114 protein-coding genes, 1 tRNA gene and 1 pseudogene are annotated in these 112,899 nt (G+C 67.3%); 30 read left to right on the top strand and 86 right to left on the bottom strand.

Annotation, left to right across the window (positions count from 1 at the left end):
• A partial coding sequence (locus tag GV027_RS08785) for a ParA family protein (RefSeq protein ID WP_031441008.1) occupies positions 1-711 on the bottom strand: 711 nt, incomplete at its 3' end.
• A gap of 196 nt (positions 712-907) precedes the next feature.
• Here GV027_RS08785 and GV027_RS08790 point away from each other — a divergent pair.
• Positions 908-1,930, top strand: coding sequence for an SPOR domain-containing protein (locus tag GV027_RS08790; RefSeq protein ID WP_159511624.1), 1,023 nt, complete (start codon positions 908-910; stop codon positions 1,928-1,930).
• Positions 1,931-1,952: 22 nt separating this feature from the next.
• Here the strand turns inward: GV027_RS08790 and GV027_RS08795 are convergent, their stop codons facing one another.
• A complete protein-coding gene (locus GV027_RS08795; RefSeq protein WP_159511625.1) occupies positions 1,953-2,687 on the bottom strand; it encodes a Crp/Fnr family transcriptional regulator in 735 nt (244 codons plus the stop codon).
• 140 nt (positions 2,688-2,827) lie between these two features.
• Positions 2,828-3,709 (bottom strand): phosphoserine phosphatase SerB, encoded by an 882-nt coding sequence (gene serB / locus GV027_RS08800; RefSeq protein ID WP_159511626.1) that lies wholly within the window; start codon positions 3,707-3,709, stop codon positions 2,828-2,830.
• On the opposite strand from serB, the gene miaA reads away from it, so the two are divergent.
• The 6 genes from miaA to leuA all read left to right on the top strand — a co-directional run bounded on the left by miaA (position 3,702) and on the right by leuA (position 11,079).
• Positions 3,702-4,631, top strand: a complete 930-nt coding sequence (gene miaA / locus GV027_RS08805; RefSeq protein WP_201302601.1) for a tRNA (adenosine(37)-N6)-dimethylallyltransferase MiaA — start codon at positions 3,702-3,704, stop codon at positions 4,629-4,631. The two genes, serB and miaA, sit on opposite strands and share 8 nt — an antisense overlap.
• An 82-nt stretch (positions 4,632-4,713) precedes the next feature.
• A complete protein-coding gene (locus tag GV027_RS08810; RefSeq protein WP_159511627.1) occupies positions 4,714-6,462 on the top strand; it encodes an acetolactate synthase 3 large subunit in 1,749 nt (582 codons plus the stop codon).
• Complete coding sequence (gene ilvN, locus GV027_RS08815) at positions 6,462-6,977, top strand: acetolactate synthase small subunit (RefSeq protein ID WP_031395186.1); 516 nt, start codon at positions 6,462-6,464, stop codon at positions 6,975-6,977. Before GV027_RS08810 ends, ilvN begins: the two co-directional genes overlap by 1 nt.
• Positions 6,978-7,083: 106 nt before the next feature.
• Complete coding sequence (gene ilvC / locus GV027_RS08820) at positions 7,084-8,103, top strand: ketol-acid reductoisomerase (RefSeq protein WP_107932328.1); 1,020 nt, start codon at positions 7,084-7,086, stop codon at positions 8,101-8,103.
• A gap of 519 nt (positions 8,104-8,622) precedes the next feature.
• Complete coding sequence (locus GV027_RS08825; RefSeq protein WP_056405452.1) at positions 8,623-9,228, top strand: YceI family protein; 606 nt, start codon at positions 8,623-8,625, stop codon at positions 9,226-9,228.
• 192 nt (positions 9,229-9,420) lie between these two features.
• The gene (gene leuA / locus GV027_RS08830; protein WP_159511628.1) at positions 9,421-11,079 is read left to right on the top strand and encodes a 2-isopropylmalate synthase; all 1,659 of its coding nucleotides are present in this window, start codon (positions 9,421-9,423) and stop codon (positions 11,077-11,079) included.
• Positions 11,080-11,121: 42 nt separating this feature from the next.
• On the opposite strand, the gene GV027_RS08835 is transcribed toward leuA, so the two are convergent.
• The 7 genes from GV027_RS08835 to GV027_RS08865 all read right to left on the bottom strand — a co-directional run bounded on the left by GV027_RS08835 (position 11,122) and on the right by GV027_RS08865 (position 16,164).
• Complete coding sequence (locus GV027_RS08835) at positions 11,122-11,799, bottom strand: type 1 glutamine amidotransferase domain-containing protein (protein ID WP_159512828.1); 678 nt, start codon at positions 11,797-11,799, stop codon at positions 11,122-11,124.
• Between the two features lie 105 nt (positions 11,800-11,904).
• Positions 11,905-12,261 (bottom strand): dihydroneopterin aldolase, encoded by a 357-nt coding sequence (locus GV027_RS08840; RefSeq protein WP_031395191.1) that lies wholly within the window; start codon positions 12,259-12,261, stop codon positions 11,905-11,907.
• Positions 12,254-13,027, bottom strand: a complete 774-nt coding sequence (locus GV027_RS08845; RefSeq protein ID WP_159511629.1) for an SDR family NAD(P)-dependent oxidoreductase — start codon at positions 13,025-13,027, stop codon at positions 12,254-12,256. The genes GV027_RS08840 and GV027_RS08845 overlap by 8 nt, the downstream gene beginning before the upstream one ends.
• The gene (gene folE, locus GV027_RS08850; RefSeq protein ID WP_159511630.1) at positions 13,024-13,650 is read right to left on the bottom strand and encodes a GTP cyclohydrolase I FolE; all 627 of its coding nucleotides are present in this window, start codon (positions 13,648-13,650) and stop codon (positions 13,024-13,026) included. Before folE ends, GV027_RS08845 begins: the two co-directional genes overlap by 4 nt.
• A 173-nt stretch (positions 13,651-13,823) precedes the next feature.
• Positions 13,824-14,663: an S-formylglutathione hydrolase gene (fghA, locus tag GV027_RS08855; RefSeq protein WP_159512829.1), complete on the bottom strand. Its 840-nt coding sequence runs from the start codon at positions 14,661-14,663 to the stop codon at positions 13,824-13,826.
• Complete coding sequence (locus tag GV027_RS08860; protein ID WP_159511631.1) at positions 14,663-15,046, bottom strand: VOC family protein; 384 nt, start codon at positions 15,044-15,046, stop codon at positions 14,663-14,665. Before GV027_RS08860 ends, fghA begins: the two co-directional genes overlap by 1 nt.
• Before the next feature lie 11 nt (positions 15,047-15,057).
• Complete coding sequence (locus GV027_RS08865) at positions 15,058-16,164, bottom strand: S-(hydroxymethyl)glutathione dehydrogenase/class III alcohol dehydrogenase (RefSeq protein WP_031439099.1); 1,107 nt, start codon at positions 16,162-16,164, stop codon at positions 15,058-15,060.
• Between the two features lie 118 nt (positions 16,165-16,282).
• On the opposite strand from GV027_RS08865, the gene GV027_RS08870 reads away from it, so the two are divergent.
• Together GV027_RS08870 and GV027_RS08875 are read left to right on the top strand one after the other, a co-directional pair.
• The gene (locus GV027_RS08870) at positions 16,283-16,486 is read left to right on the top strand and encodes a DUF2945 domain-containing protein (protein WP_031394798.1); all 204 of its coding nucleotides are present in this window, start codon (positions 16,283-16,285) and stop codon (positions 16,484-16,486) included.
• 48 nt (positions 16,487-16,534) lie between these two features.
• On the top strand, positions 16,535-16,795 hold the full coding sequence (locus tag GV027_RS08875; protein ID WP_031394799.1) for an SWIB/MDM2 domain-containing protein: 261 nt from the start codon (positions 16,535-16,537) through the stop codon (positions 16,793-16,795).
• Between the two features lie 181 nt (positions 16,796-16,976).
• On the opposite strand, the gene GV027_RS08880 is transcribed toward GV027_RS08875, so the two are convergent.
• Positions 16,977-17,053, bottom strand: a tRNA-Arg gene (locus tag GV027_RS08880).
• Between the two features lie 240 nt (positions 17,054-17,293).
• Between GV027_RS08880 and GV027_RS08885 the strand changes: the two genes are divergently transcribed.
• From GV027_RS08885 to GV027_RS08895, 3 genes are all read left to right on the top strand, one after another.
• Positions 17,294-17,989: a hypothetical protein gene (locus GV027_RS08885; RefSeq protein ID WP_159511632.1), complete on the top strand. Its 696-nt coding sequence runs from the start codon at positions 17,294-17,296 to the stop codon at positions 17,987-17,989.
• A gap of 236 nt (positions 17,990-18,225) precedes the next feature.
• Positions 18,226-19,158, top strand: a complete 933-nt coding sequence (locus tag GV027_RS08890) for a glycosyltransferase family 2 protein (protein WP_159511633.1) — start codon at positions 18,226-18,228, stop codon at positions 19,156-19,158.
• An 82-nt stretch (positions 19,159-19,240) separates the two neighbouring features.
• Positions 19,241-20,680, top strand: a complete 1,440-nt coding sequence (locus tag GV027_RS08895) for an oligosaccharide flippase family protein (RefSeq protein WP_159511634.1) — start codon at positions 19,241-19,243, stop codon at positions 20,678-20,680.
• Positions 20,681-20,698: 18 nt separating this feature from the next.
• On the opposite strand, the gene GV027_RS08900 is transcribed toward GV027_RS08895, so the two are convergent.
• The 4 genes from GV027_RS08900 to GV027_RS21440 are packed head-to-tail and all read right to left on the bottom strand — an operon-like array spanning position 20,699 to position 22,968.
• Positions 20,699-21,130, bottom strand: a complete 432-nt coding sequence (locus tag GV027_RS08900; protein ID WP_159511635.1) for a DUF1178 family protein — start codon at positions 21,128-21,130, stop codon at positions 20,699-20,701.
• A complete protein-coding gene (locus GV027_RS08905) occupies positions 21,127-21,954 on the bottom strand; it encodes a carbon-nitrogen hydrolase family protein (RefSeq protein WP_031439094.1) in 828 nt (275 codons plus the stop codon). Before GV027_RS08905 ends, GV027_RS08900 begins: the two co-directional genes overlap by 4 nt.
• The gene (gene grxC / locus GV027_RS08910) at positions 21,954-22,208 is read right to left on the bottom strand and encodes a glutaredoxin 3 (RefSeq protein ID WP_031396302.1); all 255 of its coding nucleotides are present in this window, start codon (positions 22,206-22,208) and stop codon (positions 21,954-21,956) included. The genes GV027_RS08905 and grxC overlap by 1 nt, the downstream gene beginning before the upstream one ends.
• 31 nt (positions 22,209-22,239) lie before the next feature.
• A complete protein-coding gene (locus tag GV027_RS21440; RefSeq protein ID WP_236559124.1) occupies positions 22,240-22,968 on the bottom strand; it encodes a ComF family protein in 729 nt (242 codons plus the stop codon).
• 41 nt (positions 22,969-23,009) lie between these two features.
• Here GV027_RS21440 and GV027_RS08920 point away from each other — a divergent pair, with 41 nt between their 5' ends.
• Complete coding sequence (locus GV027_RS08920; protein ID WP_236559125.1) at positions 23,010-23,882, top strand: class I SAM-dependent methyltransferase; 873 nt, start codon at positions 23,010-23,012, stop codon at positions 23,880-23,882.
• Between the two features lie 2 nt (positions 23,883-23,884).
• Here GV027_RS08920 and GV027_RS08925 read toward each other — a convergent pair whose 3' ends face one another.
• The 7 genes from GV027_RS08925 to GV027_RS08955 form a co-directional block, all read right to left on the bottom strand.
• Complete coding sequence (locus GV027_RS08925; RefSeq protein WP_159511638.1) at positions 23,885-24,223, bottom strand: hypothetical protein; 339 nt, start codon at positions 24,221-24,223, stop codon at positions 23,885-23,887.
• Entirely contained in the window at positions 24,224-25,045 is an 822-nt protein-coding gene (locus GV027_RS08930; RefSeq protein WP_159511639.1) for a transporter, read from the bottom strand.
• Positions 25,042-25,812 (bottom strand): exodeoxyribonuclease III, encoded by a 771-nt coding sequence (gene xth / locus GV027_RS08935; RefSeq protein WP_159511640.1) that lies wholly within the window; start codon positions 25,810-25,812, stop codon positions 25,042-25,044. The genes GV027_RS08930 and xth overlap by 4 nt, the downstream gene beginning before the upstream one ends.
• A 6-nt stretch (positions 25,813-25,818) precedes the next feature.
• Positions 25,819-26,157, bottom strand: a complete 339-nt coding sequence (gene erpA, locus GV027_RS08940; RefSeq protein WP_031394554.1) for an iron-sulfur cluster insertion protein ErpA — start codon at positions 26,155-26,157, stop codon at positions 25,819-25,821.
• A gap of 88 nt (positions 26,158-26,245) precedes the next feature.
• Positions 26,246-27,469, bottom strand: coding sequence for a M23 family metallopeptidase (locus GV027_RS08945; protein ID WP_159511641.1), 1,224 nt, complete (start codon positions 27,467-27,469; stop codon positions 26,246-26,248).
• Positions 27,470-27,718: 249 nt separating this feature from the next.
• Positions 27,719-28,183: a peroxiredoxin gene (locus GV027_RS08950; protein WP_159511642.1), complete on the bottom strand. Its 465-nt coding sequence runs from the start codon at positions 28,181-28,183 to the stop codon at positions 27,719-27,721.
• The gene (locus GV027_RS08955; protein WP_159512830.1) at positions 28,176-30,785 is read right to left on the bottom strand and encodes a bifunctional [glutamine synthetase] adenylyltransferase/[glutamine synthetase]-adenylyl-L-tyrosine phosphorylase; all 2,610 of its coding nucleotides are present in this window, start codon (positions 30,783-30,785) and stop codon (positions 28,176-28,178) included. Before GV027_RS08955 ends, GV027_RS08950 begins: the two co-directional genes overlap by 8 nt.
• A 148-nt stretch (positions 30,786-30,933) precedes the next feature.
• On the opposite strand from GV027_RS08955, the gene GV027_RS08960 reads away from it, so the two are divergent.
• Positions 30,934-31,116: a hypothetical protein gene (locus GV027_RS08960; protein ID WP_159511643.1), complete on the top strand. Its 183-nt coding sequence runs from the start codon at positions 30,934-30,936 to the stop codon at positions 31,114-31,116.
• Positions 31,117-31,146: 30 nt separating this feature from the next.
• Here the strand turns inward: GV027_RS08960 and GV027_RS08965 are convergent, their stop codons facing one another.
• Both GV027_RS08965 and GV027_RS08970 read right to left on the bottom strand, forming a co-directional pair.
• On the bottom strand, positions 31,147-31,800 hold the full coding sequence (locus GV027_RS08965; RefSeq protein WP_031439350.1) for a sigma-70 family RNA polymerase sigma factor: 654 nt from the start codon (positions 31,798-31,800) through the stop codon (positions 31,147-31,149).
• Between the two features lie 344 nt (positions 31,801-32,144).
• On the bottom strand, positions 32,145-32,948 hold the full coding sequence (locus GV027_RS08970) for a response regulator (protein ID WP_031394883.1): 804 nt from the start codon (positions 32,946-32,948) through the stop codon (positions 32,145-32,147).
• Positions 32,949-33,216: 268 nt separating this feature from the next.
• Between GV027_RS08970 and GV027_RS21445 the strand changes: the two genes are divergently transcribed.
• The 3 genes from GV027_RS21445 (at position 33,217) to GV027_RS08985 (ending at position 35,489) form a co-directional block, all read left to right on the top strand.
• Complete coding sequence (locus GV027_RS21445; protein WP_146163677.1) at positions 33,217-33,402, top strand: NepR family anti-sigma factor; 186 nt, start codon at positions 33,217-33,219, stop codon at positions 33,400-33,402.
• An 11-nt stretch (positions 33,403-33,413) separates the two neighbouring features.
• Positions 33,414-35,084: a sensor histidine kinase gene (locus GV027_RS08980; protein ID WP_159511644.1), complete on the top strand. Its 1,671-nt coding sequence runs from the start codon at positions 33,414-33,416 to the stop codon at positions 35,082-35,084.
• 270 nt (positions 35,085-35,354) lie between these two features.
• Positions 35,355-35,489, top strand: coding sequence for an entericidin A/B family lipoprotein (locus tag GV027_RS08985; RefSeq protein ID WP_031394885.1), 135 nt, complete (start codon positions 35,355-35,357; stop codon positions 35,487-35,489).
• Positions 35,490-35,566: 77 nt separating this feature from the next.
• Here GV027_RS08985 and tatC read toward each other — a convergent pair whose 3' ends face one another.
• The 10 genes from tatC to GV027_RS09035 form a co-directional block, all read right to left on the bottom strand.
• The gene (gene tatC / locus GV027_RS08990) at positions 35,567-36,358 is read right to left on the bottom strand and encodes a twin-arginine translocase subunit TatC (RefSeq protein ID WP_031394886.1); all 792 of its coding nucleotides are present in this window, start codon (positions 36,356-36,358) and stop codon (positions 35,567-35,569) included.
• A 31-nt stretch (positions 36,359-36,389) separates the two neighbouring features.
• Positions 36,390-36,902 (bottom strand): Sec-independent protein translocase protein TatB, encoded by a 513-nt coding sequence (gene tatB / locus GV027_RS08995; protein WP_159511645.1) that lies wholly within the window; start codon positions 36,900-36,902, stop codon positions 36,390-36,392.
• Positions 36,903-36,951: 49 nt separating this feature from the next.
• Positions 36,952-37,191 carry a twin-arginine translocase TatA/TatE family subunit gene (locus GV027_RS09000; protein ID WP_031394888.1) on the bottom strand — a complete coding sequence of 80 codons (240 nt, stop codon included), beginning with the start codon at positions 37,189-37,191 and terminating at the stop codon, positions 36,952-36,954.
• A gap of 28 nt (positions 37,192-37,219) precedes the next feature.
• Positions 37,220-37,831, bottom strand: a complete 612-nt coding sequence (gene scpB, locus GV027_RS09005; protein WP_056405415.1) for an SMC-Scp complex subunit ScpB — start codon at positions 37,829-37,831, stop codon at positions 37,220-37,222.
• Positions 37,828-38,586, bottom strand: coding sequence for a segregation and condensation protein A (locus GV027_RS09010; protein ID WP_236559126.1), 759 nt, complete (start codon positions 38,584-38,586; stop codon positions 37,828-37,830). The genes scpB and GV027_RS09010 overlap by 4 nt, the downstream gene beginning before the upstream one ends.
• A 43-nt stretch (positions 38,587-38,629) precedes the next feature.
• A complete protein-coding gene (locus tag GV027_RS09015) occupies positions 38,630-39,652 on the bottom strand; it encodes a glycoside hydrolase family 3 N-terminal domain-containing protein (protein ID WP_159511646.1) in 1,023 nt (340 codons plus the stop codon).
• 59 nt (positions 39,653-39,711) lie between these two features.
• Positions 39,712-40,437 carry an SPOR domain-containing protein gene (locus tag GV027_RS09020; RefSeq protein ID WP_107045989.1) on the bottom strand — a complete coding sequence of 242 codons (726 nt, stop codon included), beginning with the start codon at positions 40,435-40,437 and terminating at the stop codon, positions 39,712-39,714.
• The gene (gene argS / locus GV027_RS09025) at positions 40,437-42,161 is read right to left on the bottom strand and encodes an arginine--tRNA ligase (RefSeq protein WP_159511647.1); all 1,725 of its coding nucleotides are present in this window, start codon (positions 42,159-42,161) and stop codon (positions 40,437-40,439) included. The genes GV027_RS09020 and argS overlap by 1 nt, the downstream gene beginning before the upstream one ends.
• 78 nt (positions 42,162-42,239) lie before the next feature.
• Positions 42,240-43,394, bottom strand: coding sequence for a DUF1501 domain-containing protein (locus GV027_RS09030; RefSeq protein WP_159511648.1), 1,155 nt, complete (start codon positions 43,392-43,394; stop codon positions 42,240-42,242).
• A gap of 3 nt (positions 43,395-43,397) precedes the next feature.
• The gene (locus GV027_RS09035) at positions 43,398-44,828 is read right to left on the bottom strand and encodes a DUF1800 domain-containing protein (RefSeq protein ID WP_201302602.1); all 1,431 of its coding nucleotides are present in this window, start codon (positions 44,826-44,828) and stop codon (positions 43,398-43,400) included.
• A 206-nt stretch (positions 44,829-45,034) separates the two neighbouring features.
• Here GV027_RS09035 and GV027_RS09040 point away from each other — a divergent pair, with 206 nt between their 5' ends.
• Positions 45,035-45,328: a hypothetical protein gene (locus GV027_RS09040; RefSeq protein ID WP_159511649.1), complete on the top strand. Its 294-nt coding sequence runs from the start codon at positions 45,035-45,037 to the stop codon at positions 45,326-45,328.
• Positions 45,329-45,386: 58 nt separating this feature from the next.
• Here GV027_RS09040 and GV027_RS09045 read toward each other — a convergent pair whose 3' ends face one another.
• The 21 genes from GV027_RS09045 to GV027_RS09145 form a co-directional block, all read right to left on the bottom strand.
• Positions 45,387-46,553 carry a deoxyguanosinetriphosphate triphosphohydrolase gene (locus tag GV027_RS09045; protein WP_159511650.1) on the bottom strand — a complete coding sequence of 389 codons (1,167 nt, stop codon included), beginning with the start codon at positions 46,551-46,553 and terminating at the stop codon, positions 45,387-45,389.
• Complete coding sequence (locus GV027_RS09050) at positions 46,550-48,736, bottom strand: tetratricopeptide repeat protein (RefSeq protein WP_159511651.1); 2,187 nt, start codon at positions 48,734-48,736, stop codon at positions 46,550-46,552. Before GV027_RS09050 ends, GV027_RS09045 begins: the two co-directional genes overlap by 4 nt.
• A gap of 112 nt (positions 48,737-48,848) precedes the next feature.
• Entirely contained in the window at positions 48,849-50,456 is a 1,608-nt protein-coding gene (gene ftsZ / locus GV027_RS09055; RefSeq protein WP_159511652.1) for a cell division protein FtsZ, read from the bottom strand.
• A gap of 114 nt (positions 50,457-50,570) precedes the next feature.
• Entirely contained in the window at positions 50,571-51,833 is a 1,263-nt protein-coding gene (gene ftsA, locus GV027_RS09060; protein WP_031393123.1) for a cell division protein FtsA, read from the bottom strand.
• A gap of 1 nt (position 51,834) precedes the next feature.
• The gene (locus tag GV027_RS09065) at positions 51,835-52,782 is read right to left on the bottom strand and encodes a cell division protein FtsQ/DivIB (RefSeq protein WP_159511653.1); all 948 of its coding nucleotides are present in this window, start codon (positions 52,780-52,782) and stop codon (positions 51,835-51,837) included.
• The gene (locus GV027_RS09070) at positions 52,779-53,732 is read right to left on the bottom strand and encodes a D-alanine--D-alanine ligase (protein ID WP_159511654.1); all 954 of its coding nucleotides are present in this window, start codon (positions 53,730-53,732) and stop codon (positions 52,779-52,781) included. The genes GV027_RS09065 and GV027_RS09070 overlap by 4 nt, the downstream gene beginning before the upstream one ends.
• Positions 53,729-54,724 carry a UDP-N-acetylmuramate dehydrogenase gene (gene murB, locus GV027_RS09075; protein ID WP_107932272.1) on the bottom strand — a complete coding sequence of 332 codons (996 nt, stop codon included), beginning with the start codon at positions 54,722-54,724 and terminating at the stop codon, positions 53,729-53,731. The genes GV027_RS09070 and murB overlap by 4 nt, the downstream gene beginning before the upstream one ends.
• The gene (murC, locus tag GV027_RS09080; protein ID WP_159511655.1) at positions 54,667-56,097 is read right to left on the bottom strand and encodes a UDP-N-acetylmuramate--L-alanine ligase; all 1,431 of its coding nucleotides are present in this window, start codon (positions 56,095-56,097) and stop codon (positions 54,667-54,669) included. Before murC ends, murB begins: the two co-directional genes overlap by 58 nt.
• Positions 56,094-57,251 (bottom strand): undecaprenyldiphospho-muramoylpentapeptide beta-N-acetylglucosaminyltransferase, encoded by a 1,158-nt coding sequence (murG, locus tag GV027_RS09085; protein WP_031395403.1) that lies wholly within the window; start codon positions 57,249-57,251, stop codon positions 56,094-56,096. The genes murC and murG overlap by 4 nt, the downstream gene beginning before the upstream one ends.
• Positions 57,248-58,480 carry an FtsW/RodA/SpoVE family cell cycle protein gene (locus tag GV027_RS09090; RefSeq protein ID WP_234387761.1) on the bottom strand — a complete coding sequence of 411 codons (1,233 nt, stop codon included), beginning with the start codon at positions 58,478-58,480 and terminating at the stop codon, positions 57,248-57,250. The genes murG and GV027_RS09090 overlap by 4 nt, the downstream gene beginning before the upstream one ends.
• A gap of 5 nt (positions 58,481-58,485) precedes the next feature.
• The gene (gene murD, locus GV027_RS09095) at positions 58,486-59,799 is read right to left on the bottom strand and encodes a UDP-N-acetylmuramoyl-L-alanine--D-glutamate ligase (RefSeq protein WP_159511656.1); all 1,314 of its coding nucleotides are present in this window, start codon (positions 59,797-59,799) and stop codon (positions 58,486-58,488) included.
• Complete coding sequence (gene mraY / locus GV027_RS09100) at positions 59,796-60,866, bottom strand: phospho-N-acetylmuramoyl-pentapeptide-transferase (RefSeq protein ID WP_159511657.1); 1,071 nt, start codon at positions 60,864-60,866, stop codon at positions 59,796-59,798. The genes murD and mraY overlap by 4 nt, the downstream gene beginning before the upstream one ends.
• Positions 60,867-62,249: a UDP-N-acetylmuramoyl-tripeptide--D-alanyl-D-alanine ligase gene (locus GV027_RS09105; protein ID WP_159511658.1), complete on the bottom strand. Its 1,383-nt coding sequence runs from the start codon at positions 62,247-62,249 to the stop codon at positions 60,867-60,869. It abuts the gene before it with no gap.
• The gene (locus GV027_RS09110) at positions 62,246-63,712 is read right to left on the bottom strand and encodes a UDP-N-acetylmuramoyl-L-alanyl-D-glutamate--2,6-diaminopimelate ligase (RefSeq protein WP_159511659.1); all 1,467 of its coding nucleotides are present in this window, start codon (positions 63,710-63,712) and stop codon (positions 62,246-62,248) included. The genes GV027_RS09105 and GV027_RS09110 overlap by 4 nt, the downstream gene beginning before the upstream one ends.
• Before the next feature lie 24 nt (positions 63,713-63,736).
• Positions 63,737-65,476, bottom strand: a complete 1,740-nt coding sequence (locus GV027_RS09115) for a peptidoglycan D,D-transpeptidase FtsI family protein (RefSeq protein ID WP_037528403.1) — start codon at positions 65,474-65,476, stop codon at positions 63,737-63,739.
• Complete coding sequence (locus tag GV027_RS09120; protein WP_159511660.1) at positions 65,473-66,105, bottom strand: hypothetical protein; 633 nt, start codon at positions 66,103-66,105, stop codon at positions 65,473-65,475. The genes GV027_RS09115 and GV027_RS09120 overlap by 4 nt, the downstream gene beginning before the upstream one ends.
• The gene (gene rsmH, locus GV027_RS09125) at positions 66,102-67,058 is read right to left on the bottom strand and encodes a 16S rRNA (cytosine(1402)-N(4))-methyltransferase RsmH (protein ID WP_031440796.1); all 957 of its coding nucleotides are present in this window, start codon (positions 67,056-67,058) and stop codon (positions 66,102-66,104) included. Before rsmH ends, GV027_RS09120 begins: the two co-directional genes overlap by 4 nt.
• The gene (locus GV027_RS09130; protein WP_320481608.1) at positions 67,055-67,465 is read right to left on the bottom strand and encodes an MraZ C-terminal domain-containing protein; all 411 of its coding nucleotides are present in this window, start codon (positions 67,463-67,465) and stop codon (positions 67,055-67,057) included. The genes rsmH and GV027_RS09130 overlap by 4 nt, the downstream gene beginning before the upstream one ends.
• Positions 67,466-67,878: 413 nt before the next feature.
• Entirely contained in the window at positions 67,879-68,157 is a 279-nt protein-coding gene (locus GV027_RS09135) for a hypothetical protein (RefSeq protein WP_236559127.1), read from the bottom strand.
• A gap of 74 nt (positions 68,158-68,231) precedes the next feature.
• On the bottom strand, positions 68,232-69,212 hold the full coding sequence (locus tag GV027_RS09140; RefSeq protein WP_107932811.1) for a cysteine synthase A: 981 nt from the start codon (positions 69,210-69,212) through the stop codon (positions 68,232-68,234).
• Between the two features lie 100 nt (positions 69,213-69,312).
• Entirely contained in the window at positions 69,313-69,483 is a 171-nt protein-coding gene (locus GV027_RS09145; RefSeq protein WP_156363533.1) for a hypothetical protein, read from the bottom strand.
• A 233-nt stretch (positions 69,484-69,716) separates the two neighbouring features.
• Here GV027_RS09145 and GV027_RS09150 point away from each other — a divergent pair, with 233 nt between their 5' ends.
• The 3 genes from GV027_RS09150 (at position 69,717) to aat (ending at position 71,692) form a co-directional block, all read left to right on the top strand.
• Positions 69,717-70,103, top strand: coding sequence for a hypothetical protein (locus GV027_RS09150; RefSeq protein WP_159511661.1), 387 nt, complete (start codon positions 69,717-69,719; stop codon positions 70,101-70,103).
• 118 nt (positions 70,104-70,221) lie between these two features.
• Positions 70,222-70,947: a ParA family protein gene (locus GV027_RS09155; protein ID WP_031440793.1), complete on the top strand. Its 726-nt coding sequence runs from the start codon at positions 70,222-70,224 to the stop codon at positions 70,945-70,947.
• Between the two features lie 10 nt (positions 70,948-70,957).
• Positions 70,958-71,692 (top strand): leucyl/phenylalanyl-tRNA--protein transferase, encoded by a 735-nt coding sequence (aat, locus tag GV027_RS09160; protein ID WP_159511662.1) that lies wholly within the window; start codon positions 70,958-70,960, stop codon positions 71,690-71,692.
• A 35-nt stretch (positions 71,693-71,727) separates the two neighbouring features.
• Here the strand turns inward: aat and GV027_RS21800 are convergent.
• The 5 genes and pseudogenes from GV027_RS21800 to GV027_RS09185 all read right to left on the bottom strand — a co-directional run.
• Positions 71,728-72,162, bottom strand: a pseudogene (locus tag GV027_RS21800) (DUF2155 domain-containing protein); the annotation flags it as partial.
• Positions 72,162-72,551, bottom strand: coding sequence for an NADH:ubiquinone oxidoreductase subunit NDUFA12 (locus GV027_RS09170; protein WP_031395586.1), 390 nt, complete (start codon positions 72,549-72,551; stop codon positions 72,162-72,164). The gene GV027_RS09170 and the pseudogene GV027_RS21800, both read right to left, overlap by 1 nt.
• Positions 72,552-72,643: 92 nt before the next feature.
• Positions 72,644-73,189, bottom strand: a complete 546-nt coding sequence (locus GV027_RS09175; RefSeq protein WP_159511663.1) for a DUF192 domain-containing protein — start codon at positions 73,187-73,189, stop codon at positions 72,644-72,646.
• A gap of 29 nt (positions 73,190-73,218) precedes the next feature.
• Complete coding sequence (locus GV027_RS09180; RefSeq protein WP_159511664.1) at positions 73,219-73,887, bottom strand: cold shock domain-containing protein; 669 nt, start codon at positions 73,885-73,887, stop codon at positions 73,219-73,221.
• 64 nt (positions 73,888-73,951) lie between these two features.
• Positions 73,952-74,473 (bottom strand): regulatory protein RecX, encoded by a 522-nt coding sequence (locus GV027_RS09185; protein WP_236559128.1) that lies wholly within the window; start codon positions 74,471-74,473, stop codon positions 73,952-73,954.
• Between the two features lie 271 nt (positions 74,474-74,744).
• Here GV027_RS09185 and GV027_RS09190 point away from each other — a divergent pair, with 271 nt between their 5' ends.
• Positions 74,745-76,475: a fatty acyl-AMP ligase gene (locus GV027_RS09190; RefSeq protein WP_159512833.1), complete on the top strand. Its 1,731-nt coding sequence runs from the start codon at positions 74,745-74,747 to the stop codon at positions 76,473-76,475.
• A 209-nt stretch (positions 76,476-76,684) separates the two neighbouring features.
• Positions 76,685-79,009, top strand: a complete 2,325-nt coding sequence (locus GV027_RS09195) for a putative bifunctional diguanylate cyclase/phosphodiesterase (protein WP_236559129.1) — start codon at positions 76,685-76,687, stop codon at positions 79,007-79,009.
• Here the strand turns inward: GV027_RS09195 and GV027_RS21705 are convergent.
• The 3 genes from GV027_RS21705 to GV027_RS09205 all read right to left on the bottom strand — a co-directional run bounded on the left by GV027_RS21705 (position 78,995) and on the right by GV027_RS09205 (position 81,611).
• Positions 78,995-79,126, bottom strand: coding sequence for a hypothetical protein (locus GV027_RS21705; RefSeq protein WP_268893560.1), 132 nt, complete (start codon positions 79,124-79,126; stop codon positions 78,995-78,997). The genes GV027_RS09195 and GV027_RS21705 overlap by 15 nt on opposite strands.
• Before the next feature lie 25 nt (positions 79,127-79,151).
• Positions 79,152-80,612 (bottom strand): CYTH and CHAD domain-containing protein, encoded by a 1,461-nt coding sequence (locus tag GV027_RS09200; protein ID WP_236559329.1) that lies wholly within the window; start codon positions 80,610-80,612, stop codon positions 79,152-79,154.
• Positions 80,613-80,693: 81 nt separating this feature from the next.
• Positions 80,694-81,611, bottom strand: a complete 918-nt coding sequence (locus GV027_RS09205) for a helix-turn-helix domain-containing protein (RefSeq protein WP_236559130.1) — start codon at positions 81,609-81,611, stop codon at positions 80,694-80,696.
• A 377-nt stretch (positions 81,612-81,988) separates the two neighbouring features.
• Here GV027_RS09205 and GV027_RS09210 point away from each other — a divergent pair, with 377 nt between their 5' ends.
• The 5 genes from GV027_RS09210 (at position 81,989) to GV027_RS09230 (ending at position 87,194) form a co-directional block, all read left to right on the top strand.
• Positions 81,989-82,987, top strand: coding sequence for an NAD-dependent epimerase/dehydratase family protein (locus tag GV027_RS09210; RefSeq protein ID WP_159511669.1), 999 nt, complete (start codon positions 81,989-81,991; stop codon positions 82,985-82,987).
• Between the two features lie 59 nt (positions 82,988-83,046).
• Positions 83,047-83,922: a glutathione-dependent disulfide-bond oxidoreductase gene (gene yghU / locus GV027_RS09215; RefSeq protein ID WP_159511670.1), complete on the top strand. Its 876-nt coding sequence runs from the start codon at positions 83,047-83,049 to the stop codon at positions 83,920-83,922.
• Between the two features lie 206 nt (positions 83,923-84,128).
• Positions 84,129-85,148, top strand: coding sequence for a ferritin-like domain-containing protein (locus GV027_RS09220; RefSeq protein WP_159511671.1), 1,020 nt, complete (start codon positions 84,129-84,131; stop codon positions 85,146-85,148).
• A 51-nt stretch (positions 85,149-85,199) separates the two neighbouring features.
• Positions 85,200-86,243, top strand: a complete 1,044-nt coding sequence (locus GV027_RS09225; protein ID WP_159511672.1) for a ferritin-like domain-containing protein — start codon at positions 85,200-85,202, stop codon at positions 86,241-86,243.
• An 81-nt stretch (positions 86,244-86,324) separates the two neighbouring features.
• On the top strand, positions 86,325-87,194 hold the full coding sequence (locus GV027_RS09230; RefSeq protein ID WP_159511673.1) for an outer membrane protein: 870 nt from the start codon (positions 86,325-86,327) through the stop codon (positions 87,192-87,194).
• Between the two features lie 54 nt (positions 87,195-87,248).
• Here GV027_RS09230 and GV027_RS09235 read toward each other — a convergent pair whose 3' ends face one another.
• Entirely contained in the window at positions 87,249-88,622 is a 1,374-nt protein-coding gene (locus GV027_RS09235) for an FAD/NAD(P)-binding protein (RefSeq protein ID WP_159511674.1), read from the bottom strand.
• 179 nt (positions 88,623-88,801) lie between these two features.
• On the opposite strand from GV027_RS09235, the gene GV027_RS09240 reads away from it, so the two are divergent.
• Entirely contained in the window at positions 88,802-90,922 is a 2,121-nt protein-coding gene (locus GV027_RS09240; RefSeq protein WP_236559131.1) for a M13 family metallopeptidase, read from the top strand.
• Between the two features lie 146 nt (positions 90,923-91,068).
• Here the strand turns inward: GV027_RS09240 and GV027_RS09245 are convergent, their stop codons facing one another.
• The 6 genes from GV027_RS09245 to GV027_RS09270 are packed head-to-tail and all read right to left on the bottom strand — an operon-like array spanning position 91,069 to position 95,179.
• On the bottom strand, positions 91,069-91,944 hold the full coding sequence (locus GV027_RS09245) for an alpha/beta hydrolase (RefSeq protein WP_159511675.1): 876 nt from the start codon (positions 91,942-91,944) through the stop codon (positions 91,069-91,071).
• Positions 91,944-92,627 carry a glutathione S-transferase family protein gene (locus GV027_RS09250; RefSeq protein WP_159511676.1) on the bottom strand — a complete coding sequence of 228 codons (684 nt, stop codon included), beginning with the start codon at positions 92,625-92,627 and terminating at the stop codon, positions 91,944-91,946. The genes GV027_RS09245 and GV027_RS09250 overlap by 1 nt, the downstream gene beginning before the upstream one ends.
• Positions 92,627-93,262: a 3-oxoacid CoA-transferase subunit B gene (locus tag GV027_RS09255; RefSeq protein ID WP_107932236.1), complete on the bottom strand. Its 636-nt coding sequence runs from the start codon at positions 93,260-93,262 to the stop codon at positions 92,627-92,629. The genes GV027_RS09250 and GV027_RS09255 overlap by 1 nt, the downstream gene beginning before the upstream one ends.
• A complete protein-coding gene (locus GV027_RS09260) occupies positions 93,262-93,573 on the bottom strand; it encodes a DUF5076 domain-containing protein (RefSeq protein WP_042467134.1) in 312 nt (103 codons plus the stop codon). The genes GV027_RS09255 and GV027_RS09260 overlap by 1 nt, the downstream gene beginning before the upstream one ends.
• The gene (locus GV027_RS09265) at positions 93,573-94,454 is read right to left on the bottom strand and encodes an HAD family acid phosphatase (protein WP_159511677.1); all 882 of its coding nucleotides are present in this window, start codon (positions 94,452-94,454) and stop codon (positions 93,573-93,575) included. The genes GV027_RS09260 and GV027_RS09265 overlap by 1 nt, the downstream gene beginning before the upstream one ends.
• A gap of 14 nt (positions 94,455-94,468) precedes the next feature.
• The gene (locus GV027_RS09270) at positions 94,469-95,179 is read right to left on the bottom strand and encodes a CoA transferase subunit A (protein WP_159511678.1); all 711 of its coding nucleotides are present in this window, start codon (positions 95,177-95,179) and stop codon (positions 94,469-94,471) included.
• 116 nt (positions 95,180-95,295) lie between these two features.
• Between GV027_RS09270 and GV027_RS09275 the strand changes: the two genes are divergently transcribed.
• Complete coding sequence (locus tag GV027_RS09275; RefSeq protein ID WP_159511679.1) at positions 95,296-96,939, top strand: thiamine pyrophosphate-binding protein; 1,644 nt, start codon at positions 95,296-95,298, stop codon at positions 96,937-96,939.
• A 264-nt stretch (positions 96,940-97,203) separates the two neighbouring features.
• Here GV027_RS09275 and alaS read toward each other — a convergent pair whose 3' ends face one another.
• The 16 genes from alaS to GV027_RS09355 form a co-directional block, all read right to left on the bottom strand.
• Positions 97,204-99,846 carry an alanine--tRNA ligase gene (gene alaS, locus GV027_RS09280; RefSeq protein WP_159511680.1) on the bottom strand — a complete coding sequence of 881 codons (2,643 nt, stop codon included), beginning with the start codon at positions 99,844-99,846 and terminating at the stop codon, positions 97,204-97,206.
• 44 nt (positions 99,847-99,890) lie between these two features.
• Positions 99,891-100,454: a GNAT family N-acetyltransferase gene (locus GV027_RS09285; RefSeq protein ID WP_236559132.1), complete on the bottom strand. Its 564-nt coding sequence runs from the start codon at positions 100,452-100,454 to the stop codon at positions 99,891-99,893.
• Entirely contained in the window at positions 100,451-101,257 is an 807-nt protein-coding gene (locus GV027_RS09290) for a LysR family transcriptional regulator (RefSeq protein WP_056680126.1), read from the bottom strand. Before GV027_RS09290 ends, GV027_RS09285 begins: the two co-directional genes overlap by 4 nt.
• Positions 101,254-101,652 (bottom strand): Co2+/Mg2+ efflux protein ApaG, encoded by a 399-nt coding sequence (gene apaG, locus GV027_RS09295; RefSeq protein ID WP_159511681.1) that lies wholly within the window; start codon positions 101,650-101,652, stop codon positions 101,254-101,256. Before apaG ends, GV027_RS09290 begins: the two co-directional genes overlap by 4 nt.
• Positions 101,649-102,854, bottom strand: a complete 1,206-nt coding sequence (locus tag GV027_RS09300) for a trans-sulfuration enzyme family protein (RefSeq protein WP_159511682.1) — start codon at positions 102,852-102,854, stop codon at positions 101,649-101,651. The genes apaG and GV027_RS09300 overlap by 4 nt, the downstream gene beginning before the upstream one ends.
• Positions 102,855-102,911: 57 nt before the next feature.
• Entirely contained in the window at positions 102,912-104,045 is a 1,134-nt protein-coding gene (locus GV027_RS09305) for a glycosyltransferase family 2 protein (protein WP_236559133.1), read from the bottom strand.
• Positions 104,042-105,088: a 3-isopropylmalate dehydrogenase gene (gene leuB / locus GV027_RS09310; RefSeq protein WP_107932795.1), complete on the bottom strand. Its 1,047-nt coding sequence runs from the start codon at positions 105,086-105,088 to the stop codon at positions 104,042-104,044. The genes GV027_RS09305 and leuB overlap by 4 nt, the downstream gene beginning before the upstream one ends.
• A gap of 40 nt (positions 105,089-105,128) precedes the next feature.
• Positions 105,129-105,860, bottom strand: a complete 732-nt coding sequence (gene recO, locus GV027_RS09315) for a DNA repair protein RecO (protein ID WP_159511683.1) — start codon at positions 105,858-105,860, stop codon at positions 105,129-105,131.
• 79 nt (positions 105,861-105,939) lie between these two features.
• Positions 105,940-106,842: a GNAT family N-acetyltransferase gene (locus GV027_RS09320; protein ID WP_159511684.1), complete on the bottom strand. Its 903-nt coding sequence runs from the start codon at positions 106,840-106,842 to the stop codon at positions 105,940-105,942.
• The gene (locus GV027_RS09325; RefSeq protein WP_159511685.1) at positions 106,842-107,795 is read right to left on the bottom strand and encodes a polysaccharide deacetylase family protein; all 954 of its coding nucleotides are present in this window, start codon (positions 107,793-107,795) and stop codon (positions 106,842-106,844) included. The genes GV027_RS09320 and GV027_RS09325 overlap by 1 nt, the downstream gene beginning before the upstream one ends.
• Before the next feature lie 116 nt (positions 107,796-107,911).
• Complete coding sequence (gene uvrC / locus GV027_RS09330) at positions 107,912-109,837, bottom strand: excinuclease ABC subunit UvrC (RefSeq protein WP_159511686.1); 1,926 nt, start codon at positions 109,835-109,837, stop codon at positions 107,912-107,914.
• A gap of 316 nt (positions 109,838-110,153) precedes the next feature.
• Positions 110,154-110,474 (bottom strand): DMT family transporter, encoded by a 321-nt coding sequence (locus GV027_RS09335; protein WP_056405346.1) that lies wholly within the window; start codon positions 110,472-110,474, stop codon positions 110,154-110,156.
• A 183-nt stretch (positions 110,475-110,657) separates the two neighbouring features.
• Positions 110,658-111,290 (bottom strand): F0F1 ATP synthase subunit B family protein, encoded by a 633-nt coding sequence (locus GV027_RS09340; RefSeq protein WP_159511687.1) that lies wholly within the window; start codon positions 111,288-111,290, stop codon positions 110,658-110,660.
• The gene (locus tag GV027_RS09345) at positions 111,283-111,777 is read right to left on the bottom strand and encodes a F0F1 ATP synthase subunit B family protein (protein ID WP_056680109.1); all 495 of its coding nucleotides are present in this window, start codon (positions 111,775-111,777) and stop codon (positions 111,283-111,285) included. The genes GV027_RS09340 and GV027_RS09345 overlap by 8 nt, the downstream gene beginning before the upstream one ends.
• 55 nt (positions 111,778-111,832) lie before the next feature.
• Positions 111,833-112,060 carry a F0F1 ATP synthase subunit C gene (locus tag GV027_RS09350; protein ID WP_031394300.1) on the bottom strand — a complete coding sequence of 76 codons (228 nt, stop codon included), beginning with the start codon at positions 112,058-112,060 and terminating at the stop codon, positions 111,833-111,835.
• A gap of 43 nt (positions 112,061-112,103) precedes the next feature.
• The gene (locus GV027_RS09355; protein ID WP_031394299.1) at positions 112,104-112,862 is read right to left on the bottom strand and encodes a F0F1 ATP synthase subunit A; all 759 of its coding nucleotides are present in this window, start codon (positions 112,860-112,862) and stop codon (positions 112,104-112,106) included.
• Between the last annotated feature and the right edge of the window lie 37 nt (positions 112,863-112,899).

Consider the following 112,899-nt stretch of genomic DNA (forward strand, 5'->3'; position numbering starts at 1 on the left):
TCCGACCACCCGCCGGCCGAAGCCCGGCGCGGGCCCGCGCTGCCCGAACCCCGCGCCTGCATTGGGCACGCTGAACACCGTGCGCCGGAAATTCTTTTCGAGCCGGTCAGTGACATAGGTCCAGAGCGCTTCGATCTCCGCCGCGGACTTGCCCTTGGGATCGACCTCCATGACCGTGCGGCCGTCGATCATCGAGGCGGCGAAATCGGTGCGCTGGTGGATCGTCATCGGCGCGACGGTGCCGTGCTGAGAGAGCGCGACGATCGCCTCGGCCGTGATCCGCGCCTTGGGGGTCGCTGCATTGACGACGAAGATCAGCGGCTTGCCCGCGCGATCGCACAGATCGACGGTCGCGCCGACCGCGCGCAGGTCATGCGGGCTCGGCCGGGTCGGCACGACGATCAGCTCGGCGATCTGAATCACCGTCTGGATCGCGACCGTGATCGACGGCGGCGTGTCGATCACCGCCAGCTTGAACCCCTGCTGGCGAAGAATTTCGAGATCGGCGGCGAGCCGCGCGACCGTGGTCTGCGCCAGCGCCGGCGCCTCCGCCTCGCGCTCGTTCCACCAGTCGGTCAGCGACGCTTGCGGATCGATATCGATCAGCACGACCGGCCCCTGCCCAGCGCGCTCCGCCTGGACCGCGAGATGCCCGGACAGAGTCGTCTTTCCCGACCCGCCTTTCTGCGATGCCATCGCCAGAACGCGCATAAGCCCCCTTACGTCTCGTCAACCAAGGCCCGCGATGCCATGCCAGCGGATAAGAAGCGGTTAACGCGTGGTTCCCAAGCCGTTACGACAACGTGCCGCGCCCCCACACCCGACCGGCGCACGGCTTAACCCGATCTTTGCCTTCGCCGGGCTATCGCGACATGACGATCATCATTTGGCTTTAACGAGGTACTCGATGCGCAACCTGATTCTGGGCGCGGCGGCGACGGTGGCAGCGCTGGGCGCGGTGCCGGCCGCGGCGGACGTGAAGGCCGGCGTCGATGCCTGGAGCCGCGGCGACTATGCGTCCGCGATCGACCAGTGGCGTCCGCTCGCGATCGCGGGTGACGCCGATGCGCAGTTCAATCTCGCCCAGGCCTATAAGCTCGGCCGCGGCGTCACGCTCGACCCCGCGCTCGCTGAAAGCTGGTTCCGCAAGGCGGCGCTGCAGGGTCATGTCCAGGCGCAGGACAATTACGGCCTCGCGCTGTTCCAGGCCAACAAGAAGGCGGACGCGCTGCCCTGGCTCGAAAAGTCGGTGGCGCGCGGCGAACCGCGGACGCAGCTCGTGCTCGGGACGATGTTGTTCAACGGCGACGCGGTCCCCCGCGATTATCCGCGCGCCTATGCGCTGATGTCGCGCGCGAGCACGTCGGGATTGCAGTCGGCCTCGCAGACGCTCGCGCAGATGGACCAGTATATCTCCCCCGAAGACCGCCAGCGCGGCACGGCGCTCGCCGAACGCTATGCCGCGCAGGAAAAGATCGCGCGGTCGGGCCTGTCGCCCGCGTCGCCGCCGCCGATCTCGGCTACCGGCCCTGCTAGGCCCGCTCCCCGGCCGGTGACGCCGGTCGCGCGCACCACGGTTCCCGCCTCAACCGTGTCCCCCGCGCCGGTGCCACAGCGCGCTGTGCCGGAGCGTGCTCCCGCCCCTGCCCCACACGCCGCGGCCAAGCCGGCGCCGAAACCCGTGCCGAAGCCGACGGCGAAGCCTCTGGCCGGGTCGGGGAAATGGCGGATCCAGCTTGGCGCGTTTCGTGATCGCGGCAATGCCGAGACGCTGTGGGGCAAGGTCAAGGGCAGGCTGGGCGGCGCGCAGCCCAGCTATGTCGCGGCGGGGCCGGTGACGCGGCTGCAAGCGGGCGGGTTCGCCAGCCGGGCGGACGCGACGCGCGCCTGCGCCGCGTCAGGCCAGCCCTGCGTCATCGTCGCCCCCTGACGCATCCCGACACGCCCGGCGTTCAGCCGCGCCGGTTCGGGATCCAGCTCGTGTCGCGTTCCGGACTTTGCGGCAAGGCGGCGAGGACCGCCAGCGCGTCGCGGTCGTCGATCGTGATGACCCCGCGCCGCCACGTCGCGATCCCCGAGGTCCGCAGCTGGCGTAGCGTCCGGTTGACATAGACCGGGGTCAGCCCGGTCATGTCGCCGATATCCTCCTGCGTCAGCGGCACCGGCACGACATTCTCGATCGTCGGATCGTTGCGCCGCAGCCGGGTGCGCAGTTCGAGGATCAGCGCGGCGATCCGGCTCGCCGCGCTGGTCCGCCCGATCGACGCGAGCCGCTCCATCAGCAAGACGCGCTCCTGCTGCGAGACGAGAAACAGCAATGCCGCGAGCCGCGGGTTGCTGCTGAACACCTGCCCGATCGCCGCGGTCTCGATCACGCCGAGCTTCGCCGCCGAGACCGCTTCGATCGTGTCGCACGCGGTCGGGGCGGCAAGGCTCGGCATCCCGACCAGATCGCCGGGCAGATGAACCTTGACGATCTGCCGCGCGCTCTCGCCGACGATGATGCTACACGCGACCCAGCCGCTCAGCAGCATATAGACCTGCGGGTCGGGCGAGCCCTGCATCCGCAAAGTATCACCACGCTTCAACCCGATCGTCGGCCCGGCGAGCCGCCGGAAGGTATCAATGTCGTCGTCATCCGCACAGGTGAACGCCTTGAAGCGCTCATAATCCCAGCCAGCATCCATTCGTCTCAGCCAATCAATCGCAAGTCTTTGGCATCGACCCCTAATTTTTGGATACAGCTTAGCAAGCCGGGATATGGCGCAGTGGCTTAACCTGGATTACCAAAGAGGGACTCGGTGGCTGGAAACGCGCTTGACGGCGCTCATTCGGTCACCCAGGCGGCGCGCGACAGGCCCTGGGCGTAGAGCAGAGCGGTCAGATCGCCGTGATCAATACGCGCCGCCGCCGCCGCCGCGACGATCGGCTTGGCATGATAGGCGACGCCCAGCCCCGCTGCCTCGATCATCGCGAGGTCGTTCGCGCCGTCACCGACCGCGAGCGACTGTTCGACCGCGATCCCGTGCTCGGCGAGCGCAGCGTGCAGCGTCGCCAGCTTGGTGTGCGACCCGACGATCGGCCGCGCGACCCGCCCCGTCAGCGTACCGTCCGCAATCTCCAGCACGTTCGCGATCGCGACGTCGAACCCGATCGTCCGCGCCACCGGCTCGGCAAAGCGCGTGAAGCCGCCCGACACGAGCACGGCCTTCGCACCGCGCGCGCGCATCGTCCGCACCAGCGCCTGCGCACCCGGCATGATCGTGACGCGCTCAGCAAGGCAGCGTTCGATGTCGCTCTCCGCCAGCCCCTCGAGCAGCGCGACGCGCGCATCGAGCGCCGCCTCGAAATCGAGTTCACCGCGCATCGCGCGTTCGGTGATCTCGGCGATCTGCGGCTTGATCCCGGCATAGTCGGCGAGCTCGTCGATGCACTCGACGGTGATCATCGTCGAATCCATGTCCGCGATCAGCAGCGCCTTGGTCCGGGTCAGGCTCGACTGCACGACCACATCGGTCTTGCCGAACGCCCCCTCGAGCGCGGTCCGCGCCGCGTCGGGCGCCATGCCGAAGATCAGGTCGGCGGCGTCACCTTCGTCGATCCAGCCGCTCGCACCCGGCGCGCAGCCCGCATCGCGGAGCCGGTCCATCGCGGTCGAAATATCGCCTGCGGTCAGCGTGCCCGAGGCTATAAGCGTTGCCGTGAACATCAATAATCTCCCGAAGGTCGCGCTCATCGCAGGGCCGACCGCGAGCGGCAAGTCCGCGCTCGCGCTTGCCATCGCCGCGCGCCACGACGGCGTCGTCATCAATGCCGATTCCGCGCAGGTCTATGCCGATCTGCGCATCCTCACCGCGCGTCCTTCGGCCGAAGAGGAAGCGAGCGTCCCGCACCGCCTGTTCGGCCATGTCGACGCCGCTGACGCGACCTATTCCGCCGCGCGCTGGGCCGCCGAAGCGACGCGCGCAATCGACGAGGTGGTGGCGGAGCGCAGACTGCCGATCCTGGTCGGCGGCACCGGGCTCTATATCCGCACGCTGCTCGACGGCATTGCCCCCGTCCCCGCGATCGACCCCGACCTTCGCGAGCAGGTCCGCGCGCTCCCCGTCGCCGATGCGCATGCCGCGCTCGCGCTGCTCGACCCGCCCGCCGCCGCGCGGCTCAACGCCGCCGACACCACGCGCGTCGCGCGCGCGCTCGAGGTGGTCCGCGGGACCGGCCGCACGCTCGCCGACTGGCAGACCGAACGGGTGGGCGGGATCGGCGACCGGCTGGACGTTCGCGCGCTGATCCTGATCCCCGACCGCGACTGGCTGAACGCGCGCATCGACCAGCGCTTCGCCGAGATGGCCGAGACCAGCCAAGCGGAAGTCACCGCACTCCTCGCCCGCACCGACATCCCGCCGGACGCACCGATCCGCCGCGCGATCGGCGTTCCCGAGATCGCCGGACTCGTTCGCGGAGGGGTGTCGAAAACCGACGCGATCGCGGCCGGATCGCTCGCTACGCGGCGCTATGCCAAGCGGCAATATACCTGGCTTCGCCACCAGCCGCCGGCCGCCTGGACGCGCACTAACGCGCTCGATTTTTCAACGCGCTTGCAGCAATTTGAAACTATATTGCTAAAATGATGTTTGACACGCATCTTTTATATCGGTAGCCGCCCCCTCCACGAGGCGCTAAAGGCGGCGCATTCGAAAGGATTTTGACGTGATGACCGAGAAGAGTGGAGCCGATATCCTGATCGAGGCGCTGTGCGATCTCGGCGTGGAGGTCGTGTTCGGCTATCCGGGCGGTGCCGTGCTGCCGATCTACGACGCGCTGTTTCGCAGCGGCCGGATCAAGCACATCCTGGTGCGCCATGAACAGGCCGCGACGCATGCGGCGGAGGGTTATGCCCGCTCGACCGTCAAGCCCGGCGTGGTGCTCGTCACCTCGGGGCCCGGCGCGACCAATGCAGTCACCGGGATCACCGATGCGCTGATGGATTCGATTCCCATGGTCGTGATCACCGGACAGGTGCCGACCGCGCTGATCGGCACCGACGCGTTCCAGGAGGCCGATACCGTCGGCATCACGCGTCACTGTTCGAAGCACAATTATCTCGTGAAGGACCCGGCCAAGCTCGGCGGGGTGATCCACGAGGCGTTCCACATCGCCACCTCGGGTCGTCCGGGGCCGGTGGTCGTCGACATTCCCAAGGACGTGCAGGTCGCGACCGCGCGCTACACTAAGCCCGGCCCGATCCAGCACAAGACCTATCGCCCGCAGGTGAAGGCCGACCAGTCGCAGATCGAGCAGCTGGTGGACATGCTTGCTGCGGCCGAACGCCCGATCCTGTACACCGGCGGCGGCATCATCAATTCGGGCCCGGCCGCGAGCCAACTGCTGTGCGAGCTCGTCCGCATCACCGGCGCACCGGTGACGTCGACGCTGATGGGCCTCGGCGCCTATCCCGCGAGCGGCGAGCAATGGCTCGGCATGCTCGGGATGCATGGCACCTACGAGGCCAACATGGCGATGAACCAGGCCGACCTCGTCGTCGCGCTCGGCAGCCGGTTCGACGACCGCGTGACCGGACGGCTCGACGCGTTCAGCCCGAATTCGCGGAAAGTGCACATCGACATCGATCGCTCGTCGGTGAACAAGACGGTGCGCGTCGATCTCGGGATCATCGCGGACGTCGGCCATGCGCTCGAGGACATGGTGCGGATCTGGAAGAGCCGTCAGCATCCCAAGCCCGACACCACCGACTGGCAGCGGCGGATCGCCGGCTGGCGTGCGGTCAAGTGCCTCGACTTCCCCGAGAACGACCCGAACGAGATCATGCCGCAGCGCGCGATCCGGGCGCTGTTCGACGCGACCAAGGCACGCAACCCGATCATTACGACCGAGGTCGGCCAGCACCAGATGTGGGCCGCGCAGCATTTCGGCTTCGAAAAGCCGAACAAGTGGCTGACCAGCGGCGGTCTCGGCACGATGGGCTATGGCCTGCCCGCCGCGATCGGCGCGCAGCTCGGCAACCCGAACGCGCTGGTGATCGACATCGCCGGCGAGGCATCGATCCAGATGAACATCCAGGAGCTGGCGACCGCCACGCAATACCGGTTGCCTGTGAAGATCTTCATCCTCAACAACCAGTATATGGGCATGGTCCGCCAGTGGCAGGAGCTCACGTATGAGAGCCGCTATGCCGAGAGCTATTCGGATTCGCTGCCCGATTTCGTCCGGTTGGGCGAAGCTTATGGCTGGAAGGGCATCCTGATCGAGACGCGTGACCAGCTTGACAGCGGGATCGCCGAGATGCTGGCCTATGACGGCCCGGTGATCGTCGATTGCCGCGTGTCGCAGCTGACCAACTGCTTCCCGATGATCCCGAGCGGTGCTGCGCATACCGACATGATCCTTCAGGCGAACGAAGTGTCGGGCACGATGGACGACGAAGCGAAGGCACTGGTTTGATGCATATTTCCCAGGAAAAGGCTGAGCGGCATACGCTCGCCGTCATCGTCGACAACGAGCCGGGCATCCTCGCCCGGATCGCCGGTCTGTTCACCGCGCGCGGCTATAATATCGAGAGCCTGACCGTGTCGGAGATCACCGCCGACAAGGCGGTCAGCCGGATCACGATCGTCACCAGCGCATCGCCCGCGACGATGGAGCAGATCCTCGCACAGCTCGACCGGCTCGTCCCCGTCCACAAGGTCACTGACCTGACCGCGCAGGGCGCGCATGTCGAGCGCGAGTTGGCACTGGTCAAGGTGCGCGGCACCGGCGACCACCGGATCGAGGCGCTCCGCCTCGCCGACGTCTACCGCGCGCGCGTGGTCGATGCGACGACGTCGAGCTTCGTGTTCGAGGTGACCGGCGGCATCGACAAGATCGACAAGTTCGTCGAACTCATGGGCGAAGTCGGTCTGATCGAAGTCGCCCGCACCGGCATCGTCGCGATTGCCCGCGGCAAAGAGCCGGCCTGAATTTACCTGTCATCCTGACGAACGTCAGGACCCAGAGCCACGAACGGCGCCGCCTGGAACCCTGGGTTCCGGCGTCTGCCGGAATGACGAAAGAAGGAAGAATATAATGCGTGTCTATTACGATCGCGACGCCGACCTGAACCTGATCACCGACAAGAAGATCGCGATCGTCGGTTACGGCTCGCAGGGCCATGCGCATGCGCAGAACCTGCGCGATTCGGGCGTCAAGGACGTCGCGATCGCGCTGCGCGAGGGCTCGCCGACCGCCAAGAAGGCGATCGAGGCCGGCTTCGCGGTCAAGTCGAACGCCGAGGCGGCCGCCTGGGCCGACATCGTCATGATCCTCGCGCCCGACGAGCATCAGGCGGCGATCTACGCGACCGACCTGCACGACAATCTGAAGCAGGGTGCGACGATCGCGTTCGCGCACGGCCTGAACGTCCATTTCGGCCTGATCGAGCCACGCGCCGATCTTGACGTCATCATGATCGCACCCAAGGGCCCCGGCCACACCGTGCGCAGCGAATATGTCCGCGGCGGCGGCGTCCCCTGCCTGATCGCGATCGACCAGGACAAGTCGGGCAACGCGCACGACATCGCGCTCGCCTATGCATCGGGCGTCGGCGGCGGTCGCTCGGGGATCATCGAGACCAATTTCCGCGAGGAATGCGAGACCGATCTGTTCGGCGAGCAGGCCGTGCTCTGCGGCGGCATCACGCACTTGATCCAGGCCGGGTTCGAGACGCTGACCGAAGCCGGCTACGCGCCCGAAATGGCCTATTTCGAGTGCCTGCACGAGACCAAGCTGATCGTCGACCTGCTCTATGAGGGCGGGATCGCCAACATGCGCTATTCGATCTCGAACACCGCCGAATATGGCGACATCACCACGGGTCCGCGGATCATCACCGACGAGACGAAGAAGGAAATGAAGCGCGTGCTGGCCGACATCCAGTCGGGCAGGTTCGTGAAGAACTTCATTCTCGACAACCGTGCGGGGCAGCCCGAGCTGAAGGCGGCGCGCAAGCAGGCGCTGGCGCATCCGATCGAGAAGATCGGCAGCGAGCTGCGCGGCATGATGCCGTGGATCGGGAAGAATGCGCTGGTGGATCGCGAGCGCAACTAAGCGCGAGCGCGGCCGGCACGACGGAGCCCGCCCATAGGGCGCGGCTTCGCCGTGGCCGACGGGCGGGCGTGGGGATTGCGCGTCGCTCGCCCCAACACCCCCTACCCCACTCCGGCGAAGGCCGGGGCTTAGTTGGAAAGGCCGGAGTAACGAAGCGCCGTCTTCCGTTATCACCGTCCCCCAACTGGGCCCCGGCCTTCGCCGGGGTGGTGGCGTTTTGGGGTGAGTGCTCTTCTCCCCCGCCACTCCCTTTCCTACCCTACTCCCGTTCCCCGCTACTCTCGTTCCTGAAACCCACTTCCCCCTCCCCCAGTCCCCGTTCCCCCGCGAAGGCGGGGGTCCAGGGTCTCGGGCAGTATCCGTGGTTTAGCTGGGCCCCCGCGTCCGCGGGGGAACAACAGCGAGCGTGCCTTCCCCAAGCTCCCCACCGACCCAAATCCGAAACACAGCGTTGGCATAACGTCATTTGACGCGCTCCCTTCGCTCGGCCAGCATCGCGCGTTCAACAGGAGACCCCGCATGCGCCTAGCCCTAGCCACCATCCTCGCCCTCACCGCCGCTCCCGTATTGGCGCAGACCGCCGCCGTCCCCGGCGCCCCCGTCAAGGCGCGCGTCGCCGCCGGTACCTATGCGGTCGATGCAAACCACACGCAGGTGACGTGGCAGCTCAACCATATGGGCTTCTCGATGCTCGAGGGGCAGCTCGGCGCATCGGGTGGCAGCATCACGATCGATCCGGCCAAGCCCAACGCGACCAAGGTTGAGGTCAATTTCGCGATCGACCAGCTGTCGGTCACGTCCGCGCCGTTCGCGGGCCATCTGAAGTCGAAGGACTTTTTCGACGCCGCGACCTATCCGACCGCCAAGTTCGTCTCGACCAAGGTCGTCGCGACCGGCGACAAGGCGACGATCACGGGTGATCTCACGCTCAAGGGCGTCACCAAGCCGGTCGTGCTGCAGGCGACGTTCGTCGGCGCGGGCGCGAACCCAATGAACAAGAAGCTGAACTTCGGCTTCCGCGCGACGACATCGATCAAGCGCAGCGATTTCAACATCGGCGCCTATGCCCCCGTCGTGTCGGACAAGGTCGACCTGACGATCAACGCGGCGTTTGCTGCGCAATAATACGTACGCCGACCTATCGCGCTGGACATTTACCGTGTCCGCGCGATAGGGAAGACGCAATGTCTCACGGTCGCCTTCTGCTGCTTCGACTTACGCGCCCTTAGGCGCGCCGATCGTTTGCGTGGTGGCCAGCCCCCGCGCCTCGCGCCTAAGGGCTGACCCGAACGCTCCCGATCACGAGAGACACGAGCCATGCTGCGCGACCCATCGACCAAATACCGACCCTTCCCGCAAATCGACCTGCCCGACCGCCAATGGCCGTCGAAGACGATCGTCACGCCGCCGCGCTGGCTGTCGACCGATCTTCGCGACGGCAACCAGGCGCTGATCGACCCGATGGATGCCGAGAAGAAGACTCGCTTCTTCGACCTGCTCTGCAAGGTCGGGCTGAAGGAAATCGAGGTCGGTTTCCCGAGCGCGGGCGCGACCGAGTTCGATTTCATCTCTGGTCTCGTGAAGACCGGCCGGATCCCCGACGACGTGTCGATCCAGGTGCTAACGCAGTCGCGCCGCGACCTGATCGAGACGAGCTTTGCCAGCCTCGTCGGCGCGAAGACCGCGATCGTCCACCTCTACAATGCCGTATCGCCCGCATGGCGCAAGATCGTGTTCGGGATGGACCGCGCGCAGGTGAAGCAGATCGCGATCGACGGCGCCAAGGTGCTGCGCGACGAGGCCGCCAAGCAACCGAACGTCCGCTGGCAGTTCGAATATTCCCCTGAGACCTTCTCGACCGCCGAGCTCGAGTTCAGCCTCGAGGTCTGCGAGGCGGTGATGGACGTCCTGATGCCGACGCCCGAAAACCCGATCATCTTCAACCTGCCCGCCACCGTCGAGTGCGCGACGCCCAACATCTATGCCGACCAGATAGAATGGTTCGGCCGCCACATCCGCAATCGTGACTCGGTCGCGATCAGCCTGCACACGCACAACGACCGCGGTACCGGCGTCGCCGCCGCCGAGCTCGGCATGATGGCGGGCGCGGACCGGGTCGAGGGCTGCCTGCTCGGCAATGGCGAGCGCACCGGCAATTGCGATCTCGTAACCGTCGCGCTCAACATGTACACGCAAGGCGTCGACCCGAAGCTCGACCTGTCGGACATCGATGGCGTCGTGAACACGGTCAACTACTGCACCAACATCCCCGTCCATCCGCGCACGCCCTACGCGGGCGACCTCGTTTTCACGGCATTTTCTGGCAGCCACCAGGACGCGATCAAGAAGGGGTTCGCCGCGCAGGAAGCGAAGAACGACACATTGTGGGAGGTCCCCTATCTCCCGATCGACCCCGCCGATCTGGGCCGCAGCTACGAGGCGGTGATCCGCGTCAATTCGCAGTCGGGCAAGGGCGGCGTCGCCTGGGTGATCGAGCAGGACAAGGGGCTGAAGCTGCCCAAGCGTCTCCAGGCCGATTTCAGCCGTCATGTGCAGGCCTATGCCGACGAGACGAGCCGCGAGCTGAATGCGGCGGATATCTGGCAGCTGTTCGAACGGACCTATTTGCCGCACGCCGACGACCGCGTGGAGCTGCGCGACTATGAGGAAAGCGGCACCGCAGGGCAGCGCGTCTTCATCGGTCGCGTCGCGATCGATGGCGAGGAACGGTCGATCTCGGGGCGCGGCAACGGGCTGATCTCGGGCGTGATCGCGGCGATCGCGGAGTCGACCGGCCCGACGCTCGACGTGGTCGATTATAACGAGCATGCGATCGGCCATGGTGCCGATGCGCAGGCGGCTGCCTATGTCGAATGCCGGACCGCGGCGGGCAAGACGGTGTTCGGCGTCGGCATGGACACCGACATCGCCACCGCCTCGGTCCGCGCCGTCCTCAGCGCCGCCAACCGCGCCTGACACCCGGAAGGGCGGCCACCGGCAGGGCCGGTGGCCGTTCTTTCAGGGGAGCTTCGCCAGCAGCGCCTGTGCCGCCTTTTCCGACGATGCGGGGTTCTGCCCGGTGATCAGCAGGCCGTCCTCGACGACATGCACGCCCCAGTCGGCGGTCTTCGAATAATTTCCGCCCTGCTGCGCGAGCATGTCCTCGACAAGAAACGGCACGATATCGCTGAGCCCGACCGCCGCCTCTTCGCTGTTGGTGAAGCCGGTGACCGTCTTCCCCTTCACCAGCGGCGAGCCATCAGCCGCCTTCACGTCGCGCAGCACGCCGGGCGCGTGACAGACCAGCGCGACGGGCTTGCCCGCGCCGATGGTCGTCTCGATCAGCGCGATCGACGCCGTGTCGTTGGCGAGATCCCAGAGCGGGCCGTGTCCGCCGGGATAGAACACCGCGTCGAAATCGGCGATCTTCATCTCGGACAGTTTCCGCGTGTCGGCGAGCGCGGCGCTGGCCTCCGCGTCCCCCTCGAACCGGCGCGTCGCATCGGTCTGCGCGTCGGGCTTCGCGCTGCTCGGATCGAGCGGCGGCTGGCCACCGGCCGGCGAGGCGAGCGTGATGGACGCCCCGGCATCCTTGAACACATAATAGGGTGCGGCAAGCTCTTCGAGCCAGAAGCCGGTCTTGCGGCCGGTATCGCCGAGATCGGCATGCGAGGTGAGGACGACAAGAATGTTCACCATAAGTCTCCGAATGAGGGGGTTATGGGCAGGGAACGAGCCGGCTGCAGGATCGGCGCCGCTCATGGGCAACAAATGCGCCCGGTCGTGGGACTATTGCCTCCACTAGATCGCACGCTCCCGCACGATCCGGCACCCGATCGCGGCATCGGGGTAGATGTCGGTCTTCATCGTCTCGACCTCGACCCGCCTCACCCGCGCGTCACCCAGGCACAGCGCCGCAATCGCCTCGCACAGCGTCTCCTGCAACGCGAACGGACGCTCCGCCGCCATCGCCAGGATCCCGGCGCGGACGAAGTCGTAATCGAGCACCTCGCCGATCGCATCCTCGCCGAGCGGCCCCGGATACACGACCGTCATCTCGACCGAGACGACGACGCGTTGCGGCGCCACCTCGTGCGGATAAATGCCCAGCCGCATCATCACCTCGAGCCCGTCGAGGATCGTCGTGAACTCAGCCATTGCGCTCCCCATGATGCCGGTCGAACATCACGTCGCCGTCGCGCGCCAGAAACCGCTGCCCGCAATCGACGAACAGGTTCTGCCCGGTCACGCCCTTCGCACCCAGCAACCACGCGACTGCATCGGCGACCGCCCCCGCCCCGACCGGGCGCTGGAGCAGGTTGTCGCTCGCCACTGCCTCGAATTCCGCGGCAGTCTGGTCGCCGCTCCGCAGGGTCAGCCCTGGCGAGACCGCGTTGACGCTGATCCGGGGGCCCAACGCCTGCGCCAGCATCACCGTCGCCCCCTCCAGCGCGATCTTGCCGCAGCTATAGGAGAAGAAGTCGGGGTTGAGGTTGGCGACCTTCTGGTCGAGCAGATTGACGATCGCGCCGTCACGGACATCCTCCTGCGACGCCAGCGCCGAGGCGAGCAGCACCGGCGCGCCGCAGTTGATCGCGGTCAGCTCGGCGAACAGTACCGGGTCGACCGCGGGCGGCCGATCGAACGCGAACTTCGATGCGCAGTTGACCAGCCCGTTGATCGGACCGCCGATCGCGCCCCGCGCCGCCGCGAACAGATCGCCGACCCCGTGCAGATCGCTCAGATCGCCCTCGACCGCCGCCGCGCGGCCGCCGATAGCGACGATTTCGTCGACCAGCGCATCGGCTTCCTCGGGCGAATGCCCCTGATGCACGACCACCGCATGCCCGTCCGCCGCCAGCCGCCGGACGATCGCGGCGCCCAAGCGCTTCGCCCCGCCGGTGACCAGGACGGTTCGGATCATGCGCGCGCGCCCATCAGCGAGAGCACCTCCTTGCGGCTGCGCTCATCCTCGCGGAACACGCCCATCATCCGGCTGGTGACCATCGTCACCCCCGGCGTCCGCACGCCGCGCGCGGCCATGCAGGCATGCGTCGCCTCGATCACGACCGCGACACCCTGCGGCTTCAGCTGCTCCCAGATGCAGTCGGCCACTTCCGCGGTCAGCCGCTCCTGCACCTGCAACCGGCGGGCAAAGCCGTGCAGCACGCGCGCCAGCTTCGAGATACCGACGACATGGTTGCGCGGCAGATAGGCGATGTGCGCCTTGCCGATGATCGGCGCCATGTGATGCTCGCAGTGCGACTGGAACGGGATATCCTTCAACAGGACGATCTCGTCATAGCCGCCGACCTCCTCGAACACGCGTTCGAGATGCCGCGCCGGATCATCGCCATAGCCCGCGCAATATTCCTTCCACGCGCGCGCGACCCGACGCGGGGTATCGACCAGCCCCTCGCGCGTCGGATCGTCACCCGTCCAGCGGATCAGCGTCCGGATCGCCGCCTCGACCTCCTGCGGAACGATCAGCTTGCCATCCGGGCCGACGGCCGGCTCGGCATTGGCAAAAGGCGTTTCGGCGATCATCACAGCGCTCCATCATTCCGCCGCAGGACGGCGTGCAAGGTCCTCGGTACGAAAGCCCGACCGAGGTATCATAATATCGACAATATCGCAGCGGGCTCCCGCCCGCCGCGCGCCATGCGGCCGTGGGCGACCCGAACACAAGGGCCGCATCATATCGCTTGCGCTACGGCGTGTCAGGCGCGCCGCAGCCGTTCTGCATGCCAGGCGACATGATCCGGCATGAAGGTCGATATGAAATTATAGCTATGGTCGTACCCCGGCTGCATCCGCAACGTCAGGTCGATCCCCGCCGCCGTGCACGCCTCCGCCAACAGCGCCGGCTTCAGCTGTTCGTCGAGGAAGCCGTCGGCCTCCCCCTGATCGACCAGGATGTCGGCCACCCGCGCGCCATCGGCGATCAGCGCACAGGCGTCGTACGCACGCCAGTCGGCACGGTCCGGCCCCAGATAGCCCGTCAGCGCCTTCTCACCCCAGGGGCAGTGCAGCGGCGCAACGATCGGCGCGAAGGCCGACACGCTGCGGAACCGGTCGGGATTACGCAGCGCGATCGTCAGCGCGCCGTGCCCGCCCATCGAATGCCCGGTGATCCCCTGCCGCGTCATGTCCGCCACCGGAAACTCCGCCGCGATCAGCGCGGGGAGTTCGTCCTCGACATAGCGCTTCATGTTGAAGTTCGCGGCCCAGGGCTGCTCGGTCGCATCGACGTAGAAGCCCGCGCCCTGGCCGAAATCATAGGCGTCGTCGTCGGGAACCCCCTCTCCGCGCGGACTCGTGTCGGGCGCGATCAGGATCACGCCGTGTTCGGCACAGGCGCGGCGATACTCGCCCTTGTCCATGACATTGGCATGCGTGCAGGTCAGCCCCGACAGGAACCACAGAACCGGCAAGCGCGCATCCGGCGCGTGCGGCGGGACATAGACCGCGAAGGTCATGTCGGTGCCGGTCGCGGTCGACGCGTGGCGATAGACGCCCTGCGTGCCGCCGAACGCCATGCTGGTCGATAACGTCTCCATCATGCGACCCGGTGAGCGGCGCAGAGCTTGTTGCCCGACGGGTCGCGCAGATACGCCAGATACAGGGTGCGCCCCGCGGTGCCGTGCCGCACGCCGGGCGGATCCTCGCAGGCGGTGCCGCCATGCGCGAGCCCCGCGGCATGCCAGGCGTCCGCCGCCTCGGGCGAGGTCGCGACGAACCCCATCGTGCTGCCATTGCCGTGGGTGGCCGGCTGCCCGTCGATCGGCGGCGTGACGAGGAAGCGGCCGCCGGCGTGCGCGTACACGATCCGGCCCCATTCATCGATCACGCCTCCGGGCACGCCGAGTGCGCCCAGCGCGGCGTCGTAGAACGCCTTCGACGCCGCGATATCATTGGCACCCAACATGATGTGGCTGAACATGATTTCCCCCCTCAGTAGATCACGACGGAGCGGATGCTCTCGCCGGCGTGCATCAGGTCGAACCCCTTGTTGATCTCGTCGAGCGTCAGGCGGTGCGTGATCATCGGGTCGATCTCGATCTTGCCGTCCATATACCAGTCGACGATCTTGGGCGTGTCCGTACGTCCACGCGCGCCACCGAACGCGGTCCCGCGCCAGTTGCGCCCGGTGACGAGCTGGAACGGCCGCGTGCTGATCTCCTTGCCCGCCTCGGCCACGCCGATCACGATCGAGGTACCCCAGCCGCGATGACAGGCCTCGAGCGCCTGGCGCATGACGGTCGTGTTGCCGGTCGCGTCGAATGTGTAATCCGCGCCGCCGTCGGTCAAAGCGACGATATGCTGGACGATGTCGCCCACATCTTTCGGGTTGGCGAAATGCGTCATGCCGAAGCGGCGACCCCATTCCTCGCGGTCGGGATTGATGTCGACGCCGACGATCATCCCTGCACCCGCCAGTCGCGCACCCTGGATCACGTTCAGCCCGATCCCGCCGAGCCCGAACACCACGACCGTATCGCCGGGCTGCACCTTCGCGGTGTGGACGACTGCGCCGACGCCCGTCGTCACGCCGCAACCGACATAGCAGGAGGTGTCGAACGGCGCGTCGGGGCGGATCTTGGCCAGTGCGATCTCGGGCAGCACGGTGAAGTTCGAAAAGGTCGAGCAGCCCATGTAATGGAAGATCGGCTGGCCCTTGTAGCTGAACCGCGTCGTGCCGTCGGGCATCAGCCCTTTCCCTTGCGTCGCGCGGATCGCGGTGCACAGATTGGTCTTCTGGCTCAGGCACGACTTACACTGGCGGCATTCGGGCGTGTAGAGCGGGATGACGTGATCGCCGACCGCGACGCTGGTCACGCCCGCGCCGATCTCGCGGACGATGCCCGCCCCTTCATGCCCCAGCACGCTCGGGAAAAGGCCTTCCGAATCAAGTCCGTCGAGCGTGTACGCATCGGTATGACAGATGCCCGTGGCCATGATTTCGACCAGAACTTCGCCGGATTTGGGTCCCTCGAGGTCGAGCTCGACGATCTCGAGCGGTTTTTTCGCCTCGAAGGCTACGGCGGCGCGGGTCTTCATGCATGGGTCTCCTTGGTGGCGCATCAGATGAACCGCAGCCCCTGGGTCTGCAACCGCGGATCATGCAACAAAACCCGCACCTCTGCGCTTGATCGTTGAATATCAAGGAGATGGTGTGATGAAGGATCCGAAAAAGGGCGACGAGGTCACCTGGAAATCCCCCGGCGGCACCGCGCACGGCACGGTCGAAAAGAAGCAGACCAGCGACACGACGATCAAGGGTCACACCGTCCGCGCGTCCAAGGACGAGCCGCAATTCATCGTAAAGAGTGACAATGGCGGCAAGGCAGCGCACAAGGCGGGCGCGCTCAACAAGGCGTGACCACGCGTGCAGTGCCTAACGCACGCATGCGAACAGGAAGGAATGCTTATGGCTACAGCTCCCAAGACCGGCGGCATCCACGCCCCCGTCCAGCCCTCTCCCGAGCTCGGCGAGATCGTCGGTAACGACAAGCTCCCGCGCAGCGAAGTGATCAGCAAGGTCTGGGTCTATATCAAGGCCCACAATCTGCAGAACCCTGAGAACAAGCGCGAGATCCTCGCCGACGAGAAGCTGAAGAAGGTCTTCGGCCGTGACAAGTGCACCATGTTCGAGATGAACAAGTACATCTCGCAGCACGTCAAGGCCTAAGCCTGACCGGGACGCCAGGCGACGTTGCCACCTCCGCGGAGGGGTCAACGTCGCCTGATTGCTCCCCAACGCTGCGACCGGGCCGCGCCAGACGGCACCCCCCTGTCGCCAGCCAAGCTACATCCCTGACGCGTGTCGCGATGCCCGCAGGCGGCGGATCGCTTGATAATGTCGGTGGTGGTGGTGACCCCGAGTGGATTTGAACCACTGGCCCCCAGATTAGGAATCTGGTGCTCTATCCGGCTGAGCTACGGGGCCACGCACGCGACGTCCATACTAGCCCCATTCCCGTCGGTCCAGACTGCGCGCGTCCGTCGACGCAAGCGATTATGACGGCCAGACCCTGATCTGCGCGGCTGAAAGGCGGGCGAAAGCCGAACCGCGGACCTGCGCCCTGCCAAAACGGGCTAGGCCGCCGAAAAGGCGCATCATCCAAACCACCTATGCAACTGTTAACAAACGCATTACAGTTTTGTGACAGGGTAATTGGGGGCCGTGATGAAAACGATGATCGCCACGGCTGCAAGACCCATGCTGATCGGCCTGGGGGTCATTCTAGCGATCGACCTTGTCATACTCGGGATGTTCCTGCGCTGGGCCTATGTCGAGCACGCGAATGTGACGGAGAGCATGCTCTATGGTCAGCTGCTCTACTCGTCCGTCGACGGATCGTTGATGGAGATCTGGGGATATCTCAAGGAACTGACGATCATCGGCCTCGCGCTCTATGCGTTTCTCCACGCGAAGGAGCTTTTCTACGCGGCCTACGCGTTCCTGTTTCTGGTGGTACTCGCCGACGACACGCTGCGGCTTCACGAGCATATCGGCGCGGTACTGTCCCAGTACGCCGTGATCGGACCTCATGGCGAAATCCTCGCACAGGCAATCTTGTCCGGCATTCCCCTGGCGCTGACCCTGTTGGGCATGGTCAGGCTTGCTCGCGATCGCATCGCCCCCGCACTCATGCTGCTCTTCGGCTTCTGCGTCACCGCGTTCTTCGCCGTGGTCGTCGACAAGCTTCATGAGATGATGATCGGCCCCGGGCATTTTCAAACGATCAGCACGCTCGTCGAAGATGGCGGCGAACTGATAAGTCTGACGCTCATTCTTGCCATATGGGGGATTTTCGGCCGCATAATCGTCCCGCACGTGACGGGTGACATGATGCCGCACGATGCGCTTGAGGTTGCTTAGCGACGACCGAACCGCTCCACGTCGCTGACGCCGGGACACCGCCGCCTGTCGCCAATCGCGCGATTTTTCGTGACGCAGCGTGGATTTGACCTGTCCCGTCTTGACCTTGGTTAGCTGCCTGCGGTGTCTTGCAATTCGAGCGGACGTCCGCTTAAGGCCCGTAAAGTACGCATTTGGCGGCTCAATCCAGGACTTCGAAGATGCCAAATAGCGTTTCGCCGACGAGCGCAGTTCCGATGAATACGCCTGAGATCTGCGTCGTGATCCCGGCTTATCGTGCGGCGCAGTTCATCGGCAAGGCGATCGACTCTGCCCTGTCCCAGACCGACGTCGCGCTCGAAGTGATCGTCGTCGACGATCATTGTCCTGATGACACGCACGCAGCCGTGACGGCGCGCTATGGTCATGTCGCAAACCTCTCCGTGGTCCGGCTCGACCGGAACGGCGGCCCATCGGCAGCGCGCAATGCGGGATTTGCGGCGGCTCGCGCGCCGTGGATCGCCGTGCTCGATGCTGATGACGCGTTCGAACCCGGCCGGTTGCGGCACCTCCTCGACGTGGCCGGTGCGTTTGCCGCCGATATGGTTGCGGACAATGTGCGATTTCTGGACGAGGCCCAGGCGGCGTTGAGCCCACCGCAAATCCAGGCGATCCGGTCCGCCACCGAGATTGACCGTTATGCCTTCGTTGCGGCGGCCCGGCCGTTCAACCAGGACATGGACTATGGCTTGCTCAAACCGATGTTCCGCCGTCAGTTTCTCGAAGACCACGCTATTCGCTATGATCCGGCCATCCGCCATGGTGAAGACTTCAAGATGTATTTCGATGCCATGCTGTGCGGGGCAAAGTTCGTCATTACCCCGCAACCCGGCTATGTCTGGACGCTGCGCACATCGGGCAAAAGCCAGACGACCGTCGATTATACGGCGCAGATCGCGATGAGCGAATCGCTGGCGAAACGCTCCGACGTCGTCGATGACGGTCGGCTGGTCTCGCTATTGCACGATCGCCAACAGGCGCTTGGCCGGCTCGAGACCTTGAACGGATTCCGCCACGCGGTGCAGTCAGGCAAGCGCGTCCAGGCCATCCGGCTGTTCCTTGGACATCCCTTCATCGTGCGGCAATATGCCGGGCGCGCGATCAGGAAGGTCGCACGACTGATCCGCTAGCGCCGCCGCGCATCGCGTGCGCGCACGACCCCCGCCTTATACTTCGCAACGACAGTGATAGAGTGAGCCCGAGACGATGCGTATGCGCAAGTCAATTGGATGGATGGCCGGTTCTCAGGCAATATATTTCATACTCCAGCTGGTCAGCTCGGTCGTATTGGCGCGCATCCTCACCCCGTACGAGGTCGGCATTTTCGCTGTCGCCTTTGCGGCCAGCGGACTGATCTCCATCATTCAGTCGCTCGGATTGAACAATTATCTCATCCGCGAGAAGAATCTCACGGCAGAATTGTCGTCGACCGTCTTCAGCATCAATCTCGGCGTCGCAATCGTCCTGGCCTTCATCATTGCCGGGTTCGGCCTGGTGAGCGGTGCGGTCTTCAACGAGCCTGCGGTCCGGCCCGTGTTGTTCTGTCTGGCGATAATCCCGATCATCACGGCCGCCGGCTTCATGCCCCTGACGTTGCTCGAGCGTGACGGCGATTTCAAAGCCGTGTCGATCATCAAGATGCTGGCGACGGCGTCGGGCACGATCGCCACCGTAGCCTTCGCGGTCGCGGGCCAGAGCTATATGAGCTTTGCCTATGGCCAGATCATCGCCGCCTTGATCAGCACCGCGATGGCGATCGGCCTTGCGCCGCATCATGCCAGGGTCAAGGTCGGGTTCGACAACTGGCGCGACGTGCATCGGTTCAGCATCAACGTGCTCGCCACGCTGGGCATTTCCCGCGTCTTTTCGCGGTTGCAGGATATGGCGCTTGGCCGCTTGCTGGGATTGGCCGCGCTTGGCCTATATTCCAGGTCCGGCAACATTTTCAGCATGCTGTGGGACAGCGTGTTCCTGGTGATCTGCCGCATCATGTTCGTCGATTTTGCCGCGGGGATCCGCGCCGGCTTGCCGATCGGGCCGCGCTATCAGAACGCGCTGGCCCTGTTCACCGCGCTGATGTGGCCGACTTTCCTGGGGCTTGGCGTGCTGTCGGGGCCGTTCGTGCTGCTCATCTATGGCGCGAAATGGGTATCGATCGCGATGTGCCTGTCGATCCTGTGCGTCGTCGGCGTGTTCAATACCGCCATCGCGATGGCGTGGGATCTGTTCATCATCGCCGACGAAACCGGCCGTCAGGCACGCTTCGAGTTCGTGCGCAGCATCGTCGGCTTCGTCGTATTTTCGGCAGCCTGCTTCATCAGCATCGAGGCTGCAGCGCTGGCGAAGGTCATCGATGCGATTTTTGCCTGCGTGCTCTACATGCCGCATATCCGCCGGATCACGGACAGCCAGTACCGGGACATGTTCGCCATCTATCTGCGCAGCGGGATCGCAACCAGCGCCGCGATCGCGCCGGCGATCATCGTCATGGCCTGGCATGGCTGGGCCGCGACGACGCCGCTGGTCCCGATCGTCCTGGCCGTCGGCATCGGCATCGCCCTGTGGGGCATCGCGCTGCGGCTGCTGAAGCATCCGTTGTTCTTCGAGATCAAGTCCGCGCTGAAACCAGTGCTCGCGCGCGTTACGCGGTAAAGCCGGGCGACCCCATCTTTAGTTGATTGTATCGGGTGGCGTTACCGGCAGCGGCAGCGGTAGCACGGCGACGCCGTCCTTGACCAGCGCCCTGGCCTCGGCGAGGCTGGCCTGGCCGTGGATCGGCGCGGGGGCCTCGTCGCCGAGATGCATCGCGCGTGCGCGATCCGCAAAGGCGCCGCCGACCCACCGCGATGACGCGAGCAGTTCGGCCTGTTTCGATGCCAGCATCGTCATCATCGCCTTCATCCGCGCAGGCGTCGGGGCGTCGGCCACGCGGTTGCCCTTGCCCGAGACGGCCGGCGCCATCACCGCCTTCGCCACCTCTGCATCGCCGCAGAGCGGGCATTCGACCTGTCGGGCTGCGCGCTGCGCCTCATAGGCCGCGCTCGAGCCGAACCACGCCTCGAACACATGCCCGGTGCCGCATTTCAGGTCGAAGACGATCACCGGATCACAGCCACGGAAGGGATCGGCCGCCGATGATCGAGCGCCGGGATTCGCGCGCGGACATCCGTCACGCTGTCCGGGCTGATCTCTGCAAAGCCGAGCCCTGCCGCCTCGCCCATGTCGAGCACGACCGTGCCCCAAGGATCGATCACCAGCGAATGGCCATAGGTCGCGCGACCATCGGCGTGGACGCCGGTCTGCGCCGCGGCGACGACGTAGGAGGCCGATTCGATCGCCCGGGCGCGGAGCAGGACATGCCAATGCGCTGCCCCCGTCGGCCTGGTAAACGCCGCCGGGACCGAAAGCACCGTCGCGCCGGCATCGCTCAACGCGCGGTACAGGTCCGGAAAGCGCAGGTCATAACAGATCGATGCGCCCAGCATGCCGACCGGCGTCTGCGTGACGATCGCCGCATTCCCCGCGGCATAGGCCGCGGATTCACGCCAGCTTTCTCCCGTCGGCAGATCGACATCGAAGAGATGCAGCTTGTCGTAGCGCGCGCGGATACTGCCCGCCGGATCGATCACGAACCCGCGATTGGCAAATCGCCCGTCTGCCCGGCGGACGGCGAGCGAGCCGACATGCACCCAGATCCCCGCCTCGGCCGCAGCGGCGCAGACACGCGCGAGCACCGGGTCGTCCGCTTCGGCCACGATCGACGCCGCGGCCCGTGCGCGATCGCGGTCGATCAGACCCGACATTTCCGGGGTGAACAGCATCACCGCGCCCTGCCCTGCCGCCGACCGGATCGCAGCGACCAGCGTGGCGGCATTGACCGCGGGATCGATCCCGCTGGTCATCTGCAGAAGCGCGATGCGGGGCATCAGGCCAGGAGCGGGTCGAGCCCACCCCGGGCATCGAGCGCGGCAAGGTCGTCCGACCCGCCGATATGCTTCCCGTCGATGAACACCTGCGGCATGGTCATGCGACCACCCGAGCGCTCGACCATCTCCTTCTTCTTCGGCCCGCCCATCGTCACGTCGAACGTTTCGGGTTCGACGCCCTTGGCGGCAAGGAGCTTCATCGCCCGCGTGCAATAGGGGCAGAATTGTTTGATGTAGATTTCAACTTTAGCCATTATTTTCAGGTGTGGTCTGACCGCGCGCTTGTCAATAATTGGTGTCGTCCAGAACACGCGCCCAGCACAGGATCGTCACCGATTCCGCCCCCGCCGCGAGCAGCGCGCCCGTGCACGCCGCGCTCGTCGCCCCGCTCGCATAGATGTCGTCGATCAGCACGACCGCCCTGCCGCGCAGCCGGTCGCGCCCGCCCGCCGCGACGGCGAAGGCGCCCGCCACCGCCTTGCCGCGCTGACGCCTGCCGAGCCCGCGCAGCACGGTCGTCTGCCGCGTCCGGACGAGGACATTCAGGTCGGCGGGCACGGCCGACAGGCTCGCGAGCGTCGTTGCGATGAGCGCCGCCTGGTTGAACCCGCGCGACCAGAGCCGCCAGCGGTGCAGCGGCACGGGCACGATCAGCGCTGCCTGCTCGGGCATGAGCCGGTGCATGGCGCGCGCCATCGTCGCGGCGAACGCGGTTCGGCCGCCATATTTCAGCCGCAGCGCCAGGCCGCGTGCCACCGGTCCATAGGCGACCGCGGCGCGGACGCCCGCGTGACGCGGCGGCTGGGTGAGGCACGCGGCGCACAATGCGCCCTCGCCGCGATCATGCGCAAAGGGCAGGTTGCACGCGGCACACCAGGGCGGACCGAGAAAGTGCAGGCCGTTCCAGCAGCTTGCGCAGAATCGATGGTCCGCCGCCACCGGACTGCCGCAGCCGGGGCAGCGCGGCGGCAGCGCCAGCCGGATCACCGCGCCAATCGGATCGAGCAACCGCATCCGCCCTTGTCGTCAAAGCATGCAGACGGCACAAGCGCGGCGTGCAGATCCCAGACCCCAGCCAAGGCAGCGCCCCGGAAATCTTCGACCGGGTCGCCCGCCGCCAGCGCCGCGACCGCGCGCGTGCCGCCTATGCCGACGCGGATTTCGTGCGCGCGACGATGCTCGACGGGATCGCCGAGCGGCTCGATGCGGTGACGCGGGACTTTGCCGACATTCTCGATCTCGGATGTTTCGACGGCGCGTTCGTCGCGCCCCCGGGAGCACGGGTCGTACGCTGCGATGCGGGCCATGGCTTTGCCGCGCACGCGGGCGGCGTTCAGGCCGACGAGGACCGGCTGCCCTTTGCCGACGCATCGTTCGACCTCGTCGTCAGCGCGGGCGTGCTCGACCAGGTCAACGATCTGCCTGGCGCGCTGTCGCTGATCCGCCGCGTGCTGCGGCCGGATGGACTGTTCCTCGGCGCGTTCGTCGGGGCGGGGAGCCTGCCGTCGCTCCGCCAGGCGTTGCGGGTGGCGGAGGCGGAGCGACCCGCCGCGCGGCTGCATCCGCAGATCGACGTCCGTTCGGCGGGCGATCTGCTGATGCGCGCGGGCTTCGCGCTGCCGGTGGCGGACATCGAGACTCTGAACGTCGGCTACCGCGATGTCGGGCGACTGCTCGGCGATCTTCGCGGGATGGCGGCGACGAACGTACTCGCGGGGCGCAGCGCGCTCGGTCGTCAGGCGCTGGCGGGGCTCGCACAGGCCTTTGCCGATCTCGCCGACGCGGACGGGCGGACCGCTGAGCGGTTCGAGATCATCTTCCTCACCGGCTGGTCGCCCGCCCCGTCACAGCCCAAGCCGGCGCGACGCGGCAGCGGTACCGCCTCGCTCAGCGATGCGCTGCGGACCCGGCCACGCGACCCGGCCTGAGCCTAACGGGCGGGGTCGGCCGCTCGGCGACCCAGACCGAACGGGATGCGCAGCGTGACCACCGCCCCGGATCCGGTTGCCCCCGGCAGCGTGCTCTGGACCGCATGGACCTTGCCCGTCCCGCCGCCCGGCAGCCGGAACGTCATCGGCGCGTCGGGCGCGTTGACCGGCGGCGTGGGGAGCCGTGCAAGACGCTGGTCGGTCGGCCGGCCACAGACGACGATCTCGCCACCGGGCGGCGTCACGGGACAGGGGGTCGCCGCCCGAGCGACCGGGGGGCGAAGTTCGCGCGGCAGCGGGGGGCCGGCGACGGCCTGCAGTCCGATCAGCACCGCGATCATCTAGAACCTCCGCGCCACCCCCGCATATAGCCGCGCGTCGGGGGTATCATGGGTCAAGCCCGCCGCCCCGAAAATGTCAAACTGAAGATCGTGGCCCACCATCCAGGCAAGCGAGAGCGCGGCCAGTGCCTGGGTGCTGCGGCCGGCCGGGTCATCGTCGCGCAGCGCCTGCAGCTCGGCGTTCAGCGTCACCGCCTTGTCGAGCGTGAAGGCGAGGCCGACCGCGCTGCTATAGGCCAGGTGCCGGCCATGCCCGTCATCGTCGACCGCGGCATCGACTTCGGGTGTCAGGTCGAGCGACACCGTGTCGGACATTTCGAATGTCACCGGCAGCAGCAACCCGCTGCCCCAGTCGCCATCACCGACCGGCGAACGGCCGACGGGAAGCGTCACGAACGGCAGGACGGCGATCGACAGGCCCTTGCCGTCGGGATGGCTCAGGCTGGCCTTCATGCTCAGTGACACGTCGCCGATACGGTCCGCGACGTCGATCCCCGTTGCGTCGCGCGTCCGGTCATGGCCGAACGGCGTCCATCCCACCCGTGCCTCGACCGTGTCGCTGACCCCGACCCGGACCAGCGTATCGGCGATCAGGACATTGTCCTCGCGCGAGCCCGCCCCGTCGTCGCGCGTCCAGTCGGCGAGCGCGGTTTCGACCGAGACGCGGCCTTTTTCCATGGTGCAGGCGGGCGTGTCGATCCCCGGGCGTTCAGGGCAATAGTCCCGCTCCTGCGCGCGAACCTGGGTCGAACAGGCCAGCAGCAGCGTCGCCAGCACACCCGTGGCAAGCCGTGTCGCAGGCCGCCCCGCCAATGCGTTCATCGCAGGCGGACCCAGGTCGGGGCATGATCGCTCGCCTTTTCGCGACCGCGATAGGCCTTGTCGACACCGGCATCGATCATCCGGTCGGCCGCCTGCGGGCTGAGCAGCAGATGATCGATGCGGAAGCCCGCGTCGCGCTGCCACGCGCCCGCCTGATAATCCCAGAAGGTCCACACGCCCCCCTTGGGGAACTGCGTCCGAAGGGCATCGGTCCAGCCCTGCCCGAGCAACGCGCGATAGGCGCTGCGGCTTTCGGGCTGCATCAGCGCATCGTCCTGCATCCGCGACACCGAAAACGTGTCGTCGTCATTCGCGATCACGTTGTAATCGCCCGCGAGGATGGCGGGTACCTCCTCGGCCAGCAGCACGCGCGCGCGCGCCGCGAGCCGCGTCATCCAGCGGAGCTTATAGTCGAATTTCGGACCGGGCTGCGGATTGCCATTGGGCAGATACAGCGCGGCGATCACCAGCCCGTCGACCTCGGCCTCGATATAGCGGCTGTGCTCGTCCTCGGGCTCGCCTTCGAGGCCGCGTTGCCGGACCCTGGGGGTCTGGCCCTTGGCTAGGATCGCCACGCCGTTCCAGGCCTTTTGCCCATGCCAGACAACACCGTACCCCGCCGCCTCGATCTCCGCGGCCGGAAAGGTTTCGTCGCTGGTCTTGAGTTCCTGCAAACAGACGATTTCGGGCTGCTCTTCGGCAAGATATTCGAGCAGCCGCGGGAGACGGGCCTTGATCCCGTTGATGTTGTACGTGACGATCTTCACCGGGCGTCAGACCGAAAAGCTCGAGCCGCAACCGCAGCCCGAGGCTGCATTGGGATTTTCCACGCGGAACGCCGCGCCGGCGAGCGACTCGACATAGTCGACCGCGCAACCGCGGACCAGGTCGATGCTGACGCTGTCGACGACCAGCCGGACGCCGTCGCGTTCGGCAACCACGTCATCCGCCTCGGCCGCATCGGCGAACCCGAACTTGTACTGGAAACCAGAACAGCCACCGCCATCGACCGAAAGGCGCAGGATCGCCGGCTTGCCCTGTCGGGCAGCAATGGCGGCGACGCGCGCCGCAGCGGAGGGGGTCAGGATGATGTCGGGAGCCAGGGTTGCCATGGTCCCGAGATAGGCGGTCCCGCTATCCGCGGCAACCTCACCCTGCCGCGGAGGATCGCGGACAGGGCTTGATAGAAAACCGTGCGATTCAGTCCTGCGCTGCCGGACCGTCGGTCGAGACCGGGATCGCACCGACCGAGCGATCCTGCGCGGCGAGCAGGTAGTCGGCGGTGGTGAGGAACGGGATCGGGTTCACGGCATGACCGTCGATCCGGACTTCATAATGAAGATGCGGGCCGGTCGAGCGGCCCGTCGAGCCCATCAGCGCGATCAGCTGGCCGCGCGTTACGCGGGCATTGTCGCCGACGAGGATCTTCGAGAGATGGCCGTACCGGGTCGCGATGCCCTTGCCATGATTGAGCTCGACAAGATTGCCATAGCCGCCCTGACGACCGGCATGCGAGACGATGCCGTCCGCCGTGGCGTAGATCGGCGTGCCGACCGGACCCGGAATGTCGACGCCGGCATGCATCGCGGCAGTCCCGCGGAACGGATCCGACCGGATGCCGAAATTGCTGGTGAAGGATAGCAGATGAACCGGCTGGACCGAAGGGATCGCGATCACCCCCTGCTGCAGCGTGTCGAGCTTCTTCCAGGTCTGGAACAGCGTGCGGAACTGGGCGTCGGCGCGGACATCGGCCAGCGCCTCGGGGCTGTCGGCGGCGACCAGCGGTCCGCCCATGGCGGCCTGCTTGCTCGCTTGAGTGCGCTTGGCGGCAGCAGCGACGCGTTCGGGACGCAGGCCGAGCTTGCGCACGGTGTCCGTGGTGTCGGCATAGCGCTGATCGAGAACCGACTGCGCCGCGTCGGCGAGAACGCGCTGGCGGCCCTCGACCTTGACCAGCGGCTTGACGACATCGGCCGCCAGCGCGTCGGGCGCGGGGTCGATCGCCAGCGTCGCCAGCGCCATCGCCTTGGTGTCGCCCTTGCCGGTCAGGGCGGCGGTGATCAGCTGCTGGCGCTGTTCGACGCGCGCGGCATGCGCTGCGGCGGTCTGGCGTATGGTCGCGACGCGCGCCTGCATCTGACCGATGCGGCGCTCCATCTGCGCGACCTGGAGTTCGGAATCGGGTGCGGCAACGACGCCGGTCGCGGCTGCGGCGCCATAGGCTGCCTGCGCGGCACCATAGCCGGAAAAACCGAGCGTCACGGCGCTGAGTGCCGCCATCGCCGCCTGCTTCCGGCTGCCCAGGCGAACCCGGCGGACCGAGTGGCCGTCGTGAACCGTCAGGTCCCGCGCGGCGAAAAGCGTCTTGATACGAAAGGCTGCGCGGTTGGCTAAGGCTGCAGCGGAAACGGTGATATCGACCATTGGTCCCCGACAAAAAACAGGAGCCGGATCGCAAACGGGCCCGGCGCCAAGACTCTGTCCTGAACCGCAGCCCCTCCGCGTCCCAGACAAGTCAGGATGTGTGCCGATTTGACCCACTTCGGCAAGAGCTTCGTCGCCAAGTTGGGGTGGACCGGGACGCGCGTGCGTTGAGCCGTTGAAACCAAATGGTACCGGTAAAAAGGAATCACCCCGCCAGGGGACGCCGCGCCCTGCCCCGTGGAACGGTCTTTATTGCGGGGTCAGCGCCTTGGCGGCAGCAAGAACGGCCTCGGCATGGCCGGGGACCCGGACCTTGCGCCACGATGTCGCCAGTCGGCCGTCCGCGTCGAACAGGAAGGTCGCGCGCTCGATCCCCATATATTTGCGGCCGTACATCGCCTTCTCGACCCAGACCCCGAAGCCCTCGCAGACCGCGCCATCGACGTCGGTCGCCAGCGAAACCGTCAGACCGTGCTTGGCGCTGAACTTGGCATGCGCGGCGGGCGTGTCCTTCGACACGCCGAGCACGCCGACCCCGATCTCAGCGAAGGCCGACTCGAGCGCGGAAAAGTCCTGCGCCTCGCGCGTGCAGCCGGCGGTATCATCCTTGGGATAGAAATAGACGACCAGCGGGCGCGCCAGCGTCGTCAGCGCAACGGCCGTGCCATCGGGCATCGTCACCGCGACGTCCGGGATCATCGCACCGTCATCCATCCTGCTCTCCTGTCAGTTCGTGCCAGAACGCGGTCACCTGTTGCCGGACCTCGGCAAGGCCCGCAAGAACCGCAGGCCAGTCGTGCAGCCCGAGCGCCCGCGCGATCAACGCCTGGGTCGGCGGGCCGGGCGGCGCCGCGTCGGGCGCGACGAGCCGCAGCGTCACGAGCAACCGGGTTAGTATATCATGCGCGGCGAGCATCGTCGCGGGCATCCGCCCTTCGGTGACGAGCTGCGCGATCGCACGCCCCAGATTGGCATCGAAGCCGCTGCGCTCAACAAGTTGTACCACATGCGTCGCAAATTCCAGATCGACCAGACCACCCGGTAGAAGCTTCGCGTCGAGCGGCCCCTTGGCAGGCTTGTGCGCGGCCATGTCGGCGCGCATCCGCGTAGCATCGCCGACCACGTCGCGCTCGGTCCGCGCACCGGTCAGGACATCGGCGATCACCGCGGACAGCGCCGCTCTGGCGGGCGCGGATCCGAAGACCGGCCGCGCCCTGGTCAGCGCCATATGCTCCCACGTCCAGGCCTCCTCATGCTGATAGCGTGCGAAGCTGTCGAGCGTCACGACCAGCGGCCCCTGCGCACCCGATGGCCGCAGCCGCGTATCGATCTGATAGAGTGGCCCGGCCGCGGTCGCGACCGACAAGGCCGCGGTCACCCGCTGCGCGAGCCGGTTGTAATAGAGCGTCGCGCCAAGCGGCTTGGCGCCATCCGACTCGGCGGTGAAATCGCCGGTGAAAAGGTAGACGAGGTCGAGATCGGACGCATGCGTCAGCATCGCGCCGCCCATCCGGCCGAGCGCGAGGATCACGAGCTCGCTGCCCGGTACCTGGCCATGGACCTCGGCAAAGCCGCGAATCGTCGCCTCCGCCAGCACCGCGATCGCCGCCTCCGCCACGCGCGCATAGCCCGCCGCAACGTCGAGCGGATCCGACGTCCCGGCGACGATCTGCGCACCCAGCGCAAAGCGCAGTTCGCCGACCACACGCCGGACGTGATCGAGCCGCCCCTGATAATCGAGCCCCGCCTCGCCCGCGCGCATCCGGTCGATCAGCGCGTCGACCGCCGCGACCGGGGCGAGCGCGGTCGCATCGATCAACCCGTCGAGCAGCGCGGGGCGCCGCGCCAGTTCCTCCGCCAGCGTCGGCGCGTGGCTGAGGATCGCCGCGAGGAGCGTGGCGAGCGCCGGTCGTGCTTCGAGCAGTCGGAATACGTTGATCGCGCTCGGCAGGCGCTCGAGCATCGAATCAAGTCTCAGCATCGCGGCCTGCGGCTCGGGCGCGGCGGCCAGCGCCGGGACCAGCGTCGGCAGGACCGCCTCGAGCGCCGCCTGCGCGGCACTGCTACGCAGTGCGGGATAGGCCCCTGCCCGCCACGCGGCGATCCGCTGGCGCGCGGGTTCGGGTTCGGCAAATCCCGCCTCTGCCAGCTCGGCGTCGAGCCGCGTCGGATCATGCGAAAGCCCGGATGCCGCGCCATCGTCGAGCGCGTCGTAGATCCGCCCGGTCGCCGCGACATGCGGGGCGAGCAGCGCCAGCAATGCCGCGCTGCCGTCGAGCCCGTGCAGCCACGCCACTCGCTCGAGCGCATCGCCGGTCGGCAAGGCATGCGTCTGCCGGTCGTCGATCATCTGCACCCGGTGCTCGATCGTCCGCAGCAGCGTGTAGCTGTCGATCAGCGCGCGCGCCTCATCTCCGCCGATCCACCCCGCCTCCGCCAGCCGCGCAAGTGCGACGCGGGTGGCCGGCGCGCGCAGCGCTGGATCGCGACCACCATGGATCAACTGATGGATCTGCGCAAAGAATTCGGCTTCGCGGATCCCGCCGCGGCCGCGCTTCAGGTCGTAACCCGGCCCGAAGGCCTGACCCTGCGCATGATGATCGCGGATCCGTCGCGAGATGCCGCGAATCTCGCCGATCGCGCCGAAATCGAGCGCGCGCCGCCAGACGAACGGGCGGACCGTGTCGAGGAACTGCCTGCCGAGCGCTATGTCGCCCGCCGCGGCGCGCGCGCGGATGAAGGCGGCACGCTCCCAGGGAAGCGCCTGCGCCTCGTAATAGCTGATCGCCGCATCGATCGGCAGCGCGATCGGCGTGATCTCGGGAGACGGCCGCAGGCGGAGGTCGACGCGCAGCACATAACCGTCGCCGTCACGTGCTTGGAGCAGTTCGACGACGCGCTTGCCGATCCGCACCGCGGCGGCTTCGGGTTCCTCGCGTGGCCGCAGCGGCAGCGTTGCCGGATCGTAGATCAGGATCGGATCGATATCCGACGAGTAATTGAGTTCGCCACTCCCCTGTTTACCTAGCGCGATCGCGGCGAACCCGCGCGCTTCGGCGCCGGGCGTGCGTTCTTCGATCGCGGTGCGGATCGCCGTGTCGAGCGCGTGGTCGGCAAACCCGGTAAGCTGCTGCGTCACAGCGGTGAGATCGAACACCCCCGCGAGGTCACCGATCGCGACCCTCAGCGCGAGCGCACGCCGTTCGAGGCGGAGGCGTCGTGCGACCGGCATGTCGAGATCGAGCGGCACGGGGTCCGGATCCAGTCGCCCCTCCTCCAGCGCGGCGGCAAGGACAGGCTCGCGGTCGAGGAGCATGGCGAGGAAGGGGGACCAGCGTCGCGCGCGCTGCGTCGCGGCGATGATGTCCGACGCCCGATGCGCGTTACCCAAGCCACACCCCACAATTCTTTTATAAAGTCAAGCCAGGGCAGCAACAAAAGCTCTTGAGGCTCGTTGACCCTGCATGACCCATCTGCACCCGACTATTCGCCGTGACCAGACCGATCATCTGGTCGTTCGCGCGCCTCGCAAGACGGATGCGATCGGCCAGTCGCTGCGCGGTGCGTTCGATCGCGACTCCGGAATGCCCGACGAGTTCATGTCTTTGCTGCGTGAACTCGACGTCATGTCGCCGCGACCGCACTGATCCAAACGCTAGCCGCGGCGGGCGTCTATTTCACCGCCCGCGGCTCAGTTCCTCGACATCGCCCATGATCGAGTCGAGTGCCGTCTTCGTCGTGTCGGTTTCATGATCGCGACGCGACGGCAGCGATCCATCCGTTAGAATGGTTTCGAGCGCAACACGGCCACGCGCAACCCGGCTCTTAATCGTGCCGACCGCCACGTTGCAGATTTCCGCCGCCTCTTCGTACGCGAACCCGCCCGCGCCGACGAGGATCAACGCCTCGCGCTGCGGTTGCGGCAGATGCATCAATGCACGCTGCATATCGCCCAGCTCGACATGCCGGTCCTGGCTCGCGGGTGCCGCAAGGATGCGATCCGCCACCAGATCGTCCCACTCACCCTTGAAGCGGGCGCGGCGCATCTGTGACAGATAGAGGTTGCGCAGGATGATGAACGTCCAAGCACGCATGTTGGTACCAGCTTGGAAGCGCAGTCGTGCGGCCCACGCCTTCAGCAGGGTCTCCTGCACCAGGTCGTCCGCAAGGTCGCGGCTGCCCGACAGCGACCGCCCGAACGCACGCAGGTGCGGAATCACCTGGGCAAGCTGGACCTTGAACTCGGCATCGGAAAGCGAGACGTGCTCAACGGGCGCGACCTGAGGCTCGGCGCCGTCGACTTCGTCGTCACGCTGGGCGGGCTGTACCATGAAATTCCGATCGTTCCCGAATGACGACCGCCGCCCAGAGGACGGCGATCTTGAGCATACGAACCGGCATCAGCCGCTCCGCCACGCCACGCATATGCTATCGAATGACGAGAAATGCAAAAATGGCGATAACCAGGACCAGTGATATCACAAGGATATAGCGGGTCATATGCGGTGTTGCGCCGGCGCGGGCGTCTTCGCCGGCGACGTGGATCTGCTCTTTTGGGTCAACCATGAGACTGAAACCCCCGAAAGCCGTTTTGGGTCCGTAACTATCAAAAACTTGATGCCGGCGTTGCTGACGATATCGTCGACGGCAACCCCGGCCCAAGTCTAGCGGCGCATCAGGCGCCGGGAACGGTCGTCTGATCGAAGAACAGTGCCTGGCTGATTGCCGCCTTCACTGTCGAGCGCTGGAACGGCTTGGTGATCAGGAAGGTGGGCTCGGGACGTTCACCGGTCAGGAGACGTTCGGGGAACGCGGTGATGAAGATCACGGGAACCTCGAATTCGGCCAGGATGTCCTTGACCGCGTCGATACCCGAACTGTCGTCTGCCAGCTGAATATCGGCGAGCACGAGACCCGGACGCTCTTCCATCGCAAGGGCCACGGCCTCGTCGCGGGTCACCGCGACACCGGTCACGTCATGACCCAGGTCGCGCACGATCGTCTCGATATCCATCGCGATGATCGGCTCGTCCTCGATGATCAGGACGCGCGCGCGGGTCTGACCTTCGATTTCCGCCAGTGCTGCGGCGACGAGCTCTTCGACCTCGTTCGCATCGACGTCGATCAGATAGGCCGCGTCCTCGGGCGTGAAACCCTCCATCGCGGTCAGCAGCAGCGCCTGACGCGACAGCGGAGTCATCCGCGACATACGTGCGCGGGCAACTGCGGCGTGGCCGTCGGTATCGCCGACACCCTCGTCGCCCATCTCGTCATAATTCGCCGACGACCAGATCGCCTGGAACATCCGATAAAGACCGAGACGCGGATCGACGTCCTTCGGGAATTCATCCGGCGCCGCGACGATCGCCTCGAGCGTCGCGCGAACATATTTGTCGCCATGACTCTGGCTGCCGGTCAGGGCCCGGCCGTAGCGCCGCAGAAAGGGAAGATGCGGTGCGAGTTGCTGTCCAAGCGACATGGGTATTGGTAACTCCCTGATCGTTACGCCGGCCCGGTGAGGACGACGATACTAGAATATGACGCGACCGACCGATTGCCAGACCCTCGGAACCTTTTGGCCCGACGCCCACGACAATATCGATTTTTCGCTCGAACAGGGAACTAACGAGAGGCTATTTGGTTTCACGGACAATCACCGCGAGTGTATGACGCAGGTCTAGCTGTGTCATGTGCCGCCCGCGGCTTATGGTAAACATCATCTTACGTGCGTCGTGCAGGGGGAAATTTTGAGTTTGGGCCACGACACGCAGAACGAAACTCCCGCCGGCACTCCCGCTGGCAAGGGCACCGGCAAGCCGCGCGACACGGCCCGCGATCGGCAGATGGGAACGGCATTGCGGTCGGTCTATCAGCAGACCGTCGAGGAAGCCGTTCCCGACGAGTTTCTGGCGCTGCTCGGCAAGCTGGACTGAGGGCGGGCCGCATGGCCTCGCCAACCGGTTCCGTGAGCAAATCCGGCACCCCGTCACCTGCCGTCCCGGGCTCCACAGAGACCCCGACCGACACCAGCTCCGTTGACGCCGATGCGACAGCGGCTCGTCCACCGTCGCAGATCGCCACCGCGATCGGGCGTCTCCCCACCGGGGCCAAGCTTTTCCTGATCCTCAGCGCAGCGCTTCTGCCGCTCGCGCTGATCGCGATCTTCGCGACCCTGCAAACGACGCGTGTCGCCGATGCGGAAGCCCGTGCACGGTTGCGGGTCGCTGCGGCAGAAAGCGCACGATCGATCGCCATCGAACTGATCGGTGACATGACCGCGTTGCGCGTCGCGGTGAACGCGCTGGGCTTCGACCCGGCCGATGCGCCGAGCTGCGCCCGCGCACAGGGCGTGTTCGCGCAGCAGGCCTCCTCGGGTACGCGATTTGTCATCACCGACCGCGCCGGCCGCGTGTTGTGCGGGCGCGCGCTGCCCGAAGCCGTCGCGCTGGATTCGACCAGCAATCCCGTTGCCGCCGCGATCGTCCCGAACCGCGGCCTGGTCCTCGCGATCACCGGCCCCGGCGGCGAGACGTCGGCACGCGCCTATTTCCCACAACCCTTCCTCGAACGGATCGGCCGGCCGTCCAACCAGACCCTGGAATTCAACAGTGCGCTGATGCTCGGACAGGACGCGCTGCTCCTCGAATCGATCGACGACGAGGCACCGCTCGACCGGCTGGAGACGATGCGTACGGACCTTGGCGTCGCGGGCCTTGCGCTGCGCACCAGCATCCGCAGCGCACCGATTACCTCGTCGCTGATCATCGCGCTGCTGCTGCCGCTGCTGATGTGGGCGGCGGCAGCGGGGATCGGGTGGTTCGTCGTCGACCGCCTGCTGATCCGTCCCTTGCGGCAATTGCGCGCCGCGGTCGCTGCGTTCACGCCGGGCGAGGTCATTGATACCGGCACCGTCCGCACCATACCCGCGCAGGAGATCCGCGAGCTCGGCGATACGTTCCAGGTCATCAGCCGGACCGTGGCGGCGCACGAAGCGGGCCTGGCGGCCGGGCTCGTGCGACAGACCAAGCTGACGCGCGAAGTGCATCACCGGGTGAAGAACAACCTCCAGGTGATCTCCAGCCTGATCAACTTCCACGCCCGCAGTGCACGCAGCGCCGACGCGACCGAGGCCTATTCGTCGATCCAGCGCCGGGTCGATGCGCTGGCGGTCGTGCACCGCAATCACTTCGCCGAGCTCGAGGAAAATCGCGGGCTCAACATGCGCACGATGCTGGGCGAGCTGTCCGCCAACATCCGCGCCACTGCCCCCGATCGCTCGCATGGCCTTGGCATCACACTCGACGTCGCTCCGTTCCTCGTCAATCAAGACGTTGCCGTGGCGGTCGCGTTCCTTGCGACCGAAACGATCGAGCTGGCGATGACCTGCGATCCTTCGGCACAGATTCGCGTATCGATCCAGCCGGGCGCCACGCCCGACCGCGCAGTGCTCCGCGTCGTCTCGCGGGCGCTGATCGAGAGCGACGCGCTGCGCGAGGCAGCAACGCGCTATGGCCGTGTAATGGAAGGCCTTTCGCGCCAGTTGCGCTCGGCGCTCCATCATGACCCGCTGGTCGGCGCCTATGAGATCGCCTTTGCCGTCATCGGTCGCGATTAGGCACGACGAAACACCTCGTCGAAAAAAACTTGAAAACGGCAGGAACCACCTTTCCCGAGCGCCGTTCTATAGTTCGGATAGCGACTTTATGCCCCCCCGCTCTCGCTATCCAAGTGACAGGCCCGGAAGCATCACCCTCCCCCCCCGGTGACGCTTCCGGGCCTTTATCATTCCAAATCAGATGCGTGCCTGGTTGCACCAACGGAACGAAACCCGCGCCCGTACATTTCTCCCCTCGGTGGCATTCAAGCCCTTCTAGGAGGAAGTATTATGCGTAAGTTGGTTGGATTGGCCGTTGTGGCCAGCGCGCTCATCGTGTCGGCATGCAACACCGTCGAAGGCGCCGGCAAGGACGTGAGCTCGGCCGGCCGCACCGTGGCGAAGACCGCGAGCGACGCCAAGTAAGCCTTTGCGCTTGAGATACGAAAACGGGGCCCGGTGCAGCTGCACCGGGCCCCGTTTTTACATCTGGCGCCGATCGCTCAGTGCGTTTCGGCGATATCGGTAGAGTCCGACGTCTCATCCTGCGCCTTGGCCTTAGCCCGGCTGCGCTCGGTGAACCAGATGCCGATCAGCGCGAATTCGTAAAGGATCGTCAGCGGGATCGCGAGCAGCAGCTGCGACCCGATATCCGGGGGCGTCAGGACCGCAGCAATCGCAAACGCCGCAACGATGGCGTAGCGCCGCGCGCCGACGAGCTGCTTGCGCGTGACGATCCCGGCGCGCTCGAGCAGCATCAGCAGCACGGGCAGCAGGAAGGCGATCCCGAAGCCGAACAGGAACTGCATCGTAAACGACAGGTAGTTGCCGATCGCCGGCAGCGCCTCGCGCTTCACGCCGCCGACCACGCCGTCGAACCCCAGCAGGAAGTGGAGCGCCATCGGGATCGCGACATAATAGGCCATGGCCGCGCCTGTGAGGAACAGGACGGGGGTCGCGAGGATGAACGGCAGGAGCGCGTTCTTCTCCTTCTTGTACAGACCGGGGGCAACGAACTGCCAGAGCTGGTTCGCTATGACCGGGAAGGACAGCATCATCGCCGCGAAGAACGCGACCTTCACCTGGACGAAGAACGCCTCGAACACCTCGGTGTAGATCACCGTGTCCTGCCCCGCCGCGAGCAGCGGGTGGACGAGAAAGCCGAAGATATCCTCGGCGAAATACATCGCCACGGCGAACGTCACGACCAGCGCGGCGATGCAATAGAGCAGCCGCCGCCGCAACTCGATAAGATGGTCGAGCAAGGGGGCCCGGCTCTCGTCGATCTCACTCATGACGCTATGCTCTCGGCAGTCTGGAAGTCGGTCACGACGACGCTACGTCGGACTTGCCCGTCCGCGCGTCGGACGGCGTGGCAGCCGGCACGGCGTGTTCGTGCCGATCCTGCCCGGGTGTCGCGTCGACGCTGTCCCGGTGATCCGGCGTCGGCGCTTCGATATCAAGCCCGGCCGGCGCCGGCTTATCACCCGAGAACCCGGACGCCGGGAGCACGACGGGCTTCTCGACCATCACGGGTTCGGACGACGGCAGATCGTGATGGATGTCGGGTTCGGGCGAATGGACGATCTGCGCGGTGTCGGTCGGCGGGTGCTCACGCATGATCCGCTCATTCTCCGACGCCCAGCGCTTTTCCATTTCCTCGAGCTCCGCCTCGCGGACCATCGAGTCGAAGCCCGACCGGAATTGGCGCGCGACGCCGCGCGCCTTGCCGACCCAATAGCCAACAACACGCATCGCCTTGGGGAGGTCCTTCGGACCGATCACGACGAGCGCGACGAATGCCACGAGCAGGAATTCGGACGGAGCGATATCGAACATTCAGGCGCGCCTATCTGGACCCGTCGAGTCTGGGAACGTCAAGCGCGGCTCAGCGGTCTTCACGGACGCGATTGCCGTCGCGATCGAAGGCCGGATCGGCGGTCTTCTGGGCTTCGATACGCGCGGATGGCTTGGCCGGCGTCTCGTCGTCGGGCTCGGCCATGCCCTTCTTGAAGTTCTTAACGCCCTTGGCAACGTCGCCCATCAGGCTGGAAAACCGACCGCCGCCTAGAAGGAGGATCGCGACGACCGCAAGAACGAGCAGATGGATCGGGCTGAATCCGCCCATGACAATTCTCCTGAAAACCTGCCTCTATCTAGGCGTCATCGTCACGCTTTGCCACAGTGCTTTCATGGCTGCCGCGATCTGTACGGTCCTCGACGTCGACATCGACCGGATCGAGCAGCCCCGCAGCGCGGAGATCGTCGATGCCCGGCAGGTCGCGCCGGGTCTTCAGCCCGAAATGCACAAGGAAAGCGGCGGTCGTGGCATAGAGCAAGGGTCGCCCCGGAACCTCGCGCCGCCCCGCGGGCCGGACCCAGTCCGCCTCCATCAGCACGTCGAGCACGCCCTTGGAGATCTGGACGCCGCGGATCGCCTCAATCTCGGCGCGGGTGACGGGCTCGTGATAGGCGATGATCGCCAGCGTCTCGATCCCCGCCCGGCTCAGCCGCCGCGGCTCTTCGGATTCGCGGCGCAACACATGAGCGAGGTCGGGCGCGGTCTGGAACTGCCAGCGATCCCCGCGCCGGACGATATTGAAGCCGCGCGCCGTATAGTCCTCGACCAGCACCTCGATCGCGGCGCGGACGTCGCGCGCCGTCGCGATCGCCCCGACATGCGCGCGGATCGCATCAAGTGTCAGCGGCGCGTCGGCGGCGAACAGCACCGCCTCGACTGCGCGGACGAGCGCATCGGGCCGCGTCATGCCTGCGTGGCGCGCAGATAGAGCGGGGCAAAGGGCGCCGCCTGCCGCAGCTCGACGCGCCCCTGCCGCGCCAGTTCGAGAGCCGCGACGAAGCTCGATGCGAGAGCCGAGCGACGAAACCGCTCCGCGCCGGGCGCGACCGCGGATGCAGGCAGGAACGTCTCGATCCTGCCCCAGTCGAGCCGCTCGCCGACCATCATCGACACGCGCTCGAGCGCCGCCTCCAGCGTCATGACCGCGCGGTCCACCACCACGTGCATCACCGGCCGGGTGCGCCCCGATACCCGCCCGTATGCAGCGATCAGGTCGAAGATTTCCGCCGTCCAGACCGCCTTGCGGATCGTCCGCAGCCCCTCGGGTGCGCCGCGTACGAAGACGTCGCGCCCCGTCCTGTCGCACGCCATCAACCGCGCCCCCGCTTCGCGCATCGCATCGAGCCGCTCGAGCCGGTGCTGGAGACGCCGTGCTAGGTCATCCGGATCGGGCTCGACCGACGGGTCTCGGGGCAACAGCAATGCCGACTTCAGATAGGCCAGCCACGCCGCCATCACGAGATAATCCGCGGCGAGTTCGAGTTTGAGCGTGTGCGCATCATCGACATAGGCGAGATATTGCTCGACCAGCGACAGGATCGAGATCGTCCGCAGATCGACCCGCTGCGCCCGCGCGAGCGACAGCAGCAGGTCGAGCGGTCCCTCCCATCCATCCAGATCCAGCGTCAGCTGTGCATCGTCCATCCGCGCTGCGTACAGCATCCGCGCATCCGTCGCAGCCCGCTCGTGCCGTCGCGCGAGGCGATCAGTCTCCGGCCGGGTCGTGCATGGCCCGGTCCAGCAGCGCATCCCGGGTCGCGATCAGATCGTCGAACCGTCCCTGTGCAGGGCCCACCGACGCCATCGCGCGATCGAGACGGGCGCGCGCCACCGCGGAGATCGGGCCCAACCGGCCGGCAATCTCGACCATCTCGTCCATGCGCGCCCAGCAGTCGAGGACCAGGTCACATCCTGCCGCGATCGCGCCCGCCGCCTTGTCGCCCGCGGTACCCGACAGCGCCTTCATGTCGATGTCGTCGGTCATCAGCAGCCCGTCGAAGCCGATGCGGTCGCGGATGATCCGGTCGATCACGATTGGCGACAACGTCGCCGGGCGATCCGCGTCCCACGCGTCGAAGACGATATGCGACGTCATGCCCATCGGCGCCTGGTTGAGGGTGCGGAAGGGCTCGATATCGACCTCGAGCTCGGCATCGGTGGCGGTGACGGTGGGCAGGTGATGGTGCGTGTCGACGCGTGCGCGGCCATGGCCGGGCATGTGCTTGACGACCCCGACGACACCGCCCGCGGCCAGCCCCTCCAGCGTGGCACGCCCGAGCGCTGCGACGCGCATCGGATCGGACCCGAACGCACGCGAGGCAACCGCCTCGGTCGTGTCGGGTTGCGCGACGTCGAGCAGCGGCAGGCAGTCGACCGTGATCCCGACCTCGCTCAGCATCACCCCGAGCGCCTGGGCGTTCGCCCGGGCTGCCTGGATCGCGGTCATCGGCGCGCGGTCATAGGCCGCGTCGAATACCGGTCCCGCGGGAAAACTCGGCCATTCGGGCGGCCCCATCCGGGCGACGCGTCCGCCCTCCTGATCGATCAGGATCGCCAGGTCGTCGCGCCCCGCCATCGCGCGCAGCGAATCCGTCAGCGCGCGCAGCTGGGCACGGTCAACGACGTTGCGTTTGAACAGGATATATCCGGCCGGTACGCACTCGGCAAAGAATGCGCGTTCCTGCGAGGTGAGCACGGGGCCGGACAGGCCGAAGATGACGGGCTTCATGCGCCTCGCCTAGCGAACCGCCCCTGCGTCGTCACGTTCAACCTGTCGCAGCGCGACGATCAGCTGGCGACGAAGCAGGTTTCGCCGGCGACACGCAACCGTCCGCAGATATCGGCGGCCTGGTTCGCGCTGCCCGCATCGACGCGCAACCGGTACAGCGTGTTGCCACCGCGTGCGACCGGCTCGACGAACTTGTTCAGCGGCGCGAGATAGCTGAAGCGCTTGGCGAAGTTGGTCCACGCCGAATTGGCCACCGCAGCACTCGGAAAGGCACCGAGCTGAACGAGCGATCCACTCGCGACGGGGCCCGCCGCTGCCGGCCGCGCCTGAAGCGGCGGGGCCGCGACCAGCCGGCCGCCCGATGCAGGCACCTGCGCCACCGCGTTGCGGCCGGCAGGATCGTCCGCCCCCGTCGACGTCGCCACCGCACGGCGTCCGGCGACCGGCGCCTCGGGCACCCCCGTCAGGTCGATCGCACCATTGCCGGCACCCTTGCCCGCGCTGGTCGCGATCGCGCTGTCGCCTTCGCCATTGACCTTGAGGCCGCCGACCGCGTCGGGCTTGACCTTGTACGGCGTCGCCGGCGCGGCGATCAACTGGCCGTCGCCCGACGGCACGCGGTTCTGCAGCGTGTAGACCCCGAAGATGATCGCCGCGAGCAGACCCAGCCCCAGCACGACCAGCGCGACGACACGCGCGATCGGCGGGCCGTCACGATCGTCCGACTCGATCGTCTCCAGCCAGGGCAGTCGATCTTCCTCGCGCAGGTTCATCTCGTCGGCCATCAGTTCAACTCCGAAACCGCCTCGACGCCCATGATGGCAAGGCCGTTGCGGATGATCTGCCCGATTGCGTCCGCCAAGAAAAGCCGTGCCGCCGTGGCGCCGGGATCCTCGACCACCAGGAAGCGCCGCTCGGGCCGATCGTTGCCGACATTCCACAGCGCATGGAACGCTGCGGCCAAGTCGTAGAGATAGAACGCGATCCGGTGCGGCTCGCGCGCCGTGGCGGCGGTTTCGACGATTCGCGGGAACTGGCTGGCGAGCTTCATCAGCGCAAGCTCGTCCGTATCAAGCCGGGACAGGTCCGCCTCGATCGCGGCGATTCCCGCCTCGTCCGCGCGCCGGTGCAGCGACGCGATCCGCGCATGCGCATATTGGACGTAGAAGACCGGATTGTCCTTCGACGCCTCGACCACCTTGGCGAAGTCGAAATCCATCTGCGCGTCCGACCGCCGCGTCAGCATCGTGAAGCGCACGACATCCTTGCCGACCTCGTTCACGACATCGGCGAGCGTGACGAAATTGCCCGACCGCTTCGACATCTTCACCGGCTCGCCATTGCGCAGCAGCCGGACCATCTGGACCAGCTTCACGTCGAACCGAGTCTTGCCGCCGGTCAGCGCGGCCACGCCCGCGACGATCCGCTTGACCGTGCCACCATGATCCGCACCCCAGATGTCGATCAGCTGGTCGGCGGTCTGGCTCTTCTGGAAATGATAGGCGAGGTCGGCACCGAAATAGGTCCACGACCCATTCGACTTCTTGATCGGCCGATCCTGGTCGTCGCCGAACTGCGTCGAGCGGAACAGCGGCAGCTCGACCGGCTCCCAGTCGTCCGCCATCTCGCCCTTGGGCGCCTCGAGCACGCCGTCATAGACCAGATCGCGCGACCGCAGCTCGGCCTCCGCCGCCTCGGGCTTGCCGAGCGCCTGCAGCTCCGCCTCCGAGGAGAATACCTCATGCTCGATCCCGAGCAGCGCGAGATCGGCGCGGATCATCACCATCATCGCCGCGACCGCGCGCGTCCGGAACGTCGCCAGCCACTCGCTTTCGGGCGCATCCACGAACCGATCGCCATATTCGCTCGCCAGCGCCTGCCCGATCGGCACCAGGTAATCGCCGGGATACAGGCCCTCGGGGATCGTCACCGTCTCGCCCAGCGCCTCGCGGTACCGCAGGTGAACCGAGCGCGCGAGCACATCGACCTGGCCGCCGGCATCGTTGACATAATATTCGCGGATCACCCGGTGCCCGGCAAATTCGAGCAGGCTGGCCAGCGCGTCGCCGACCACTGCGCCCCGGCAATGCCCCATGTGCATCGGTCCGGTCGGGTTCGCCGACACATATTCGATGTTGACGGTGATCCCGTCGCCCAGCGTCGAGCGCCCGTAATCGGCCCCCGCGACCGGCACCGCGGCCAGCTCGCCGCGCCAGGCATCGTCGGTCAGCTTCATGTTGATGAAGCCCGGTCCCGCCACGCTCGCGCTGTCGACGGACTCGATCTTGCCGAGTTCGACGACCAGCGCATCCGCCAGCACGCGCGGGTTCGTTTTGGCGGGCTTGGCCAGCACCATCGCCGCGTTGGTCGCGAGATCGCCGTGGCTTGCATCGCGCGGCGGCTCGACCGTCACGTTCTTGCGGTCGAGCCCGGCCGGCAACAATCCCGCCTCGGTCAGCGTGTCGAGCGCCGCATCGATATGCGCGGCGAAGCGGGTATAGAGCGTCATGACAATTCCGGTATCGTAAGGAAGCGGGGGCTCTAGCCCAAAGCAGGGCCGGGCTCAATTCATCCCGCACCGGCCCGGTCAGGTGCGGACCAACCCCTCGATCGCCAGGGTCCGGGCGCTGGCCGGGAACAGCGTCGCCATCGCGCGGCCGGGCTCGACGCCGAAATGCGCGGCGACCGCACCGCCGATGAACGCGTCGAGCGCCATGGTCGGTCTGAGGTCGCGCCCGTCGTAAAGCGCCCCTGCCCCCAGCCCCGGCCAGTCGGCGATCACGCGCCCGCCCGCGACCCCGCCGCCCAGCACCATCGCCGACGCGCCCGTCCCGTGATCGGTGCCGCCGGTCCCGTTGACCGCGACGGTCCGCCCGAACTCGGTCGCGACAAGGACCATCGTCTCCGCCCAGAGCGGCCCGAGCCCCGTCTGCAACGCGCCGATCATCGCATCGAGGCCCTTCAGCTGTGCGGCGAGCCGTCCGCGCTGGCCGGCATGCGTGTCCCAGCCGCCGGTCTCGATCATCGCGATGCGGGCGCCGTTCGCCGGCGCGATCAGGCGCGCGGCGAGCGTACCCGTCGCCGCCGCATTCTGGCCGTTCGCCGCGGCGAGGTCGCTGGTCAGCGTCCGTGTCGCCATCGCCTCGCTCCACAGGCCATGAAGCTGCGCGTCGCCCTGATACAGCATCGCGACACGCTGGAGCAGGTCGTCGGACGCATCGGGCAGGTTGGACGGCGCATAGGAGGCGACCTCCCGCCGGCCGCGCAGCGCCATAGGCACGGTCGCGGCGACCGCGATGCCGCGCGCCGAATCGGCGGGCAGCAGGTCGAGCAAGCGATTGAGCCACCCGTCCTTGACCTGATAGGCGGTGGCGCCGCCCGTCTCGAGGACATTCTGCCCATCGAAGTGCGATCGATCGCGATAGGGGGACGCGATCGCATGCGCGAACACCGCCTCCTTGCGCGCATAGAGGCCCGCGGTCGTCGCGAGCGCGGGATGCAATGCGAACAACCCGTCGAGCCTGGCGCCCGACGCGAAGTCGGCGGCGAGATCGCCGCGGACGCCCGCGAAGGCCGGGTCGCCGACCGCACCGATCGTCCCCAGCCCGTCGGCCGCGCCACGCTGGATGATGAAAACGAACCGCTTGGCGGTGGCGGCGCGGGCAAAGGCCATGCGCGGTGCAAAGGAGCCGGCGAGGCCGCCGAGCATGGCGGAGGTGATGACGTGACGACGGTCGAGCATGGCTTATCTCCGCATCGATTCGGGTGCGACGAGCAGCAGCGCGAGCGCCTGCCCGGGGCTTTCGGCGCGCGCCAGCGCCGCGGTCGTGGCGGCGCTCACCGATCCGGGGAACAGCGTCGCCGCCAGTCTGCGGGCATCGATCGCCCCGCCCGCGCGCGAGGCGAACCGCTCCGCCGCCTCGACCCGGCGCATCACCGCATCGGGCCCCGCCCAGCTCGCGGCGATATCGTCATAGCCGGCCGGCTGTCCGGGCTTCCACACCGGCTGGCCAAGCTGCGTCAGCAGGCCGGCGATCGCGCCCGGCTGGACATTGGTCATGCCCAGCGCGCGCATCGCCGCGATCGACCATTCCCAGGGCGTCTTGAATTTCACCGGCGTCTCGATCCAGGCCTCGGGCGACGCGATCAGCGCGCGGTACACGCTCGGCAGGTCGCCGCCCGTCTCGAGGAAGACGGCCCGCAAGCGCGCGACCATCGCCGGCGGCGGCACGTCACCGGCGAAGTGCCGGGCGAGCTTGGTCGCGACATGCGTCGCGGTCGCCGGGTTCACCGCGAGGTCGCGCAAGACAGCCCCCGCCTGATCCTCGCCATCCTCGGCATAATGTTTCCCCAGCACGGTCCGCACACCGGGTTCGTGGACCGCCGCCGCGAACCGGAACCGCCCCGCCGGGCCCTGATCCCGCCCGCCGCCACGTCCCAGGCCCGCCACCGTCCACCCCGTCATCGCACGCGCAAGCTCGGTGACGTCGTCCTGACCATAGCCGGTGCGCACGCCCAGTGTGTGCAGCTCGAGGATCTCACGCGCGAGGTTCTCGTTCAGCCCGACCTTGCGCCCGCCCCGCGCCGCGACCCGCATGCCGAGCGCGCTGTTCGGGCCGACCGACACCGCCTGGTCGAGATAGAGCAGCATCGCCGGGTGCCGTTCGACCGCCGCCAGCATGTCGCCGAACCGGCCCAGCACGTGCGGCCGGATCGCCTCGAACTCGAGCGTCCCCGCCAGCCCGACCACCGTCACCCGGTCGGCCGACACCGCAAAGTGATTCGCCCAGAAATGCACGAGCCGCTCGACGAACGGAGTCTGCGTGGTGAGCGCAGCGATCGCGCGCGCGGCAACCGCAGCGCCGTAATCGTCCCGTGCCTGCTTCCCCATCGCCTGTCGTGCGGCCCGCACCGCGTCGCTGCGCACCGGCGGTGTCGCCGGCGCGGTGCGCATGGCATCCGGCGGTGGTGCGGCCGCGCGAGCCGCACGTTGCGCTTGCTGATAGCTCGCGAGATCGGTTGCAACGCGCGCGCTGTCGGGGGCGGCGGCAATCGCCGGCGGGCGGATCGCAAACGCCGGCATCTGCGCCGATAGCCAGTCCCTGCCGTTACCGACCGCGTCGTCGGGTCGGGCACCAATTCCGAACCGGTTCAATGCGATGCTCGCCTGGGTCATCCGTCATCTCCTGCGGTCTGGCCCTAGGCCGGGAGTGTCGCAGGATTATGCCAATCGCGGCGCCAAGGGTTGCCGTGCACGCCGTGCAAGTGCGACGGACTCCTTTGCAATTGCTGCTTATGCTGCACCGCAATATCTTCAGGGCATCAAAGCTGGGTGACCACCCGATTGCGCCCGGTACGATCTTTCACTGCGGAGCACATATCATGCGCAAGACCGTATACGTCCTCGCCGCCGCGGCGGCCGCCCTCACCTCGACGATCGGCATGGCCAAGGAAGCCAAGCAGTCCTTCGAGTATGAAGGCAGCACCTATGTCTACACCAGCAGCGTCGAGAACGGCCGCCAGATCATCAACGGCCGCCGATTCCCGTCGGGCCAGGCGTTTCACCTGATCGTGCGCGGCGACCGCGTGTCGGGTACGGCGGGCGGCGTGCCGGTCGCCTTCGCGACGACCGAAGCATCGGGCGCGGCCGGCGGTATCGCCGCCGTCGCACGCTAAGACACTGGCGGCTCAGCCGATTTCGCGTGGACATTGATCCCGCGAAATCGGCCGGGCTTCAGAACCCCTCGGGCAGATCGATCGGCCCGACCAGCTCGCGGTAGCGCGAGATGGCATAGCGATCGGTCATGCCGGCGATGAAGTCGGCGATGTGCCGGCTGCGATCCGGATCCGCCTCGGGCAGGCGGTCGCGCCATTCCTCGGGGATCGTGCCGGGATCGTTGCGATAGATCGCGAACAGTCCGGTCACGATCCCATGTGCGGCATCCGCCGCGGCGATCTGGCGAGGATGATGATACAGGTTCGCGTACATGAACCGCTTCAGATCGCGCTCTTCCTCACGCATCGCATCGGAAAACCCGACAAGGCATTCGCCCGCGTCGCGCACGTCCTCGACGCTGGTGACACCGCTCGCCGCGATCCGGCGACGCGTTTCGGCGATCAGGTCGTTGGCCATCGTGCCGATCTGCGAACGGACGAGTTCCCCCATCAGCCGCTTCGGCTCGACATCGGGGAAGCGCGCACAGGTATCGTCCCAGCCGCGCGCGATCAGCGGGACCGCCATCAACTGATCGAGCGTCAGCAAACCTGCGCGCAGACCGTCGTCAATGTCATGATTGTCATAGGCGATGTCGTCGGCGATCGCCGCGACCTGCGCCTCGAGCGACGAAAAACTCGTCAGCGCGAGATCGAACGCCGAGTCCGCCACGCGCAGCGCCCAGCCGGGATGGCGGACCGGACCATTATGCTTGGCCAGCCCTTCGAGCGTTTCCCAGGTCAGGTTCAGCCCGTTCCATCGTGGATAGGGGCGCTCGATCTCGGTGAGCGTCCGCAGCGTGTGGCCATTATGGTCGAACCCGCCCTGCCCGGTCAGCGCGATCTTCAGCGCATCCTCGCCGGCATGTCCGAAGGGCGGATGGCCGATGTCATGCGCCAGGCACAGCGCCTCGGTCAGATCCTCATTCAATGCGAGCGTGCGGGCGACTGCACGGCCGATCTGCGCGACTTCGAGACTATGGGTCAGCCTGACGCGGAAATGATCGCCGTCGGGCGCCATGAAGACCTGTGTTTTGTGGCGCAGCCGGCGGAAGCTGATCGAGTGGATGATCCGGTCACGGTCACGCTGGAATGCGTCGCGCGGGCCGCGGACGGTCCCGTTCTGTTCCTCGTGAAGCCGGCCTCTGCTCCGCGCCGGGTCCGAAGCCCAGGGCGCACGCGCGCTCACTTGGCGGGCAACTTCGTGACGACCTGACCGGCATCGCTGGTGAAGGAGAAGGTCGAGACGCCCTCCTTGGCGAGCGCATTGACGAAGGTCCGCGCCTCCGCGGCGGTCTTGAACGGCCCTGCCAGCACGCGGTTCGTCGCGCCCCAGGGCGCCGTCCAGCCGCCACGCGTTCCGACGACGGTCGGCGCCTTCGCCTTCACACCCTTCCACGCCTTGGGCAGGTCACCCTCGGTCGCGCCGGTCGACACCTGGACCCAGATGCGTTCGGGGTTGGCGCGCGCGATCCGCTTTTCTTCTGCCGCTGCCTTGTCAGCGATCGCCTTCTTCTCGGCGGCGGCCTTCTTCTCGGCGGCGAGCTTCTTGTCGGCAATCGCCTTGCGGTCGGCGATCTTCTTGTCCGCCGCCAGCTTCGCGCGTGCCGCCTTCGCATCCGCGAGCCGGGTCGCAGCCAGCGCCGCCTCCTGGGCGGCGGTATCGCGCTCCGCCTTGGCCTTGGCGTCTGCAAGCGCACGTGCGCCGGCGTCGTCGCCCGCGCCGGCCCCGGAGGCCGTTGCCGGCACCACGGGTGCAGCCCGAGCTATCGGCGCGACACCGAGTTCGGATGCCGGGATCGACAGCCCGGCAATGATTCGTGCAAGGATCGAATCCTCGCTGACGGGGATGGTCCGCCCGGTCGGAGCAGGCGTGGCGGCGACCGCGACCTGCGTCGGGGTCGACGCGATGCCGGGCACAGCGGCGGGTGTCGTGGTCGGAACGGTCGTAGCGACGACACCCGATGCCGCTGGCGTGGTCGGGACAGCCGTCGATACCGGGGCCGTCGTGGTTCGCGGCATCACCGGCGGCGTCGTTCCGGCGGTCGTGGCCGGAGCGGTCGGCAACGCTGCCATCTGCGCGACGATCGCAGAGGGCAGCGCACCGGACGTATCGGGCGCGCGGGTCGGCGCAGACGCCGCCACGCCTGCTTGCGACGCACGGTTCGCGTCCACCGCCGCGACCGACGTCGTCCGGGACGGCAGGGGCTGGACGAAGGTCGATGTCGGCGCGGACGGCGCGAGAGTCGTGGCGGCCGCAGGACCGGTCGGCCGCTGGACCGGCTGCGCCGATGCCAGCACCACCGGTGGTTTCGGCAGCGGCTGGACCATGACCATCGGTGCGGACGCCTGCACGGTTGCCGCCGGGCGGACGGGCGAAGGCGTTGGGGCCGGAGTCGGCGCAGGGGTCGGCGTCGGCGTCACAGCGGCGACTTCGACGCGACCCGGCCGTGCGGGCTTGTCGCGGCGGGTAGCCGATCGATCGGCGGCCGCCTTGGCACGGCCCGTCGGCTGGGGTGCGGGCTGCGGCTCGGCCGCCGCGAGCATTACCGGCGCGGTCGGATCGGCACCCAGTTGCGGCAGGACCGGCGTCATCCGCGCATCGGCGATCCGCTGCGGAGTCGCATGCACTTCGCCGAAATGCACCGCAAAGGCGCGGTCTGCGGGCGCAAGCAATGGCAGACGCTGAAAAAAGGGCTGCAGACCGCGCGCCGCAGCCCCGGGCATCATCGTCGTGACGATCGTCTCTGCGCCGCGCACGTCATTGTTCATCGCCAGGATGAACGCACGCGCACGCCACGCCCCGCGGTCCTTCTTGAGGACCAGCGGGTCGAGCTGCTGCAGTGCCAGATCACGCTTGCCGGATATGCCGAGCGACAGGGCGTAACGCCGGACGGTTTCGTCATCGGGGGCATCGCGCAACGCGACACGATAGTCGCGCTGCGCCCGGTCCTGTTCGCCGATCAGGTCATAGGCCAGCCCGCGATCCGCGGCATAATAGCGCGGCTGGAGCCCGAACGCCTCGGCCTGCGCGAAATAGCGCAGCGCCTCGCCCGGTCGCTCGGAGCGGACCAGGATCGAGGCCATGCCGGCCTTCACCCGGCCGTTGCGCGGATCGACCTTCTCGGCTCGCGCGAACAGTGCCGCGGCACCGCTCAGATCACCGAGCCCGATCGACAGATCCCCCGCGCGTACCAGCGCATCGACGTTGCGGGGGTTTGACGCGAGCTGCCGCATCGTGTCGCCGAGGCGATCCGCGTCGGTCGTTCCGGGCAGGGGCTGGACGACTTCCTGCGCTCGCGCGCCGCTCGGTGCGGTGACCAGGACCAGCGCGAGCGCGGCGGTCAGGAGATGATGGGTCGGGAAGATCATGGGTGCCCGTAGCTAGACCCGAGCGCGCGGGAACGGGCAACATGTAGCAGCGCGCTACGCGCCAGGACGGGGCGCGCCGGCGACGAACCGGCGCGCCCCTTTGTGCAGGCCGTTACTGGTTGTTCTGGCGGTGCAGGAAGCGCGGAATGTCGAGCGGATCGGTCGGGGCCGCCTCGCCGTCTTCCTTGGCCGCACCGCGCGCCGCATTCGACATGCGCTCGAACAGCGTCCCGCCGAGCTTGACGCGCGGCGTCGCCGGTGTGGCGGCTTCGGGCGCAGCTTCCGCACCCGGAGCGAGCCAGCGACGGCGTGCACCACCCTCGTCCGCAGCCGGCATCGGCGCCGGGGCCGCGGGCGTGGGAGCGGCATAACGATCGTCCGCGTAGGAGCGCGGCGGAGCCTGATAGGCAGGCGCCTGGGGCGTACGCGCGGTCGGCTGCGGCGCAGGCTGAGCCTGGACCGGCGGCTGCACCGGGGCGGGTGCAGGCGCAGCCTGGGTCGGCGCGGGGGCATAGGACTGCGGTGCGGCCGGTGCGGCGGGGACCATCTTGTCCTGGCCCAGGACGAGTTCCTCGTCGGTGGCGCCGGACTGTACCGCGTCCGCGCTCGACAGGTCGAGCGGCTCGTCGCCCGTGCCAGTCGTGCCGGTCGGTGCCGCGGGCTCGCTCGGACGGAACGACGTCGATTCGTCGTTCTTGCGGCCCATACCGAAGCTGAACGAGCGCGTCGGCTCGGGCGCGACGGCGGGCTTGGCGTCCGCATCGATCCCGGTCGCGACGACCGAGACGCGGATCTTGCCCTCAAGCTCCTGGTTGAACGCCGAACCCCAGATGATGTTGGCATCGGGATCGACCAGGTCGCGGATGTGATTCGCGGCTTCATCGACTTCGAGCAGGCGCATGTCGTCGCCGCCGGTGATCGAGATGATCACGCCCTTGGCACCCTGCATGCTGACGCCGTCGAGCAGCGGGTTCGAGATCGCCTTCTGCGCAGCCTCGAGCGCTCGGTTGTCGCCGCTCGCCTCGCCGGTGCCCATCATCGCCTTGCCCATTTCCTGCATCACCGAACGGACGTCTGCAAAGTCGAGGTTGATGAGGCCTGGCATGACCATCAGGTCGGTGATGCTGCGGACGCCCTGCTGCAGCACCTCGTCCGCCATCGAGAACGCTTCCTTGAAGGTCGTGTTCGCGTTGGCGATCAGGAACAGATTCTGGTTCGGAATGACGATCAGCGTATCGACGTACTTCTGCAGTTCCTCGATGCCGCCATCCGCCGACTTGGCGCGGCGATTGCCCTCGAACGCGAACGGCTTGGTGACCACGCCGACGGTCAGGATGCCCATGTCGCGCGCCGCCTTGGCGATGACCGGGGCGGCACCCGTGCCGGTGCCGCCGCCCATGCCGGCGGTGATGAAGCACATGTGCGCGCCTTCGAGCATCTTGGCGAGCTGGTCGATCGTCTCCTCGGCGGCCGCGCGGCCGATCTCGGGACGGCTGCCGGCACCGAGGCCCTGCGTGATCTTGGTGCCCAGCTGGATCCGCTGCGGCGCGGTCGACTGCTTGAGCGCCTGCGCGTCGGTATTGGCGACGAGGAAGTCGACGCCCTGGACGTCGGCCCTCATCATGTTCGCGATCGCGTTACCGCCCGCGCCACCGACCCCGATCACCGCGATGCGGGGGGCCAGCTCGTCCACTTCGGGACTCAGAAATTCGATGCTCATCGCCTGCTTCTCCGCCCATCCCGGTGATACGCTACGGCCGGGCCCCTGATTAACCTGTGTGCACCAACGCTACCGGCTGTTCCAGCCGAAATAGCGTCAGCCGTTTCGAAACTCTCAATAATTCGCGCGTGCCGCCTGAATCAACTTGCGGACCATGCCGATTCCCTTCGGCCGGTGAACGATCGTCCGCTGCGGTGCAATACCGCGCAGGTCGATCGGATCGGTCGCCGCATAGAAAGCCAACCCCGCTAGCGTTGCAAATGCCGGTCCGCCATGCGCCTCGGGCAGAGCGGTCAATCCGCGCGGTCGGCCGATCCGGACCGACCGCCCGAGCGCCTGTTGCGCATAATCGGCAATGCCCTTCAGCTCCGCGCCGCCGCCTGTCAGCACGACCTGGCGCCCCACCGGCCCCTCGAACTTGAGCGTGCTCAGCGCATTGCGCACCTCGCCCATCTGATGTTCGAGCCGCTGGCGGATGACGCTGATCAGCTGCGCCTTGGTGATCTGCGCGCCCTCGCCCGCGCCGTCCTCGGCCGAGATCGGCATGACCGGTATCATGTCGTGATTGTCGCGCGGGGAGGCATTGGCGGATCCGTGGAAGCACTTCATCCGCTCGGCATTCTGCCGCCGCGTGCCGAACGCGCTGGCGATGTCGTCGGTGATGTCCTGCGCGCCGATCGGGATCGAGGTCAGCCCGACGAGCATGCCGCCCGCGAACAGCGACACGTTGGTGATCCCCGCCCCCATCTCGACCAATGCGACACCCAGCTCGCGCTCCTCGTCGCTGAGGCACGCAAGCCCCGTCGCGACCGGCGAGGCGATGATCGACTTCACTTCGAGATGCGCCGAACGCACGCACAGATCGAGATTGCGCACCGGCGAACCGTCTGCGGCCACGACATGGATATGCACGCCAAGCCGGTCGGCATGCAGCCCGAGCGGCGTCTTTACGCCCGTCAGCCCGTCGAGCGTGTAGAGCGCAGGCTGCGCGTGCAGCACCATCCGGCCCTGCGGATCGATCGAGTTACGCCCTGCGGCGAGCAGCGCGTCGATATCCTGCTGCTCGACGCGGTGGCCGCCCAGTTCGAACTCGACCTCGGCGACGTCGGACACCAGTCCGCCGGCCGAGAAGCCGACCCAGACATTCTCGATGTTGATCCCGGCGATCCGTTCGGCCTGCTCGACCGCTTCGCGTACCGCCGCCTCGGTCGTCGCCATGTCGGCGATATAGCCGCGCTTGACGCCGCGGCTCTCGCGCTGGCCGGTGCCCAGCACGATCAGCTCGCCGCCGTCCCCCTTTTGCGCGATCATCGCCGAAACCTTCGACGACCCGATATCGAGCGCCGTGATCAGCCCTTCCGGTGCCACCTTCGCCATGTCATCCCTCCCCGCCCGTTACGTTCGCGTCCGCCGTCTGCGACGGTATAGTCGTCTGTGGCTCGCTGGATACCGGCGCGGGCACGTCGACGCTGTGCGCCAGGCTCGCACCCGGCTTGCGCGCGACCAGCTTGGTCGGGTCGCGCATGTCGAAGCGGATCCAGCCACGGCCGAGCAGCGGCCGTGCGCCATCGAGCTCGGCAAATTTCACCAGCGCACGCGGCGCCCCGTCCTCGGGCAATGCCAGCGTCTCGCCGCTCTCGAAGGTCAGGTCCCAGCGCCGGTTGCCGACCCAGGTCGCCGCCTTCACCCGCGGCTTGAGCGCGGGGGCGGCGGCGAGCAGCGCCTGGTAGGACGCTTCCTGCCGGTCCGCGCCGGGTCCGATCACCAGCGGCAGGTTCGGGATCGCGTCGGGCTGCACCGGTTCGAGCAGCACGCCCGACGCGTCGATCAGAGTCAGATTGCCATTGTCCTGCCACACCGCCGCGGGCGTGCGCTCGACGATGTCGACCAGCAAAGTATCGGGCAGCCGCCGCGAGACGTGTGCGTCCGCGATCCAGCCATAGCGCAGCAATTTCTGGCGCACCGCCTCGAGATCGACGAGCGGCATCGCGCGGCTCTGCTGATCGAGCGCGACCGCATAGACCGACATACGGTCCATCCGCTTCAGCCCGGTGACCTCGATCTGGTCGACCTTGAACCCTGCGCGCCCGGCGCCTTCGGCCATCGCGCCGCCGATCATGCCGGGGATGCCGATCCAGGTCGCCGCCGCGATCACGACCGCGCCGCCCGCGCCGAGGATCGACCAGGTCGCGATCTTCTTCAGCGTGTCCTCGCTGACCGGGAGCATCCCGACCAGCCGATCGAGCACCGACACCTTCTTGACCGCGACCTTGCGCCGCGGGGCGGGCCGCTTGGGTGGCGGGCCGCGCTTGATCGTCCGGCTCATGGCGCCCCGCCCGGCGCGAGCGGATGATCCGACAGCGCCTCGTCGACGATCGCCTGGACGAGCTCGGCATAGCTCATGCCGATATGCCGCGCCTGTTCGGGAACGAGGCTGAGCGGGGTCATGCCCGGCTGCGTGTTGACCTCGAGCAGGAACAGCCCGTCGACCCCGCGCTCGTCGTCCCAGCGGAAATCCGAGCGCGAAGCGCCGTTGCAGCCGAGCAGCCGGTGCGCCTCGAGCGCAAGGCTCTTGCAGGCGTCGGCGATCTCGTCGGGAATGTCCGCCGGGCAGACATGCTCGGTCATCCCGTCGGTATATTTCGCGTCGTAATCATACCAGCCGCTTTTGGGCTTGAGTTCGGTGACGCCGAGCGCGCGACCGCCCAGCACCGCGGTCGTCAGCTCGCGCCCGCGGATATACGGCTCGGCGAGCAACTCGTCGAAGTCGATCCATGGCCCGACCGCGTCGCGCGCGATCGGATTGCCGTAATTGCCGCTGTCGGTGACGATCGCCACGCCGACCGACGACCCCTCGTTGACGGGCTTGAGCACATAGGGGCGTGCCATCGGATCCCCCTCGAACAGGTCGACCGACCGGACGATCCGTCCGCCCGGCATCGGCACACCCGCCGGGACGAGCAGCAGCTTGGTCAGCACCTTGTCGATCGCGATCACCGAGGTCGCAAGCCCCGAATGCGTATAGCGCAACCCCATCAGGTCGAGCAGCCCCTGCACCGAGCCATCCTCGCCGGGCGTCCCGTGCAGCGCGTTGAACACGAGATCGGGCCTGGCTTCCGCGAGCCGGGCGGCGACGTCGCGCCCCATGTCGATCCGCGTGACGCGGTGACCGAGCGATTCGAGCGCATCGGCGCAGCCATTGCCCGACAGCAGCGAGACCTCACGCTCCGCCGACCAGCCGCCCATCAGCACGGCGATGTGAAGAGCGCCGCTCATTTCGCCACCCCGACCCGCTGGATTTCCCATTCCAACGTCACTCCAGAATGCGCCTTCACCTTGGTCCGTACCTCTTCGCCCAGCGCCTCGATCTCCGCGCTCGACGCGGACCCGAGGTTCAGCAGGAAATTGCAATGCTTCTCGCTGACCTGCGCGTCGCCGCGCGTCAGCCCTCGGCACCCGGCCGCGTCGATCAGCGCCCAGGCCTTGTGCCCCTCGGGATTCTTGAACGTCGATCCGCCGGTGCGCGACCGCAACGGCTGCGACGCCTCGCGCTCCGCGGCGATCCGGTCCATCTCAGCCCCGATGACAGCCGGTTCGCCGGGCGTGCCCGAAAACACCGCCTCGACCACGACCGCGCCCGCGGGCAGGTCCGAATGCCGGTACACATAACCGAACCGCGCCGCGGGCCATGTCTCGACCGCGCCGTCGCGCGTGACGACGGTCGCCTCGATCAGGATATCGCTGACGTCGCGCCCATAGGCACCCGCGTTCATCCGCACCGCGCCGCCCACCGTCCCCGGGATCCCGCGCAGAAACTCAAGCCCGGCGATCCCCGCATCGCGTGCCGCGCTGGCGACGGTAATCCCCATAGCCCCCGCCCCTGCGCGAACGCGACCGTCCTCAACCGACACCTTCGCCATTGCCTTGGGCAGCCGCACCACGACCCCCGGCACACCCCCGTCGCGGACGATCAGGTTGGAACCGACGCCCACCGGCAGGACCGGCGTCGACGGATCGAGGGTCTTCAACAACCCGGCCAGATCCTCGACATCTGCCGGCCGCACAAGCCATTCGGCAGGCCCGCCGGTACGAAACCAGATGAAGTCCGCAAGTGACCCACCGGCCTCGACGCTCCCCCTGATGGTCTCCCGCGAAGGCGGGAACCCAGTCTGGGTCGCCGCATTCGCGGGGACGCAAGGTGTCGCAGCGTTCACGCCGGCACCTTCGAACGCTCGACCGCGATCGCATCGGCCAGCCCGGCCGCCCATTTCGTGATGTCGCCCGCGCCGAGGCAGACGACCATGTCATCCGCCTCGATCGTCGCCGCCAGCTCGGCCGCCAGTGCATTCGCATCCGCGACCACGCCCGCAAACCGGTGGCCGCGCCGCTTCAATCCCTCGACCAAAGCCGCCGCATCGACACCCTCGACCGGCGCCTCACCCGCCGCATAGACCGGCGTCACCAGCACCCGGTCCGCGTCGTTGAACGCGGTCTGGAAATCCTCCATCAGATTGCCGAGCCGTGAATAGCGATGCGGCTGCACCACCGCGATCACGCGCCCCTTCGCCCCCTCGCGCGCGGCGGCCAGCACCGCGCGGATCTCGACCGGATGATGCCCGTAATCGTCGATGATCGCGACACCGCCACCCTCGACCGGAACCTCGCCCACCTTGGTGAAGCGCCGCTTCACGCCGCCGAACTTGGCAAAGCCCTGCTGGATCGTCGCATCCTCGATCCCCAGCTCCAGCGCGACGCCGATCGCGGCCAGCGCGTTCTGGACGTTGTGCCGGCCTGGCATCGGCATCTCAATGCCGTGGATCGTCCGCGTCGCGCCGTCGCGCGTCCGCACCACGCAATCGAAGCGGTTGCCGCCCGGGATCGGCGTCACCTCGACGCCGCGGACATCCGCCTGCGCCGAGAAGCCGTAGGTCACGATCCGCCGATCGCGCACGCGCGGCAGGATCCCCTGCACCTCGGGATGATCGAGGCACAACAAGGCCGCGCCATAGAAGGGCACGTTCTCGACGAACTCGACGAACGCATCCTTCACCGCGTCGAACGATCCGTAATGATCGAGATGCTCGGGATCGATGTTGGTGACGACCGCGATCGTCCCGTCGAGCCGCAGGAAGCTGCCGTCGCTCTCGTCCGCCTCGACCACCATCCAGTCGCTCGCACCCAGTCGCGCGTTCGATCCGTAGCTGTTGATGATGCCGCCATTGATCACGGTCGGGTCGACCCCGCCCGCATCGAGCAGCGCGGCGACCATCGACGTCGTCGTCGTCTTGCCGTGGGTGCCGGCAACCGCGACGGTCGACTTCAGCCGCATCAGTTCGGCCAGCATCTCTGCGCGCCGCACCACGGGCACGCGCGCATTGAGCGCCGCCTCGACCTCGGGGTTCGACCGAACGATTGCGGTCGAGACGACCACGACTGCCGCGTCACCGATATTCTCCGCGGCATGGCCGATCGCGACCGGAATGCCCTTGTCGCGCAGGCCCTGCACGACATAGCCCTCGGCCACGTCGGACCCCTGCACGCGGTAACCGAGATTCTTCATCACCTCGGCGATGCCCGACATGCCGATCCCGCCGATGCCGACGAAATGGATCGTGCCGATATCGGTCGCTACACCCTTCATGCAAATTGTACCTTTGGCTTGGATGGGCGCCCGACCGGCAGTCGCGATACCGGCGCATCGAGGCTTTCGACCAGATCGGCCAGATCGCTCGCGGCATTGGGGCGGCCGCAACTGCGCGCGCGTCCTGCGGCATTCTGCAACGCGGCGGGGTCAAGCCCGAGCTTCTGCATCTGCTTGGCGAGTTCGACCGCAGTGAAGTCGCCCTGCCGGATCGTCCGTGCGCCGCCGGCACGGGTGATCTCGCGGGCGTTGACCGTCTGGTGATCGTCGGTCGCGCCCGGCAGCGGCACCAGGATCGCCGGCCGCCCCGCCGCGGTCAGCTCCGCGATCGTCGAGGCGCCCGCGCGCGCGATCACCAGATGCGCCCAGGCGAGCTGTTCGGGCATGTCGGGCAGATAGGTGGCGAGTTCGGCCGGGATGTGATGCTCGGCATATTGCGCGCGCACGGCGTCAATATCCTCGATCCGCGCCTGATGCGTGACCTGCAGACGCCGCCGGAACGTCACCGGCAGCATCGCGAGCCCATCCGGAACGACCTGAGACAGGATGCTCGCGCCCTGGCTACCGCCGGTCACCAGCACACGGAAGATGCCATCCTCCTCGAGCAGCGGATAGGGTCTGGCGCGCAATGCGAGCACCGCCTCGCGCACCGGATTGCCGACGAGATGCGTCTTGGCGAGGAGCCCGGACGCGAGCCGTTCGGTCGGTTCGGACGAGGTCGCGATCGCGTCGACGCGGCGTGCCACGAGCCGGTTCACCCGCCCCAGCACCGCATTCTGCTCGTGCACCGCAGTCGGGATCCGATTCGCGAACGCCGCCAGCAGCGCGGGCAGCGCGGGATAGCCGCCAAAGCCGATCACCGCCGCCGGCTTGAACGTGCGATAGAGTTCGCGTGCCATCATCCGCCCGCGCCACATCGATCGCGTCGCCTTGGCCCAGCCCAGCGGTCCGCCGGTGAAGCGCCCGGCGGGAAGGACATGCGTCTGAATTCCCTCGAACAATCCGGGGAAGCGCACGCCGCGCTCGTCGCTCACCAGTGCGACGCGGTGGCCGCGCCTCGTCAGCTCAGCGGCCAGCGCCGCCGCGGGCACCATGTGTCCGCCGGTCCCGCCTGCCGCGAGCACGAAATGCCGGGGACGTTGATTCACAGTCATTCACCACTCCAGCGGACGACATAGGGGCTCCGCGTGAGAAACGGATTGCGCCGGGTAAACGCCAGCAGCAACCCCATGCCGACCGACAAGGCGATCATCGACGACCCGCCATAGCTGATGAACGGCAGCGTCATGCCTTTGGACGGTGCGAGCCCGGTGTTCACCGCCATGCTGACCAGCGCCTGAGCGCCGAACTGCGTCGCCAGCCCGGCCGAGGCCAGAAGCTTGAATTCATCCTGTTCGTCCAGCAGCTTGACGAACACGCGCACGACGATCGCAAGGAAGATCACCGCGATCACCGAACAGGCGATCAGCCCGAACTCCTCGCCGATCACCGAGAAGATGTAATCGGTATGCGCCTCGGGCAGTCCGAACTTGGCGATGCCGCCGCCGGGCCCCGTGCCGGTCCAGCCGCCCGCGGTCAGCGTGTTGTGCGCGGCATTGGTCTGGAAATGATCCGACGCGCCCTCGCCCTCGATACCCGGGAACAGGAACGCGTCGATCCGCGACCGCGCCGTGCCGTAGAACATATAGGCGGCCACCAGCCCGACCGGCACACAGCCGACCAGGCCCGCCATCACGCGCATCGGCGTTCCCGCGATCATCAGCAACGCCATCCACACGGTGCAGTAGATGATCGTCTGGCCGAAATCGGGCTGCAGCATCAGCATCACCGCGATCGTGCCGGTCAGCCCACCGGTGATCAGCACGGTCGGCAGTTCGGGATCCTTCGCGCGCAGCGACAGGAGCCAGGCGACGGTGACGATGAAGACCGGCTTCAGGAACTCGGACGGCTGGAACTGCGCGAAGCCATAGCCGATCCAGCGGCGCGCACCGTTGACCTCGGATCCGACGAACGGAGTCACCGCCAGGATCAGCAGCAGCACCGCCGCTGCGGTCAGCGCCATGCGCCGCGCCATCGCGACGGGCATCATCGACACCCCGAACAGCACCGGCATCGACACGCCGACCCACATCAGCTGGCGCCAGAAATAATAGAGCGGCGTCAGCTTGTGGTGCTCGCCCGAATAGCGCACCGCGGTCGCCGGCGACGCCGCGGCCACCGCGATCAGCCCGATCGCGATCAGGAACAGCGTCAGCAACAGCAGCATCCGGTCGATATCCCAGAACCACGTGCCGAGCGGCGACTGATCGCCACGCCCGCCGCGCCGCTTCATCTTCGCGACGATCCCGGTCTTTTGCCCTGCGCTCATCATCGGTGTCCGCATATCGCTCATGCCAGCGACTCGACCGCCGCGCGGAAGGCCGCGCCGCGCGCTTCGTAATCGGCGAACTGGTCGAAGCTCGCACAGGCTGGCGACAACAGGATCGTGTCGCCGGGCCGGGCATTGGCCGCCGCGCTGCGGACGGCCGCGTCGAGCGTGCCGACATGGTCGACCGGCATTGACCCGGCCAGGATCTCGGCGAACCGCGGCCCGGCCTCGCCGATCGTATAGGCGTGCACGACATGGCCGAAGCCGGGTTTGCACGCGTCGAGGTCATCCCCCTTGGCGCGCCCGCCGACGATCCAGTGGACCCGCTCGAACGCCGCCAGCGCGGGCGCCGCGCTCTCTGGATTGGTCGCCTTGCTGTCGTCGACATAGGCGACGCCGTCATAGGAGGCGATCTGCTGCATGCGGTGCGGCAGGCCGGTAAAGCTGACCAGCCCGCGATCGATATCGACCTCGCTCACCCCCAGCGCGCGCGCGACCCCCACGGCGGCACGCGCGTTCGACGCATTGTGCGGCCCCTGCAGCGACGGCCAGCCGGCCTGGTCGCCGATGTCGATACGGTCGATGAACTCGACCGGAAGGTCAGCGGGCGCATCACCCAGAAGACAATGTTCGGCCTCTGCGCCGTGATCGACGATCGCGAGATGCGGCACCGTTTGCATCGCGAACAGCCGCGCCTTCGACGCCGCGTACCCGGCAAATCCGTCATAGCGATCGAGATGGTCGGGGGTGATGTTGAGCAGCACCGCGACGTCGCAGTCGAGCGTCTGTGTCAGGTCGATCTGATAGCTCGACAGCTCGAGCACATAGACGCCGCCCTCGGGCAGTGGATCCTGCCCCAGAATCGGCAGCCCGATATTGCCGCCCATCAGCGTCGGCACGCCCGCGGTCCGCAGGATATGATGCACGAGCGCGGTGGTGGTCGACTTGCCGTTCGTGCCCGTGATCCCGACGACCTTGTGCGGCGGCAGGTCGCCCCGCGCCTGTGCGAACAGTTCGATGTCGCCGATGACGGGAACGCCCGCCGCACGCGCGGCCGCGGCGAGCGGATGCGTGTTGAGCGGCACCCCCGGCGAAACGACGAGCGCGTCGAACGCCGCTAGGTCGTCCAACGGATCAAACCGGAGATCGACGTCATCGAGGGTGACCGACAGGTCTTGAACGCTCTCGGCGAGCGCCGCGCGCTTCGTTTCGTCGTCGTCCCACGCGACCACGCCCGCGCCGCCAGTGACCAGCGCCTGGACGGTCGCCGCACCCGATCGCGCCAGCCCCAGCACCGCAAAGCGTTTTCCGCGCCAGGCCTCAGCGACGATCACCGCAGCTTCAACGTCGACAGGCCGACCAGCGCCAGGACCAGTGCGATGATCCAGAAGCGGATCACGACGGTCGGCTCGCTCCAGCCGAGCTGTTCGAAATGATGGTGGATCGGCGCCATCCGGAACACCCGCTTGCCGGTCCGCTTGTAGAAGAACACCTGGATGATCACGCTCATCGCCTCGGCGACGAACAGCCCGCCGATGATCCCGAGCACGATCTCGTGATGCGCGACAACGGCGATCGTGCCGAGCGCGCCACCGAGCGCAAGGCTGCCGGTGTCACCCATGAACACCGCGGCGGGCGGCGCATTGAACCACAGGAACGCCAGACCGCCGCCGACGACCGCACCGCAGAAAATGGCGAGCTCGCCAGCGCCGGGCACGTGCGGGATGCCGAGATAGTCGGCGAACTTCACATTGCCCGCGAGATAGACGATCACCATGAACGCGACGCTCGCGATGATCACCGGCATCGTCGCCAGCCCGTCGAGCCCGTCGGTCAGGTTCACGGCATTGCCGAACGACACGATCGTGAAGGCGGCGAAGACGGGGAAGAACCAGCCCAAATCGATATACATGCGCGACGTGAACGGCAGGTAGAGATGCGGCCCGTTCTGCGACATGATGATCGTCGCGGCGATCCCGGCGATCGCGAATTCGAGCAACAGCCGAGTGCGACCCGAAATGCCCGCGGTGCTCGCCTTCCGCACCTTGTCATAGTCATCCATGAACCCGATCGTGCCGAAGCCCAGCGTCACGAACAGGCACGACCAGACATAGGGGTTGCTCAGGTCCATCCAGAACAGGATTGCCAGCGTCATACTGGTCAGGATCATCAGCCCACCCATCGTCGGCGTGCCGCGCTTGGCGAGATGCGTCTGCGGGCCGTCGGCGCGGATCGGCTGGCCCTTGCCCTGACGCACGCGCAGCCAGCCGATGAAGCGCGGCCCGATGATCAGGCCGATGATCAGCGCAGTCGCGACCGCCCCGCCCGTCCGCGTCGACTGATAGCGGAGCAGGTTCAATATTCCCGGGAAACCCAGATGTGCGGCGATCCAGTACAGCATTTACGTCTTCTCGCCCCCGAGACTCGTCACGACCCGCGCGAGCCCTACACCGTTCGATCCCTTGATGAGAACCGCATCGCCCGGCGCCAGGATCGTCCGTAACGACGTCAGCGCGGCCGCAGCGTCGCCCACATGGACGGTTTCGACTTTACCCTCAAGCGCTTGCGCGAGCGGCGCCATCGCTTCACCGACCAGCAGCGCCATTTCGACGTTTGCCGCGACAATCGGCTCGGCAAGCCCGGCATGATAGTCGGCCGACGCCGCGCCCAGCTCGCGCATCTCGCCGAGCAGCGCGACATGCCGCCCCGGCTCCTTGGCCAGCACGGCCAGCGTCGCACGCATCGACGCGGGGTTCGCATTGTAGCTTTCGTCGATCACGAGCGCCTGCCCGTCCGCCAGCGTCGTCATGAACCGCGCACCGCGTCCCTGCAGCCCGCCGAGTTCGGCGAGCGCCAGTCCCGCCAGCCCGAGATCCGCGCCCGCCGCCTCGACGCACGCGATCACCGCCAGCGCGTTCGAAACCCAGTGCATCCCCGGCTGCGCCATCGTGAAGCTCAGCTCGCGGCCGTCCTGCTGGACCGTGACGAACGTCGCGCCGGTCGCCAGCCGGACCGTTTCGATCGCGCGGACATCGGCACCCTTCGCGATGCCGAAGGTCACGATCCGCGACGCATGCGGCGTCGCCGCTGCGGTCAGCCGGTCGCGATGCGGGCTGTCGAAGGGGACGATCGCGACGCCGTCCGGCTCGAGCCCGGCGAAGATCTCGCCCTTGGCGTCGGCGATCGCGCTTTCGTCGCGGAAGAACTCGGTATGCGCCGGCGCGATCGCGGTGACGACCGCGATATGCGGGCGGACGATCTGCGTTAGCTCGGCCAGCTCACCCGCATGGTTCATCCCCATCTCGAACACGCCGAAACGCGCGTCGCGCGGCATCCGCGCGAGGCTCAGCGGGACGCCGGTATGGTTGTTGTAGCTCTTGACCGAACGATGCACCGCCCCCGGCGCGCCGCGATCGAGCGCCGCGAACAGTGCCTCCTTCGCGCTCGTCTTGCCGACCGATCCGGTGACGCCGATGATCGTCGCGCCGCTGCGCGCCCGGCTTGCGCGCCCGAGCATCTGCAAGGCCGTGAAGCTGTCGGCGACCAGCACATGCGGATGCGCGCAGGGTTCGGAGACGATCGCCCCCGCGGCGCCCTGCGCGAACGCCTGGTCGAGATACAGATGGCCGTCGCTCGCCTCACCCTTCATCGCGACGAACAGGTCGCCCGGACCAACCTCGCGCGAATCGAACGCGACGCCCGTCACGGCAAATTCGGCCGAGGCGACCCCGCCGGTCGCCGCAGCGATCTCGGCGGACGTCCACAGGGGCACCGCAGTGCTCATGCCGCACACTCGCGCGCGACGCCGACATCGTCGAACGGCAACACCATGTCGCCGACGATCTGGCCCTGTTCGTGGCCCTTGCCCGCGATCAGCACGATGTCGTCGCTGCCCGCCTCGTCGATCGCCGCCTGGATCGCCCCGCGCCGGTCGCCGATCTCGATCGCGCCGGGCGCGCCCTTCAGCACGTCGCGGCGGATCGCGGCGGGATCCTCGGTGCGCGGATTGTCGTCGGTCACGATCACGCGGTCGGCGTAATGCATCGCGACCTGCCCCATCGTCTCGCGCTTGCCGGTATCGCGGTCGCCGCCCGCGCCGAACACGACAATCAGCCGGCCGCCCGCATGCGGCTTGAGCGCGGCGATCGCCGCCTCCAGCGCGTCGGGGGTATGCGCATAATCGACATAGACCGGCGCACCCGAGCGCGCGATCACCGCACGCTCAAGCCGCCCGCGCACGGGCTGCAACCGCGCCAGATTGGCGATCGTCGTCGCGATATCGCCCCCGGTCGCGATCACCAGCCCCGCCGACACGAGCGCATTGGCGGCCTGATATCCGCCGATCAGCGGCAGCGTCACGCGGTAAGTCTGGCCCCCCGCCTCGATCGTCAGCCCCTGCCCCAGCAATGTCGGATCGCGATCGACCAGTCGCAGCGTATCGCCGCGCGTGCCGACGGTCACGAGCCGATTGCCCCGCTCCCGCGCGAGGTCGATGACGCGCGCCGCCTGCGGATCGTCGGCCCACACCACCGCCGCCCCATCCGGGCGCAGTACTTCCGAAAACAGCCGGATCTTGGCGGTGAAATAGGCCGCCATGTCGCCGTGATAATCGAGATGGTCGCGGCTGAGATTGGTGAAGGCGGCCGCCGATACGGGCAGTCCCTCGGTGCGATACTGGGTCAGCCCGTGGCTCGATGCCTCGAAGGCGAGATGCGTCACGCCTTCGCGCTCGAGCCCGGCGACGTTCGACAGGAAGGTGACGACGTCTGGCGTCGTGAGGCCGGTGGTGACGCGTTCGTCGGCGGTCGTGACGCCCAGCGTCCCGATCGACGCGGCATGATGGCCGGCCATCCGCCACAATTGGCGGGTCATCTCGACGCAACTGGTCTTGCCGTTGGTGCCCGTGATCGCGACCGTCGTCGCGGGAAAGGGTGCGAAGAACGCCGCCGCGAGCTGCGCGAACCGTTCGCGCGGGGTTTCGTCGGCGATGTACGCCGCACCCTCGACCGCGAGGCCCGGCCGCGCGACGATGCCGATCGCCCCGGCGCGGATCGCGTCGGCGATATAGTCCTCGCCATTGACGCGGGCGCCCTCGAACGCCCCGAAGATCGTCCCCGGTGCGACCTTGCGATGGTCGATCGCGAAGCCCGTGACGTTGCCGTCATACGCATCGCGCGGTGCAGATCCGTGCACTGATGCCCCGCCATCGCTGACGGGGCCCTTACCGATCAGCGTTGCCAGTTTCATGCACCGATCCTCATGTATCGCCCCTCATTCCGCACCGGACGTCGGCTTTGCGCCAAAGGCCGGCGTGCCCGGCGCATGCCACAACAGCGGCAACAAGTCGCTTTCGTCAATGTCGCGGTTCGCGTCCGGAATGACGCCGAGCATCGATCCGGTCCGGCTGATCACGCGCGATACCACCGGCGCCGCGGTCCAGGCCGCGGTGGTGAAGCCGTAAGATTCCTTGTTACCCTTTGCGGAATCGAGCGTCACCACGACGACGTAACGCGGCGCGTCCATCGGGAAGGCAGCGGCAAAGGTCGAGACGTTGGTGTGCTTGTTATAGCCACCCGCCTGCGCGATTTCGGCCGTACCGGTCTTGCCGCCGACGCGGTAGCCGGGCGCCTCGCCCTTGCGGCCCGTGCCATATTGCACGACCAGCCGGAGCAGCTGCCGCATCCGCGCACTCGTCGTCGTGCTGATCACGCGTCGCCCGGCGGGAATATGCGCCGGATCGATCTTCAGCAGCGTCGTCGGGCGCCAGATCCCGCCATTGACCAGTGTCGCATAGGCGTTGGCGAGGTGCAGCGGCGTGACTGCGATTCCGTGCCCATAGGCCGACGTCATCAATGTGGTGCGGGCCCAGAAGGTCGGCCAGATCGGCCGGCCCTTCTCGCGCAGTTCGATATCGGGCTTGGTGTCGAAGCCGAGCTTGCGGAACATGTTCTGCATCCCGGCGGCACCGATCTGATCGGCGATCCGCGCGGTCGCAATGTTCGACGAATAGATCAGCGTCTCGGGGATGTTCAGCCAGCGCTTTTCTTCATCGCCCGGATCGTCGTGGATTGTGTAGCCGCCAACGCGCAGCGGGACGGTCGCGTCGAAGCGCCGCGCCATCGAGGTGACGGTGCCCGAATCGATCGCCGCCGCCATCGCGATCGGCTTGAACACCGACCCCAGCTCGTACACGCTCTGCGTACCCATGTTGCGCAGTTGCTCGGTGCCCGCCATGCCGACCCGGTTGGGGTTGAAGACCGGCATCGACGTCATCGCGATCACTTCGCCGGTGTCGACGTCGAGAACGATTCCCGCCGCGCTCTTGGCCTGGAACGACGCGACCGCACGCGCGAGCTCGCTTTCCATCGCCGCCTGGACGCGCGTGTCGATCGATAGCGCGACCGGCGCGCCGTTCAGCGCGGGGTTGGTCAGCCGCTCGTCGAGGACGCGCTCCATACCCGACATGCCGTGGCCGTCGGTCGACAGGAACCCCAGCGCATGCGCCGCCATGGTTGATTGCGGATACAGACGCTGCGTCTCGCGCGCGAACACGATCGCGGGTTCGCCGATCGCGTTGACCTGCTCGACCAGAGCGGGCGACGCGCGGCGTTGCAGGTAGCTGAAATTCACATCCTTGGTCAGCAGACCGTAAAAAAAGGCCTGATTGCCGCGATCTGGCATCAGCGCTGCCAGCCGCGCGGCGATCTCGGTCGGATCGCCGATCATCTTCTTAGGATGCACCGCGATCGTCCACGCGTCGATCGTCCTGGCCAGCGGTGCCCCGTTACGGTCGACGATATCGCCGCGCGCCGCGATCGCCGCGGCGCGGGCGCCGGGATCGCTCAGCGACGACTGGATCGCGAGCACGCCGAGCCGGCCGATCACGACCAGCACCGCAGCCCCGAACAGGAACATCAACATCATCAGGCGCGTGTGCGCGGTCGCCACCAGCGCGTGGCGCTGCGTTGCGGTACGCCGCTCGGAAACCGGCCGGGCGACGAGAGTGGTCAACGCAGACGCCCTGCCTCGGCCCGGGCGCCGCTCAGGATCGAACCCAGCGTGTTGTCGGACAGCAGCTTGCGGTCGAGCATCGCGACCGCCTGCGGACGGACCTTGGCGACCGCGGCGAGGCGCTCGGGGGCGGCCGCGCGGACGATCGCAGTGTCGGTGGCACGGGCGGTCTGGACGGCGGCGCGGACGGTGACGGGCTTGAGCGGCGCTGTGGCTGCGACCGCCTGCACGGCGACGTCGACCGCCTGCGGTGCCGCGGCGGCGGCAGCAACCGGCAGCGACGGCACGAGCAGCTGCGCGGTCTGGACGGTGGCGCCCGCAGGCCCGCCGATCTGATTCACGTCGAGGCTGGCGAGTGCCGACTCGCTTGCGACGAACTGCCCGGCGGTCGGCGCGGACAGCGCCAGCGTATCGCCGTTCCAGCGCTCGAGCTGCGCGAGGTTCGCGCGCGTGTCGAACTCGGTCTCGAGCGCGCGGATATCGCGCTCGGCCGACCGGATCTGGCCGTTGACGGTCTCAAGCTTCTTGCGCTCGGCGGCCACCTGCAGCGAAACGAGGTAAAAGCCGAGTACGACGGCAACGCAGCCACCGAACCAGCCCACACCCTTCAACCGATACGCCGCCGTCATGTCGTCACCTCTTCCGTCCAAGGTTGCGCGGAGGTCCGCCGCGCCGTTCGTAAAGTCGCAGAGCGTGCGCGCGGATTGCGCGCCAGCTCGTCCTCGCCGGCGCGCACGGGGCGGCCGACATCCGTAAAACTCGGTTCCACCACGGTTTTTGCCTGTGGAAGATGACGGGAACCTGAAGGCGCACTGCCCGACCGCGTGCGCAGGAACCGCTTCACCATGCGATCCTCCAGGCTGTGGAAGGTCACGATGGCGAGCCGTCCGCCGGGCTTGAGGGCGCGCTCCGCCGCCAGCAGGCCATCGGCGAGCTCGCCGAGTTCGCGGTTGATATGGATCCGGATCGCCTGGAACGCGCGCGTCGCGGGGTCCTTCTTGTCGTGCGCCTTATACCCCAGCGCGCGACGGACGACATGCGCGAGCTCGCCGGTACGCGTCATCGGTCGTGCGGCCACAATCGCCCGCGCGACGCGACGCGACTTGGGCTCGTCGCCGAAATGATAGAGGACGTCTGCGATCTCGTCCTCGTCGGCCTCGTTGACGAAATCGGCGGCGGTCATGCCGGCCTGCGCCATTCGCATGTCGAGCGGTCCGTCCGACTGGAACGAAAAGCCGCGCTCGGCCTGGTCGAGCTGCATCGACGAGACGCCGATGTCGAGCGTGATGCCGTCGACGGGCAACGCGTCGCGTGCCTCGAGTTCGGCGACCATCGCGGAAAAGTCGGCGGCAACCAGCGTCAGCCGCTCCTCGCCATCGGCCCAGTCCTGACCCGCCGCGATCGCGTCGGGGTCACGGTCGAAGGCGATGACGCAGGCGCCACGCGACAGCAGCGCCCGCGTATAGCCGCCCGCGCCGAACGTCCCGTCGACGATCGTCTCGCCGGGCGCGGGGGCCAGCGCGGCGATCACCTCGTCGAGCAGGACCGGAATGTGCGGGGCGGCGGGGATCGTCTCGCTCACAGCGAAATCCCCTTTTCGGCCATGTAGAAGCGCGCCATTTCCTTGACGACGGGGGGCATGTCGTCGGTCGCGACCAGCGCCGCGGGATCCCAGATCTCGATATAGTCTAGGACACCGTAGAAGAATGCGTGCCCCTTGATCCCGGCATAGAAGCGCGGGAAGGCAGGCATGATGAAGCGCCCCGAGCCATCGAACGGCACGGCCTCGCCCGACGCCGCGCGACGTTTGATGTTATAGTCATATTCGCCGTCTTCGCGGGTATTCTCGGCCTCGCGGCGGTCGAGCTTTTCGGCAAGCAGCGCGACATAACCCGGATCATAGGCGACCAGGCAGCGGTTCTTCTGGTGTGCGCCGATGATGATGGTTCCGCCGTCCTTGCCGTTCGCCTTGGGGGCATTTGCCGACAAGATCGTCCGAAGGGCGGAAGGGATGGCTACCCGGCCCTTGTCGTCGACAAGGCCGATGCCATCTCCTTGATATCGCCCTCGATCCGACACGCCAATATCCCGCGAATGGCGCGCACGTCTTCCCGCCTCGAACCGCAGCCTTCGCCGCGGCCCGGCCGCGCAATCGCGAACGGTGAACGTGCCCCTGTGTTAATCTCCGTCTATCACAGCGGAACGGGGACGCAACGGGATATTTGGGGATTTCCGGGAATCAAGCGCTGTATTGCCCTTGATCCGGGACCATGTGCCCTGCCGGGACGGCCCGGCGCGCACATTGATCCACAGCAAGATCGAGTCGACCCTGGCATGCGGACGCGCTGCGTGTCAGCGTGGTCCCGTGATTTCCCCGGCGCGGCAGCGACGGAAAGCTCGGATCAGTTCGGAGTAGCGGGTGCCTGTGCGTTGACGCTGGGTGCGAGGCCCATTTCCGCGAGTGGCTCGTCAGAGCCATCGGCGGCGGCGGTCGTATTCGACACGGCCATGTTCGCGACGACATCGGCCTGTGCCGAGCCGGCTGCGACCACGGGTCGTTCGCGCGTCGCCGACCCGATGATCGCGCTGGCGAGACCGATGAAGATCACCACTGCGGCAAGCCCGATCATGCCGACCTTGATCCGCTGCATGGTTTGCGAAGGTGCGCGTTGCGTCTGCATCTTGTCGCGCGCATCTACCCGATCATCGCGCACTTGTCGAATTTCACCATCCCGCGGCGCGCCGCCGCCCTCGCTCACACCAGGCCCTTGGCCGCGCGCCATTCGGGATTGTACAGCGTCGAGAGGTAGCGGAACCCCGTATCGCACAGGATCGTCGCGATCCGCTTGCCCGGTCCGAGCTGCCGCGCCAGCGCGACCGCGCCCGCGACGTTGATCCCCGACGACAGGCCGAGGCACAGCCCCTCCTCGTCGAGCAGCTGCCGGGTCCAGGCATAGCCTTCCGCGTCCGAGATCCGGAACTGCGTGTCGATCGGCGCGCCATCGAGATTGGCGGTGATCCGCCCCTGCCCGATGCCTTCCGCGACCGACGACCCTTCCGACTTCAGCTCGCCATGCGCGTAATAGTTATACAGCGCAGCGCCGTGCGGATCGGTCAGCGCGATGCAGATCGCCTCGTCCTTGGCCTTCAGACCCAGGCCGACGCCGGCGATCGTCCCGCCCGTCCCCGCCGCGCAGGTGAAGCCGTCGATCCGCTCGTCCATCTGCCGCCACAGCTCTTCGGCGGTGCCGATGATGTGCGCGTGGCGATTGGCGGTGTTGTCGAACTGGTTCGCCCAGATCGCGCCCGGCGTCTCTTCGGCGATACGTCGCGACGTGTGCACGAAATGACACGGGTTGGAAAAGGCGGCGGCGGGCACGAGCACGAGTTCGGCACCCAGCGCGCGCAGCGTGTCCATCTTCTCGCGACTCTGCGTCTCGGGCATCACGATAATCGTCTTGTAGCCCTTGGCATTGGCGACCAGCGCCAGGCCGATCCCGGTATTGCCCGCGGTCCCCTCGACGATCGTCCCGCCCGGCTGGAGCAGGCCGCGCGCCTCGGCGTCCTCGACGATGAACAGCGCGGCGCGATCCTTGATCGACGCGCCCGGATTGGTGAATTCGCACTTGCCGAAGATATCGCACCCCGTCGCGTCGCTCGGCCCCTTCAGTCGCACCAGCGGCGTATTCCCGATCAGGGCAAGCGTATCGGGGGCGGTCAGCGTATCGGATCTCATCTGCATCGCCTGTAGATGGCGCCACTCCCGGTCCGCCACAAGCGCGCTAAAACTATCCACCGGACAAGCCGGCGCACCACGCCCCGTCAGGCCGCCCCTTTCACGCCGCGTCGCTCCTCACCGTTTCGATGCGGGCCTGAACGCAATCCAGCGCGTCGGACAATTTGGCGCCGAGCAGCAATTCGCCCCCCTCGTCGGCCAGGCAGAGCGCCTGGGTGATGAGCGTCGATATCGCCGACAGGCGCTCGGCGGCAGGAATTTGGCCCGGCATGCAACGTCCTCTTACAACGGTTCCGTGAAATATAGTGGCAGATGCGTGACATCGGACGACCCCGGTGCCTTTATTCCCGCGTCGCCACTGCCCGAATGTGGTGGCGCAACACTGCCGGGCGCCATCGCCAATGCGACGAACCGGCGCATCCCGGGGATGACCCGTCCCGCCGCGGGCGCATCGCGGCCGCTACGGCTTGACGCGATTTGCTGCATGCGCGAAGCCCCGACGATATGAAGAAGACGCTCCCCCTCACCGCCGTGGCTGCGCTGCTCGCGCTGGCTGCCTGCAACTCCAAACCGGCTGCACCCGAGGTGGTCGACAGCAATCCCGATCCGATGGCGAACCAGCTCGCCAATGCGGCGCCGGTCGAGCTGCCGCCGTCGATCAAGTCGGAGCAGACGATGCGCTGCAAGGACAACAGCCTGGCCTATGTGACCTTCTTCCAGGGGGGCAAGCAGGCCGTGGTTCGTCTCAAGGAAGGCGGTCCGGCCACGACGCTCAAGGCGCCTGCCGAGGGCGAGCCGCTGGTCGCCGACGGCGGCTGGTCGATGACGGGCACCGAGAAGTCGATCGAACTGACCCAACCGGGCAAGTCCGGCCAGACCTGCCACACCTGATCCTTCAGCCGGCCACGGCCGGATGATCCTGCGCCCCGGACGACCGCCAGCTTCTTCCGGGGCGTAGTTTTGCCGCGATGCCTTGCCATCGGCGGCGCGCACCGGCACGCTGGCCGGCATGGCAACCATCGCGATCTACAGCCTGAAGGGCGGCGTCGGTAAGACGACGCTGGCGGTCAATCTCGCCTGGTGTTCGGCAACCCGGTCGGCACGCCGCACGATTCTCTGGGACCTCGACCCGCAGGCCGCGAGCAGTTTCCTGCTGCACGGTACCGCAGGGCGGGATCAGGCCCAGGCGATGTTCTCCCGCGATATCAGCGTCGCCAAGCGCGCCCAGCCGACGCCGGTCGCGAAGCTCGACTTGATCACCGCCGACGCCTCGCTTCGCGGTCTCGACCAGCTGTTTCACACGCTCGACAAGAAAAAGAGGCTCGGCAAGCTGATCGGCGCGCTGACCGATTATGATCGCGTCCTGCTCGACTGCCCGCCGGGACTTACCGAAACCGCCGATCAGGTGATGCGCGCCGCCGATCTGATCGTCGTCCCCGTCATCCCCTCGCCGCTGTCGCAACGCGCCTATGAAGAGGTGATCCGCCATCTCGGCGGCAAAGTGCCGGTGCTGCCCGTCCATGCGATGGTCGATCGCCGACGGCGCCTGCATGCCGACGCGCTGGCCGCCAACCCCGACTGGCCGGTCATTCCGATGAGCAGCGTGATCGAGGCGATGACCGTACAACGCGCGGCGGTCGGGGCCTTCGCACCGCGCTCGACCGCGGCGGCGGCGTTCGATCAGCTGTGGCGGACGATCGAACACCGGCTGGCGGCGGGGTCGGCAGCGGGCTAAGGCGCGACCGATGGACATTCTCGATCCGCGCCTCGTGCTTGGCGGCTATGCGGCCGGCGTCTTCCCGATGGCCGACAGCCGCGACGCGATCGACGTCTACTGGGTCGAGCCGCGCCAGCGCGCGGTTCTGCCGCTCGACGGGTTCCGGCTCTCACGCTCGCTGCGCAAGACCATCGTCGCAGACCGCTTCCGCGTCACCGTCGACACTGCGTTCGGCCAGATCCTCGCGCTCTGCGCCGAAAGCGTCGAGGGCCGGCCCGAGACGTGGATCAATGCGGGGATCGAGCGGGTCTTCCACACGCTGCATCTGATGGGCTTTGCGCATTCTGTCGAATGCTGGGACGGCGACCAGCTCGTCGGCGGGCTATACGGGCTGGCGCTCGGGCGGGCCTTTTTCGGCGAAAGCATGGTCAGCCGCGCGACCGACGCATCGAAGGTCGCGCTGGCGCATCTCGTCGCGCGGCTGAAGGCCGGCGGCTTCGACCTACTCGATTGCCAGTTCCAGACCTCGCATCTCGAATCGCTCGGCGCGATCGAGATCGAGCGTGCCGATTATATCGCGTTGCTCGCAGCGGCGCTCGATGGGGTGGTCGGCTCGACCGGCTCGTCCGGTGCGGCTGCATCATTGGCCGCCACCGGGGATTTCTTCGCACTCGACCGCGCCGCCGCAGGCGCGCCCGACGATGCCGTATCCGGCCCGGTCGCGGGGAAGGTCATCGCGCAGCTCTTGGTCCAGACGTCGTAGATCGGATGCTGCACCGCGTTCAGCGCGGGGCGCTCCTTGTACAGCCAGCCCGAAAAGGTCCGCCGCCATTTCTTGTCGACGCCGCGGACGATCACCTGGACAAAGGCCCCCGTCAGCTGTTCGGGCTCCCAGGGGGCGGTCTGTTCGCAGGCGCGCATGCGGAGGACGACGTCGCCCATCCGGGTCGCCTGTCCTGGCTTCAACGTGACGTCGCGCGTCACCCCGTTACGCTTGTTGAGCAGGCCGATCACCGCGACGCGCTCCGCCATCGGCGTCCCGCCATTGGCGAGCGCCGCGCCGCCCGTGTCGATCGTCTCGACCGACCCGTCACCCGCCTGATCGCCGCCCGGCAGATCCTGCTGGACCACGACGGTCGTATCGGCCTTGTGGTTCGTCCAGGCGCGATAGCCGAACCAGCCACCGACCGCGAGAACCACGACCAGGATCGCCGCAGCGATCCGGCGCTGCATCACTCAGGCACCCACGCTTCGTAATCGCCGGTCGCCGCGGCGCGCTGGCCACCCTTTTCCATCGCGCCCGTCGGGCGATAGGCGAGTGCGGTACCCGTCAGATTCGGCAGGGCGGGCTTCTGCCAGGGGCGGACCGGCGGCAGGGCACGATCGGGCACGTCGGCGACCTGATGGTGCAGCCAACTGAACCAGGCGGGCGGTACCCGGCTGGCGTCGGTCGCACCCTGATAGATCACCCAGCGACGCGGATTGCCCGCGGTGTCCTTGCCGCCTTCATAATAGACGTTGCCGAGCGCGTCCTCGCCCATCCGCGTCTTGCCGCGAAGCCCGAATTTGGTGCCGAGCGTGGCGCCGTTCCACCAGGTGAAGGTCGATGCGAGAAATCCCATAGCCGCCGCTTAGCGGGTGCACGCCGCGCCATCAACCTCGAACGCAGTGTCGGCGCCATGGCACAACGGCGCTGTGTCGTGGATATGGCGGTTCAGCCCGGCGCGCCCGGCCATTCGACGCGGTCGCCCTCGGCGATGCCGAGTTCCCCGGCACGCCCGCCCATGATCTCGAGCACCGCGCCGACCGGTTCGCCCGACGGGATCGGCGTTTCGGAGAAGGGGATCGTGTTCTCGGCGATCCGCGCGATCGTCCGGTCGGCGCGGATATAGATGATGTCGAGCGGGCTCGGCGTGTTCTTCATCCAGAAACTCGCCTCGCGCGGCCCGCTGCCGTCGGTCGGATAGGGCCAGAACAGCATGCCCCGATTCGGCTTGAGATCGGTCCGGTACATCAGCCCGCGGGCCTGCTCCGCCTCGGTCTTGGCGCTCTCGACGGTGAACACATGCGCGCCGTTCGCGCTGTGGATCGTCACGGCCAGCGTCGCGGCGGCCTGACCCGGTGCAGCACCGGTGCCCGTGCCGGTCGCGGTGTCCGCGACGGTGACGCCAGAGGCAGCGGTGTCGCCCGCCCGGGCATCGCCGTTCGAACACGCGCACAGGCCGAGCGCCAGAAGCGCGGCGAAGACGGTTTTACTCATTACATTTATCCCCGGTTGCGGCGGGCCGGTTACCACGCCGGCGCGGATCGCTCCACCGTGACGGCCAGCGGCCCCTTGCGACCGGTCACGATTCGGGCCTGTAACGGCTGATCCGGCTCGACCACGTCGATCCCCGCCCGCCGCAGCGTTTCCATATGGATGAACACGTCACTGTCGTCGCTCGCCCGTACCAGAAAGCCATAGCCCTTGAGCCGGTTGAACCACTTGACGACGACGGGTTCGAACGGGCCTGCGGCATCGATCAGCGCGACCGGATCGATCCGGTCGACCGGCGCCGCCGTGCCCGGTCGTGCCGCCGTTTCCTCGACCGCGCCGCTCAGATCGATCGACAGGACTTCGCGCGCCTGGAACCCACGCCCGCGCTGCACCGCGACCACGTCGACCCGCGCGCCCTCTGGCAGGCTGCGCCGGCCATGCGGCTGGAGCACCGAGAAATGGATCAGGATATCGCCGATCGCCGTATCGTCAGCGACCGCGAAGCCGAAACCGCGCGTCACATCGAACCATTTGATCACCCCGCCGAGCACGGACGGCTCCGCGATAGCCTGTGCAGTCGCTTGTACAGCGGGCTGATCGACGCCTTGATCGATGTCCGGCACTGCGCGCGGTCCGGCAGCCGACACCGCGTCCGGTACCGTGGCCGGCCTGTCCCCGTCATATTGCGCTTCACTACGCATCGTTACGCACCCCTGCACCTTGCTAGCACGCTTCGTCGCAGCCGCAACAACCTGCAATGCGTCCTCAGTCAAAATCTGTCGTATCGATCGTCTCAGACGGGGACGCGGCAAGAATTTTGCGTGCCAGATCGAAACCGTGGCCGGCGCGCACCATCGCGCTGAGCTGCTTTTGCCGCAGCGCACGATTCTCGGCCCCACCCCCGTCGCTATTCTCCGACCGGGCAAACGGGCCTAGCCGCTTGCGCTTCGCATAGGCCAGCGCCGCATCGACGTCGCGCGCCGCGATTTCAGGCGCGAGCGCATCGGCATCGGCCTCGTCAATCCCCGCCTCGCGAAACGCCCCCGCGACGCGCCGCGCACCCAGGCCGCGGCGCTGCATCGCCGCCGCCCGCGCCTCGGCGAAGCCGCGATCGTCGATATAGCCGAGATCCGCGAGCCTCTGCGCCAGCCCTTCGGGATCGGCGGGCGGCACAGCCGGGCCGGTTTCGGGCGCCTCGACCCAGCCGCGCTCGCGTACCTTGCGCCGCAGATAGTCGCTCAGGCGGCCGCGCGTGGTCGCGAATCGCTCGACATAGCGCAGCGCCAACCCCTCCAGTCCCGCGGCATCCAGCGGTTTTGGCGGGCGTTTCTCCTGTCTTTCTCGGCGGCGATCCTGGGTCACGCCATCATTGTGCCACACTGGGATAGGATTTTGAACGCCACGACCGTGCATGGCTGGCCTTTGCACGGTCTCAAGCGGCGAATGTCCTCGGACAGGCCGCGACGTGGAAGACAGGACGCACATGACGATCGACACCTTTCAGACGACGGCGACGAACGGGCTGGTAAAGCCTGCGGTCGCACCGTCGGCCGATCCGATGCCGGCGCAGCGCACGGCGACCCCCACCGCGGACACGCTGCCGCGCCGCTTTGCCGACTTCGCGACACTGGGCGAGGCGCTCGACTATGCGGCGACGGGGCAGCGCGGCCTCAACTTCCATGACGCGCGCGGTACGCTCAGCCAGCCCTATCCCTATGCGACGCTGCGCCGTGACGCGCTGGCGATGGCCGACCGCCTGATCGCCGCCGGCGTCGCCCCTGCCGACCGCATCGCGCTGGTCGCCGAGACCGGCCCAGAATTCGCCGCGCTGTTCTTCGGTGTCGTTTATGCGGGCGCCTGGCCGGTGCCGCTGCCCCTGCCCACGTCGTTCGGCGGCCGCGATTCCTATATCGAACAGCTTCGCGTGCAGCTTTCGAGCTGCGATCCCAAGATGCTGATCTTCCCGCCCGAACTCGCGCAGATGGCGAGCGAGGCGGCGCGTCTGGCGGGCACGCACGGGATCGACTGGTCCGAATTCGCAAACCGCGAAGCCCCCGCCGCCACGCTGCCCGAGGCACGTCCCGACGACATCGCCTATCTGCAATATTCGAGCGGCTCGACGCGGTTCCCGCACGGCGTCGTCATCACGCACGAGGCGTTGCTCAACAATCTTGCTGCGCACAGCCACGGCATGGAAGTCTGCGACACCGATCGCTGCGTCTCCTGGCTGCCCTGGTATCATGACATGGGCCTGGTCGGCTGCTTCCTGTCGCCGATCGCCAACCAGGTCTCGACCGATTACCTCAAGACCGAGGATTTCGCGCGCCGTCCGCTCGCCTGGCTCGATCTCATCAGCCGCAACACCGGCACCACGCTCAGCTATTCGCCGACCTTCGGCTATGACATCTGCGCGCGCCGCATGTCGTCGCAGACCAAGGCGAGCGACCGGTTCGACCTGTCGCGGTGGCGCGTCGCGGGCAATGGCGCCGACATGATCCGTCCCGACGTGATGCAGTCGTTCGTCGACGCCTTTGCCGATGCCGGGTTCCAGGCCTCCGCCTTCCTGCCCAGCTACGGCCTTGCCGAGGCGACGCTGGCGGTATCGCTGATGCCGCCGGGCGAGGGGATCCGTGTCGAGCTGGTCGAGGAAACCCAGTTGTCGGGCGGCGCGCGCGGCGAGGACCGCCCGCAGCGCTACCGGGCGATCGTCAATTGCGGCAAACCGGTGCGCGACATGACGATCGAGATCCGCGAAGAGGACGGCACCCCCCTCCCCGAGCGCGCAATCGGCAAGGTGTGGTGCAAGGGCAAGTCGGTGATGGTCGGCTATTTCCGCGACGATGCCGCCACCGCGGCGTGCATGTCCGACGGCTGGCTCGATACCGGCGACATGGGCTATATGTCCGACGGCTATATCTACATCGTCGGCCGGGCGAAGGACATGATCATCGTCAACGGCAAGAACCACTGGCCGCAGGACATTGAATGGGCGGTCGAGCAGCTGCCCGGGTTCAAGGCGGGCGACATCGCCGCATTCGCGATCACGACCCCGGGGGGCGAGGAAACCCCCGCCGTCCTCGTCCAGTGCCGCAGCTCCGACGAGGGTGAACGCCTGCGCCTGCGCGACGAGATCCGCGAACGCGTCCGCTCGGTGACGGGCATGAACTGCGTGATCGAACTGATCCCTCCCCGCACGTTGCCGCGCACCTCGTCGGGCAAGCTCAGCCGCGCCAAGGCGCGCAACCTGTACCTGAGCGGCGACATCAAGCCCTATGACATCGCCGCCTGACGTTGCCTGCCCCGCCGCATCGTCCCGCCAGTGCGGCGGGACGGTCGCGGCCCCTGCCCCCGACCCGGTTATTTTTCACAACGCGGGGGATGGGAACGTTGCGATAACCAACGTGCATTAAGCCCGGCGGTGTGAACAGCCAGTCGCCTTCCGGATCCGATACGCCCCCGCCAACCATGCCGGCGCGTACACGAATGTCGACGCATCACATGCCCATCGACATGCGCGCGCTTCTCGCGCTGTCGGAAGGGTGCGATCCCAGGGAATGGGGCCGGCTTCGCGCGGCGCAGCTCGACGCCGGCCGGCAACTCGCCTGGTTCGCCCTCGCCGCCAACCTGCTCGCGACAGCCGTCTGTGCCGCATTGCTCTATCCCCGGATGCCGTTCTGGCAGGTCGCGTCATGGTCGACGCTCCTGATCGCGGGGACCGTGTGGGTGACCATCCGCCGCCGCCTCGCTCCCTCGCGCGCTGCCGGGCATGGCGGCAGGACGGATATCCGGGCAACCTTGTGGGAGGGGGGCAGCCTCGCTCTGGCCTGGTCGGTCATCCCGGTTTTCTTCTGCCCGCAGGTCCCGGTCGCAACGAGCATCGGGCTCGGCCTCACGCTGATGATCGTGATGACGGGGGCAGCCTTCGCGATGGCGCCGCTGCCGCTCGCCACGCTCATGTTCATCGGCACACTCGGGTTCGTATCGTGCGTCCAGCTCATGCTGATGCACGCGAGTGGAATCGCCGGGGGGGTGCTCGCCTTCACCCTGTTGCTGATGACCGCCTGCCTCAGCCGGACGCGCGCGCTGGTCACGATCCACAATGCGCAGGCGGTGCTCGACGAACGCGACGAAACGATCAGCGTGCTCCTGCTCGAATTCGAGGAGAGCGCTGCCGAATGGCTGTGGGAGACCGACGCGACACGACGCGTGATCCGGCCCAGCGCCCGTTTCGCGCGGGCGTGCGGTCGCGCGCCGGCGGATATCGACGGCATGCCGATCCTCCAGCTGCTCGCCGGACCATCCTGGGACAGCGGCACGTTCGCGGCAGGCCTGCGCGCGCTTGCCGAAAAGCTGCGCAACCGGGACAGCTTCGTCAACCTGAGACTGCCGATCCGCTTCACCGAACAGGAGCGCTGGTGGCAGCTGGCCGCCGCGCCGCGATACGACGACCGCGGAATATTCTGCGGCTTTCGCGGCGTCGGCGCCGATGTCACGGACCAGCGCGCGTCCGCGGACAAGATCAACCGCATGGCGCGCTTCGACACGTTGACCGGGCTGCCCAACCGCCGGCTGATCACCGAGACGCTGTCCGACGCGATGATCGCGGCGGAGGCCTGTGGCGGACGCTGCGCGTTCATGATGCTCGATCTCGACCGGTTCAAGGCGGTCAACGACACGCTCGGCCACCCGGTCGGCGACCGGCTGCTGTGCCAGGTCGCGGAACGGCTCGGCCACATGATGAGCGCGAACGAATCCTGCGGGCGGCTCGGCGGCGACGAGTTCGCGCTCGTCGTCCGCGACGCCAGCGATACCGGCGCGGTCGAGGAGCTTGCCGGGCGCATCATCACCGCACTGTCGCGGCCCTATGACGTCGATCACTATACGCTGCATATCGGCGCCAGCATCGGCCTCGCCTTCGGGCCGCGCGACGGGCGCACGTCGGAGATGCTGATCCGATCCGCCGATCTGGCGCTCTATCGCGCCAAGGATGCCGGTCGCGGCGTGTTTCGAGTCTACGAGCCAGCGCTTTACGTCCAGGCGGAGGAGCGGCGGGTGCTCGAGATCGCGCTGCGCGGCGCCCTCGATCGGGGTGAGATGTCCCTCGCCTATCAGCCGATCATCGACACGCAGGGCGGCATGCTGCGCGGCTTCGAGGCGCTGCTGCGCTGGGAAAGCCCGGAGTTCGGCACGGTCCCGCCGTCGCGCTTCATCCCGCTCGCCGAAGACGCACGGATCATCGCGCAGATCGGCGCCTGGGTTCTGCGCACCGCCTGCGTCGAGGCCGCGAGCTGGCCGGAGGGTCTGCGCATCGCCGTCAACGTGTCGCCGGTCCAGCTGCAGAATGACGGTTTCGTCACGACCGTCGCGACCGTGCTTGCCGACAGCGGACTGTCCGCCGACCGGCTCGAGCTCGAGGTTACCGAGGGCGTCTTCCTGCGCGAGGATCGTGGCGCGACGACGACCCTCGCGCGTATCCTCGACCTTGGCGTACGCCTGAGCCTCGACGATTTCGGCATTGGCCACTCGTCGCTGGGCTATCTCAGCCGCACCCGCTTCTCCTCGATCAAGATCGACGGCAGCTTCGTCCGTGCCGCAGCGCGCGGCGGCCGCGAGGCACTGGCGATCATCCGCGCGGTGGTCGCGCTGGCGCAAAGCCTCGACATCGCGACCATCGCCGAAGGGGTGGAGACGCAGGACGAGCGTCAGCTTGTAGCGGCACTCGGCTGCACACACGCGCAAGGCGATCTGTTCGGCCGCGCCCTCCCCGTCACCGAAACCCGCACGCTGGCAGAGCGCGACTGGACCGACTCAGCCGCGGCCTGACGTCGCGATGGCGCGCCAGCCGAGCATCCCGGCATAGCTTTGCTGCGGCGGCGGCAGGATCAGCCGGGCCAGGCCACCCCCGACAACGACGATCATCGCGCACAGGCTGATCTGCATGGACCTGCGCCGGTCCTCCACCCGATCAGCGCCAGAACGCTTTCCGGTCGAGCAGCGCCGAGTGCGCCGCGGCAGCACGGTCGAGCCGCTTGGCGTGTTTGCGATCGTCGACCAGCGCCGCTTCATTGTCCTCCATCCCCAGCCGGGCGAGGATCGCCGGCACCGTTGCCGCGTCGTTCAGCGTCCCGAGCCGGTCCTGCAGCGTCTCGAGCGTCGAGACGAACTTTGCCTGCCGTTTTTGCTGCACCGCGTCAGCGAACAGGTCCGCGAAGAATTCCGTCGCATAGCGCAGCGTCTTGGCGTCCTTGCGGATCGCATGGCGTTCGTCGTCCGTCAGCAGCGCGAGCGATGGCGCGTCGATCTTGAGCGCCTTGCGTCGCTTGCGGAGCGCCGCCGCTGCAAACGCGCGGGCGGGCGCCTCGCGCACCGCCCGCGTCGCGTCCCCCGTCGACCAGTCGCCGACCGCGAGCCACTGCGTCAGATCGAGCATCACCGCCCGCACGCGCGACGACTCCAGCGCCACATCGACCTCGTCATAGGCCAGACCGCGCGCCGCCTCGATCCGGTCAAAGACGTCCCCCGCGCCCAGCTTCGCCGCCGCCGTGTCTGCCAGCACGTCGAGATCGCGCGCCTGCCCCAGCGTCTGCGCCAGCCAGCGCAGCTCGGACCGGAAATGCGCCGTCTGCTCGCGTCCCAGCACGCGCTTGAAGAGCCCGAGCGCGGCGCGCGTCCGCCGCAAAGCGACACGCGCCTGGTGCAACGCCTCCGGCGCGCGCGTCTCGAGCAGGATCGTCTCGTTCAGCCGATAGTGCCGCAGGCAGGCGCCAATAACCGTCCGGAGCGCTTTGATCGTCGTCGCGTCGCCATCGAGCGACACCGGCTCGGCCTTGAACGCGCGACGCACTGGCCCGGTCAGGCCGTAGCCGCGCTCGGATTTGGTCACGACGCCGAGCCGCAGCGGCACCATCTCCGCGATCCGGCGGGCCAGCGTGAACAGTGCGGTCGGATCGCCGCGCTTGAGTTCAATCTCGAGTTCGCAGACCGGCGACTGCCGCTCGCCAACCCGGACCAACCCGCGGTCCAGCACGAGTTCGATCTCCGCCCCGTTCTCGCTGATCTCCCAGCTGCGTCGTTCGACCGACACGGTGAAGGCCGGCGCGAGACGTTCGGTCGTCCCGTCCAGCAGCGCGAAGATCGGCGTGGTGTCGTCGAGACGCGGACGATCGTCCGTGACCGGCCGTTCCCATTCGGGGCGTGAAAACAGCCCGGCGCCCTTTGCCGGGTCGATCTTGATCGTCTGGATCCGCGTATCGCCCGCGCGCCGGATCCGCAGCGACGCGCCGTGCCCCCGCAGCGTCTGCTCGGGCGTATCGAAATAGATCGCCTCGAGCATCGTGGTACGGGTCGCGTCATCCGACGCCAGTTCGCGCGCGATCCGGTCCGCGGCGTCCGCCGTCAGGACGAGCTTCAATTCAACTTCCTGCATCACCCGCGTATCCGATCTGCGTCACACCTCGACATAACGCATAGCGGCGATCGAAGGGCCAACCGGATGTGTCCGCTGCGGTTAGCTCGTCAGCTCATCGCGACGGCTGCGGCCGTCATGGACGGTACGGATGATGCTGCTGACGCTGACCGGGGGCGTCGGAATGTGCAGCGCCTGGGTCGGCGTGCCGATCACCGCCGCGCGGGCACGCAGGCTGGATTTCAGGAACAGCGTCTCCGATGCGAGGAAACGGCGCGGCGTCGTGCCGAGGAACGTCGTCGCGTCGCGCAGGAAATGCGACGCGTCGAAATAGCTGCTGTCGATCGCTGAATAATCGACATGGCCATCGGGCCGGATCAGCCGGATGAACGACCGCAGGAAGCGCGCGCGCCGCAGCAGCATCTTGGGCAGCATGCCGAAATGGCGGGTGGCAAGCCGCCTGAGCGCGTGCGTCTCGATCCCCAGCCGGTCGGCGACATCCTGCATCTCGATCACCCCGTCGGTCACCGTCAGCGCGGCGAATGCACGGATCAGTTCCTCCTGCGGGTGCCGGCGCTGAAACAGCGGTTCCAGCACGTCGTCCAGGAACGGCTTGATCATCGCATCGTCGGACAGCGCGTCGAGCCCCGTCGTCAGCCGGCGCGACACTTCCGGACCGAGCAGCGTCTCGAGCGGCACGATGCGGTTGCGGAAGTCGCCCGCCAGCCGCGACGTCATCCGGGACCAGCCGATCGCGCTGATTCCGATCCCGACCGCGACGCCGCCATGTGTGACGGTGCGAAACGCGCGGCTGGTCGGGCCGTAGAGACTGGCGCGCTCGAGCGGCCCGAACCGGTGATTGCCGATCGCCACGGTGATCGGCCCCGCATCCGCCAGAATAGAAATCATAACTGGTGCAGGTAGATACCAGTTGACGAGCGGGTTGCGATCACTGGCCGAATAGATCGCATATCCGGTCAGGCATTCGGCAAGGCTTGCCTGGGGCAAGTCATACCGCATCCGCATTCCCGGTGGCATCGCAAATTTTTCCGGCGATACACCCGGAGAGTGTGTTCCACCAAAAACTTGATCTACGTTCATACCATCCACTCGTTTCTGTACGGAAGTATCCGCGCGCTTGCGGCCTATGGCTATACTGCTTTGCAGCGAAACGCTAGTTGTCCTATCATTTCTCCTAGTATTGATTGGCTTCAATACTTTGCCCGTTCTTCGCCGGGCCTCGACATTGAAGACCGGCCCCCGCCGCCGCCGTCCCGATGATGGACGTCGCGCTCGCGCCGCCTCGCGCGGCACAGTAGGGATGCGGGATTGATGGGGTTGACACTGGTATCGGCATCGCTTCTCGGTGCCGCCGAACCCATCAGGAAAGAACAGCGATGACAGTGATCGTAACCGGCGCCGCCGGCTTCATCGGCATGCATGTCGCGGACGCGTTGCTGGCACGTGGCGAAACGGTGTTCGGCATCGACGAATGCAACGCCTATTACGACCCCGCGCTCAAGGCGGCGCGGCTCGCCTATCTGCGTGACCGGCACGGCGCGGCCTTCACCTTCGCCAAGCTCGATTTCGCGGATACGCCCGCGCTCGACGCGGCGGTGGCAGGCCTCGACATCGACCGGATCGTCCATCTCGGTGCGCAGGCCGGCGTCCGCTACTCGATCGAGAATCCGATGGCCTATGCCCGGGCCAATCTGGTCGGGCATCTCAACATCCTCGAACTCGCGCGCGCGCGGCAAGTCCGGCACCTGGTCTACGCCTCGTCCTCGTCGGTCTATGGCGGCAATGACAGCGTACCCTTCCGCGTCGAGGATCGCACCGACCGCCCGCTGTCGCTCTATGCCGCGACGAAGAAGTCGAACGAACTGATGAGCGAAAGCTACGCGCATCTCTATCGCCTGCCGCAGACCGGGCTGCGCTTCTTCACCGTCTACGGCCCCTGGGGTCGTCCCGACATGATGATGTGGATCTTCACCAAGGCGATCCTCGCCGGCGAGCCCATTCCGGTGTTCAACGCAGGCCGGATGGAGCGCGACTTCACCTATATCGACGACATCGTCGCCGGCATCGTCGCCGCGCTCGATGCGCCGCCCGCGGATGACGGCCAGGCGAAGCCCGGCGGCAGCATGGGGCCGCACCGCGTCTACAATATCGGCAACAGCCGCGCCGAACAGCTCGGCGAGGTGATCGACGTGCTCGAACAGGCGATCGGTCGCAAGGCGATCCGCCAGGACCTGCCGATGCAGGCGGGCGATGTCGTGCGCACCTGCGCCGATGTCAGCGCGATCGGCAACGATCTCGGCTTCGCCCCCACCACCGGCATCATCGAGGGCGTGCCACGCTTCATCCGATGGTATCGCGACTATCACGGCGTCTAGGCGTTAGGATTGCCGAGACCGAACCCCGAGCCCACCCTTTCGATGCACGGAGCAGCCCGATGACCGACGCCCCGACCTATACCCCCCCGGCAATCTGGACTTGGAACCGCGACAATGGCGGCCGGTTCGCCGCGATCAACCGGCCGGTTGCCGGATCGACGCATGACAAGGATCTGCCGGTCGGGCGGCACCCGCTGCAGCTCTATTCGCTCGGCACGCCGAACGGGGTGAAGGTCACGATCATGCTCGAGGAGCTGCTCGCGCTCGGCCATGCCGGCGCCGAATATGACGCCTGGCTGATCCGGATCAACGAAGGCGACCAGTTCGGCAGCGGCTTTGTCGAGATCAATCCCAATTCGAAGATCCCGGCGCTCATGGATCGCAGCGGCACGTCGCCCCTGCCGATCTTCGAATCCGGCGCGATCCTGATGCATCTCGCAGAGAAGTTCGGCGCGTTCTTGCCGACCGAACCCGCGGCGCGCGCGACCTGCCTGTCCTGGCTGTTCTGGCAGGTCGGCAGCGGCCCGTTCGTCGGCGGCGGCTTCGGCCATTTCTACGCCTATGCGCCGGTCAAGATCGAGTACGCGATCGACCGGTTCGCGATGGAGGCCAAGCGCCAGCTCGACGTACTCGACCGCCGTCTCGCCGACAGCGCGTATCTGGCCGGTGCCGCCTATACGATCGCCGACATGGCCGCCTGGCCCTGGTACGGGGCGCTGGTCCAGGGGCAGCTCTACGACGCCGGCGAGTTTCTCCAGGTCCAGGACTATCCGAACGTGAAGCGCTGGGCGGATGCGATCGGCGCACGCCCCGCGGTCCAGCGTGGCCGCATGGTCAACCGCGTCATGGGCGATCCCGCGAGCCAGCTCCACGAACGCCATGACGCCACGGATTTTGCGACCCGTACACAGGACAAGTTAAGCCCGCCATCCTGAATGGCGGTATAAATGCTGTGGTGCAGCATTACTGAAAACATTGCGCGCGATTAGTGTATTTGGAGAAGTTTGCCCTAGTATTCCATTTAGTTGCAACTTTATCTCCCAGCTCCCGTTCCTTGAATCGTTGTGCACACAGGATCGCCCGCCAGAGGCGATCGAGGCCGACCGTGTGCCGACGTGCCTGGTTCAGGGAGATGAAGCCAATGACCCAATCAACGCATTTGATCGATGCCCTCGATGCCCGTGTCGAACGGCGCAACGACCGGCGCGAGTTCTTCAAAAACGCACTTGGTGCCGCTGCGATCACGGCAGCCGGCGCAACCGCTTTATCCCTTTCGAGCGCCGCCGCAGCTCAGTCGGTGACCGACGCCGACGTCCTGAACTTCGCGCTCAACCTCGAATATCTCGAGGCGCAATTCTATTCCTATGCAGCGTATGGCACAGGGCTCGACAACGCTCTGCTGACCGGCAGCGGTACGCAGGGTGCCGTTCGTGGCGGCCGCAAGGTCGCGTTCACCGATCCCATCGTCGAGCAATATGCACGCGAGATCGCACAGGACGAGATCGCGCATGTCAGGTTCCTGCGCACTGCGCTCGGCAGCTCGACCGTGTCGCAGCCGGTGATCGACGTCAGCGTCTCGCCGACCAGCGCCTTCTCGGTCGCCGCACAGGCCGCCGGGCTCGTGCCTGCCGGCACCGCGTTCGATCCCTATGCCTCTGACGAGGCGTTCCTGCTCGGCGCGTTCATATTCGAGGACGTCGGCGTCACCGCCTACAAGGGTGCCGCCCCCTTGCTCACGAACAAGACGTTTCTCGATGCCGCGGCCGGCCTGCTCGCGGTCGAGGCCTATCATGCCGCGATCGTCCGCACGACGCTGTACGGCAAGGGTATCGACGTGCCGTCGCTGCGGACCTCGGCCGATGCCATTTCGCGCGCGCGCGACAGCCTCGACGGCGGTGGCGCCAACACGACGATCTTCGGCGCGAACGATATCGATCAGGGGATCTCGTCCTACAGCGCGACGCCGATCAACCTGTCCGCCACCCAGGCGGCGGTGACCGTGTCGAACATCGTGCCGCTGGACGCCGACGGTGTCGCCTATAGCCGCTCGGTGAGCCAGGTGCTCAACATCGTGTACCTGAACAGTGGCGCAGTGGCCGCGGGCGGGTTCTTCCCGGCAGGCATGAACGGCAACATCAAGACGAGCACCGCAGCAGCCTGAACCGCTTCAGCTCTGCCGTAAGCTTTCTTTGCTATTCAGGGGATTAACCCAATGACCGACCTCAATACCAAGCTCGAAATATTCGACGCCATCGCTGCCCGGCGCAACGAACGCCGCGGTTTCCTGCGCTTTGCCGGTGGCAGCGCGCTTGCCGTCGGCGGTGCCTCGCTGCTCGCGGCATGCGGTAACGACGATGCCGATCTGGCGCCGTCGCCGACGCCCACGCCGACACCCGCAACGGGATCCGCCATCACCGATGCCGACGTGCTGAACTTCGCGCTCAACCTCGAATATCTCGAGGCGCAGTTCTACGCATTCGCGACGTTCGGCGTTGGCCTCAACGCCAGCCTGCTGACCGGTACCGGGACTCAGGGCGCCGTCACGGGTGGCCGACAGGTGCCGTTCCAGGACGTGATCGTCCGTGAATATGCGCGCGAAATCGCCATCGACGAAGTCGCGCACGTCGCCTTCCTGCGCAGGGCACTCGGCACTGCCGCCGTCGCACAGCCTGCATTGGACATCTCTGCCGGCACCGCGGCTGCGCCGGGCGCCTTCACCTTGGCCGCACGTGCGGCACGTGTCGTTCCGGATACGGGCGTGTTCGATCCGTATGCCGACGACAACAGCTTCCTGCTCGGCGCGTTCATCTTCGAGGATGTCGGCGTCTCGGCGTACAAGGGTGGTGCAACGCTGATCGGCAACAAAACCTATCTCGAGGCGGCCGCCGGCATCCTCGCGGCAGAGGCGTATCACGCCGGCCTGATCCGCACGATCCTGTATCGCAAGGGACTGCAGACGCCGTCGCTGCGTACCGCCGCAAACCAGATCAGCGACGCGCGCGACAGCCTGGACGGCACCGTCACCAACGCCACGACGGGCATCATCGGCGACATCGATCAGGGCATCACCGGCATGGATCCAACCGTGTCGAACATCGTCCCGACCGACGCCAACGGCCTGGCGTTCAGCCGGTCGGTCGCACAGGTGCACAACATCGCCTATCTGACCAACACCGCAAAGATCGGCGGGGGCTTCTTCCCCAACGGCACCAACAACCGCACCGATGCACTGCGCACCAGCGGCGCCAACGCGTGATCGTCGTCACGAACTGAAACAGGACAACCTGGGCCGCGGCGTACATTGGGCGCGTCGCGGCCCCTCGTTTGGGGAACGACCATGAAGCATTACATAAAACTGACCGCGCTCGCCGGCGTCGCCGTTGCGGGCCTTTTTGCCGTTCCGGCCGCCGCGCAGGAAACCACCGAAGATCGTCCGTTCTCGGGCGTCTATATCGGCGCGGCCGGTGGGTATGACGTGCAGGGCAACGACGTCGGCTCGTCGATCCTGTTCGACCGCAACGGCGACGGCGCTTTCAACGACAGCGTCAACACCATCACCGGCGCCAACGCCTTCTCGCCGGGCTTCTGCAACGGCTCGGCGCGTACCGGTGCTGCGGCTTCCGGCTGCCGTAACGACGACGATGGTTGGGCCTATTATGGTCGTGCAGGCCTCGACGTTCAGCGCGGCAACATCGTCGTCGGTGTCGTCGGCGAATTCGGCACGAGCGACATCACCGACAGCACCTCGGGCTTCTCGACGACGCCTGCGAGCTACACGATGGCGCGCAAACTGAAGTGGGAAGCGTCGGCCCGCGGCCGCCTGGGCTATGCGGCCAACACCACGCTGTTCTACGGCACGTTCGGTGCAGGCTATGCCAAGATCGACAATCTGTTCTTCACGACGAACACGGCGAACGCGTTTTCGGCGACTGGCTCGAAGAACCAGTGGGGCATTCTCGGCGGCGGCGGCATCGAGCAGAAGCTGACCAAGAACATCTCGATCGGCATGGAATACATGTTCCACCAGTATCAGGATGACGATGCGCGCGTTCGCGTGACGGCGGGCACGGCGCTGGCCGGCAGCCCGGTTCTCCTGGCGAACAACCCGTTCCTGATCGCGCCAAACACCAGTGGCACCGATTTCCGCCGCAGCGACGACAAGTTCCGCTGGCACAGCCTGCGCGCCACGGCGGCGTTCCGGTTCTGAGCCCATGCGCTGCCAGCATCGCATGATGCTGGCAGCGTAGCGCTTCCGGAGAGCCTAGAGCCCCTCGCCGCCTACCCATTGCGCGTTCGACAAGCGCCGTGCCAGATCCCAGCTCTGCTGCCGGATATCCGGGACCGCGACGACCTCCCACAATCCGCCGCGGGTCATCGGCCCGATACAGTGCAACCGCTGCTCGACCTGCCCGTCACGCCCGATCGCCTGCGACTGCGCATCGACGTCGACCCCCAGGCGAAGCGGATCGGGCCGGATCGCCCCGTCGGCGATCAGATGCCGGATCAGCGGCTCGTTTGATCGCATCAGGTCGCCCTGCGGCCCGGTACAGTTCACGATCCGCGCCGCCCGCGTGACGACCGCCTGGTCCGTGCCGCGGGGTCGCCAATTTAGATCCACAGCATCACCGGCTGCCGCGGCCGACACGATCTTCCCCGCCGTGAACCGCAGCCGCCCGGTCGAGACCAGCGCATCGACCCGGTCCGCGACCTGCGGCGCCAGCCGATGCCGGTGGACGTCCCAATAGGGTCGCGCGTGCCGCAGGAACCGTGCGCGCTGCGATGTCGGGGCGGCAGCCCAGAGCATCTGGGTCACGGGGCGAAGCTCGTCGACCGCCGCGCGCCAGCCATCCGCCTTGGCCCGGTCGCGGACGTGCCGGATGATCGCCGACAAATCCCCCTGCGGCTTGTCGAGGACCCGCGCGGGCGGGGCGCCATCGACATGCCGTCGCGGTGACAGGCCGCGCCGCGACACTGCCAGGATCTGCCCCGAAAATCCGCCGGCATCGAGCAGCAGCGCGGCGTCGATCGCGGTCAACCCGGTCCCGACCAGCACGACCGTGTCGTCCGGCCCGAGCCCCTCGCCAATGTCCGACGCCCAGGGATCCGCGCTATAGCGTCCAGGCGGAAGATCGTCGGGGTTGAGCCCCGGCGGCGTGTGCGGCGGCAGGTTGCCGAGCGCGAGCACCGCACTGTCCGCGGCGATCGCGCTGCCGTCCGCCATCGTCACCGCAAGCCTGTCGGTCCCGGCGAAGTCGATCGCGCAGACCTCCCCTTGCGCAAGCACCAGCCGCCCCGCCGATTGCGCGATCGTCGCGTCGAGCATCTCACGCAGATACAGGCCGTAGGTCGTGCGCGGCACGAACGTCTTGCGATCGCCGTCGCCGCGCGCTTCGAGCCAGCGGACGAAATGGTCGGGATCGTCGGGGAGCGCGCTCATGTTGCCCGCGCGCACGTTGAGCAGGTGGCTCGGATGCGCTGCACTATAGGCGACGCCGCGTGCGAGCTGGCGCTGGCGCCGCTCGACCAAAGTCGCGCGCGGCCCGCCGTGCCGCATCAGGTTGATCGCCAGCAACGTGCCCGAAAATCCGCCCCCGACGATGACGACATGATCGTCCGGTCCCGCGATACGTGTCATCCTGCCCCCATTTGCTGCGAAATCATCGTGCCCGCTCGATAGGCGCAAAGCTGCCCCGCGCACAGCCGGCACGCGCAACACACGGGGAACATAGAAGGATTGCACAAACGACAGCGCTGTTGCACTTTCTCGTCCATGGCCTGCCGGTCCCGGTCTGGCCCTCCCCCGGAGATCGCCCTGTGAAATCGAAGTTCGCCGTTCTTGTCTCGCTGATCGCCATCGCCGCCGCTGCGCCCGCCACGGCGCAGGACCTTCACGCCTGTATCGACGAGGCGTGCACGCTCGAATCGATCCTGCCGCAGGACGCGGCATCGGGCACGCCCGCAGCCGATGCGGCCGCCGCGACGCGCTATGGCCGCTGGGGCTTCGACCTTGCCGGCATGGACAAGAGCGTGAAGCCCGGCAACGACTGGTTCGACTATGTGAACGGCAGCTGGGTCAAGACAACGCAGATCCCGGCGGACCGCTCGTCCTACGGCGCCTTCGCGGTGCTGCGCGACCTGTCCGAGGCACGCATGCGCACGCTGGTCGAGGGCTATAAGCCCGGCGACGCCGCCAACCCCGATCGCGCCAAGGTCGCGACGCTCTACCAGGGCTTCATGGACGAAGCCGCGATCGAGCGCGCTGACGCTGCACCGCTGTTGCAGCGACTCGCCCCGGTCAAGGCCGCGACGACGAAGGACGATGTCGCGGTGCTGATGGGCAAGTCGATGGGCGGGTTCGGCGCCAGCTTCTTCGGCCCCGGCGTCAATGACGATGCCAAGCAGCCCGACGTCTATGCGCTATATCTGCGCCAGTCGGGCCTCGGGCTCGGCGACCGCGACCTCTATCTCGATCCGAAATTCGCGCCGCAGGTCGTGCGCTACCAGGCCTATGTCGCGCAGATGCTCGGCATGGCGAACTGGCCGAACGCGCAGGCCGCCGCGGCAAAGATCGTCGCGCTGGAGACGCGGATCGCGCAGGCGCACTGGACCCGCGCGCAGAGCCGCGACCGCGACAAGACCTACAACCCGATGACGCTCGCGCAGTTGCAGGCGCAGGCGCCCGGCTTCCCCTGGGCCAAATTCTGGACCGCCGCGGGCATCGACAAGGCCAATCGCGCGATCGTCGCGCAGAACACCGCCTTTCCGAAGATCGCCGAGGTCTTCGCCACCACCGACCTCGACACGCTGAAGGCCTGGCAGGCGTTCCGTACCGCCGACGACATCGCACCGATGCTGTCGAAGCGGTTCGTCGACGCGAATTTCGACTTCCGCTCGAAATTCCTCAATGGCCAGCCGCAGCAGCGCGATCGCTGGAAGCGCGGGATCGGCGTCACCGAACGCGCGCTGGGCGAGGCGATCGGCCGCGATTACGTCGCGCTCTATTTCCCGCCGGCATCGAAGACCAAGATGGACGAGCTCGTCGGAAACCTGCGGATCGCGCTGCGCGGGCGGATCGACGGCCTTCCCTGGATGGGCGCCGCGACCAAGCAGGAAGCACAGGCCAAGCTCGCCAATTTCAGCGTGAAGGTCGGCTATCCCGACAAATGGCGTGACTATAGCGCGCTGCAGATCACCCCAGGCGACCTGATCGGCAATGTCGAACGCGCCGGGCGGTTCGAATGGGACTATCGCCGCAACCGCATGGGCGGTCCCGTCGACAAGGCCGAATGGGGCATGACCCCGCAGACCGTGAACGCCTATTACAACTCGGTGAAGAACGAGATCGTCTTCCCCGCCGCGATCCTCCAGCCGCCGTTCTTCGATCCGGATGCCGATCCGGCGGTCAATTATGGCGGCATCGGCGGTGTGATCGGGCACGAGATCAGCCACGGCTTTGACGACCAGGGTCGCAAGTCCGATGGCAAGGGCGTGCTGCGCGACTGGTGGACCGCGCAGGATGCCGCCAAGTTCGAGGCGCAGGCGGTCAAGCTCGGCGCGCAGTACGAGGCCTATACGTTCGAGGGCCTGCCCGGCGTGAAGATCAACGGCCGCGCCTCGATGGGCGAGAATATCGGCGATCTCGGCGGCGTGCTGATCTCGCTCGATGCCTATCACACGTCGCTCGGCGGCAAGCCTGCACCCGTGCTCGACGGCTATAGCGGCGACCAGCGCTTCTTCCTCGGCTGGGGTCAGGTCTGGCGAACGCTGTTCCGCACCGAGGCGCTGCGCCAGCAGCTCGTCAGCGATCCGCACTCGCCGGGGCAGATCCGTGCGATCAACCCGCTGCGCAACGTCGACGCCTGGTACAAGGCGTTCGACGTGAAGCCCGGGGATGCGCAATATCTCGCGCCCGCGGACCGCGTCCGGATCTGGTAAGGCCGCAAGCCCGCCGCCGGACACAAAAAAACCGGCGGCGGGCCAAGGTCGGGGCGGCGCGGCTCCGTCCTGTCAACGAGGGTGGCGGTGTTCCTGCTCGTCCGTCGTCATCCTCGCCCCCCGACCCTCGAACGGCCGGGACGCGGTCAGCGTATCGCCCGGTTCAGGAATGCCACGCTGTCCGCCAGCACCGGCGCCTTGCCGCGGAACGGCTTGGACAGCGCCATCGCCACATCCTCATGGCTGAGCCCCGGATAGTCGACATGCCGCACCGGTGCACCGAGCGCGGTCAGCTTCGCCGTCAGGTTGTCGGCATTGTGCGCCTTCACCTGCGTGTCGTCGCCCGCCGACACCAGCAGCATCGGCGGCGCATCGCGTCGCACGAAGTGGATCGGCTGGGTCATCACCGGATCCGCCGCCCCTTGCATCGCGTCGATCGCGCGCCTGGCGGTGAACGGGTAGAAGTCATAGGGCCCGCACAAGCCGACCGCGGCCTTGATGATCCGCGGGTCGACACCTTCCGCACGCAACCAGCGCGGGTCGAGCGTCAGCATCGCGACCGTATACGCCCCTGCGGAGTGACCGGCGACGGCGATCCGGTTCGGGTCGCCGCCCGCCGCCTCGATGTGATCGCGCGTCCACTTCACCGCCTCGGCGCCGTCCTGCAGGAAGGCGGGGAAGCGGACGTCGGGCACCTTGCGGTAATCGGGCATGACGACGACATAGCCCGCCTTTGCATAGGCGCGCGCGGCAAACGCATAGGCGCCGCGCGACCCGTGCGCCCAGCCGCCGCCATACCAGAAGATCAGCACCGGCAGCCCCGTCTTCGCGCCGCCCGATGGCCGCCATACGTCGAGTTTCTGACCATGCGTGCCGAACGGAACGCCCTCCCGCACCCGCGCGGTGCCGCGCCCCCCGCCCATTACCCCATCGAGCACGCTGAGCGTGCCGGGCCCCGCAGTGAACGCCGTGCCCGCAATCAGGATCACGACCAGCGCGATGACAATGGCAACGCGGCGCATCAGCGGCGGAAATCTGCGGTAATCGATCCGCTGGCCGCCAGCTCGGCCTCATGCCCGGCCTCGCGCCACGTCTCGGCGAGCGCGGCGTCTTCCCATTCACGCATCGCCGGATGCGCGAGGATCCGCTCGACCCACGCAAGGCCCTGCGGACCGACGTCGATCCCGTAGGTGCGGACGCGAAACGCGACAGGCGCAAAGAAGGCGTCGACGGCGGTGAAGTCGGCGCCTGCGAGCCAGGGCCCGCCGAACCGGTCGAGACCTTCCGTCCAGAGTTCGGTGACGCGCGCGACGTTGCGGTCGAGCGCGTCACTGCCGCGGACCGGATCGACGCGGACGCCGACGTTCATCGTCCGCTCGTTGCGCAACGCCGCGAACCCGCCATGCATCTCTGCCGCCGCGCAGACCGCCCAGGCGCGCGCATAGCCATCGGACGGCCAGACGCCGTCGTGCCGCTCGGCAAGGTAGAGCGCGATCCCCAGCGAATCCCATATCGTCCGCTCGCCATCGATCAGCACCGGCACCTGCCCGGTCGGCGAGAACATCCGGAACGCATCGTAATTTTCGGGCGCGAGAAAGGGTTCGATCCGATCCTCGAACGCGATCCCCATCGCCCGCATCAACACCCACGGACGGAGCGACCAGCTGGAATAATTCGGGTTCGCGGTGACGAGCGTATAGCCCATCAGGTGGTGTAGCGCGCGGTGGTCTTGGCCGCGACCTCGTCCGCGGTCACGCCGGGGGCGAGTTCGACCAGCCTGAACGGTGACTCATGGTCTACGCGCTGAAACACCGCCAAGTCGGTGACGATCATGTCCACCACGTTCTTGCCGGTCAGCGGCAGCGAGCAGGACGGGATGAACTTTGGCGTCCCGTCCTTGGCGGTGTGATCCATGACGACGATGATCTGCTTGACGCCCGCGACTAGATCCATCGCGCCGCCCATGCCCTTGATCATCTTGCCCGGAATCATCCAGTTGGCGATGTCGCCGTCTTCGCTGACCTCCATCGCGCCGAGCACGGTCAGGTCGATATGCCCGCCGCGGATCATCGCGAAGCTGTCGGACGAGCTGAAATAGACCGACGAGGGCAGTTCGCTGATCGTCTGCTTGCCCGCGTTGATCAGGTCGGCATCCTCTTCGCCCGCATAGGGGAACGGCCCGATCCCGAGCATGCCGTTCTCCGACTGGAGCGTGACGGTCATGCCGTCGGGAATGTTGTTCGCGACGAGCGTCGGGATGCCGATGCCGAGATTGACGTAATAGCCGTCCTTCAGTTCCTGTGCGGCCCGCGCCGCCATCTGGTTGCGATCCCACGGCATCAGTTGAGCGTTCCTTCCTGGATGGTGGTGATGGTCGTGACCTGGTCGCGCAGTTCGGCGCTGACGCCGTCGACGATCGCCTGCAACGCGGCATCCTCGGCGATGCCCCAGGTGCCCGCATAGGCGCGGGCGGCGTGACGGATCGTGTCGGCGAGGAGGTAGCCGAATACGGTCGGATCCTCGAGGATGCCCGCGTCGATCAGCACGTTGCTGCCTGCATTGTTGGTGATCCAGATCCGCGCGACCTCGACCGATTCGTCCGTCAACGCGGCGCCGGGATCGAGTTTGATCGCGTTGGGGTGGTCGGTCATCAGCGGATTCCCTGTGTCGGCGCCCAGTGGATCGCGGGCGGAAAGACCTCGTCACGGCTGCCTTTCAGCGCGGTGCCGTAGACGGGGTTCGGCAGCACGAACCACCCTGCCCCCCATTTCGCCATGATCGCGGGCGACTGCACCACCGCACGCCGCGCGGCGGGGGTCTGGCCTGCGTTGAACAGGTCGCTGAAATCGCCGAGCTGGTCGCCGCCCATCGCGACGACGCAATATCGGGCGGCGATCGTCGCGCGGCGGCCGTCCTTCTTTGATCCCATCGCGTCGTCGCCGGCGAGGAACAGGGTCTCGCCATGGCGGGCGGGGCCAAGCCCCGCGGCTTCGATCGCCGCCTGGGTCTGTGCTGCGTTGGCGGCGGCGCGGTTGGAGTTGAAGACCACCGTTACGCCCATCGCGCGCAACTGCGTCAGTGCGGCGAGCGCGCCGGGAACGGGCGCGACCTGCTTGATGCCAGTGCGCTCCCACTCCTGCCAGCGCGGTTCGGACCAGGGCCGCCCCGTCGACGCATCATATTCGAAACCGAGGTTGAGCAGCACGGTCTCGTCGACGTCGAACACCGCGGCCTTGGGCTTGCTGCCGCACCCGGTCCAGCTGGGCGCGGCGAGCGTCGCGCCGGGCGCGAGGACGACCGATGTCGGCGTACGCTGCGCACGGACATAGCCGACGAGCGCGTTCCATGCCTGGATGCTGGCGGCGGCGGCCTCGCCCGAGGCGTAGAGATACTGCATGCCCGCCGGGACGCCGTCGACGGTCACCGGTGCGGAGACGATCGCGGTCGGCGAGGTCACGCTGACGCACCCTTGCAGAACCAGTGCCCCTGCGAGCGCAGCGGTCCAGGAAAAATGGCTGCGTTTGCGGCACATTATCGGGCTTGGTTTCACGCGGAGACCCGCTCGCGGACGGTGCGGAATTCGATCTTCTTGTCGTAGGGCGCACCGACGATCATCCGCTTCACATAGATCCCCGGCAGGTGGATAGTATCGGGATCGAGGCTGCCAACGGGAACGATCTCCTCGACCTCGGCGACGCAGATCTTGCCCGCGGTGGCCATCGGCTGGTTGAAGTTGCGCGCGGTCTTGCGGAAGATCAGGTTGCCGCTCTCGTCCGCCTTCCAGCCCTTGATGATGCTCAGGTCCGCACGGATGCCCCGTTCGAGGATATAATCCTGCCCGTCGAAGCTCTTCACCTCCTTGCCCTCCGCCACCAGGGTGCCGACGCCGGTCTTGGTGTAGAAGCCGGGGATGCCCGCGCCGCCCGCGCGGCAGCGCTCGGCAAGCGTCCCCTGCGGGCAGAATTCGACCTCGAGCTCGCCGCTCAGATATTGCCGCTCGAATTCCTTGTTCTCGCCGACATAGGACGAGATCATCTTCTTCACCTGGCGCGAACGGAGCAGCTTGCCGAGACCCTGCCCGTCGATCCCGGCATTGTTGCTCGCGATCGTCAGGTCCTTGACGCCCGACGCCTCGATCGCGTCGATCAGCCGCTCGGGGATGCCGCACAGCCCGAACCCGCCCGCGCAGATCGTCATCCCGTTGAACAGCACGCCCTCGAGTGCCGCCGCCGCGTCGGTGTAGCGCTTGTTCGCCATGCATCCTCCTATCGTCTTTACCGCGGCATAATGCGCCGGGCAGTGGACGGCAATGTCGGGCGGGCGTTCTCGACTTGGTGACGATTGCCGGGCTACGGTGCCGACAGGAGATTGTCATGACCCAGCGTACCGGCGGCCAAATTCTCGTCGACCAACTCGTCGCACAAGGCTGCGACCGTATTTTTACCGTACCCGGCGAAAGCTTCCTCGCGGTGCTCGACGCGCTGCACGACACGCCCGCAATCGAGACGGTGGTATGCCGGCAGGAAGGCGGCGTGGCGTTCATGGCGTGCGCGGACGGCACGCTGACGCACCGTCCCGGCATCGCCTTCGTCACGCGCGGGCCCGGTGCGACCAACGCGTCGATCGGCGTGCATGTCGCAATGCAGGACTCCCAGCCGATGATCCTGTTCGTGGGCGATATCGACCGCGGCACGCGTGACCGCGAGGCGTTCCAGGAGATTGATTTTCAGGCGATGTTCGCGCCCATCGCCAAATGGGCGGCGCGGATCGACGATGCCCGGCGGATTCCGGAATATGTCGCGCGCGCCTATGCGACCGCGATGTCGGGACGCCCCGGGCCGGTGGTGCTCGCACTCCCCGAAGACATGCTGCTCGACCTGGTCGAGGCGGTCGACCGGCCGCGGGTCGAGCGCGTCGCGCAGGCGTGCGACGTGGACATGATGGACCTGCTCGCGGATCTGCTGACGACCGCCGAACGGCCGGTGGCGATCGTCGGCGGCGCGGGCTGGGATGCGGCTGCGTCGGGGGCGTTCTCGACCTGGGCGGATCGCAACGGCATTCCCGTCGCCGCGGCGTTCCGGCGGCAGGATGCGATCCCGAACGCCTGCCCGGTCTGGGCGGGCAATCTCGGCTATGGCCCCAATCCGAAGCTGGTCGAGCGGGTGAAGGCAGCCGACCTGCTGCTCGTCGTCGGCCCCCGGCTCGGCGAGGCGACGACCGATGGCTATGCGCTGGTGACGCCCGATCATCCGGGGCAGCGCATCGTCCATGTCCACCCCAATCCCAATGAGTTGAACCGCACCTATCACGCCGACGTCGCGGTGTGCGCGGGGATGGCCGAATTCGCAGAGGCGCTGCTCGCGGTCGACCTACCGCCGCGGACCGCGGGTCAGGAGGCGCATGCCGAATGGCGCGCCTGGTCGACGCCGGCGCCGCGCGATCTGGTCATGGACCTGGGGCCGTGCGTCGCGGCGATGCGCGAGCGGCTGCCCGCGGATGCGATCCTCTGCAACGGCGCGGGGAATTATTCGGGCTGGTGGCATCGCTACTGGGCCTATGCCGGGCCGGGCACGCAGCTTGCGCCTACCGCCGGAGCGATGGGTTACGGCGTGCCCGCCGCGGTCGCCGCGTCCCTGAGGCATCCCGAGCGGACCGTGGTCGCGCTGGCGGGTGACGGCTGCTTCTTGATGAACGGGCAGGAGCTGGCGACCGCGGTCGCGCAGCGGGCGGACATGCTGGTGCTGGTCGTCGACAATGGCGGCTACGGCACGATCCGGATGCATCAGGAACGCGAATATCCGGGGCGGGTGTCGGGAACCGCGCTGCGCAATCCCGACTTCGCCGCGCTGGGCCGGGCCTATGGGTGCTGGGCGGAAACGGTCACCAAGACCGAGGATTTCGCCGCGGCGCTCGACCGGGCGATGGGGAGGTCCGGCGTGCGACTGCTGCACCTGGTCACGGATATCGAGGCGATCACCGCCGGGACAACGCTGGCGGCGGTGCGCGGGGCGGCGTGATTTTGGTTGGGGATGACGCCACTACCACGCCCAAAGCCCCACCCCGGCGAAGGCCGGGGCCCAGTTGGGGGACGGCAATAACGGGGGACAGTCCTCCGTTACGTCGGCCTTCCCACCTGGGCCCCGGCCTTCGCCGGGGTGGTGGTTATCGGGGCCGACCCTTCTCATAGTTCCCCCGCGAAGGCGGGGGCCCAGAGTAGCGGGCGCTACCGGAACTTAGCTGGGCCCCGCGTCCGCGGGGGAACGACACGGAGCAAAAGCCCCTCAGCCCGCCAGCTTCGCTCGCACCGCAGCCACAGCATCCGCCGCCTTGTCCGCATCAGGCCCGCCGCCCTGCGCCATGTCCGGACGGCCACCACCACCCTGCCCGCCGAGCGCGGCGACCGCGATCTTCAGCAGGTCGACCGCATTGTGGCTCGCGACCAGATCCGCGGTCACGCCGACCGCGACCGAGGCGCGGCCGTCGTTGATCGCGACGAGCATCGCGATCCCCGACCCCAGCCGCTGTTTGGCCTCGTCGACCGCGCCGCGCAGGCCCTTCGCCTCGAAGTCGTTCAGCATCTGCCCGATAAAGGCCACGCCGCCGACCTGCTCGGGTCCCGCCGCCTCACCGGAACCGCCGCCGCCAAGCGCCAGCGCCTTCTTCGCATCCGCCAGCTCACGCTCGAGACGCCGGCGATCCTCGATCAGCGCTGCGACGCGCGCAGGCACCTCGTCGGGGGTCGACTTCAGCGCCGCCGCCGCCTCGCGCAGGCGATCGTCACGCCCGGTCAGATAGGCGCGCGCCGCCTCGCCGGTCAGCGCCTCGACACGACGCACGCCGCTCGACACCGCGCCTTCGCCAACGACCTTGAACAGGCCGATATCGCCGAGCGCTGTCACATGCGTGCCGCCGCACAGTTCGATCGAATAGGTGCCCTCGTCGGTCGACCCCATCGAAACGACGCGGACCTCGTCGCCATATTTCTCGCCGAACAGCGCCATTGCGCCCATCGCGATCGCGTCGTCGGGGGTCATCAGCAGCGTCGTCACCGCGCCGTTGCCGCGGACCTGCGCGTTCACATCGGCCTCGACCTGCGCGATGTCGGCGGGCGTCATCGCGACCGGCTGCGAGAAGTCGAAGCGAAGGCGATCGGGCGCGACTAGGCTCCCCTTCTGCGCGACATGCTTGCCGAGGCGCTCCCGCAGCGCTTCATGCAGCAGATGCGTTGCGGAGTGGTTGGCACGGATCTGCGCACGACGCGCGACGTCGATCTGCAGCTTGACCGTATCGCCGACCTTGATGCCGCCCGACTCGACCATCGCATGGTGGACGAACACGCGGCCTAGCTGCTTCGACGTCTCGGTGACGGTCGCGCGCAGCCCGGTGTCGGTCGAGATGTGCCCGGCATCGCCGACCTGCCCGCCGCTCTCGCCGTAGAAGGGCGTCTGGTTGACGACGATCGACACCGTATCACCCGTCGTCGCATGGTCGACGCGCGCGCCGTCCTTGACCAAAGCGACGACCTCACCTTCGCCGGTGTCCGAGGCATAGCCGAGGAATTCGGTGCCGCCGCTCTGCTCGACGATGTCGAACCAGATATCGTCAGAAGCCTTGGCGCCCGAACCCTTCCAAGCAGCCCGCGCGGCGCGCTTCTGCTCGGCCATCGCGGTGTCGAAGCCTTCGCGGTCGACCGCGAGCCCGCGTTCGCGAAGCGCGTCCTCGGTCAGGTCGTAGGGGAAGCCATAGGTGTCGTAGAGCTTGAACGCGACGTCACCCGCAAGCGTCCCCTCGGTCATGTCCGCGGTCGCCTCGTCGAGCAGCTTCAGCCCCTTGTCGAGCGTCTGGCGGAACCGCGTCTCCTCCTGCTGAAGCGTCGCCTCGATCAGCGGCTGCGCACGGAACAGCTCGGGATAGGCCGCGCCCATCTCGGTGACGAGCGACGGCACCAGCCGGTGCATCAACGGCTCCTTCGCGCCGAGGATATGCGCGTGGCGCATCGCACGGCGCATGATCCGGCGCAGGACATAGCCGCGACCCTCGTTCGCCGGCAGCACGCCGTCCGCGACCAGGAAGCCTGCGGTGCGCAGGTGATCGGCGATCACGCGGTGGCTCGCGGTGTTCGCGCCGTCGGTCGCGGTATGCGTCAGCGCGCCGGAGGCTGCGATCAGCGCCTTGAACGTGTCGGTATCGTAATTGTCGGTGACGCCCTGCATGACCGCGGCGATCCGCTCGAGCCCCATGCCGGTGTCGATCGAGGGCTTGGGCAGATTGCCGACGATCTCGGCATTTTCCTGCTCATATTGCATGAACACGAGGTTCCAGATCTCGACGAAGCGATCGCCATCCTCGTCGGGGCTGCCGGGAGGGCCACCGGGGATGTGATCGCCGTGGTCGTAGAAGATCTCCGAGCATGGCCCGCACGGCCCGTTGTCGCCCATCGACCAGAAATTGTCCTTGGTCGGGATGCGGATGATGCGGTGCTCAGGGAGGCCCGCGATCTTCTTCCAGAGATCAAACGCCTCGTCGTCGGTGTGATAGACGGTCGCGGTCAGCTTGTCCGGCGACAGGCCCCAGTCCTTGGTCAGCAGCGTCCACGCATGCGTGATCGCCTGTTCCTTGAAATAATCGCCGAACGAGAAATTGCCGAGCATTTCGAAGAAGGTGTGATGCCGCGCGGTGTAGCCGACATTGTCGAGATCATTGTGCTTGCCGCCCGCGCGGACGCACTTCTGGCTGGACGTCGCGGTCGTATAGGGGCGCGATTCGAGGCCGGTGAAGACGTTCTTGAACGGCACCATCCCCGCATTGACGAACATCAGCGTCGGGTCGTTCTGCGGCACGAGCGGCGCAGAGGGCACGATCTGGTGTCCCTGCGAACCAAAATAGTCGAGGAAGCCGCGGCGGATGTCGTTCGTCGATGTCATGCCGCCGACTTAGGCGAGCAACCGGGTTCGCTCAAGTGACCGCGTTACGCGGATTGTGGCAGGGCCGCCGCCAGCCAGTCATCGGCGTGAAGCCCGTAGATCAGGCTGTCGCGCAGCCCCATATGCGTCTCCCATTCGCCCCGCAGCAGCCGTTCGCGCCGGAACCCCAGCCGTTCGAGCAACAGGATCGACGCGCGGTTCTCGCTGTCGGCATCGGCGAACACGCGGTGCTGCCCCTCGGCAAACAGCTGATCGAGCACCGCCGATACCGCCTCGCTAGCCAGGCCGCGGCCCCAGTGCGCGCGCGCGAGGATGAAGCCGATCTCGGTCACCCCCTGCCCGCGCATCCGCCCGCCCGACACCCAGCCGATCGCCCGGTCGTCGCCGTGCCGGGTGATCGCCCAGGCGCGCCAGTTCACGTCGGCGGCATCCTCGATCAGATAGAGCCGCGTCGCCTCGATCGACGTCAGAGGACCATCCGCGGAATAGGTCATCAGGTCCGCGTCGGCGAGCGTCGGGTGCAACGCGACCGCGTCCGCCTGAACGAGCCGACGCAACCGGAGCCGCGGCGTCACCAGCACCGGATGGGGCAGCGCGCGACGCCTCAAGCGATCAACGCATCGACGAGCGCGCGCACTTTCTTCTGACGCCACTGCGGCAGCGGCGCGACGAGCCAATAGCCGCCACGCGACGGCTGCGCGTCGCCGATGATCCGGACCAGCCCCGCATCGAGCCCGCGCCGCGCCAGCAGTTCGGGCACGGTTGCCCGCCCGAGCCCCGCCGCCGCCGCATCGATCGCAAGCCCTGCATCACCGACGCGGACGAGTGCCGTGGCATCCCCCGCCGCCGGGTCGAGCGCGGGCGCGCCGGGCCAGGCGATGATCGCCTCGGACGCGCTGCCGGTCGCGGCGATCGTGACGAGCCCTTCGGATTCGAGCGCCTCGCCCTCATTCTCGCCAGGACCATCGCCCCAGCGGATCGCGAGGTCGAGATTGGCCTCGGTAAAGTCGACCGTCTCGTCCGCGGTGATCAGGACGAAGCGCAGGTCGGGATCCGCCGCAGCAATCTCGGCGAGCCGCGGCATCAGCCATTTCTCGGTCAGGTCGCGCGGCGCGGCGATCGTCAGCGACTTGGACGTCTGCCCCGCCTGCATCGCGCGGACCGCTTCCTCGAACTGGAGGAAGCCGTTGCGCAAGGGCCCGAGCCCCGCTTCGGCCTCGGGCGTCAGTTCGAGCCCGCGCGTGGTACGCCGGAACAGCACGACGCCCAGCGTGTCCTCGAGCGCGCGGATCTGCTGCCCGACCGCGGCGGGGGTGACTGCGAGCTCGTCGGCGGCACGCGTGAACGACAGGTGGCGCGCCGCCGCATCGAGCACGCGCAGCCCGTTCAGCGGAAGGTGCGTACGCTTCACGAAATCACCGCCGGGGCGCTGAGCGAGAAATGCGGGATCGCCACCTCGAACACCGCACCGGTATCGTCGACCATCCGATAGGATCCGCGCATCGCCCCCGTCGGCGTCGCGAGCGGGCAGCCCGAGACATAGTCGAAGCTCGCACCCTGCTCGATCAGCGGCTGTTCGCCGACGACACCCTCGCCCTCGACGGTGTGGCGCGCGCCATGCCCGTCGGTGATGATCCAGTGTCGCGTCAGCAGCTGGACCCCGCCGGGCCCGTCATTTTCCAGCCGGATATGATAGGCCCAGAACCAGCGCCCGCGCTGCGGCTCGGACTGTTCGGGCAGATAGCTGACCGAGACGCGCACCGTCACCCCGCGCGTCGTCGCCGCACTGGGGAACAGCGCCTTCACAGCCCGACCTTGCCCAATGCCCGGTCGAGATCGTCGATCACGTCGCGCACGTCCTCGAGGCCGACATTGAGCCGCAACAGCCCCTCGGTCACGCCCATCTCAGCCTGCTTGTCGGGCGAGACGCTCGCGTGCGTGGTCGACGCCGGATGCGTCATCAGCGACCGCGAATCGCCGATATTGTTCGAGATATCGACCAGCTCCAGCGCGTCGAGCAGGCCATGCGCCTGTTCGCGCCCTTCGACCTCGAACGCGAAGATCGGGCCACACGCGTCCATCTGACGCATCGCGAGCTCGTGCTGCGGATGGCTGGCGAGGCCCGGATGCAGGATGTGCGGCACGCGCGCTTCCAGAAATGCGCCGACCTTCTGCGCATTTTCCGACTGGCGGCGGATACGCAGATCGAGCGTCTCGAGCCCCTTGAGCACGACCCACGCGTTGAACGGCGACAGCGTCGGCCCGGTGTTGCGCGTGAAGGGCAGCAGCGTGTTGGTGATGAAATCCTCTGTCCCGCACACCGCACCCGCGAGCACGCGACCCTGCCCGTCCATCATCTTGGTCGCGCTGTACGCGATGACGTCGGCACCGAACTCCATCGGCCGCTGCAACGCCGGCGTCGCGAACGCATTGTCGACGACGGTCGTGATGCCGCGCTCGCGCGCGATGTCGCACACCGCCTTCAGGTCGACAATGTCCATCGTCGGGTTGGCGGGCGTCTCGAAGAAGAACACCTTGGTCTCGGGCCGGACCGCGTCGAGGAACGCCTGCGGGTCGCGCGCGTCGACGATCGTCGTGGCGATCCCGAACTTGGGCAGCAGCGTATCGGTCAGCCAGCGGCACGATCCGAACGCCGCGCGGCCGCCGACCAGGTGATCGCCGCTCTGCAACTGACACAGCAGCGCCGCGGTCATCGCCGCCATGCCCGTCGCCATCGACCGGCACGCCTCAGCCCCCTCGAGCAGCGCGATCCGCTCCTCGAGCATCTGCACCGTCGGGTTCTGGAGCCGGGAATAGGTCATCCCGTCCTGCTCGCCGGCGAAGCGCGCCGCGGCGTCGCCGGCCTTGTCGTAGCAATAGCCCGAGGTGAGGAAGAGGGCTTCCGACGTTTCGCCATATTCGCTGCGGGCGGTGCCGCCGCGGATGGCCTGCGTCTGCGGACGCCAGTTCTGGGTGATCGAACGATCTTGGCCGGTCTTGCGCTTCATGGCGACGCTTTGCCGGGGGCGGGCGGTGATGACAACCCCTGCGGAGGGTCGCGCGCGCTAGTAGCGACCCCAGGTAAACCTGGATGACAACGCATAATTCCAAACCGCGCCGACCAGCACGCCGATCATCGCCGACACCGCCCAGGCGTCGTTGCGCACGTCGTGCATAAACGCCGCGATCCCGACATTGGCGATCGCGCCAACCGAACAGATCAGCGCGAACGATACCCAGCCATCGGCGAGCTGCCGCCACCCCTTCAGCCGCCGGTCGCGATAGGTCAGCGCGTTGTTGAGAAAGAAGTTCATCGTCAGCGCGGCCAGCGTCGCGCCGATCTGCCCGAGCAGGAACGACGTCCCGATCCCGAGGAACAGCGCGCTGAGCACCGCCATGTGCACGCCGATGCCGAGCACGCCGATCGCCGAGAACATCGCGAACCGCACCGGCACGAACCGCCCGAACATCCGGTCGTACAGCGCGATCAGATATTCCAGCGCGACGACGTGATCGAGCTTGCTCTCCCCCTCGGTCCGGCAGCGGAAGGTATAGGGCAGCTCGGCGAACCGCAGCGGCTCGGGCGACGCGGTCAGCAGGTCGAGCAGGATCTTGAACCCGATCGCCGACAGTCTGGGCGCAAGCGCGCGCGCGACGTCGGTACGGATCGCGAAGAAGCCGCTCATCGGATCGCTCAGATCCGCCTTGAGCACGCGCCGCGACAGCCGCGTGGCGAGCGCGGACTTGGCGACGCGGTCGCGATCCCAGTCGCCGGTCCCGCCGCCGCTGACGAAGCGCGAACCGATCACGACGTCGTGATCGCCCGCCTGAAGGAGGTCGAGCATTTTCGGCAACAGCGTCTCGTCATGCTGCAGATCGCCGTCGATCACCGCGACGACGGGCGCGGCGGTCGCGCACAGCCCCTCGATACAGGCCGAGGACAGCCCCCGCCTGCCGATCCGCTGGATCACGCGGACGCGCATGTCGCTGCGCCCGAGCACGCGCGCCGCCTCCGCCGTGCCGTCAGGGCTGTCGTCGTCGACGAAGATCGCCTCCCAGCGCCGTCCCGCCAGTGCCTGGTCGAGCTTGGCGATCAACGCGGCGACGTTCGCCTTTTCGTTGAACGTCGGGATGACGACCGCGATCTCGAGCGTGTCCGGCCCCGCGCCCCGCTCCGCGTCCAGCTCGACCGGACTCACCCGAGCGATGCGATCACCGCGTCGCCCATCGCGCGCGTCGTCAGCGTGCCGCCGAGGTCAGGCGTCCGCGCGCCGCCCAGGATCGCCGCAGCCACCGCCGCCTCGATCCGGTCGGCCGCGTCGGCCTTGTCGAGCGAATGCCGGAGCATCATCGCTGCGGACAGGATCGCGGCACAGGGGTTCGCCTTGCCCTGCCCGGCAATGTCGGGCGCGCTGCCGTGGATCGGTTCGTACAGACCGTGACCCTGGCCATCGAGCGCGGCGGAGGGCAGCATGCCGATCGATCCCGCACACATCGACGCCTGGTCGGACAGGATGTCGCCGAACAGATTGCCGGTGACGACGACGTCGAACTGGCCGGGATCGCGCACGAGCTGCATCGCAGCGTTGTCGACATACATGTGGCTGAGCGCGACGTCAGGATAGTCCGCCGAGACCTCGATCACGACGTCGCGCCACAACTGCGACGTCTCCAAGACATTGGCCTTGTCGACCGATAGCAGCTTGCTCTTGCGGGTACGCGCGGTCTCGAACCCGACACGCGCGATCCGGGCGATCTCCGCCTCGTCGTAACGCATCTCGTCATGGCCTTCGCGCAGGCCCTCGGCCGTCGTCCGGATGCCCTTGGCGCCGAAATACACGTCGCCGGTCAGCTCGCGGACGATCACCATATCGATCGTGCGTGCGATCTCCGGCCGCAGCGACGACGCATCCTCCAGCCCCGCGAACAGCTTGGCCGGACGCAAATTAGCGAACAGCCCCAGCTCCTTGCGCAAGCCCAGGATCGCCTGTTCTGGTCGCAAATGCCGTTCGAGCCGATCGCAATCGGGGTCGCCGACCGCACCGAACAGCACGGCGTCCGCGCGCCGCGCGAGCGCCAGCGTCTCGGGCGGCAGCGGATGCCCCGCCGCCTTGTACGCCGCACCACCGACCAGCGCCTCGTCAAAGCTCAGATCGAGGTCGAGCCGGTCGAGCACGCGGCGCGCCTCGGCGGTCACTTCGGGTCCGATGCCGTCGCCGGCCAGTATCGCGATCAAGGGCATGTGCGTTCCTCCGCCGCCGCCCTTGCCGGGCAAGCCGCGCTCACGCAACCGCCCTTTTGAGCCGATCGACGAGGCGAGCCCGCGCTGCGAGCGGTTCGGCACGGCGTTCGACCAGAACATCGCGAGTCAGGAAATGCTCGGTCAGCCGCAGTCCGTCGAAGATGTCCGGCCACCCCGCCTCGCCCCCGGCAGTAAGAAAAGCGGGCAGCGGCAACAGCTTGGCTTCATAGCCCTGCGCCGCACCGCGCGACACCGCCGCCCCGCTCCGCGGACTGACGAATGCGAGGTCGTCGACCGCGCCGCTCGCTACGCACTGGTCGAGATCGAGACCGAAACCGAGCTCCGCGAGCAGCAGCAGTTCGTACCGTACCAGCGCCGCGGCCCAGCCGCGCGCCGACGGCGCCGCCTCGATCGCGCCGAGGAAGCCGTCGAGCGCGTCGTGGATATGCGGATAGGGCTGCGCCTCCGGCAGCGCGACCGCGGCGAGCGCCGTCGCCCATTCGAGCGCGCCTGCCGCGAGTGGCTCGCCGTGCAGCGTCGCGCGGCTGTGGATCAGCTCGGCGGTCAGCGCGGCGAGCTGGTCGCCGGTCCGCGCGCGCCATTCGCCCTGGATCACGTTCGCCGCCAGCAAAACCGGCCGCATCGCGCGCGACCGCCCGCCGCGCACATAGCCCGGCTGCACGCCGTCCTCACGCGTCAACGCCCGCACGATCGCGCCATGCTCGCCATGCTGGCGAACGGCGACGACGATGGCGGACGCGCGAAGGTGCATCGCCCGTTCTTACGCGTGCGTCGTGACGAACGGGAGCCTCGAAAACTCCGCTTGTTCCAGATCCGCCGGTCAGGCGCGCCTAGCGCCGGATCCCGCGCATCACGCGCGCGAGTCGCGGATGCGACAGCGTACGCTTTGCCCAGCCCGCAGCATCATCGAACGCCCCCAGCGCGGCCACCGTCGCGCGGTTTGCCAGCGTCGGCCGCAACAGCAGCAGATCGACGCACGCCGTCCCCGCAGTGGCGAACTGGCGCTTGTGCTGTCCCTCCCCCTCGGTGAAGTCGAACCAGACGAAGCGGTCGTCGAACAGCTGCCGCATCGCCTCGACCTGCAACACCGCACCTGGCGACAGCGCGTTATCGGCGGGGTCATGCCCGACATGGTCATAGCGCAGCGTCCCGCCCTGCGCGGTACAGCAGAGATAGGCGATCGGCCGGCCCTCGACGAACAGCAGCCAGGCCCGCACCCGGTCCGCCGCGGCGAGCGCCTCGAAACCCTGCAGCGGCGCCTCGCCATCGGGCAGCCCCGATCCCAGCAGCCGCTCCTGATAGGTCGTCGCCGACACCGTCCGCGCCAGCGGGTGAAACACCGCGATCTCAGCAGGGGTCCGATAGGCGCGGATGTCGGGCGTGCCGCCCGACAACGCTGCCAGCCGCTTCGTCTTGCGCTTCAGCCCCGACCGCGCGCTGCCCGACAGCGTCGCAAGCCATGCCGCCTCGCCGATCCGCAGGTCGGCGTGATACCGGACATAACGCTGGCGGACGACGGTCAGCAGGCCATGCGTGTTCAGCGCGTCCACCCGGTCCGCGGGCAACGAGGTGATTAGATAACCATCGGCCTGAGTCGGCAGCGCGGGCAGAATCGGCACGTCGCCCGCCAGCACATCGTCGAGCGACAGCGCGACGCGAACCAGCCGGCGCGGGATCGTCGCCAGCGTGCGGGCGCCGAGCTGGAACTTCAGGCGGACACTGACCGCGGTCATCAGGCGCGTTCTTCGACCCAGTTCGACCAGAGCTGCTCGGCCTGGCGCAGGCCCCGCCGGATCGGATCGCGCGCCAGCGGCCGGTCGTGCCGGCCGAGGACCAGCGGCGGGCGATCACGGAAATGCCGGGTCGGCAAATCCGTGCGCAGCTCCGCCAGCGTCGCGCACAGCGCCTCGAACCGGCGGACATGGACGGCGTTCGCGCGCGTGCCCTGCCGATTCGCGAGCTCGAAACCATGGCTGACGATCGTCGCGGCGACATGCCCCCGGGCCGCGGCGTGCTCGAGCGCATCGCGGCTCTCGTTCGCGGACAGGGCGCAGAGCTGCAGCGTCCGCAACTGACCCGGCCGATCCTCGATGACGGTCACCGGGATCTCGATCAGGCCCTGCACGGCGACTGGCGCGATCTGACGCGGCGACAGCGAGATCCTGCTCGCATCGCACGCCGCCGCACCGTTATGGCTGCTGTCATACGCGAAACCGAGCGCAGCGAGCGCGGCTAGCGTATCGTCGTTCGCGGCATAGCTGCCCGCGCGAAACGCGATCGGGTCGGGCGCACCCGCGTCGATCAGCAGTTCGGTAGCTTGCAGGATCAGCGCGTATTGTTCGGCCAGCGGATAGTCGGACAGGTCGAACTTCGCGTGATTCGCGCCGCGGTCCCGCGCGATCGCGGCGGTCCAGGCGGGATGGAGATGCAGCTGAACCTCCTGCCCCGCGTCGAGGATCGTCGCGACCATCCGCCGGACCGGCTCGATCCCGAAGGTCAGCGCGGGCATCGGGTCGACGAAGAAACACGCCTTCAGCCCGTACCGCGCGAGCTTGTCGAGCTGATAGCTGATCCCGACCCCCGCGGGCTCGACCGACCGGTGGTAGATTGTATCGCTACAAAGCCCCTCGCGGTGGTGCCGCCAGGCAAATTCGGTGTCGATCGTCAGGAAAACTGCCGTGGTCACGTCACTGGCCTAGTGTCCCGTGGTGAAGATAAGGTTTCCGCCTACGAGACAGGCGTGACCCGACCTCCGCAATCTATCGGCCACAGCTGACGATTGATCAACATTATTAAACTGAATTACCTTGAATGGTAAAAGTCATACACCTGCTGTGCGACCGCTGCGGACACGCCCGGCGCCTGCTGCAGATCCTGCAGGCTGGCATTTCGGACCGCGCGACCGGTGCCGAAATGCATCAGCAGCGCCTTCTTGCGCGCGGGGCCGATGCCGGGGACCTCGTCGAGTGGGCTCGCGCCGATCGCCTTGCTGCGCTTGTCGCGGTGGACGCCGATCGCGAAGCGGTGGACCTCGTCACGTAAGCGCTGGAGGTAGAACAGCACCGGCGCGTTGACGGGCAGCTGGAATTCGCGGCCGTCGAGCATGTGGAATACCTCGCGCCCGTCACGGCCATGCTGCGGCCCCTTCGCGATCCCGACGAGGCACACGTCCTCGACGCCTAGCTCCTCGAGCGCGGCCTTCACCGTATTGAGCTGCCCCTTGCCGCCGTCGATCAGCACCAGGTCAGGCCATTCGCCCGAGTCGCGATCGGGATCCTCGGCCTGCGCACGCGCGAACCGCCGGGTGAAGACCTCACGCATCATCCCGAAATCGTCGCCCGGGATGGTCTCCTTGTTCTTGATGTTGAACTTGCGATACTGGCCCTTGCGGAAGCCTTCGGGGCCGGCGACCACCATCGCGCCGGTCGCGGCAGTGCCCTGGATATGGCTGTTGTCGTAGATCTCGATGCGCTGCGGCGGCTCGGCCAGGTCGAACAGGTCGGCGACCTCGCGCAGCAGCTTGGCCTGCGTCGTCGACTCGGCCTGACGTCGCTCGATCGCCTCGATCGCGTTGCGCTTGGCCTGATCCATCAGCCGGCGGCGATCGCCGCGCTGCGGCACCTGCACCGCAACCTTGTAACCCGCGCGCTCGCCCAGCGCCTCGACCAGCAGCGCGCCCTCGGGAAGCTCGCGATCGAGCAGGATCTGCCGTGCGGGCGGCACGTCCTCGTAGAACTGGCCGAGAAAACTGGTCAGCACCTCGTCCTCGGGCACGTCGTTGGTGTGCTGCGGGAAGAAGCTGCGATGACCCCAATTCTGCCCTCCGCGAATGAAGAACGCCTGGATGCCGATCAGCCCATCCTTGCACGCCATCGCGAAGATGTCCGCGTCGCCCACCCCTTCCGCGTTGATCGCCTGCGTGCCCTGGATAAACGTCAGCGCCTTCAGCCGGTCGCGAAGCAGCGCGGCGAGTTCGAAGTCCATGTTTTCGGCCGCCGCCTGCATCTGCGCACCGAGCTTGGCTTGCACGCCGGTCGACTTGCCCGCGAGGAAGCTCTTCGCGTCCTCGACCAGCTCCTTGTACGACGCCTCGTCGATCCGGCCGACGCACGGCGCGGAGCAGCGCTTGATCTGGTAGAGCAGGCACGGCCGGTCGCGGGTTTTGAAGAAGCTGTCGGTGCAGCTGCGCAGCAGGAACAGCTTTTGGAGCGCGTTGAGCGTGTTGTTGACCGATCCGGCGCTTGCGAACGGGCCGTAGTAATTGCCCTTCGCACGCCGGGCGCCGCGGTGCTTCTGGACGCGCGGGAACTCATGGTCGTCGCGCAGCAGAATGAACGGGAAGCTCTTATCGTCGCGCAGCAGCACGTTGTAGGCGGGGCGATAGCGCTTGATGAGCTGCGATTCGAGCAGCAGCGCCTCGGCCTCGTTGTTGGTCGTGACGATCGTCATCGACCGGGTCTGCGACACCATCCGCTGCAGCCGCTTGGTGAGCCGTTCGACCTGGACATAGTTGGCGACACGGTTCCTGAGCGCCCGCGCCTTGCCGACATAGAGCACGTCGCCGCGCGCATCCTGCATCCGGTAGACGCCGGGGCGGATCGGCAGCGTGTCGAGCACGTTACGGATCGCCGCGACGCCCGCCGCAAGATCGGGCGCCTCGCCGCCGCCGCGGACGGCGAAGGTGGATTTGTCTTCGTTGAAACGGTCGGGGGAATTGGGGGAGGACATCGCTGGGAATCTAGGGAGTCGGAGGGGGTTATGCCAGCCGAGGACTTGATGGTCACGCGAAGGCGCGACGGCGCGAAGAGAAGGATGGTTCACGCGGAGACGCGGAGGCGCGGAGAGAAGATTGGGGGAGAGCGGCGCCCGTTCTCAAATCGCCGAAGGCTTAAACTCACCCGGCACTGGCCAAGACGCCAGCCCGGCATGCAGCACCTCCGCGTCTCCGCGCCTCCGCGTCTCCGCGTGAACCATCCTTCTCTTCGCGCCATAGCGCCTTCGCGTGAACGAACCTTCTGAACGCCCTGCGGGCAAAGGCAGAAGCTCAGGCCTGTGCGAACACCTTCGTGCCGACGATACCGACTACGGTCAGTGCCATGAAACAGGCCTGGACCCCGCTGACCTTATCGCCGAACAGGATCACGCCACCGATGATCACGCCGATCGCCCCAGCGCCGGTCCAGATTGCATAGGCAGTGCCAGCAGGCAGGCCGCGCATCGCGAGCGCGAGCAGGCCCATGTTGACGAAGCTCAGCACGATCGGAACCGAAGACGCCTGCCACGTGGCAACGGTCGCTGCCCATTTGAGGCTGAGCGCCCAGGTGATTTCGGTGATCACGGCAACGCCGAGGATGAGCCAGGACATCAGGGTATCTCCAACGGGCTCAGATTGGAGACGCAGCCGCCGGAAACCCGGGAAGAGACGGCCGCCTGTGAAAAACGAAAAAGGCGCCAAGCGAACGACCGTTCCCCCGTCGAAGCGGTGGTCCAGGGTTGCGGGCGCTGTGTCGTGAGAACCTGCCCCCCGCTTTCGCGGGGGAACAGACGATTAGTTCAGGCGGCTAAGCCCCGAGATCGACCGATCGACCATCGCGCGGTCGGCGGCGGCATCGTGATGCTCGGCGATCAGGATACCGGCTGCCTTGGCAGCGGCGTAGGCGGCCCGCGCACGGACCTCGGCGATCGCGGCGCGCTCGGCGGCGGCGATCTTGTCCTCCGCCATCTTGGCGCGACGCGTCATCAGATCCTCGGCACCCGCCTTGGCCTTGGCGATGATCGCCGCGGCTTCGGTATGCGCATGCGCCTTCATCGCCTCGGCTTCGAGATGCGCGGTCTCGGCCTTGGCCTCATACTCCGCGCGGATCGCCTCGGCTTCGGCACGCAGCGCCTTGGCCTCGTCGAGCTGCGTGCGGATCCCGGCGATCTTGGCGTCGAGCGACCGCCCGATCATGCCGGGGACCTTCTTCCACACCATCAGCGCCAGGACGATGATCATCGCGATCGCGACCCAGCCGGTCGAGTTGACGCCGAGCGCGGTCGGGTCGACGACATGCTCGACGGTACCGGGCGCGACGGTGTGACCCTGCAACCCCTGATTGTCGATCGAGCCTTCGGGCGCCATGCCCTCGGCCGAGATCACCTTGGCCGGTGCGTCCGGGTTGGCGGCGGGGGTATTAGCCATGAGCCATCGTCCTGCGTACCGCATCGCTCGCCGAGTCCAGGCTCACCTGAAGTCCGGCGACCTTGTCGGCCAGTTGCTGTGCCGCTTCGGCTGCGACATTCTGAAGATTGGCGAGGGCCTGCGCCTTCGCATTCGCCACGGCGAGATCGTGATGACCGAGACGCTCGGCGATGTCGGCATCGGCCGCGTGGACCTGCTGCTCGAACGCCATTGCCGCCCGCTTGGCTGCGGCCGCGGTCTCGGCCTGTGCCGCGACGCGCGCCGCATCCATTTCGGCCTGCCAGGTCGCCTGGACCGTATCGGCCTGCGCCCGTGCAGCGACTGCCGCTGCCAGATCGCCCGCGATTCGGCCTTCACGCGCGTCCACGGTCGACACGATCTTAGGCACCATCCCCTTGCCGATCCCGAAATACAGGATCCCGAAGGTGAGGAGCAGCCAGAAAATCTGTGAAGCGTAGGTGGCGGCTATCTGGGCAATCTGGGGCATGGCAGTCCTTCGTGATACGGCCGGACGGGATATCGCCCGGCCAGATCAGCGCATGTTAGGCGACGAACACCAAGATGATCATCGTGACGAATGCGAGCAGACCGAGAAGCTCGGCAGCTGCGAAGCCGATGAACAGACGGCCCTGCTGGCTGTCTGCAGCGCCCGGGTTGCGCAGCGCGCCAGCGAGGAACTGTGCGAAGACGTTACCCACGCCGAGTGCGGCGAGGCCCATGCCGATCGCTGCGAGGCCGGCACCGATCATCTTTGCTGCGTTGACGTCCATGTTAAAACTCCCTTGGAAAATCAGTAGTGGTTCGAAAGAAAACTTAGTGAAGGTTGACCGCGTCGTTCAGATAGACCGACGTCAGCAGCGCGAACACATAGGCCTGGATCGCGGCGACCAGCAGCTCGAGCAGCGTGATGCCGATCATCAGCAGCATGCTCGGCGCGGTCACCAGACCGATGTAGACGCCGCCCAGGTTGATGCCGTTGATCACGAACGCCGCGAGCACCTTCAGCAGGATATGCCCCGCGGTCATCGCCACGAACAGTCGCAGACCCAGCGAGAACGGACGCACCAGGAACGACATCAGCTCGACGACGAAGATCAGCGGGATCATCAGCGCGGGCGTGCCGCTCGGCACGAACAGCGAGAAGAAGTGGAAGCCGTGCTTGCCGAAGCCGACGATCAGGACGATCGCAAAGCTGATCAGCGCCAGCACGCCGGTGACGGTCATGTGGCTGGTCACGGTGAACGGGTGAACGCCCGGCACGATACCGAACGGCATCAGGCCGATGATGTTCGCGAACAGGATGAACATGAACAGCGAGAAGACGTAGGGGATGAAGCGCTTGCCGCCGGGCCCGACATTCTGCTCGAGCATGCCCGAGATGAAGCCCGTAAAGCCCTCGACCGCGGCTTGCCAGCGACCGGGGACGAGCTCGCGCTTCATTCCGCCGATCATGAAGGCCCAAAGTGCGACCAGCGTCACCACCATCCACATCGCGGAATTGGTGAAAGACAGGTCGTAACCACCTACGATCCAGTGCGAGCCGAACGCCGGCTCGATCAGGAACTGGTGCATCGGATCGATCTTGCCGCCCTGTTCTGCCGCCACGTGG

Origin of the sequence: Sphingomonas sp. T1, from assembly GCF_902506585.1 — a bacterium.
Classification (GTDB): Bacteria; Pseudomonadota; Alphaproteobacteria; order Sphingomonadales; family Sphingomonadaceae; genus Sphingomonas; species Sphingomonas aerolata.

Coding starts and splice junctions, on each gene's coding strand:
- GV027_RS09145 (WP_156363533.1), bottom strand. CDS start 69,483: ATGCCGGGCCAAATTCCTGCCGCCGAGCGCCTGTCGGCGATATCGACG.
- scpB (WP_056405415.1), bottom strand. CDS start 37,831: ATGACGCGGCCCGATGCGCTCGTCCGCGCAGTCGAGGCGGTGCTGTTC.
- alaS (WP_159511680.1), bottom strand. CDS start 99,846: ATGACATCGACGAACGACATCCGCCGCGGCTTCCTCGACTATTTTGGT.
- GV027_RS09255 (WP_107932236.1), bottom strand. CDS start 93,262: ATGCCGTGGGATCGCAACCAGATGGCGGCGCGGGCCGCACAGGAACTG.
- GV027_RS08790 (WP_159511624.1), top strand. CDS start 908: ATGCGCAACCTGATTCTGGGCGCGGCGGCGACGGTGGCAGCGCTGGGC.
- GV027_RS08985 (WP_031394885.1), top strand. CDS start 35,355: ATGCGTAAGTTGGTTGGATTGGCCGTTGTGGCCAGCGCGCTCATCGTG.
- GV027_RS09065 (WP_159511653.1), bottom strand. CDS start 52,782: ATGAGCCGGACGATCAAGCGCGGCCCGCCACCCAAGCGGCCCGCCCCG.
- GV027_RS09105 (WP_159511658.1), bottom strand. CDS start 62,249: ATGAGCACTGCGGTGCCCCTGTGGACGTCCGCCGAGATCGCTGCGGCG.
- aat (WP_159511662.1), top strand. CDS start 70,958: ATGGACATTCTCGATCCGCGCCTCGTGCTTGGCGGCTATGCGGCCGGC.
- murC (WP_159511655.1), bottom strand. CDS start 56,097: ATGAAGGGTGTAGCGACCGATATCGGCACGATCCATTTCGTCGGCATC.
- mraY (WP_159511657.1), bottom strand. CDS start 60,866: ATGCTGTACTGGATCGCCGCACATCTGGGTTTCCCGGGAATATTGAAC.
- GV027_RS09245 (WP_159511675.1), bottom strand. CDS start 91,944: ATGCGCCGCGTTGCCATTGTCATCGCGCTGGTCGTGATCCTGATTGCG.
- GV027_RS09300 (WP_159511682.1), bottom strand. CDS start 102,854: ATGAAGCGCAAGACCGGCCAAGATCGTTCGATCACCCAGAACTGGCGT.
- GV027_RS08930 (WP_159511639.1), bottom strand. CDS start 25,045: ATGAACGCATTGGCGGGGCGGCCTGCGACACGGCTTGCCACGGGTGTG.
- GV027_RS08840 (WP_031395191.1), bottom strand. CDS start 12,261: ATGGCTGAGTTCACGACGATCCTCGACGGGCTCGAGGTGATGATGCGG.
- recO (WP_159511683.1), bottom strand. CDS start 105,860: ATGCACCTTCGCGCGTCCGCCATCGTCGTCGCCGTTCGCCAGCATGGC.
- GV027_RS08905 (WP_031439094.1), bottom strand. CDS start 21,954: ATGCCCCGCATCGCGCTTCTGCAGATGACCAGCGGGATCGATCCCGCG.
- GV027_RS09140 (WP_107932811.1), bottom strand. CDS start 69,212: ATGAGATCCGATACGCTGACCGCCCCCGATACGCTTGCCCTGATCGGG.
- GV027_RS09235 (WP_159511674.1), bottom strand. CDS start 88,622: ATGACACGTATCGCGGGACCGGACGATCATGTCGTCATCGTCGGGGGC.
- GV027_RS09135 (WP_236559127.1), bottom strand. CDS start 68,157: ATGCAGACGCAACGCGCACCTTCGCAAACCATGCAGCGGATCAAGGTC.
- folE (WP_159511630.1), bottom strand. CDS start 13,650: ATGATCGCCGAAACGCCTTTTGCCAATGCCGAGCCGGCCGTCGGCCCG.
- GV027_RS09020 (WP_107045989.1), bottom strand. CDS start 40,437: ATGGCCGACGAGATGAACCTGCGCGAGGAAGATCGACTGCCCTGGCTG.
- GV027_RS08825 (WP_056405452.1), top strand. CDS start 8,623: ATGCGCCTAGCCCTAGCCACCATCCTCGCCCTCACCGCCGCTCCCGTA.
- GV027_RS08870 (WP_031394798.1), top strand. CDS start 16,283: ATGAAGGATCCGAAAAAGGGCGACGAGGTCACCTGGAAATCCCCCGGC.
- GV027_RS09335 (WP_056405346.1), bottom strand. CDS start 110,474: ATGTCCTGGCTCATCCTCGGCGTTGCCGTGATCACCGAAATCACCTGG.
- GV027_RS21440 (WP_236559124.1), bottom strand. CDS start 22,968: ATGCGGTTGCTCGATCCGATTGGCGCGGTGATCCGGCTGGCGCTGCCG.
- GV027_RS09070 (WP_159511654.1), bottom strand. CDS start 53,732: ATGAGCGGCGCTCTTCACATCGCCGTGCTGATGGGCGGCTGGTCGGCG.
- serB (WP_159511626.1), bottom strand. CDS start 3,709: ATGTTCACGGCAACGCTTATAGCCTCGGGCACGCTGACCGCAGGCGAT.
- GV027_RS08960 (WP_159511643.1), top strand. CDS start 30,934: ATGACCCATCTGCACCCGACTATTCGCCGTGACCAGACCGATCATCTG.
- GV027_RS09120 (WP_159511660.1), bottom strand. CDS start 66,105: ATGACGGCGGCGTATCGGTTGAAGGGTGTGGGCTGGTTCGGTGGCTGC.
- GV027_RS08950 (WP_159511642.1), bottom strand. CDS start 28,183: ATGGATGACGGTGCGATGATCCCGGACGTCGCGGTGACGATGCCCGAT.
- GV027_RS09170 (WP_031395586.1), bottom strand. CDS start 72,551: ATGGGATTTCTCGCATCGACCTTCACCTGGTGGAACGGCGCCACGCTC.
- murB (WP_107932272.1), bottom strand. CDS start 54,724: ATGGGCGGCCGGGCTGGCCGATGCGATCGCGGTCGAGCGTTCGAAGGT.
- uvrC (WP_159511686.1), bottom strand. CDS start 109,837: ATGTCCTCCCCCAATTCCCCCGACCGTTTCAACGAAGACAAATCCACC.
- GV027_RS08965 (WP_031439350.1), bottom strand. CDS start 31,800: ATGGTACAGCCCGCCCAGCGTGACGACGAAGTCGACGGCGCCGAGCCT.
- GV027_RS08970 (WP_031394883.1), bottom strand. CDS start 32,948: ATGTCGCTTGGACAGCAACTCGCACCGCATCTTCCCTTTCTGCGGCGC.
- GV027_RS08810 (WP_159511627.1), top strand. CDS start 4,714: ATGACCGAGAAGAGTGGAGCCGATATCCTGATCGAGGCGCTGTGCGAT.
- GV027_RS09190 (WP_159512833.1), top strand. CDS start 74,745: ATGCCGGCGCAGCGCACGGCGACCCCCACCGCGGACACGCTGCCGCGC.
- GV027_RS09210 (WP_159511669.1), top strand. CDS start 81,989: ATGACAGTGATCGTAACCGGCGCCGCCGGCTTCATCGGCATGCATGTC.
- GV027_RS09275 (WP_159511679.1), top strand. CDS start 95,296: ATGACCCAGCGTACCGGCGGCCAAATTCTCGTCGACCAACTCGTCGCA.
- GV027_RS09340 (WP_159511687.1), bottom strand. CDS start 111,290: ATGGCTAATACCCCCGCCGCCAACCCGGACGCACCGGCCAAGGTGATC.
- GV027_RS09180 (WP_159511664.1), bottom strand. CDS start 73,887: ATGCGTAGTGAAGCGCAATATGACGGGGACAGGCCGGCCACGGTACCG.
- GV027_RS08895 (WP_159511634.1), top strand. CDS start 19,241: ATGCGCAAGTCAATTGGATGGATGGCCGGTTCTCAGGCAATATATTTC.
- GV027_RS09195 (WP_236559129.1), top strand. CDS start 76,685: ATGCCCATCGACATGCGCGCGCTTCTCGCGCTGTCGGAAGGGTGCGAT.
- GV027_RS09230 (WP_159511673.1), top strand. CDS start 86,325: ATGAAGCATTACATAAAACTGACCGCGCTCGCCGGCGTCGCCGTTGCG.
- argS (WP_159511647.1), bottom strand. CDS start 42,161: ATGACGCTCTATACCCGCTTCGCCGCGCATATCGATGCGGCGCTCGAC.
- GV027_RS09265 (WP_159511677.1), bottom strand. CDS start 94,454: ATGTGCCGCAAACGCAGCCATTTTTCCTGGACCGCTGCGCTCGCAGGG.
- GV027_RS08925 (WP_159511638.1), bottom strand. CDS start 24,223: ATGATCGCGGTGCTGATCGGACTGCAGGCCGTCGCCGGCCCCCCGCTG.
- murG (WP_031395403.1), bottom strand. CDS start 57,251: ATGACTGTGAATCAACGTCCCCGGCATTTCGTGCTCGCGGCAGGCGGG.
- ilvC (WP_107932328.1), top strand. CDS start 7,084: ATGCGTGTCTATTACGATCGCGACGCCGACCTGAACCTGATCACCGAC.
- GV027_RS08885 (WP_159511632.1), top strand. CDS start 17,294: ATGAAAACGATGATCGCCACGGCTGCAAGACCCATGCTGATCGGCCTG.
- GV027_RS09175 (WP_159511663.1), bottom strand. CDS start 73,189: ATGAGTAAAACCGTCTTCGCCGCGCTTCTGGCGCTCGGCCTGTGCGCG.
- GV027_RS09260 (WP_042467134.1), bottom strand. CDS start 93,573: ATGACCGACCACCCCAACGCGATCAAACTCGATCCCGGCGCCGCGTTG.
- yghU (WP_159511670.1), top strand. CDS start 83,047: ATGACCGACGCCCCGACCTATACCCCCCCGGCAATCTGGACTTGGAAC.
- GV027_RS08955 (WP_159512830.1), bottom strand. CDS start 30,785: ATGCTCCTCGACCGCGAGCCTGTCCTTGCCGCCGCGCTGGAGGAGGGG.
- GV027_RS09090 (WP_234387761.1), bottom strand. CDS start 58,480: ATGCGGACACCGATGATGAGCGCAGGGCAAAAGACCGGGATCGTCGCG.
- GV027_RS09220 (WP_159511671.1), top strand. CDS start 84,129: ATGACCCAATCAACGCATTTGATCGATGCCCTCGATGCCCGTGTCGAA.
- tatB (WP_159511645.1), bottom strand. CDS start 36,902: ATGTTCGATATCGCTCCGTCCGAATTCCTGCTCGTGGCATTCGTCGCG.
- GV027_RS09355 (WP_031394299.1), bottom strand. CDS start 112,862: ATGCACCAGTTCCTGATCGAGCCGGCGTTCGGCTCGCACTGGATCGTA.
- GV027_RS09010 (WP_236559126.1), bottom strand. CDS start 38,586: ATGCTGTACGCAGCGCGGATGGACGATGCACAGCTGACGCTGGATCTG.
- GV027_RS09000 (WP_031394888.1), bottom strand. CDS start 37,191: ATGGGCGGATTCAGCCCGATCCATCTGCTCGTTCTTGCGGTCGTCGCG.
- fghA (WP_159512829.1), bottom strand. CDS start 14,663: ATGGAGACGTTATCGACCAGCATGGCGTTCGGCGGCACGCAGGGCGTC.
- erpA (WP_031394554.1), bottom strand. CDS start 26,157: ATGGCAACCCTGGCTCCCGACATCATCCTGACCCCCTCCGCTGCGGCG.
- GV027_RS09040 (WP_159511649.1), top strand. CDS start 45,035: ATGCGCAAGACCGTATACGTCCTCGCCGCCGCGGCGGCCGCCCTCACC.
- GV027_RS08860 (WP_159511631.1), bottom strand. CDS start 15,046: ATGTTCAGCCACATCATGTTGGGTGCCAATGATATCGCGGCGTCGAAG.
- GV027_RS09345 (WP_056680109.1), bottom strand. CDS start 111,777: ATGCCCCAGATTGCCCAGATAGCCGCCACCTACGCTTCACAGATTTTC.
- GV027_RS21705 (WP_268893560.1), bottom strand. CDS start 79,126: ATGCAGATCAGCCTGTGCGCGATGATCGTCGTTGTCGGGGGTGGCCTG.
- ftsA (WP_031393123.1), bottom strand. CDS start 51,833: ATGGCGAAGGTGGCACCGGAAGGGCTGATCACGGCGCTCGATATCGGG.
- GV027_RS08980 (WP_159511644.1), top strand. CDS start 33,414: ATGGCCTCGCCAACCGGTTCCGTGAGCAAATCCGGCACCCCGTCACCT.
- GV027_RS08875 (WP_031394799.1), top strand. CDS start 16,535: ATGGCTACAGCTCCCAAGACCGGCGGCATCCACGCCCCCGTCCAGCCC.
- GV027_RS09150 (WP_159511661.1), top strand. CDS start 69,717: ATGAAGAAGACGCTCCCCCTCACCGCCGTGGCTGCGCTGCTCGCGCTG.
- leuA (WP_159511628.1), top strand. CDS start 9,421: ATGCTGCGCGACCCATCGACCAAATACCGACCCTTCCCGCAAATCGAC.
- GV027_RS08845 (WP_159511629.1), bottom strand. CDS start 13,027: ATGATCCGAACCGTCCTGGTCACCGGCGGGGCGAAGCGCTTGGGCGCC.
- GV027_RS08865 (WP_031439099.1), bottom strand. CDS start 16,164: ATGAAGACCCGCGCCGCCGTAGCCTTCGAGGCGAAAAAACCGCTCGAG.
- GV027_RS09320 (WP_159511684.1), bottom strand. CDS start 106,842: ATGACCGCGGTCAGTGTCCGCCTGAAGTTCCAGCTCGGCGCCCGCACG.
- GV027_RS09030 (WP_159511648.1), bottom strand. CDS start 43,394: ATGCTCGACCGTCGTCACGTCATCACCTCCGCCATGCTCGGCGGCCTC.
- GV027_RS09350 (WP_031394300.1), bottom strand. CDS start 112,060: ATGGACGTCAACGCAGCAAAGATGATCGGTGCCGGCCTCGCAGCGATC.
- GV027_RS09270 (WP_159511678.1), bottom strand. CDS start 95,179: ATGGCGAACAAGCGCTACACCGACGCGGCGGCGGCACTCGAGGGCGTG.
- GV027_RS09110 (WP_159511659.1), bottom strand. CDS start 63,712: ATGAAACTGGCAACGCTGATCGGTAAGGGCCCCGTCAGCGATGGCGGG.
- GV027_RS08795 (WP_159511625.1), bottom strand. CDS start 2,687: ATGGATGCTGGCTGGGATTATGAGCGCTTCAAGGCGTTCACCTGTGCG.
- GV027_RS09050 (WP_159511651.1), bottom strand. CDS start 48,736: ATGATCTTCCCGACCCATCATCTCCTGACCGCCGCGCTCGCGCTGGTC.
- ftsZ (WP_159511652.1), bottom strand. CDS start 50,456: ATGAGCATCGAATTTCTGAGTCCCGAAGTGGACGAGCTGGCCCCCCGC.
- GV027_RS09225 (WP_159511672.1), top strand. CDS start 85,200: ATGACCGACCTCAATACCAAGCTCGAAATATTCGACGCCATCGCTGCC.
- ilvN (WP_031395186.1), top strand. CDS start 6,462: ATGCATATTTCCCAGGAAAAGGCTGAGCGGCATACGCTCGCCGTCATC.
- GV027_RS09205 (WP_236559130.1), bottom strand. CDS start 81,611: ATGCGGTATGACTTGCCCCAGGCAAGCCTTGCCGAATGCCTGACCGGA.
- grxC (WP_031396302.1), bottom strand. CDS start 22,208: ATGGCTAAAGTTGAAATCTACATCAAACAATTCTGCCCCTATTGCACG.
- GV027_RS09200 (WP_236559329.1), bottom strand. CDS start 80,612: ATGCAGGAAGTTGAATTGAAGCTCGTCCTGACGGCGGACGCCGCGGAC.
- GV027_RS08890 (WP_159511633.1), top strand. CDS start 18,226: ATGAATACGCCTGAGATCTGCGTCGTGATCCCGGCTTATCGTGCGGCG.
- leuB (WP_107932795.1), bottom strand. CDS start 105,088: ATGCCCTTGATCGCGATACTGGCCGGCGACGGCATCGGACCCGAAGTG.
- GV027_RS09015 (WP_159511646.1), bottom strand. CDS start 39,652: ATGAAGCCCGTCATCTTCGGCCTGTCCGGCCCCGTGCTCACCTCGCAG.
- tatC (WP_031394886.1), bottom strand. CDS start 36,358: ATGAGTGAGATCGACGAGAGCCGGGCCCCCTTGCTCGACCATCTTATC.
- GV027_RS09155 (WP_031440793.1), top strand. CDS start 70,222: ATGGCAACCATCGCGATCTACAGCCTGAAGGGCGGCGTCGGTAAGACG.
- GV027_RS09035 (WP_201302602.1), bottom strand. CDS start 44,828: ATGACCCAGGCGAGCATCGCATTGAACCGGTTCGGAATTGGTGCCCGA.
- GV027_RS08945 (WP_159511641.1), bottom strand. CDS start 27,469: ATGGTCGATATCACCGTTTCCGCTGCAGCCTTAGCCAACCGCGCAGCC.
- GV027_RS09250 (WP_159511676.1), bottom strand. CDS start 92,627: ATGGGCTATACGCTCGTCACCGCGAACCCGAATTATTCCAGCTGGTCG.